This window comes from Alteromonas sp. BL110 (assembly GCF_003443615.1).
GTDB lineage: Bacteria > Pseudomonadota > Gammaproteobacteria > Enterobacterales > Alteromonadaceae > Alteromonas.
The window spans coordinates 3344676-3460018 of the sequence record NZ_CP031967.1 but is presented as its reverse complement, the minus strand read 5'-3'; the positions used below and the strand labels follow the sequence as shown (position 1 = coordinate 3460018).

Below are 115343 nucleotides of genomic sequence, written 5' to 3'. Positions count from 1 at the left end.
CTCCACCATGCGTGATTGGATGTTAGATAACCCCTATGTACAGCAATGGCATATTGATGAAACACACATCGATCATTATCAACACGTGAACAATGTGGCGTATCTGTCGCAATTAGAAAGCCTCGCATGGGCCCATTCAAACGCCCTTGGCTTACAGTTTGCCGACTATCAGGTGCTAAACCGAGGTATGGTGATCAAGCGTCATGAGCTTAACTATCATCTGCCAACTCATCTTGGTGATACGTTAGAATGCGCCACTTGGATAGTGCATTGTGATAAAAAACTTACCTTGAAACGCCAGTTTCAATTTATCTGCACTAAGCGAAATAAAACCGTATTCGATGCTATAACCACATTTGTATGCGTTAGCCTTGATACAGGCGCCCCTAAACGAATGCCTAAGCAATTTGTGGATATATACGGCGAGGCTTGTATATCCAAATGAGAACCTGGCTAGCGGCAGTCCTTCTATTCACTCTTTGCGTGTCGTTAAGCATGAATATTTACCTCTGGGTTAACCTAAAACAGCACAACGACAAAGCTTATGAATTAGAGGCTAGCTATGAACACCGTCTGGAAGACAATGCTAAGCACAATAGCGATGTAAATATAGAGAGTAAGGAAAAGCCCTTTACCAATACTCGCTCTCGCGACTTTAAAGGGGTAAATACGCCATCTAGTAAAATAAAAGCGCTAGGTGCCTCTTCATCTCAAATAGACCAAGACCGGCTATCAGCACTAACAACATTACTTAATAACGGGCAATATGCATTACTTGCCACTGAGCTTACAAACAATTTAAAAATTGACCCGCTTAATGAATCTTTGCTATTACTAGAAGGTGAGCTAATTGAACTAACAAAGCCGCTTCCGACGGCACTCGTACATTATTACGATTTGGCTGAACTGCCTCTTTCAAGCGAGACGCTCACGTTTATAGACACAAAAATTGCTACCTTGTATCAGCAGGCGCAGACTCAATTGAGTAAAGACGAACAATGGGAACTGGTGGCTAGGCTAAATGAACCCTTGTATCAGCGCATACCCGACGCGAAACACTATACCCTTAACTTGGCTGAAGCTTACGCTTATCAGCAAAAGCTTACGTTAATGGAAGACGTGCTTGCTGCCCTTCCATCTAACGACAGGGACGCTAATATCATTCGCAATAAAGCCTATGGCATGCGCGATATGGCCAACATAGATAACACGCCAAGCGAAAGCGAACTAGCGCCATCAGACGTTGATGCCGCGCGTTATCAAACTCGCGTAGCTTTGCAGCGTATTGGCGATCAATACCGTCTTGACGCAAAAGCGCTTAACCAGAAAGCCAATATGATTTTAGATACGGGAGCCAGTACTACCGCGATATCATCGCGATTATTTGCTCGCTTGGGCCGTATGCGAAACCTCACGTTCATTGGCAACTTCAATGTTAGAACTGCATCAGGAACTATCGAAGCTCCACTGGTACAAATACCTCGCTTTTATTTCGCTGGATACGAGTTTAATGATGTATCTGCCATTGTTCTCCCCGAAGACGCCCTACCCGATGCTGATGGTTTGCTGGGAATGAACGTATTAGGGCAGTTTGACTTTGCGATAATGCCGCAGTCTAGCGAGTTGAGTTTAACCAAGCGTAATTAACGCTATTTACGCTATGGCGAGAGTTTTACTACTTTCGCCTTTGAAGCGACTATGGTGTGGTGCCTTAATTTTGCAGCTCAACTAAAGGGAATGTATCAAACACTACGCCTTCATGCCCTGTTTTCATAAAGTTGCGGATATTGGCGTGGTCGTCACCGTTAGGGTTATTGAGTACATCTTCTCGATAAAAACGCCCAAATAAGGCTAAGGTTTGAGCTTGGTTTAGGTTTAAATACTGACCAAGTGCGAGTAGTTTGCAAGAGCCGTTGTTCTGGTTCGCTTCGTTTTTCACATCACCATTGGTGAAAGCAGTGGGCGTGAAAGTAAATGCGCTATCGATAAGTGCAATAACGTCGTTAAATTCGATAGTATCTGGGGAATTAGTAACTGCTTGAACTAAGTCCTGGGTGTTGCTGTATGCCATGTTTATCTCGAAAAAAAGAAAACGATAATAACAGGTCTAAGCTACCATCAAAGACTCAAACAGGTCTGGTTTCGTTATTTTCATAAAAAATAGCAGCCTTCGGCTGCTAAATGAAATAAACCCCTCCGAAAAAAGAGGGGTCTATAATGAATCTGAAGCACCTATTGATGAGGCGCTTACATTTTTAATCGCGTTTCTGCGCTAGACAATTAAACCGCTGCGCACACTCGCGTGCCTTGGTCGATGGCGCGTTTTGCGTCTAGCTCTAACGCTTCATCAGCTCCACCAATTAAGTGATAAGGCATGTTTAAGCCTTCAACGATATCTCGCATTGGCTCTTGGCCTGCGCAGATGATGATGTTATCCACCGGCAATACTTGGCTATTGCCTTCTACCGTAATGTGTAGCCCTTCATCATCAATTTTATCGTAGCTTACACCTGGGATCATAGTAACCCCTTTGGCTAGTAAGCCTGCTCTATGCGCCCAGCCTGTTGTCTTACCTAAACCCGCGCCAACTTTTGTTGTTTTGCGCTGTAATAGGAAAATTTCTCGTGGTGAAGGTTCAGGCTGTGGCTTAACGCCTTCAATGCCCGCTCGAGCAGAGAAGGTCATGTCAATGCCCCACTCTTTCATAAATGCAGGAATATCTTGGCTTGGCGTTTCTTTGCCATGAGACAAGTACTCAGCGGTATCAAATCCAATACCACCAGCGCCGATAATGGCTACTTTATTGCCAACAGGTTTCTTTTCTTTTAATACTTCAATATAGGTGAGTACTTTTTCGTGCTCAATACCTTCAATCGCTGGCGTACGCGGTTTGATGCCAGTCGCAATCATGACTTCATCGAACCCTTCATCGTTTAGCGCGGCAGCATCAACGTACGTGTTTAGCTTAACCGTAATGTTTTTATGAAGCTCAATTTGGCGTTTGAAATAACGCAGCGTTTCGTAAAACTCTTCTTTACCTGGAATTTGTTTGGCAATATTAAATTGCCCACCAATTTCGCTAGACGCATCGTAAATCACAACGTCGTGACCGCGCTCGGCGCTGGTCACTGCCGCTGCTAATCCAGCCGGGCCTGCGCCTACCACCGCTACACGCTTTTTCGTTTCCGCAGGTTTAACGTTTATTTCAAGCTCGTGACAGGCACGTGGGTTCACCAAACAGCTAGTCATTTTGCCGTTAAACACATGGTCAAGGCAGGCTTGGTTACAGCCAATACAGGTATTGATTTCATCAGCTTTATTTTGCTGCGCTTTGCGCACAAAGTCAGGGTCAGCCAAGAATGGGCGGGCCATTGATACCATGTCAGCATCACCGCGAGACAGCACGTCTTCAGCAACTTCAGGCGTGTTAATACGGTTTGACGTAATTACTGGAATTGATAGTGCTTCGCGGAATTTAGCCGTTACCCACGTAAATGCCGCTCGGGGTACCTTTGTGGCGATGGTTGGGATACGCGCTTCGTGCCAACCAATGCCAGTATTAATGATAGTTGCTCCGGCTTTTTCAATTTCTTTACCAAGTTCTACCACTTCATCGTAAGTAGAGCCGCCTTCCACAAGGTCGAGCATGGACAAACGATAGATGATGATAAAGTTTTTACCTACCGCCTCACGCACGCGGCGCACTACTTCAATGGGCAAGCGGATGCGATTTTCGTACTCGCCGCCCCACTCATCGTCGCGGTGGTTTGTGCGTTTTGCTATAAACTGATTGAGGAAATAGCCCTCAGATCCCATGATCTCAACACCGTCGTAACCCGCGCGCTGGGCTTGGGTTGCGGCAGTAATGAAATCTTTAATTTGCTTTTCAATTTCTTCAGCTTCAAGTGCTTTTGGCTTAAACGGGTTAATTGGCGCTTGTACCGCAGAAGGAGCTACAAGCTTAGGGCTATACGCATAGCGGCCCGTGTGCAGAATTTGCATACAAATTTTGCCGCCTGCAATGTGCACAGCGTCAGTTACTTCTTTGTGGTTTTTAACCGATTCGTCTGTATCTAAACGAAACGTTGATGGATGGGTAGCACCCTCTTCATTTGGCCCTATTCCGCCTGTGACGATAAGACCTACGCCGCCTCTGGCACGTTCGCCATAAAATGCTGCCATACGTTTGTGGCCGTCGGGTAGTTCTTCTAAACCGGTGTGCATAGAGCCCATTAGAACGCGGTTTTTAAGGGTAGTAAAACCTAAATCTAACGGGCGAAACAAATGTGGGTACACGGGATGATCGGTAACGGTCTGATTCATGATACATTCCTGAAAGTCGTTTTGGCCTAATAAAAGCCATTAAAATGCCTGTATAAACGTTCTTATCTAGTGCGCTCTTTGTTTGATGGCGCGTTATAAATTAAATCGTTTCATAAACTAAAAGTGTGGAGGTTCAAACTGCGCTCGGGCCCTTAGATTGCAAAGCTATCATGTGCGACAAAAGCTATGAGATTAGCGCGCTCTCAAACCTACACTTACGAATTCATTTTCTTAATCGCTGGGTGTAACGGCGGATAGTCCGGCAGTGTTTTTGTTTTCTGCGCTTCCATGGCTGTAAACACATCTTCCATTTGGAACATGCCCGCTTGCCATGTGGCCATATAGGTTAAGCTCTCTGCTACCGTGTGTTCTGTCGCGTAATTAATCATGGTCTTAGTGCCTGAAACCGCTAGCGGCGAATTCATTGCGATCTGCTCCGCTATTTTCATTACCGCTTCTAGCATTGATTCTTGGTCATCAAATATTTGATTTACAAAGCCGAGTTGCTGCGCTTCTGCAGCACCAAAGTTGCGCCCGGTGTATGCCAGTTCTTTTACAACGCCTATGGGAATAAGCTTTGGTAAGCGTTGAAGCGTACCGACATCGGCAGTCATGCCTAATTGGGTTTCTTTTATGGTGAAAAAAGCGTCTTGGGTGCAATAGCGCATGTCGCATGCACTAAGTAGGTCAACCGCACCACCAATTGCCCCGCCCTGAACTGCACTAATAACCGGCAAACGTGCTTGCTCTATGGCGGTAAAGCTATCTTGTAGTAACATCACCATACGACGCATGCGTTCAGCTCTGCGCGATGGGTCGCCCTTAAAGTCTTCTTTCATGTTCAGAAACACCGATAAATCCATACCGGCAGAGAAATGCTTACCCGTAGATGAAATAACAATGACCCGCGCTTTGGCTTCATCATCTATTTCGCGAATAGCCGCTGGCAACTCTGTCCAAAATTCTGGGATCATACTGTTCATTGCATCGGGGCGGTTGAGTACCACATGGGCAATATGCCCCTCTTGTTTTACTTCTAATGTAGAGTACTTCATGGTTTGCGCTGTCTCCTTGGGCTGTTCCTGTTAACAAATTTGCAAACTAGACAGCGTCAAGATAAAAGGCTATGTTGACACTGTCAAGATAAAACGCTATCTATTCGTCTCAATTATGAAAATGGAATCATTAGGTTTATGGCTAATGCAGTACAAAGCTACCATCATGGTGACCTGCGCAGCGCGCTGATAGAGGCCGCAACTGCGCGTTTGTCTGAACATGGGGTTGATAGTTTATCGCTCAGAAAACTGGCTGAAGACGCCGGGGTTTCACGTACTGCGCCGTATCATCACTTTAAAGATAAAAGTGCACTGTTAAGTGCTATTGCGGCGAAAGGCTTTAGCGACTGGCATAGCGCAGCTAAACGCATTTTCGAGCAAGAAGACAAAACGCCTAAAGCGCGCTTTCGCGAATTTGTTCACGAATACATTGGCTACGCTGCCGACAACCCAGAAATGTACGAACTGATGTTTGGCCGCACTATTTGGCAAAACCAAGCGGCGACCAACGACTTAAAAAACGTAGCATTCCCCTGCTTTCAATTTCAAGTGACGATGACCCGCTATTGGCAAGACAAAGGGCTACTTCCGAACAATCAGGATGCACTGAGACTGGCGCAGGTAACGTGGGGTACGTTACATGGTATAGCGCGTTTGCTTATTGACGGTATATACGCTGACAGCAGTCATATCGACGAAATGTGTGATTGTGCGGCGGATTTATTTATGCAAAAGCAGGTATAAACGTCTTATTAACGCAAAAACCTGCACACAGACTTGTGCTTATACGATGCCAAAAGCGTTTAACTGCCTAGAGCTTAGAAATAGCCTAGAGCTGAGAAATAGCCTAGAGCCAAAAAACCCAGAGCAGAAGAGTAGCCTTTAGAAACGAGCAGTACTGCGTGGTAAAACTGCTTCAAGCAAATGGATAGTTAGAGCAAGACAAGATCTCGCTCTTAACACTTTTCGTTTACGCCGATTCCGCTTTAGCTAAAGAAACAGGCTGTCCTTCGTGCGCGGCTTTAATAAACTCAGCAGCACGTTCAGCAATCATGACGGTGGGTGCATTGGTATTGCCGCCAATCAAGCTTGGCATCACCGAAGCATCTACCACTCTAAGACCTGCTATACCTCTTACCCGTAACTGAGTATCAACCACTGCCATCTCATCGTCATCACTGCCCATTTTACAGGTACCAATTGGATGGTAGATGGTTTCAGCTCGCTCACGTAAAAACTCTAATATTTCCTCGTCAGTTTCCGCATCTATTCCAGGGTAAAGCTCACTGCCTTCAAACTTGTCGAAATCTGGCGCCGATAGTAACTTACGGGCAATGCGCACCCCTTCAATCATGACCTGCTGATCTTCTTCGGCAGATAAATAATTGGGATCTATAAGCGCCTGATCAGCCGGGTGATTGCTTTGAAGCGAAATAGTGCCGCGGCTTTTAGGGTATAGGCAGCATACGTGTAGGCCATAACCATAACCAAAGGCCAACTGTCTTCCATGGTCGTTTAGAATTGCAGGTAAGAAATGAAACTGAATGTCAGGACCTTGTGTTGCTAAGCTTGAACTAACAAAACCACCGGCTTCAGCGATATTTGAAGAAAGAATACCTTTGCGTTTAAAAACGTAGTCTGCGGTGGCTTTCACGTAGGAAGGTAGCGCTCCGAATGCCACGGCATAACCTTCTCTGGCTTTACAAGTATATTGAACAATGGCATCTAAGTGATCTTGTAAGTTTTGACCCACACCAGGCAGGTCTTGCTGCACATAAATGCCTTTGTCTTCTAACTCTGCTCTTGGTCCAATACCTGATAGCATTAGAAGTTGAGGAGAGTTTATCGCGCCGCCACAAAGAATAACTTCGCTTTTAGCGAAATAGCGGTTTACTGCGCCCTTTTCACGTACTTGAACGCCAATTGCACGCCCCTCTTTTAACAACACTTTTTCGGCAGCAACTTTTGTTAAAACAGTTAAATTATTACGATGCTTTGCCTGCGTTAAGTACCCTTTTGCTGTTGAGCAGCGCTGGCCGTTGGCTTGTGTGACATGATAGTAACCAAGCCCTTCCCTATCGTCTCGGTTAAAGTCATCAAGCTGTTGGTAGCCGGCAAACGAGGCTGAGTTTACAAATGCGTCTGACAGTAGACTCGTATGTCTAAGCTTGCTAACGTTTAGCGGGCCGCCGGTACCGTGATACTCGTCAGCCCCTTCTTCGAAATTCTCTGAACGTTTGAAATAAGGTAGTACATCATCAAACGACCAGCCCTCTGCCCCTTCTTCATTGGCCCAGCGATCATAATCTTCTTTTTGTCCGCGAATGTAGCACATCGCGTTAACCGAACTGCTGCCGCCTAAGGTTTTACCGCGGGGCCAAAACAGCTCTCTGTCATACATTTCCTTTTGAGGCGCTGTATGATAACCCCAGCCGATACCTTCGAACCTGCTAAGTAGAGACAAACCAAACGGGATATGAATAAGTGGGTTAGTATCTTTTGAGCCCGCTTCCAATAGCAAAATATCTAACGCAGGGTTCTCCGATAATCGGGTGGCGAGCACCGCCCCTGCAGAACCGCCGCCTACAATAATGTAATCGTATTTGCTGAGTACTTCGCTCATTTCGCCAATTCCTTAAGGGCAGACTTTAAATGTTAATAAAACGTTGTGGTATGACCAGATTAGCAAACATCGCTTCATCAAGAAAAGACTTTAATTGTAAGATTTAAAAAATCTAATAATCCTGATAACTTAAGTGCTATGTCGGTATCTACGTTACGTTAAACTATCTAGCTACAAGCTACTGCCTAGCAAAATTAGGCTAAGAATACACCTTGACCAAAAACTTATCCTTCAAAGACAAATGCAAAGTCTACCTGGCACAATGGCTTGTGAAATGGGGTAAACTGACGCACGACGACTTTACTAAAGCTGAACTTCAAGAACTTATCAACGATAGTTTTCCTTACGCCTTCACCTTCAACATCCCTATGGGAAGTGGCACTGTAACCGTGCTTGAAGGCAACATTACATTAGATAATGTAAACAACCGTATCGGTCTTCAGTGTCTTGCGGCGCTTAATATAGTGGTGGCTTCTACTACTATTTATCGCGCTCATGTGGTGTTCACTGTATCGGCATCACCTCATTATGATAAAAATATGAACACGCTTTATTTAACCGGCCTTTCCACTGACAGTGTCCGTTTGGTTAACGATGATTACGCGCTTATTAAAGACACGCAGTTTTTAGTTTCGCGCTTCTTTCCTAAAAGTGTAAACACACTGCTTGGCGGCTCACTAAAGTCAGCCCTATCGCTTTTTAGCGCTGGAACGTCTGATATCGCGTCAGACTATTTACAGGTCTATTTAACGGGCTCAAAACAGGCAGTATTGGAATACCACATTCCCCATATAAATAAGGCGATAAAAAAGCAAATCACCCAAGAAGACTTAAGCCACACTATGCGTGAGGACCATTGGCGAGAGGTACTCTTCTCGAAACTAGGTCAAAACGTACGCGTAGAAGACGATATGCTGCGCTTCTATCTCATTGAATCGCACCAGTCTAAAAGCGATGCATGCTAGTGGTCTGACACAATAGAGACAGGCACGGTTTCCACCTGTTCACCAATATCATCAATGTTCAACCTTGGGTCGTCCACACTCGCTTCTAGCATGTCGAATGCCTCTTTAACGTAACGCGCTAGTGGTTGTAACGATTCTACATTTTTATTGCAGCAAACCAGCCCAACATTCGCAGTGCCCGCGTAGGTCATAAGCGTAATATTTACCCCGCCTCCAGGCGTCATGGTAGAAATGGGATAGCAGGCCAATAGCTTTGCATCTTTTAAATACCGTGTATCTTTTGGGCCGGGAACGTTTGAAATTAGAATATTGGCAATGGGTTTAACTACGCTAGATAGCTTTAACCATTCGAAGACCAGCGCAAGAGATTGAATAGCAATGGTATAGCCGCTAAATGCCGCAGGACGCGCATGCTGCGCTGCATTTTTAACAATACGATGATTCACCACAATCTGACGCAACCGAAGGTAGGGGTCGTTCTCGCCATGCGCTAGCTCCACCGGCACAATAGCTATTTTATTACCTGTGGTTTTCTCGCCGGGTTTACGCAAATTAATCGGCATATTGGTGAATAAGGCTTTTTTAAATACCTGACCATGATCTTGTAGCAACTTATGCACACCGATATCAAATGCGCATAGCAACACCTCGTTCGCGGTAGAGCGCGTGCGTCTTGCAAGTTTCTTTACTCGCTTGAAATCTAAATCCATGGTAGCCACGACTCTACCTGCTTTTACTTGTCCGGTCAGTACTGTTTTAGTGCCGGTAAAAGGGATAGGCATATAATTCGGATTTACCCGCAGCACTTTCATAAATATTCGAACAAAGATGATGAGCAAGTCAAACGCGGTTTTTATCGCATAGCCAATTCCGACTAAGCGCTTGTAAAAACTCACCGAGTCTCTACGCTTATGGCGAAGCCGCTTTACGGCCCACACGGGCGTAAACTTTGTTTCGTGAGAGTGAGAAACATAACCGGCCTGAAACCAACGCACCAAGGTTGCACCGTCGCCATACATGTGATGAACGCGGGCATAAATGGCAAATGTTTCGCTGTTATCGTCGAAAATAAAATGGTATTGCCACAAAGGTTTGTCAGGGTCTAACCGCGACGCATGTAACCTTGCAACGAAGGCGTCCAGCGCCTCTCGGTTTGTGATATCAGCCACTCGATGAATTTGAACATGATAGTCCATGTTTAGCTTTTTCACCGGCGCAAAGCCAACAGGGTAACCTAGCACCGTCTTTACCGCACAGTTGAACGGAGAAGTAGCCCGAGCAAAGCTTCTTATTTCTTGAAATAACTGAGGCACGTATTGGGTGCTTTTTGCCCCTTCCGGAATAGCGAGCAGCTGCAAACAAGCAACATGTTTTGGGTTCTCATCTGACTCTGTTATCCAAAATGACTTATCTAAGAAACTGAGCGTTTTTGCCATTACTATTCCTTTACGCGAAGTCTAGGGGTGACGGGGTTGAGGCATTTCTTACAAAGTCATGAGAGTGCAGCATCTGTTCTAGCTGGCGCTTTTGTTCATCAGACAGCGTCAGCCTTGGCAGTACACTCACCATCATCAGTGACAGAGCATGATAGCGCTGCATTGTGCTATCCGTATGACTGTTTAACTCGTCAAACTGGCAGGACTGGGTAATAATTAAAGATATCAAGTCCACTAATAGCGCCCTATCTGTATTTGAGGCAATAAGGACGTCTCGCTTTGACAGGGACTCAAAAAGAAAAGCTAATTGTTTATTTAGGCTAGATAGTATGTGCTGTCTAGAGCGCACTATACTAGGGTATTTCTCCGCCAAGTCTGCAGGACTGCGATAAAAAAAGCGAAATACATGGATGCTATCGATAAGCAGGTACAAGTAGTACATGATTTCTTCAGGCTGAAGCGTATCGAGTTTTTCTCGGTTTAACATTTTTTGCATTTGTTGTTCATGCATTTTCATTAGCGCACTAACAAGGCTGTCCTTACCTTTAAAGTGGTAATAAAGGTTCCCCGGACTAATATCCATTTCGACGGCGATATCGACACTGGTTACCGTGTTTTCACCGTGCTCATTGAATAACGTCAGCGCGGTAAGTAGTATTTTCTGCGCGGTTTTCATAGTTCAGTCCGATCCTTTGCCAACCCTGTGTGATAATTTTTGCTAATGCAACACCTTACATAAACACCAGATAGAGTTGGGCAACACCAGCTACCATACCCAAAATAGCGCCCGTTACGATGAGTTTCCACTCATCCTGCTGGTAAGCTGGGCGCAACACCCCTTCGAATTCTTCTACACTCAGCGCTTGCATGCGCTCACTCAAATCGTGTCCGATCTGCATAGCATTGTTCGCATAATCAAAGGCATAAAGTAGGTATTTATCGGAATTATCAAATATTTGACGTACGGCTAGCGCCTTCATTTGATGGTAGTTCTCTGATCCCACACCTAAAGCAAAATAAGGCTGTGCGATAGCGACATAGCGTTCAATAGCATCGTTAACATGTAGCTCTATAAGCTCTAAAAGCTGCGCAGAACCAGAACCGTGCAATATAACGTGGGTAATGTTTTTAGGTGTTATCAGCTTTTCCTCAATAATGCTTGAGTACACTTCTGATACTTCTTTTTGCCGCTTTAGAAACATGCCCTGAATAGTGATAGGTCCTAGTTTTCTTGGACGTTTGGGCTCGAATATAATTTTAATGGCAATCCAATTGGTGGCATAACCTACAAGCAAGCCTCCTAGCGGTAAAATCCACCATGCTTGAAAAAAATACCAAAGCAGCATGGTAGGTAAGCCGAACAAGAAACCGAAGTAGAAGCCAGAACGCACTATAAACGGAAATTCTTTGCTGCCGGCGGTTAAGAAAATCTCATTGACAAGTTCTGGGGTGTTAACCAGTTGTTCAACCACCAACTCTTTAATATCTAAAATTTCTGAAACGTTATGCTGGAAGTCATCCACCATTTTGTGGACCACATTGGGGATGTCGTTTTCGATACGCTGGTAAACTAGATTTTTGCCTTGCACAGGCAAAGCAGCCCAAAGTTGAGGCGCTGACTGGGCCATTACGTCATTAACAACTTTGCGAATAACCTGCCCTAGGCGACGTTCGATAGCCCTCGTCAGTTCGTCCGCATCCAAACGCTGCGCTAACTCTTCAACGCTTAGCAGTTTGCCTAAAACTAGCTCAACCTCAATCTCTGCCATTTCCCTGCGTTTTGCAGGAATGAGCCCTTGCCACCCCAAAAAAGGTTTAAAACCAACGAACTCTATGGGGTAAAACATCATTTTCACCGCCAAATAGTTAGTCAGCCATCCAACAATGGCGCTAATTAAAGGAATTGATAGCAGGCTTAGCGTTTGAAAATTCCATTCCATACGACAAAAAAGAGGTCCACATTATTATTCTCTTTCTCAGGCTACTGAGTGCTTATGAAATGGTCAATGTAAAAAGTAAAATTACTGCTAATTATTGATTGAAAACAACCTTCTGAAGATCTAATAAATAATGGTTACCACCTTGAGCTAAGTACAAAAGCGCCACGGAATTAATTAAGCAGAAGGGTTTAGGTAGTGAATTCTAAATTTACAACATAAACTCAATATGTGTACGAATCGCTGTTAATACGCTTATGCTTATGCTTATGCATGAATTTCGGCATACGCTGGCAGATGCGACTTACAGAATACAGCGTTCGAAATACGTATTTATCCTTTTGCTGGTGCTATCAGCGCCTGTTCGCTCGTCTTATAAGAAAAGGCAGCAGCGCTCATCAATTAAAATAGGTAATCGTTATGGCAGTATTCGATTTTCGGTTGAAAAAGCTTGAGCATGAGATTGAACATGCAAGCAGTTACGATGAATATGAAGCCGCGTGCCTTGCGCACGATGCGCTGTCTGGCGCTGACGAGTGGAAAGCAGAAGATGCTAGCGATGACTATGATTTTAAGCTTATTCGAAAGCGGGTTCAGCGCTTACAACTTGCTAGAGGTAAAGGTGATTTACCTGCACTGATGTCAATACTGCACGAAGGATTGCACGGCAACTTGGGCAATATTGCCAACCCTATACTGCTTACCCAGTGCAAAATTGGCACTAAATACCTTATTGAACAGTTTATTGATGAAGTAATATTGGCATTAGAACAGATCTATAATGCCGACGAGCAAGACGTAGACTTCTATGAAAAGCTGTCATTTTTTGACGAAACTGCGCACGCCTTCGGGCGAAGCTGCCTTATGCTTTCAGGAGGAGCTGGTTTAGGTTTTTTTCATGCTGGTGTGGTCAAGTCGCTAAACGAAAAGAATTTACTACCTACCGTAGTGTCTGGTTCTAGTGCTGGGTCAATCATTGCTGCGATGTTAGGTACGCGAACGCACGATCAGTTGCTAGAAGCTCTCAGCGCGGATTTTATCTACGAGACTTTCAAACATTGGCGAAGCTTTGCCGGTCTTGGTAAAAAAGGACTATTTGATAGCTCAGTACTTGAAAATGCACTGATTGAACTGTTCGACCTTACAACCTTTGAAGAAGCCTTTAAGAAAACTGGCCGCCACATAACTGTGACGGTATCTCCTGCCGACCTGCATCAGCACTCACGACTGTTAAATGCCAAAACCTCGCCCAATGCCATCATCACCCAGGCGGTGCGTGCATCTTGTGCGGTTCCCGTTATTTTTAGCCCAGTTCAACTTAGGGCTAAAACGCCAGCTGGTGAGATTGTGCCTTACATACCTAACCGACGCTTCGCCGACGGTTCGTTAATGGCTGACCTCCCCTACGAACGCTTGGCTCGGTTATATGGTGTAAACCATAGCATCGTAAGCCAAACAAACCCGTTGGCGGTGCCTTTTATTTCATCAAACCGCATTGATCCTAACTCACTATGGGATATGTCGGCACGTCACATTGGACAGCTAGCGAAAACCAATAGTATTTTCGCCATTGATATCATTGAGCGTTTGACTGGGAACAAGAGCGCCAAGCTAGCAATTCACAAAGTACGTTCTATTATTGACCAGCAGTATGTAGGCAATATCAATATTTTACCCAAGCGCCAAATAAGAAATTTGTCACAGGTTTTGTCTAATCCAACCCGTGAAAGCATTAGACAGCTGATCGTCAGTGGTGAGCGGGCGTCGTGGCCGCAACTACATGTTATTAAAAGAAATACCAAAATTAGTGAAAATTTACGGTATCATTTAGGTCAATTGAAAAAACGTGAGGCAGTAGAGCTTGGGCACGAGGTCAGGTAACCCGAGTGTCGCTTAGTCTGTCCTGAACTGCTTATAGCAAAGTAATAGCAATTCACAGCATCATTTGAAAGGAAGACGGTGAGCGCACAAAGCCAAAACCCCGATAGCATTTTTACCCAGCAGGTAAAACAACTCATCAACATGATTTATCCTAAAGACTCGGGCTACGGTTCGGTTTTTGAGGATGCCAGTCATTACTTTTCCCTCACCCCTTCTCTTGAGCAGCATATCGAAGACTTAAAAGCGCAGCTTGAGCGAATAGAAGGTAATCAAAAGAAAGAAGTATTAGCTGAACAGCTTGCCCAACAAATACAAAATAGCTCAGAAAAACTTGAAGAGGAACGCTTAGCGAGATTAGAGCGTTTGGACGCGGTAAGCACTAAAATTATCGAACTCTGTGAAGGCGATAACTGGCAAGAAACACAACAGCTAAGCGCCAAGCTGCTCGGGACAATAATGTTACTGACGCGAGGTCCTGAGGGCAACTTCGCTCGTGTGCATATGCGCTTCAAACCGCTCTACAAGGCTGTTTTAACGTTGCGCTTAGTAGATAGACTTTTAGAACACGACACAATTGCCCACAAATATTTATCAAAGTACCGCGAAGCCGCCTCTCGCTTTCGCGGAAACCGCTATTGGCGAGACAAATGGAAAACTGAGTTAGGCCGCCCTCTTATCACGGCAGCCTTGCTTCAAGACATTGGCTTGCAAAGCCCTGCTGCGCAAACCATATTAAAAGGTGAAAACGGCGACCTAGATGAGTTTCGTTTATTAGAAGAATCACAGCGAAAAGACTTACTGAAGCTGAACTATCACTTTACGTTACGTTACTTATCCGATGGTTTAGGACAGCCCAACTACATTGGTAATAACAAAGAAGAGAGAGACCGTTTCAATCAAACTCACAAAGAGGCTAACGAATTCTTGCTGAGTTTGGTTAAAGACGCCTTTGTGTCAAAAACCGGCTTGGGCGAGATTGTAAAGATCCCTCAAATTTACGTTTCCATTGTGCTTTCAACCAAGTCAGACTACTCACGAATAAGCTTACCCAAGGGATATTTACTAATTGAGCAGCTTTCGAAAAAGGGCGGACTTAATAAGCAATTAGCACAGGACTTTGTTGAACTTGTGGGCTACTTCCCACAAGGCTTTGGTGTTACTTATATTCCTGAGAATGAAAAAGGCCAAGAGAAAGACCAATATGAATGTGCCATAGTAATTGGACTGAACCCCGCGAACCCCGCAGAGCCTTTGTGTAAAGTAGTAACAAGGAACCAAAAGTACATTACCAGCGGTGCGCAAGAAGTCATTCCAAAAGGCAGAAACCTATATTTCCCTGCGAACAGAAAAAAGCTAATGCGCGTGGGCCAAGAAAGATTAGGCGAAATTATGAGCCAGCTGTCGAGCAATTTCACGCCAGATGCTATTGATGATTTAGTACCAAGCTTTTGGGAACCCTACGATTTCTTCGGTTTTAAAAAGCATCAGAATTTGTGGGCGAAGAACGGTTAGCGGGTAATGACTAGAAGTGAAGCAGTGCTTAGGGTCTTTTTTGAGAGCCTCTAATCATTCGTGAGTTTAAAAAGAGAGTGCTTCTCCCTGAACTTGTGAGTATAAACGGTGCAATAGAGAGTTGAATTCGTGCTCAATGGGTTAAATTTTAATGCTATTCATTTTGCAATACTTTCATATATATCAGCGATTTGTATATCAACACTAATATCAAACCAGCCAAGATTGTAAACACAATATCCATATAGTCTGTTGTTCCCCAGTCTAACTTAGCCTGCATAAACTCATAGACTATTGTACCAAGAATTAATCCTAGCAATATTTTCTTGAAAGCGTATCTAGTAAACATAAATGGCAAAGAAACAAAAAATACCGAAATAAAATTAGGCATTGAGTACAAAGCCGTGCTCAAAAGAATGTTTTCAGAAACAGAACTTCTATATTGCTCAACAAAACCGTCAGAGTATATTGCGCAAGGAAGACATACACATGCGACCAAAAATGCTTTGTAGTTCATTATCGTTCCGAGTAATTGTGGCCTGCTACTAGAAAAGCAGGCCAGCTAAAGTTATGGGCGATTTAACTCAAAGGTTCTGCGCAACCTTCTAACATTGTAATCGTAAGAAGACTTCATCGAAGCCCATGAGTTTTCGAAATATCGGTTAATTCCGGCAGCACCGCCGATACTTTCATATGTATAATTTACTGCTAAACCAATTCCGACTCCAAGAAGTAATTGATTGCCGCCGTTGACTTGAGCAATTTCCATCTCACATATTTCTTTCATTTTCGATTCCTTATTTAAATATAATTAGAGAGCTCGCTAGACTCTCTTACGCTGATAGTTTTCAGTTTACATATTGATGGCTCGCACTCAGAACTCATACTAATTACATAACTGAATTTAACGAACACCCTAGTGCTCGTCCTTTAAATAATTTAGTATTTTCATTATTAAATCAAATTCCCCCAAACCACAAATAAACTCTATAAAACAGTGGTTTAGATGAATTATTATTAACTCGTAAGAATTAAATAACTAAAAATAATCAGAAGGGATTGAATATAATTACTCAATTTCTAACTAACAACATTTGTGGCAGTATTTATCACGCCCTGTACGCTAGCCAATTTGCTCTAAGATATTCTTTCTTAACATTGTCAGGTTATTCGCCAGTTATCTCGAAGACGACCCACTTCATATTTTCTCTAATGGCCTTGCTGAAAGACGTAAAATCAAACTCAAATACAACTACCTCTATGCGTAGCCTACGGCATTAATATTTCTTATACTTGTTTTTATTATTCAAAAGGGAATTTAAGTATGAAAGCGGATGACGAAATTACTATTACACGAGAACTAGCCGCTTCTAGTTTTTGCAACGCAAATTTAAATATTAATAAAGATGCCGTCGCTATTACTCCAAACCTTAGAAGCTATTTGTTTGAATGGGGAATGCATCTCTTCTGCTGGACAATATGCATATACATGTCAATTAAAGTTTGGCAGTTGGAACCCAACCTTAATTCTAAAACCGAGTTTGTCATTGGCGTATTTACACTAGGGGCACTCTTTAGTTTAGGCACAGCTTTTATATGCAGAAGAAGCAGAAGAGCATTTTATTTTGACCTAAAAGAAAAAGTGTTAAACATCGGCAGTTTGAACAACCCGAAAGCTACAGTTGCTTTTGATTCTTTTGAAAAGCTTCTTTTAGTAACGACACGAATATATACATCAGGTACGCAAAGAACTTATCACGAGCTAAGCATTCTAACTTCTAACCAAACGAGAATTGCGTTAATGTTTCACGGAGATTATTACGCAATACAAGATGACTCAGATATACTGGCCAAAATTCTTGGATTAGAGGTGGATAGTTTAGAAGCCTGACACCACAGATAATTAACTCTACACTCAAACAAAAAGAAATCTAAACGAGCCTAGACGAAGCAGCGCCAAATATACGCGTATCCATTTATTTGGCGCTATTATTACCAAAAATGACCTTTATCTATATTAAATGCGTTTACTCGCCTTTCTTTGTGGTGTCAGACGAACCCGTTGCATTTTTAGTCGAGCTTTTGGCCGGTGTAACTTCGGTATTAGCCGTTGTTTTGCGCACTGTGCTCTTTGCTGCCGTTGACTTTGCCGCAGTGCGCTTATTTGCTGTTCCGGAAGCGGCCTTTTTAGTCGAACTCGACGATGCAGTGGCCGTTGTAGCGGCCGATTTGGTTGCACTCGACTTGCGGGAGCCCGTGGTCGTCGAAGAAGTCGTAGCCGACTTCGTTGAAGCACTTTTAGTTGCTGTAGTTTTAGAGGCAGTTCTTTTAGTGGCAGTAGCCTTGCTAGCAGTACTTGTCGCTTCGGCTTTTTTAGCTGCTTCTTTTGCAGCTAAAAGGGCTACCTGCTCGACGAGCAAATCCACTTTTGCACTTAACATTTCAAGTTGCTGCTCTTTTTGTTGACGTCTTTGACCGCCAGATAATGCCGAAAATAACGGCGTTGATGCCACCAGTTTTTGTGCAGTGTCGACTAAAGCGAATGGATTAAGTGTACGTCTAAGTTCACTTTCCACTTCTAGGCCTTTAACCTGCATTGCATTAATCGTCTCGTGTGTATCGTCAATTCTCTGGCTGACTACACCTGCAGCTTGATCTAGCTTTTCAGATAATAGATCTGAACCAGCGAATAACCACCCAAACAAGGGGGACGATTTTAAAGGTGAAGCGTTGCTACCATTTAGTGTTGTCGTTTTTCTTTCGGCAACAGGCACAACTTCTGGATTGGGAATATTTTTGTTGCTCATAACGCCTCCAATGCGGAGATTTGTAAGCATGGCAATGTAAGGAATATTTAAAGCTTAGTTTCAAAGCTTTGTTTAAGCGCTCGACTTAAGTTTGAACGCACGCCTTTCATGCCACTCAATTGCAATTTCCGTTAACACCCTTCTTTAGCGAAGTAGTAGCTGAAAACTGAGTATTGGGCACAACATGTGGTGCCCAATAAAGACTATCGCTTTACTTGCTTGCTGCTAGTTTGGCAACAGCTTCAGTAAGGGCATCGATTTTTGCTGAAAGCTCTTCAATGCGCTGATCTGCAGGTTCAGAATCAAGACCAAGTTTTTTACGAACGTCAGCTACACGATTTTCTACATCGTTAGTGGTCGATTTAAATTTGCTCTTTGCATCGTCTTCTAAGGTTTCGCCTTTAGTCACTAGCTCGTCGAACATTTTGTTCGCTTCTTCGCTTAGTTTCTCGTAACGCCCTTGCGCTTCTTCAACGCTTTTACCATAAGCGCCTAAGCCTGCTAACCAAATTTTACGCGCCATTTCTTCGGCTTCGTTAATTTTGCCTTTAATTGTGTCAGTAGTAGTCATGTTCAGCTCCTATGAATGCTAATTTTGAGTGTGTTTCAACACCATAGTTAAACTGTACGCTTAACAATTAGAATCCGCATACTAAAAACGCTAAAAAATAAAAAAGCCCGAAAAGTGGTGACTTATTCGGGCTTCAAGACAAAAGCTAAATTCAAAAAATTAGCATCGAATTAAAGAGGTACACCCGCTAGATGCAAAACAAAAGCATATTCTAGGGCGGTTGATTCAAAACGCTTGAAGCGTCCCGACGCGCCGCCGTGCCCTGCTTCCATGTCTGTCTTAAACAGAAGCAAGTTATCGTCGGTTTTATACTCTCTAAGTTTCGCAACCCACTTCATAGGCTCAAAGTATTGAACTTGCGAATCATGCAACCCTGTAGTCACTAGCATGTGTGGATAATCTTTAGCTTCAACTTGATCGTAAGGCGAGTATGACAGCATGTAATCAAACTCATCTTTATTTGCTGGGTTACCCCATTCGGTATATTCACCTGTGGTCAATGGAATAGTCTCATCGCTCATAGTGGTCACCACATCAACAAAGGGCACGTGAGCACTCACCCCTTTGTATAGCTCAGGGGCCATATTCACAACGGCGCCCATTAGTAATCCACCTGCGCTGCCGCCCATTGCAAATACGCGGTCTTTATCAGTGTATTGTTTCGCAACCAAACCTTTAGATACGTCAATGAAATCCGTAAACGTATTCATTTTTTGATGCATTTTACCGTCTTCGTACCATTCGCGCCCCAGCATTTGACCGCCACGAATGTGCGCTATCGCAACTACAAAACCTCGGTCAATTAAAGAAAGCCAGCTGCTTCTAAATGTCGGGTCAATAGTTGCGCCATACGAGCCATAAGCGTATTGATACAGTGGATTAGTGCCATCTTTTTTAAACTTCTCTTTACGATAAACCAATGAAACCGGTACCATTGCGCCATCGCGCGCTTCAATCATTACTCTCTCAGATGCATAAGCGGAAGAGTCAAATGTGTCAGATACACGGGTTTGCTTCATTACTTCACTTTCAAGCGTATCAAGGTTGATATCAATGATAGAGCCTGGCGTAGTTAACGAGCTGTAATAGATTCTAAGCTTGTTAGTATCCATTTCAGGGTTTGCATTGAAGTACGCACCGTAGATTGGATCTTGAGTTGGTATAACCTTTTCTTCTTTTGTCGTTAGGTTATGCACAACCATGCGTAGCATACCGTTTTCTTTCTCTTTCACTACTAGGTGATTTTTCATCACCTCAATGCTTTGAAGAAAGACCTCAGGACGGTGTGGGACTATTTCTTGCCACTTTGACACGTCACTTGTGGCATCTAGCGGCGCCTTCATTACTTTGAAGTTTTTTGCATCGATGTTAGTTAAAACGTAATAACCGTCACTTGCTTTTGCTACGCTGTATTCCTGACCGTCTTTAATAGGTAGAAATACTTCTGATTGAGACGCAGGATTGCCTGCATCAATCAAAGTCACGCCAGTTTTATCAGTGTTAGAATGATGAATGTAAATGACGCTGTCGTCTTTGCTTTTACTAATGTAAGTATAAAACGTAGGGTCGCTTTCTTCGTACACTAAAACATCGTCTTCTTGAGAAGTACCCAGCTTATGGCGATACACTTGATAGCCTAAAAGGGTTTGCGGATCTTTTTTCACGTAAAATAAATGTTCATTGTCGTTCGCCCAAACTGCGCTGCCTGACGTGCCCTCTAATACATCGTTTAGCTTTTCACCGCTATTCAGGTTTTTTACGTATACGGTATAAATTCGACGACTAAGCGTGTCTTCAGAGTACGCCATAAGCGTATTGTCACGGCTCACCGAGTAACTTCCAATACTAAAATAGTCATGCCCTTCAGACATAACATTCGCATCAAGCAAAACTTGCGGCTCAGCATCCAGCGAAGGCTTTCTTAGATATACAGGATACTCGTTCTCACCTGAATAACGTGTGTAGTACCAATAGCCGTTATCGAACACTGGTACCGTGGAATCGTCTTTCTCTATGCGAGAAACCAGCTCTCCATAAAGCGTCTCACGGTTTTCTTTGAGCGGAGCAAGTACTGTTTCTACGTAATTGTTTTCCTGCTCTAGGTGCGCCAATATCTCTTTATCGGTGCGTGAATCATCGCGCATCCAATAATAGTTGTCGTTTCTGGTCACTCCATGCGCCGACATTTCGTAAGGCACTTTTTTCGCTACTGGCGCATTTACTTTCGTATTTAACATAACTGATGGTGCCGTCTTGTCTAACTCTTGTTGAACGTTTTCCGTTTTGTTCTCAAGGCTACAGCCTGACATCAGCCCGCCTGCAGCAAGTGCTATCCATATGAATTTCATTATTTTTCCTTTATATCCACGTTTATTCACGCTTTTTGCTTTGTCGCCACCCAAAAATGTTCTGTTTTACTCTACCGTAACCCTGAATGTGTGCGCCAAAAAGCCCTTCGCTGGTTTATATAACGAGTATATCTAAATGAATGTGTGGTTCTAGCGTTGATGACATATGTATGAAGGCTAGGTGGGAATTAAGTGTTACAAAATATAAACGCCTTGCAAACAGAAAGATATCGTGCAGGTTGTACAGACAAAAACACCGCATATTCCGAAAGAACATGCGGTGTTTAAAATGAACGCTTGTTATCGAATTTGGAACAGGGTTTACGTTCTTCTGAACCTAAACGTCACTAACCTTAATCTACTAAATCTTTTGGCATTTCGTCACGAATGGCTTGCCATACCTTACCACTCTCAATACCGTAATTTCTTACCACGACAGGAACCCTATCGTATTCGCCCTTCTCTGCTGCATCAAGCAAGTCTGCGTAATACTTCATGGCGATATCTCGTGCCGGCTGATGCGAAAAGAAGTAACCACCTATTCGCGAGTAAAGCCCGCGAAAGCCATTCATCATCAGAACAAACACGTTGTTGTTAGAGGCCAGCGCTAAGTCATGGGTCATCTGATAATCAAACTGCGCAAACGCTAAGCCTTCTTGTTCAACATTTTTGTATCGAGCGATAATATCTGCAGACGCTTGAGGGTTGTTACGGATAGCGCCTCTGATGAAAACCGCACTTAAATTAGTGCGCGCTGCGAGCAAATTATCGACAAGTTCTGGAATGCCCTCTTGGTCCAAGCGAGCAAGAGTTTCAAGAATGTTCAGACCGCACGTTTCCCAGAAATTATTTACCTTGGTTGGCTTGCCGTGTTGAATGGTCAACCAGCCATCACGCGCCAAACGCTGTAATACTTCTCGCAAAGTGGTTCGCGTTACACCAATTAACTCAGAAAGCTCTCTCTCTGCAGGCAAAATGGTGCCAGGTGGAAATCTACCACTCCAAATAGATTCAACAATATATTCTTCGGCGAATCCGGCTGGACTCTGTGCCTTATAAATCATAACTAATCGCCTGCACGTTCTTGTTATTTTGCAACTGATTGTACCAGATGCTGTTTTATTATCACAATGAATTATGCTTCGTCCACTAAAGGTTTTAACAACTTGTTAAAATTAAAGTGTTATTTCAAAGGCTATAAAGTCTTACTTGTTCACTTTATGTTCAAAATAGTCGGCATTTTCTATCTTAATGATAATTATCATCAAAAAAGTGATAAATATTCAGTGACTTTCATATGGTGGGGTCTGTGAATTGCTTTCTCAAGGCGGTAATATCATGTACGCTTAATTTCCGACTATAATGACAGCAACGAAACGGCGGTTAGACGAATTAAATCGTACGGCACCAGCAGTTTAAGTATGCAATAACCGGAACTACACATTATAAAGATGCGCAAAATGCGTGCTTTGTTGTAAAAGGAACAGGAACTCATGCAAACCTCAATGATCGCGGCGATCTATAAGAATTTCCTGGGACATGCGCCCGACTGGTATAAAAAAACCATTATTGCCTTTCTCATTGTTAATCCCTTCATCTTTATGGTGGATCCTTATATAGCTGGCTGGACGCTTGTCATTCAGTTTATTTTTACGCTAGCAATGGCGCTTAAATGCTACCCACTCCAACCAGGTGGACTCCTTCTTATCGAAGCCATGTTTATCGGTATGACGACACCCGGTCACATGATGCATGAAATTGAAGTGAATTTAGAGGTACTGCTACTACTCGTCTTTATGGTGGCAGGCATTTACTTCATGAAAGATTTACTTATGTACTTGTTTACCAAATTGGTGATTAAGGTACGCAATAAGTTAATACTGTCGCTTTCGTTTATTTTTGCCTCTGCGTTTTTATCTGCATTCCTTGACGCCCTAACAGTAGTGGCAGTAATAATCAGTGTAGGCTTGGGCTTTTACTCTATTTATCACAAAGTGGCGTCAGGCAAAGAGTTTCATTCTGATCACGACCACACTAGTGATGACGAATTAGGAAGCCACGATTTAGAAGACTTCAGAGCATTTCTACGCAACCTTATGATGCACTCAGCCGTAGGTACAGCCTTAGGCGGCGTTATGACCATGGTAGGTGAACCCCAAAACCTAATTATCGCTGATAAAGCAGGTTGGGATTTCGTCGAGTTCTTTATCCGTATGGCACCTGTTACCCTGCCTGTCTTCGTATTCGGTTTGTTAACAACAATCGTTCTTGAAAAGACAGGTACATTTTCTTACGGAGCCAAGTTGCCAACAGCAGTTAGGCAGATTTTGGTCGACTATAACGACCATATGGATAAAGGCCGCAGCAAGCGAGAAACAGCAAAACTCGTAGTACAAGCACTTATTGGCCTTTGGTTAATTGTTGGTCTTGCTACACACATGGCATCGGTCGGCTTAATTGGTTTGTCTGTAATTGTACTAGCTACGTCGATGAGCGGCGTAATTGAAGAGCATGCGCTAGGAAAAGCATTTGAAGAAGCACTGCCTTTCGCTGCGCTGCTTTGCGTATTCTTTGGTGTAGTGGCAGTTATTATTGACCAGGGCCTCTTCCAGCCAGTTATTCATTGGGTACTATCGTTTGAAGGCGAAACCCAGATGGTGATGTTCTATCTGGCAAATGGCGTTCTGTCGATGGTGAGTGACAACGTATTTGTTGGCTCAGTGTATATCACGGAAGTAACAGCGGCTTTACAAGCAGGTCAAATTACTCGTGACCAATACGATATGCTTGCGGTTGCAATTAACACAGGTACCAACTTACCAAGTGTTGCAACACCAAATGGCCAAGCGGCTTTCTTATTCTTGCTAACGTCGGCCATCGCCCCGCTACTTCGCTTGTCATACGGCCGCATGGTGATGATGGCGCTGCCGTACACGATTGTGCTTACTATTGTCGGTTTGGTCGCAACCTATATTGGGCTTGCCGATGCTACTCAGTGGCTATACGACATGCACCTTATTGAGCACCACTCGGTTACCGAAGCGGGCGCGCAAGTGGTAGGTCACTAAAGTATGCGCGGATTTATTCACAGCATTAGCCAGTGGGCAGAGCACAAGTCTTCATGGCTTGTGCTTTTCGCTACATCATTAGCATTGGAAATTGCTGCCCTTTACTTCCAATACGGCATGGGCTTGAAACCATGCATTATGTGCATTTATCAGCGTACTGCTATGTACGGCATTGTGTTGTCAGCACTTGTGGTAATTATAAAAAACAACGGATTTACCCGTATGCTTGGTTTTGCTGGCTGGGCGGTATCTGCAGGCTGGGGCTTTTTAATTGCAAAAGAGCACGTGGGTATTCTCAACGCTGCCAATCCGTTTTTTGCCAGCTGTGAAATAGTGCCTAACTTTCCTTCATGGTTACAGCTTCATGAGTGGCTACCCGCAGTATTTGCGGCTGAGGGCGACTGTTTAGAAGACACGTGGCAGTTTTTGTCTATGGGAATGGCGGAGTGGATGCAAATTATATTTGCTGCTTATTTTGTTGTATTTGCCATTGTATTTAGCTGCCGCTTGCTGGATAAGAAACCCTTTTGATCGACTTATCCATTTTACCCTCTCGCCTGCCTCCTATACAGACAGAGCAAGGCCCAATTAGTATTCAGCGCATTGCAGAGAAACACTGCAATGCGCTGTGCGATGCAGGTCAACAATCTATTCATCATGTAAAGCCCTGGTTCGGCTCAGCGGTGTGCCCTGTTACGCCAGCATTGTCGAAGCAATGTATTACTAATATGGAGAAAGCCCGTCAGACAGGTTACGGTCTTACATATTTGTTAATGCACGACGACAAGTGTTTGGGCATGGGTATTATTAATCATATTCACCACAGCCATCTAACTGCAAACCTCGGCTACTGGTTAAGACCTGACGCTTGCGGTAGAGGCTTAGCAACGGCACTGTGTGAAGCGCTAAAAAAGCTCGCATTCTCGCAAATGAATCTGCACCGTCTAGAATGCCTTGTTGAACCAAATAACAAAGCGAGTATGCGTGTTGCCGAGCGAATTGGCGGTGTGAAAGAAGGGCTGTGTAGAAAACGGGTATTTGGTAGAGACGCGCTTCTCTATGCACTTACTACCTAATTAGCTTAATTGTGTAAAGCGGGCCATCTATAGCCCTAACATTCCTTACTTATGTGGCAATGTTGTCTTTACACTTAGAAAGAGTACATAACACCCGTATAGGCGTACATAGAATTATCGGGGCATGCGCCCGTCTCTAACGCTTCGCCTTTAGCGAGGTATGCACCACCTAGTTCGATTCTTAACGGCGCAGATGCTTGATATCGCCAGCGAAACTCTATTTGGTGCCCTAAAAAGTCTTTTTTACCCTCACCCACTTCTTTAAGCCATAGCCCTTTGTACCCTAACATAAGCGTGTTCTCGTCATTTAGCTTTGTAACGCCTCTTAGCCCCGGTGCCAATATATTACTTCGAGGGAATGTTTGATACACGTCCGTTGGACCAAAATCAAACCGCCGTAAACCATAAAGAGAATCAAAGGCTTTTATGGTGTCATCGGTGGCATCATTATCACCACTTGCAGCATCAATTTCAGCTCTTATAAAAGTACTAGCACTGATTTGTTTGCCGATGTGACTATGTACCATCCAAGCACTAACGTCCTTACCGTCAATGTCAGATGTGGATGCAGACTGCCTAGCCTGACCAGTTTGTCCTATCGCTTCTATATTGTATTCCCAGTGTTTTGAAAAGGTTTTTGAATAATCCAGTGACAGGGTAAACAGGTTGCGATTTTTGGTCGCAAGCTCTTTTGAGTCGGATTCTTTTAACCAATAACTATGTACTTTCCATGTGTTATCTTCTGATTGAGCGTAAACGCCAAAAAATCTTCGATTACTAAAACTTTTATCAAAAGCCCGTTTATTACTATCGATTGAGGCCGAATCGATAGGAAAACGAGACAGCGGCAATAGATAAAAACCACGGACGTGCCATCCAGACCAATTTGCGTCAATTAGTGCCCCTTCAAAGCTATTCGTAGCGTTTCTGAATCGTGTACGCCCAATCAACCTACGACTACCGTGATCAAGCGTTACACGTCCGATAGTAATACTATCTAGGTATTCACCAATGCCCTTGTAAGAAATATACAACTGCACTGGCTCGAGCGTATTTACCTGCGAAGATTTGAGGGTGGGGTCATTCTCGTCGAGATAAGCACGAGAATCTTCTATCTCGGCGACAGCCTTCCAATTCCCGAAGTCGGCTTCGCCTTTTAGCCTAATTCGGGTTGAGAGTCGCTCATTGGTTTTGGCGCGGATATTTTCATTGGCGGGGAAAATTGGATTATTAAGCGTTTCATAACGTACTCTAACCGAACCGCTATAGCTAGTGTCTAGGCTTTGTGCTTTTAGTGTTGTGCCCATACAAGTAGTGGCAAACAACAATATCGAAACACTAGCGCTCAATTTGCTCATCTTCAAGCCTTTGAAAATCTGGTAAGAAAAGCATAAGTATAAGCGAGACAATCGCCTTTCACTTACGCTCTTTAGTCTAAATACAAATTTTACAAGGGTGAAGTATTAAACTTGTGTAGTAACAGCTCGCAATGTTTAATCTAAATCTTCTAGCGGCCAAATGGCGATATAGTCTTCAAAGTGGTTGAGATCTACATCGCTTTCAAACACCGTTTTATTACGTACCGACATCCCTTTCGCGTGCATTACGTGTTTTTTACCTTTGTTTAGTAATGGGTGCCAAGAGGGTATCCCCCTCCCTTCATAAAGGCGTCGATAAGTGCAGCTGTTTGGCATAAAGAAAATATCTTTGAGATTTTCTTTGGTTAGCTTCACGCAATCTGGGACTAGCTCTGTGCGTCTTTCATACTGAGTACATTCACACTTTTTCGTATTCAAATACGAACACACAATATTGGTGTAGTGGATTTTTTCGTTTTCGTTGATGTGGTCGGTAACTTCGTATTCTTCAACGGCCTCATCGTCGATGAACTTCTGCAGGCAACACTTCCCGCACCCATCACAAAGAGACTCCCATTCCTTCTGAGACATTTCTTCTAACGACTTAGTTTCCCAAAATGCCACCGTCATTCTGCCACTACCTCTGTATTTAAAGCGAGTAAGCTATCTAGCGACGCCTCAACTTTATCCGCAGGGCTTAACTTACCTACCCCTTTTGGGGTTCCAGTAAGGATGACGTCACCGCTATCTAGGGTAAATATAGATGACATGTGAGCGATAAGTGGAATGATTTTGTGCAGCATGAGCTCGGTATGGCCCTGCTGCCTGACCTCTCCGTTTATGGTCAGGGTAAAGCGCAAATCATCAAGGCTCCCAACTTCACTGTAAGGCACAAAGCCAGAAAGTGGCGCGCTATTATCGAAAGATTTAGCCCTTTCCCAAGGTTGCCCTTGCTTTTTAAGTGCTGCTTGGATTGCGCGAAGGGTTAAATCCAGCCCCAGGCCAATCCCCCAAATAGCGTCTTCGACTTCTGCATGACTGGCATTTTTAAGTGGCGACTTGAGCAGCACCGACACTTCAAGCTCGTTATGGCATTCGCCTTTCTCGGTTGGAATAGCAATGGGCTTATGCATATGGCACAAAGCAGCCTTCGGTTTCATAAACAACAGCGGTGCTTCAGACACCGTAGAGTTCATTTCTTGAATGTGGTCGAGGTAATTTCGACCTATGCACAATACTTTAGTAACGGGTAATGGTATTTCATTACCTTGGGTATCAATGTGACGATATGCCATTAGTAACCTCGCTTTATTCGTTCAGATAAATACCCAACCGAAACGCCAAAATAAGACGACCGGTTCCACTTCATCAGCGTATGGAAATTGTTATATACCAAGTAAATTCGGCCTTTTTCACCATCTGGCATAATGAGTGACGCATCTACGTTAGCTTTGGGAAGCTCGCTGCCGTTATAGCGCTTAACGCCTTTTGTGCTCCAAAAAGATAGCGGCTTCATATTAGATTTCGCGAGGCCTGAAAAGGGTACGGGTTGAGTGAGAGTAACCTGACGCCCCCATGTACCTCTACTATCCCACCCTTCAGATGATAAGTAGTTTGCAATGGAAGCAAACACATCAGCCTTAGTTCCCCAAATATCCTTTTTACCGTCGCCATCGTAGTCTACTGCATAGTTTAAAAACGAAATGGGCATAAACTGAGTTTGGCCCATCGCGCCAGCCCAAGAGCCTTTAAACGCCTCTACGTCGATGTGCCCTTCATCAAGTATGCGAAGTGCAGCAAAAAAATTATCTTTGAAAAGCTTTTCTCTTCGCCCTTCATACGCTAAAGATGCCAATGCGGACAGCACGCTGAAATTGCCCTGAATTTTACCAAAGTTAGACTCGTTTCCCCATAGCGCAACGATAAAGCGTGCTTGTACGCCATATTTCTGAGCAATCTCATCGAGTAGTACTTTATTTTCGTTGTACTGCTTAACCGCTTGCTTTACTTTCCAATCAGGCACTCGCGTTGCCAGATAATCATCTAACGTGATTTTTTTCTCTGGCTGACTTTTATCAGATTTAACGACGGTAGGTCTAAAAGCAATATCAGCGAACGCCAACTCTAGCTTAGCCTTATCTATGCCTTTTTCAGCCGCTTCGTTTTTTAACTGGGTAACATAGCGTTTAAAGCCTTCTTCGCTAAGCTCTTCTTCACTACTCGGCTTACTCTCAGCGTAAGCCGATAGCGAAAGGCTTAAGGTGATACTAGATAAAAGTACGGCGATCTTGAATGGCTTTAGTAGTAACCTGTAGCTACCACGCTTAATGTGAACTGCCAATTGAGCAACTAAGCGGTTTATTATCTTTACTAACATGGATATTTAAAACTTTTTATCCGGATTTTTAGACAAACCCAGGGATTCGCGATGCTGCTCTAGCAGGTTGTCTTCTTTGGGAGGCATTTGTAGGTAAAAACCTTTTTCAGTAAGTTCATCGATAAGCTTTTGCTTATCGATCATACCCAGTTTTTCCCGCTTTTCTAAGGCAATAATAGTCACTAATTCTGGGCGACCAAAGGTTTCCATGAGCGCTTCTGGTACGTCTTCAAAGTGATCTTTTTTTGGCACATATAAATACATACCCTCTTTTTTTCGCGTTTTATAAACTGCGCATAACATAAATGTTTTACTCGCTTTGTAATGGGTGCGGCCGTAAAAATTTACATTCTCACACCCTCGTTTTTTTGTAGAGGTTACTGAGAAGGTGCATCGCCTAACAGTCGAGTTACGTAAGGACGAAATAAGGGCTCACGCCACGTAGACAACACGTCAGGTATTAAACCTTGTACACGGGTCTCGTCAACTGGAAACCAGTACCATTTTAGTAACTGATTAAGCTGTTTTTTAGACGCAATAACGTCGCTGTTCACGTTGTTATCTTTCGCGATTTGATCGCTAATTGCTTTAAGTTCGGCAAGGGTTTTCTTGTATTTAGCAATATCGATAAGCCGCAGCACAACAGGTAACCTGAGCTTCTCTGGTGTTTGCGCGTATTTTGCTCTTGCTTCTTCAATAAGCGTAATGATGGTATCACCATAACGGCGTACTGACTGGTGATTCACACCGTTGATGCGCGAAAGACCAGACTTGTTATCAATAAGACGCTGCGCTGCTTCAAACAAATGGCCTTCTTTGAAAACAAAGTTTAGTGCCAAGTCTTTCTTTCGCGCCGTGTTTAAACGCCATGCGGCTAGCGCTTGTAATACTGTGAGCTGTTCGCTGTTTAGTCGCCAATTGTTTTTAATACTTAAATAGGCAAAATCTTCTGGCATTTGAGCGCGTTTTTTATCTACTAGCAACGCTATTTCTTGGTAAATCCAATGCACCTTGCCCGCTTCTTGAACTTTACTGGCTAGCTGTTGGTAGCATGGCAGTAAGTACAGTACGTCGTTTGCGGCATAGCTAAGCTGCGATTCGCGAAGGGGTCTGGCTATCCAGTCTGTTCGCGATTCACCTTTATCTAGCGTTATATCGCATAGCAACTCTACTAGCTTTGCGTAGCCCAGTGATGGCCCCATATCCAAAATACTGCCCGCCAACTGTGTATCAAATACCGGCGTTGGCACCGTGTCGAAGGCGGTGAGAAACGCCTCAATATCCTCTGAGCACGAGTGCAGCACTTTTACTACTTCGGTATTTTCCATAAGCTCGATAAACGGGCCCATGTTGCCTATAGCAAGCGGGTCAATAAGCACTAGTTGATGGCCGTCGTAGAGCTGAATAAGACCCAGGTGAGGAGTAAGGGTTCTTGTCCTTACAAATTCGGTGTCTAAGGCTACCGCCTCTTGACGTTGTGCTGCAGTGCACACTTTTTCGAGTTGTTCAGATGTTGTAATTAATTGATATTGCATATTTTTGCACAGTAATAAAAAAGCCGGCTAACGCCGGCTTTCAAAGAACTATTTCAATGAAATTAGTCTCGAAGCTCCCGACGCAGTATTTTACCTACATTGGTTTTTGGTAAGTCATCTTTAAAGACAACTTGCTTAGGCACTTTGTAACCTGTTAAATGATTACGGCAGTGCGCGATAACGTCTTTTTCAGTGAGTGAATCGTTATTTTTAACTACGAATAATTTCACAACTTCACCGCTGACTTCGTGAGGAACCCCAACTGCAGCTGCTTCAACAATATGGTCATGCATTGCAGCAACTTCTTCGATCTCGTTCGGGAACACATTAAAGCCTGACACTAGGATCATATCCTTTTTACGGTCAACAATATAGAAGTAACCTTCATCATCTATTGTTGCAATGTCACCAGTGGCTAGCCAACCGTCTTTTAGAATTTCTTCTGTTGCTTCAGGTCTGTTCAAATATCCTTTCATCACCTGTGGGCCTTTTACCCACATTTCGCCCGGCTCACCCTTTTCAACTGGGTTACCATCGTCGTCAAGAAGCTTAATGTCTGTAGAAGGTACAGGCATACCGATGGCGCCTTTATATGCTTCAATCTGTGGTGGATTTACCGCTACCACTGGAGAGCACTCTGTTAGACCATAGCCTTCAAGAAGCACAGTATTAGTAATCTTTTCCCATTTCTCTGCAACAGGGCGCTGAACAGCCATGCCTCCGCCCAATCCAAACTTAAATTTGCTGAAATCAAGCTCGCTAAATCCAGGCGTGTTTAACAGGCCGTTAAACAAGGTATTCACACCCGGTAGGATGGTAAATGGATATTTGCTAAGTTCGTTGACAAAAGCCGGCATGTCGCGCGGATTAGTAATAAGCAAGTTACGGCAGCCGTATTTAACGAACATGAGGCAGTTCGCCAATAGTGCAAAGATATGGTACAGCGGAAGCGCAGTAACAACAAAGTCTTTGCCTTCTTCAATCACGGTTTCTAGAATACCCGACACTTGTTCTAAGTTTGCTACCATGTTGCGGTGAGTTAGCATAGCCCCTTTAGAAACACCGGTTGTTCCACCTGTATACTGAAGGAATGCTAAATCGCCACTATCAATGGCCGGACGCTTATATTCAAGAGACTGACCTTTTTTAACCGCCGACATAAACGAAGTCGTTTCAGACAAGTTAAATGATGGCACCATCTTTTTAACGTACTTAACAACTGCGTTCACAACCCAGCGCTTAGGTGCCGGCAACATATCGCCCAGTGCCGTCAAAAAGACTTCTTGTAGGTTAGTATCTGCAATGACCTCTTCAAGGGTACAGGCAAAATTTTCTACGATAACAATGGCCTTAGCATTGGCGTCGTTTAGCTGATGCTTTAACTCGCGAGCGGTATAAAGCGGGTTAACGTTAACCACAACCATACCTGCACGCAATATCCCAAACATAGCAACAGGATACTGAAGGAGGTTAGGCATCATAATTGCCACAGCATCACCGCGTTTTAGGCCACTCGATTGCAAGTAAGCAGCAAACTGCGCAGATAAGGTATCTAACTCCTCAAACGAAATTGAGTGCCCCATGTTTATGAAGGCTTCTTTGTTTTTAAACTTCTTAACCGACTGCTCGAAAATGTCTACTACAGATGCGTAACGATCGGCATCGATTTCTGCGGAAACGCGAGGGTCGTAATGCTTAAGCCAGGTTTTTTCCACCAAAACCTCCTCTACTTTATTCTTATACTATTTAACGAGCACTTTAGAAGACGTGCCCATGTAACTGGTCTGATAACTTGCGAATAGTATAGGAAGTGTAAAAAAAAATAAACGGCACAATTTACAATTGCTCAACAAAATTGCGAATTAGTAGCCCTACATCATCAGTATTTTCCATGTGAATATGATGACCGCCTACTAATTGTTCGTATTGTGCATTTAAAAACCACCCCTTCCTTTTTGGGAAGACTGTCTCTAAATTTTTGAAACTATTAGATGCACCGATAAAAAGTACAGGACATACAATAGCACGCATAAGAGATTCTGCCTGCTTTTCCGTGAGTCTTAGCGATGATTTTGTGCGAAGTTTAGGGTCGCTCGCCCAGAAGCAGTGTCCACCGGCATCTTGTGTTAAATTTCTAGTCAATATAGAGCGCGCGTGCTCTTCTGGGATATCTGAAATTTTGCATCTCGCTTTTACGGCATCTTCTAAATCAACAATCCGTAACTTATTACGTGATTTGGCATGACGGCTCATAATAGACTCTCGCATCTGCAATGCGGTGGTCTCTTCACTTTCTGTAAGCGGCCCGCATGCGTCTATACTAATCACGGCAGAAACTTTATCTGGGAAGAGCGCAGCAAAAAGACTCGCTAAGATTCCACCAAGAGAATGACCAAGCAGGATAACTTCTTCCCAATTTTGGGATTCAATTAACGCGTACAGGTCTTGTAAATAATCCGCTTGATTGTAGTGTGCACCATGCACACGGTGAGATGAACGGCCATGCCCTGCAAGGTCAATTGCAACAAATCGATGAGTTTGTAGATAGGGCGCTAGCAACCTCAAGCTTTCTGCGTTATCTAAGTAGCCGTGCAAACCAATGACAACTTTGCCAGCACCTTGGTTATCTAACGCAGCTAAGTGTAGTGTTCCAATATTAAACTCTGTCTCTATCATAATATTCCGCTCGGGCAAATAATTGCCGCCTCCCTTACGCTTTCATTCCCAATAGAAAACAAAAAGCGGCAAAGATATGCCGCCCTTTTTTAAGTAACCCTATTGTCGCTTATTGGTGCTTGGTGATTGACCACGCTTCGAATTGTTATTAGTCGGTTTATTATTAGAAGAGGGTATCTTTGCTTTGCTCGGGGCATTTTGATACCGGATAACGCGGGTCCTATTGAAATGGGGGTACATCCACGGCCCATTAAAACGATAGAATGGTGAATACCAGCCGGTGTGATAGTTAAAGAAGTAAGTATTTACGTCGTAAACCTCTTGTTTTCTCCACATATGATAGTCTTCGGCAATAATTGTGGGGTAGATATAAGGTTGTTCCCCTACCATACCAGCAGTGGGTGCGGTTATTGTGCCCAAAAACGTGGCTGAACGCCCTTCTTCAAAAACAATAGGGTCGACAAAACCGTCAATTTGCACTTTGAAACGTCCGGATGTTTCGCCATTCGTGGAAGGTTTTCCATAGTGGTTCAAAGGAAAATGAGCCAGTTCAATTAGCGTTTTATTGGGCTTATTTTCAACCCCAACAATCATACCGCCCCAGCGCGCTTTTTGTCCTTGCGCGTTAGCGCCTGAGGTCACCGCTTTAGAGTAACTAACTAGCTGGGTACCTTCAGGTACATCGATACTTTCTGGAACTATGGTACAGCCTGTAAACAACATGACCGTAAGTAAAAATAAATAACGAGACATTAAAGCGCTCCTCTGAACCCTAGAAAAAACGTTGCGCCTGTTTGGATCGCAAGTAAAACACTAAGTGTTCTAAATGAAATCCTCGTGCGGTAACACATCTAAAAACTCTTATATACTTTTACGCATCTCCTTAAGTTACAAAGAAAAACCGCACTATAGCAACTAAACATTAGCATTATTACGAATCGACTACCACTGTCGTTCAATTAATGTTACGCATATATAAGATACAGGGGCTGTATGGCACTTTGTTTAGAGCATATATGACGGCAATTGGTTCAAAAAAGTATGCGAAACCTAACTATTGATTAGAATGGAAATGCGAATAAAAACTGTCAGAGTGCCGATGTTAAGCGTAGATATCTACACCGAACATCGTTTGAATAGACTCACGTTGCTGTTGCTTTTCGAAACTTGTGTATGACGCTATGGCATTTTGAGAATAACTGTTGCCGTCTTCACGGATAAATCGTTGGTACGCTTGTGCGTTATCCGTTCCCTGTTCGTCGGGCGCAACAACGATCGCTCTGGCAGACGATTCGCTTTGCCCTTTATTTTGTTGATCAGGGTCTTTGTTGATTTTAGCGACACGGCCTTGCGAAGGTTCGGAAGACGGTATGGCGAAGTTATTATTAATAATCATACGACATTAAATGAGGCAAGAAACATACCATTGAGAAGCAAGCCTCAGCATTTACACCCGCCCCTCTTTTTAGTATTAGTCGTTTTATTATTAAATTTTGTCAATTATAGGCGCTCAATTATTTGCGGCGTGTCGCTACTCTCTTCCAGGTAACTTTTTCCACGTTACTTTGTCGCGTAGATAAACAGGTTCAACATTCACAGCTTCAGACACTTCTCCTTTTTCATAAGCATCGTGTGCAAGCTGTAGCATGAATTGCGCGTTTGGAAGGGTAACGTCAGACGTTGTTTCACCAATTACTTCAGACTTCCATTTTGTAAGTTCATCATAGGCAGTCCAGCCTGTTCCAACGGCAATAACAGCCTCTCTGTTATTTTCTCCCAGTGCGTTTAGCTGTTCAATGGCCACCTCTGGCGGACAAACTTGCTCGTCGATAGTGAGTAAAACACCTTCTTCTGTTTGCTTATAAACAGCAAAATACACTTCATTCATGCGCGCATCTGATGCAACTGCGATCAATGCCTCTTTGTCTTCGGTTTTAGACGCCACTTCAAACGCCATTGCTTCAAGGGTACTTACACCGGCGACCTTTAATCCCGTTCCTAGCGCAAGCCCTTGGATCATTCCCGTGGCTATGCGAACTCCGGTAAAGCTGCCTGGGCCTCGCCCAAAGGCTAGTAAATCAAGGTCGCTAAGGGCTACCTGTGCTTCTTTTAACACCTCATCGACCATAGGAAGTAGACGTTGGCTATGCTGCTGAGGACATATTTCAAAGCGCGTAATAACAGTGTCGTTGTACTGAAGCGCCACTGAGCACGCTTCGGTTGCCGTATCTATAGCTAAAATATTCATGTTCTTCTCTTATTTCATATAAGCTGAAAATGGGGCTAATGGCGCATTACACGCTAACCACTTTTCAGTGCTTTAACTTAGGCTTCATCGATGCCAGCTAAAAATGTTTCAACTTCGTCTAAGCTTCTTGTTCGCTTCATATCAGGCAAGCTACCGACGAATGTTTTAGCGTAAGGTTTTGTCACTAATCGGTTATCACAGATAACCAATACGCCCTTATCTGATGGGTCACGAATGAGCCGACCTGCGCCCTGCTTTAACGTTATTACAGCTTGAGGAATTTGAATAACACCAAACGGATTAGCGCCGCGCTTTTTTACATCTTCCATACGCGCTTGAAGCAGCGGGTCATCAGGTGACGCAAAGGGCAGCTTATCAATCATCACGCAAACCAGGTCGTTACCACGGACGTCGACGCCTTCCCAGAACGCGCCCGTTCCCATTAGTACGGCTTTTTCATCTGCAAGGTAGGCATCCAGCAATGCTTGCTTGGTGGTAGTCCCTTGCACCAGTAGCGGGTTGTCTATCTCATCTTCTAGCTTCTGCGCAATTTCTCTAAGCATAGCGTGACTGGTAAACAGCAAAAAGCATCTGCCTCGACTTGCTTTAATCAGCCGTTTGGCTGTTTCTAGCAATGTTTCGCGCATAGCGTAGCTATTCGGTTCAGGTAAATAGCGGGGCACGCAAAGCATGGCCTGTTCAGGGTAGTTAAACGGACTATCCAATCCTAATGTTTCTGCATCTTCTAAGCCCATACGGCGCTGAAAGTGGTCAAAACCGCCGTTTACCATTAAGGTTGCCGAGGTAAAAATCCACCCACGCGGCGGGGATGATACGAAACGTCTAAATTTGGCGGCAATTGATAAGGGTGTTAGATGCATAATGAGATGACGCTGGGTAGTTTCGTACCACAAGCTCACGTTTTCTTGCTTATTGTCGCTCAGTGCATCTAACTGCTCTCTTGCAGCAACCACACGTTCGTACATGTTGTCTAAGTCTTTGTCACGGCCAATATGTAACTTACACACCTCGTGCAGTACCCCAAGGGCTTCGGCCAATTTACCCACCTGCATGCGCACGTCGTCACGGTCTAATGCCTCGGCCCAGTTGCCGCGTTCAGCAGTATCCGGAAACAATAACCGTAAATCAGAGGCTATCATTCTGCACTTGTCAGCGGCTTTATCTAACTGACCTGCGTCTTTTAAAACCGTTCTGAACAAGAGCGTAATATCTTTCGAGATATCGTGAATTTGTCGTGTTGAAAGTGACTCACCAAAGTAGTCACTGGCAATATCGGGTATTTGATGAGCCTCATCAAAAATAATCGCATCAGCTTCAGGGATGAGCTCGCCAAAGCCTGTATCTTTTAGCGCCATATCGGCAAAGAAAAGGTGGTGATTTACCACAATAATATCTGCATCCAGCGCCTTTCTGCGTGCTTTTACCAGGTAGCACTCTTCATAATCTGGGCAATCACGGCCTAAGCAGTTATCCACGGTAGAGGTAACCAGCGGTAAAACACGGGCATCTTCGGGAAGGGATTTAAGCTCGCCCATATCTCCTGTTTTGGTAGTACTAGACCAACGTTTAACTTCAGAAAGCTGGCCCAACACCTCTTTTTCAACCAGGGTAGAGTTACCGCCGTGCTGCGCTACTCGGTGAAGACAAAGGTAGTTTGAACGGCCTTTTAACAGTGCAGTTTTTCGCTTGCTGCCCAATGCTTTTTTTACCAGAGGTAGGTCACGGTGAAATAGCTGCTCCTGCAAGTTCTTAGTTCCCGTGGAAACAATGGCTTTTCCGTCGCTTAGTAATGCCGGAGCGAGATAGGCGAAAGTTTTGCCGGTTCCTGTGCCCGCCTCTACTATCAAACTACCCGTGGTGTCGATGGCGCGCTTAACCGCCTTCGCCATTTCAGTTTGCGCTTCGCGAGGTACAAACCCCTTGATTGCACCGGCAAGAAGGCCATCTGATGAGAATACATTATTTATTGTGGGCATGGTTTAAGCGCTGTCATTACTTTTCTACTTTAGGCCGCGCATTATGCCAAAAAGCCTATTGAATGCCCATTAAAGGTTTGCGTTTTAACGACACTTTGTGCAGTGATATTGCTTTTCAAATATTGCTTAGGCCCAAGTTAACGTTCAAAAAAAGCATCAACTAAATCGGCGAGTGATTCTTCTAACTCTTCTTCAAAAGCGTCGATATCGATACCAAAACTGTCCATATATTTAGCTGCATTGTCACGGGAAAGTACGGCATTTTTAATCTGAAATTCCAGCTCAGGTAGCGTCTTGTCGTAACGGGGTTTAATGGACCATCGCAAACAGTGACCCTTGTTGTCTTTAAGCTTCTTTTTGGCAAAAACGCAGAACTCCTCAACATAGTCAGCACCTTGCGGCCCAAGACACCCAGGTTCTATGCGATACATTACCAGTAGCTTTTTATATAGCGGAAGTCGCGTTTCCATTAGATTTTCAATTAGCTTAAAGATTCGATTATCGGAAAATTTTAGCAATTTTACCAGCCGAGCAATGAGTGAATGCGAGAAGTCGCATTCACCCTTCATTGTTACTCTGCTAGTTCAGGATCTTTTATAAACATCATATCCATGATGATTGCAGGGTCCCACTCGCGCATCTCTGCTTCACATTTCAGTCTAATTTCGTCTAACTCACTGATTGTAGCAATCGAGAATGTGTCATCCACAATAATGTGGACTAAAAGATAAACATCCCTACCTCGCTTACTAATTCGAACTTCAACATGTTCATACGGTACGTCGACCAATGTCTTCTTGAATTTTTTCTCAATTATCGCCGATGTTGCTTCAGGCGGCGCTTTGTTAATTACCTCGTTAAGGCTTTCACGCAGAATTTTAAAAGGCACGGGCAACATCGCCGAGCCCAGAATAATCAACAGAACAGGGTCAACGTACGGAGACAGCGTTTTATAGTTCGTCATTTCCAACACGTAAGCCAAAATAAAAGCGAACAAAATGGAGGCACTTAATACACCGTCAATCAACCAAGTGCTGGCATCCACTTTTACCAAGTCAGAAAGCACATGTTTCCCCTTCGTGCCCATGTAAAGAGATATAGCAAAACAGCCTACCGTTGCCACCACTCCGTAGACCATACCTATACCGTACTCGGCTGCATGCCCTCCCGCTAACAAACTCTGAACAGAGCTCGCCACGGCATACACACAGGTAGCAATAATAATAAGCGACTTAAACATGTTTAGGGTGGGCTCAATAGCCGTATAGCCAAAGTGGAATCGGTCATCATCAGGACGTTGAACCAAGTTGGCCACTTTAAGTGTTAACATTGACATAACAAAAGCGATTAACGAGTAAGCGGCATCAAATAAAATAGCGCCTGAACTCGTTAGAATGGCAAAACCAAGCGCAACAACGACGAATGCGCCAGCAATATAAAAAGAAAGCGTTAGTAGCCGCTTTTCTTCAAGGTGATGGAAGCCAATGTCCATGAAAATCACTTCGAAATTAAGGTGCGCGGATTCTACTCCGATATTTTAAATAAAATAGTGGTTTGAACAAAAATATTACTATTTTTTATTCAACTCAGTGATACACAGCGCTCTTATTATTCGGACTTAACGCAATGCGTTTTTATCAGCACTGAAGCTATGAACTTATAAATAATGTTTGCTCACATCGACACCCTGAACTTGTACCAATTTTGTTAAAAACATCGGGTAACTTTTGCATAAAATTCTATAGTTCTCACAATTCAGCGTTACGCCCGCCTTCCCCTCAACCAGACAAATTATTGATTTTAATGATTTTTTTAAAATGGCATATGCTGTGAATAATTCTTTGTGAATTCTCTCCTCCGTTTTTAAGCAGTATGGAGGCCGAAAAACCAAGGAGTAAGACATGAAAAAGTTAACTATTGCTACATTAATTAGTGCCGCTCTGTCTGCTGGTGCATTTGCTGGCGACAATATGGAAAAAATCGACACTACGTTCGTCGATTTAGACAACGATGATAACGGCTACATCTCGCGAGAAGAAGCAGACGACGATGAGATTTATACGCACTTCTCTAAAATTGATACCAATTCAGACATGCAACTTTCAGCTAAAGAATTTAATGCCCATGTTATGAAGCACCCTCAACATTTCGATGATGAAGTGCTTTCTACGGTAAAATTGATGAAAGAAAGCATGGGGGCAAAAGGTACAATGGAAACGAAGGTTAACGTTGATACCAATGTGGATGAAGTGGTTGCCGCGACGAAAGATAAAAGGCTCACTCACGAGTTAAGAGCTGAAACTGAGCTTAACGCTAATGGGGAATTAGAAAAGACAAAGGTCGATAAAGTAGCCGAAGATACGGTTGTGAATGATAAGACGGTTATTGCAGATGAAGCCGTAGTCGCGCGTAGTAAATTCGATATGATGGACGCTAACAATGATGGTGAGCTTACCAAAGCTGAAGCCTCAAGAAGTGGCTTAACACGCAACTTCGATAAAATCGACTTAAACGATAATGAATTAATTACCCGTACTGAATTTAAGCGATATCAGCATACATCTGAAGGTAACTTAAAAGATAACTCGGAAGAGTAATGATTAAGAAATATAAGAGCCGCGCGTGCGGCTCTTTTTATTTTTTAACAGCTTGTTTTACGCGCGTGCTTTTAAACTTGCACGTGACATTAACCTTCCTCAGCGATTCACCACTTTTATAAAATAAGGAATTTTGTATGTTAGCTTCAACAGGAATTAAAGGCTTACTCGCGTATCGAGCACTGCGAAAAATGAACGGGGACGGTGCTTCTACAACGAACGATAAAGGCAATCTGGTTACATCTAGCAAATTGAGCAATGCCACAACGCCACCATCTGTCGTAGCAATGACAGGTTCAGCCTACGCAATATCTAAGATGACGAACGCTCCTAAAATACAACGCTTTCTTCTGAAATCGACCTTATCAGCCTCAGTGGCTGGCTTACTTAATGCGGGACTTAAGCGATTAATTGGGCGAAAGCGCCCTCGTGCTGAGACCGGCCCTGATCTCAAAGGGCCTGCGTTGAAAGACAAATTTAATTCTATGCCTTCAGGGCACGCATCAGCAGTAGCGGCAGTGGCAGGCTGTATACCTCGTACTTCTGGACCTCTTCTACTTGCGTCTACGGCGGGCTTAGCTGCTACGGCTGTAATCGGAAGATCGAGAACTAAGCGTGATGCACATCATTTATCAGATGTTTTAGTGGGAAGTTGCTTAGGTTTTGGTGTGGCCTACGCGGTGTCAAAACTCGAAAAGCCTGTTGAAGCTGAGGTTGAAAACCTCAAACAGAATAGGCACATGCAGAAGTAACTTAAATAACACTAAACGCGTAGATATAAATTTAGACGTGCCCCCTTCCTGTTTTGGGAGGGGACACGCTTACCTTAGGTACATATCTAGCTTTCTGGCGTGGACTTAATCACTTCTTCAATTTTACGGTTACCACTTAAGCGTGCAAGCTCAATCAGGTAGCCTTTTTCTAACTTGTCCACCGACTTACCTTGAAGCCTTGCTTTTACTTCATCAAGGTCGCCATTGGCTATTGACGTTTTTACTGCTGCAAGAACACCTAAAGAGCGAATACTTTCCCGTTCGCCAGATTCGTTAGCACTCATAAATCCTCCTTCTACATTTAAACAGAATCTAAAAATTAACTTCTGTTTTTTGTAGTAAAAATAGGAGATAAGCGATCACTTGGATAAGTGCTAATCAACTATCGTTGATAATCCGCTATTTGAGCTATGGGCGATAGCCAGTACTTATTCCACATGTTCAAACTACTCTATGGGCGCTCCCCCCCCACCCAATACTTTGTAAAGAGTGATACGGTTTGCTAAGTCAGCTTGGCGAGTAGTTATGAGAGACTGGCTTGCGCTATACATAGTTCGCTGCGCCTCTAATACTTCTTGGAAACTGTCTACTCCATTTTCATAGCGGGCTAACGTTAGTTCGTAACTACGAGTTGATGCCGTAACGAGCTCATTTTCAGAATCAAGCTGATCTTGTATTGTCGCTCTTCTCGCTAGCGCATCGGCAACTTCAGTAAATGCGCTTTGAATAGCATATTCATACGCTGCGAGATACTTTTTCTGTTGAGCTTCGCTATAAGCTAAATTAGCTTTGTTCTCGCCACCATCAAATATAGGTAGGCTGATATTTGGCACTAAACTCCATATAGTGCTTGCCCCTCCACTAAAAATATCCGCTAACACTGAGCTGGCAAGCCCTCCTGTAGCCGTTAGTGAAACAGTAGGAAAAAATGCGGCTCGGGCGGCGCCGATATTGGCATTCGCAGATTTCAAATTGTGCTCAGCTGACAATACGTCTGGACGCTGAAGCAACACATCTGAAGAAATTCCCGCGGGAACATCAGTGACTAAGCTATCACTATCGGGCAAAGAGAATGCAAGTAAGCTATCGTCAATGCTTTCACCTACTAGTAATCGAAGCGCATTGGTATCTTGTTCTACCTGCGTTTTATAACTGGCTATATCAGAACGAGCTGAATGATATATGGTTTCCGCACTCGAAACGTCAATACGTGTATCAACGCCGAAAGCCAGACGCTTATTGGTAATTTCCATTGCTTGCTTGGCATTCTTAGCGGTATCCTCGGCCAGTTGAAGCAAGTTACTATCCGCCGCTAATGTCAGCCAAGCATTGGCTATTTCACCAATAAGTGAAATCCGCGCCGCTTTCGCCGTCTCTGCCGTTGCTAAATACGCTTCCATTTCAGCATTCGTTAAGCTTTGGTTTTTACCAAACAAATCTATTTCATAATTACTTAAACCCGCTTCTGCTTCGTACGTAGTTGACGTTTCACCGGATGAACTCTTAGACCTGTTCGCTCCCAAACTTACATCCACATCTGGCAGCAAATCTGACCTTTGGATCCTATAAGTCGCTCTCGCCGACTCCACGTCGGCAAGGGTTTCTCGCAAGGTGCGACTGCTACTCAGCCCCATATCAATAAGGCGTGTCAAACGTTCGTCTTTGATAAAATCTTGCCATGGAATGTCTGAAGCCTGCAGCCTAGACAGTCCCTCAGTTTGGCTCACCTCCTCAAGCTGCCAATCGTTGGCCACCTCTGAATCAGAACGCGTATAGTCTGGTGCCATTGACGTACACCCCGCTAAAATCAACGCTGTAACAACAGGCAAAAGTTTAGTTACGGGAGTCGGCAAGAAAATGGATTCTGCTGTTTTTTTCATAACATTATTAACCTGATAATACTTATTCATTGCCGTTTTCCAATTGCTTCAGCGGTTCACTTTTAATACGCGTTTCTTCTTTAAAATTATCCTCGTATACGGGGCGCCTAGCAGGAAATAGCCCGCGAATTAATACGAAGAACATGGGCACCATAAAAATACCTATTAGTGTTGCGGTAAGTGTGCCTCCCAAAATACCCGTTCCAATAGATATACGACTATTGGCCCCGGCACCGCTTGAAACGGCTAGAGGTAGAATGCCGAACATGAAAGCTAAGGAAGTCATAATAATTGGGCGGAGTCTCAATCTTGCAGCATTGACAGCTGAATCAACCAGTGACATTCCCTTTTGATAAGACTCCTCTGCAAACTCTACAATTAATATGGCATTTTTCGCCGCTAGGCCTATGGTAGTAAGCAGCGCCACTTGAAAGTAAATATCGTTATCAAGCCCTCTTAACGTAGACGCCAACACTGCTCCAATCACACCCAGAGGTATAACCATAATAACGGAAAGCGGCACCGACCAGCTTTCGTACAATGCAGCTAGAGCTAAGAAAACAACAAGTATAGAAATTGCGTAGAGCATGGTCGATTGTCCACCAGCGATCTTTTCTTGGTAAGACAGTCCGCTCCATGAATATGCTAGCTTTCCCTGCCCCACTTCATCAGCTAGTCTTTCCATCTCCGCCATTGCGTCACCTGAACTAACACCGCTAGCAGCAGCGCCTTGAATTTGGTAAGAAGCTATACCGTTAAAGCGCGATAAGCTTTGCGGCGCACTCGTCCAAGAATAGCTGCTAAATGTCTCGAATGACGTCATTGTACTTTCACCATCCGCATTCGTTCCACGCACATACCACTCGTTTAAATCTCGCGGTTTTGAACGGTACTCAGCTTCACTTTCGATATAGACCTTTTTTACACGACCATCGTCTATGAAATCATTAATATAGCTTCCAGCCCACGCGGCTGTTAACGTATTTGATATATCGGACATCGACAGACCGAGTGCACTTGCTTTGGCATTATCAATGTCAATATCAAGCTGCGGCGTATCGCTAAGAGCTCCTTCACGGATGCTCGTTAATAACTCACTTTGCTGTGCCCGCTTTACTAATTCGGCTTTCAGTGCAGTGAGTTCTTCACGAGTTGTTCCAGACGCAGCCTGTAACTCAAAGGTGAAACCGTTACTTTGACCTAGCCCCTGAATAACCGCTTGATTTAACGCAAACACGCTGGCGTCGCGAATACTAGATAAGTTTCTGTTGATACGATTGATAAGCGCATCTGCACTTTCATCATCTTCGGTGCGATCGTCCCATGAATACATCGAAACAAAGCCCATACCTGCATTTTGCCCCGTACCAGAAAAGTTGAATCCCGCGATAGAGAAAGTTTTATCAACAATTTCGCTCTCTTCATTTAACAAATAGTCTTCAACCTGCCCGACAACTTCATTGGTTCGTCTAATTGAAGCACCTTGAGGAAGGTTAACCTGAAACATAATACTTCCTTGGTCTTCATTCGGTAAAAAGCCTGTAGGCATGCGAACAATCAAAACGCTAAGAGCACCCACTATGGCTACATACACCACTAAAGCACTTACTTTTTTGCTAACAACCCCTTTAACTTTGCTTGAGTAGGACTTTGTTAAGTTGTCGAACATTGCGTTAAATTTAGCGAAAAGGCTCATACGTCTACCGTTAGCGCGTTCTTTAGCAGAGTTTGTATCGTGGGACTTGTGCTTCAAAAGCGTTGCACACAGTGTCGGACTGAGCGTTAATGCCACCACAACTGATAGTATCATGGACGATACAATTGCCACTGAGAACTGTTTATAGATTACACCTGTAGAGCCTCCAAAAAACGCCATCGGAAGAAATACAGCAGATAGGACTACTGCTATCCCTATCAGTGCGCCTGTAATTTCTGACATAGACTTTATCGTCGCATCCCGCGGCGAGAGGTTTTCCTCTTCCATTAATCGCTCAACGTTCTCAACCACCACAATAGCATCATCTACTAACAAGCCTATTGACAGTACAATGCCAAACATTGTTAACGTATTAATGGAAAAGCCAAAAGCTGATAGGACGCCGAAAGTACCGAGAAGAACAACCGGAACAGCGATAGCTGGGATAAGCGTTGCTCGCCAATTTTGTAAGAATACAAACATCACTAAAACGACAAGAACTATAGCTTCTGCTAACGTGTGTACCACTTCGGTAATCGATATCTTAATAAATTCGGTACTGTCTTTGGGAAATGCTATATCGTATCCGGATGGTAGATTCTCAGCTAATTCTGCTACCTTGTTTTTTACAGCGGTGGCGGTGTCTAATGCATTGGCTCCCGAAGAAAGCATTATTGCGATACCCGATGCAGGATGCCCGTTTAAGCGGGAATATAAGCCATAGCTCTCGCTTCCAATTTCCACTCTGGCGACATCACCTAATAAAACGTTCGCACCCGTAGCATTGTATTTTACAATAATGTTGCGAAACTCGTCGGGGCTCGACAGCATAGACTGCGCCGTTACCGTTGCGTTTAGCTCTTGATTTGGCGGTGCGGGGCTCGCGCCCAAGCTGCCCGCAGCGATTTGAACATTTTGAGCCGTTAAAGCGCTTGATATATCAGACGGCATAAGCTCATAAGCGACCAACTTTGTTGGGTCAAGCCAAATGCGCATAGCGTGTTCGGCACCAAATACCCGGGTATCCCCTACCCCCTCTACACGTGCTAGCGAGTCTTCTATATTGGAAGAAATATAATCTGAGATATCCGCTGCACTAGATTGGTCACTGCTATCGAAAACAGATACTACAAGTAGAAAATCGGAATTTGACTTTGTGACGGTAACGCCCGCAGACTGAACAGACTCAGGAAAACGGGAGGTGACCTGCTCTACCTTATTTTGTACTTGTACCTGCGCATAGTCAGCATCGGTGCCTTGTTCAAAGGTAATATCTACTGAAGCCGATCCGTCTGATGTACTTGACGATGAAAAATACAGTAATCCATCAAGACCTGTTAATTGCTGCTCTAAAATTTGTGTAACACTGTTTTCTACTGTTTGCGCATCGGCCCCAGTATAGGTAGTGCTTACGCTGATAACTGGCGGAGCTACACTGGGATATTGAGCGATGGGCAATGACATTATCGATGCCAGACCCGTCAGCATAATGACGATAGATATGACCCAAGCGAAAACAGGGCGATCGATAAAAAAGCGTGCAAGCATGGATTAGTGACTCCCTGTTGTAACTTGGTCAGAGAGGTTATTGCTGTCATAGATAATAGAGCCATTGCTATCTACTTTAACCTCAACAGGTATAACCTCACTACCAGGGCCTACCTTCCCGGCGCCTTCAACAAGTAACTTATCATTAACTTTTAAACCATCAATAATGACCCATTGATTGCCAATCGCGACCGCAGTTTTTACACTGCGCTTTTCTACCTGGTTATCTTGGTTGATTACATAAGCGTAAGCCTCATCTGTCGCACTGTGATAAATGCTCTGTTGAGGAACTAAAATGGCGTTTTCGTCTACCGCGTCGCTGACAATAGCGCGTACAAACATACCTGGTAGCAGTACACCGTCAGGGTTAGGGAACTCCGCACGCAAAGTCACTGAGCCCGTAGACGCATCAACAGCAACTTCTTGCATTTTGAGTTCGCCAGTCAATTCATAGTCACTACCATCTTCTAGCGTTAACGTTACCTCTGCAGTCCCTTCTTGTATATTTTCCTTACTAATTATTTTTCGCAGCCTTAGTAAAGCTTTACTGCTCTTTACAATGTCTACATAAATAGGATCTAACGTTCGAATGGTGGCTAACGCTGAATCTTGTTGAGCGGTGACTAACGCGCCTTGCGTTACTGAAGATATACCAATGCGACCGCTAATAGGTGCTAAAACCTTAGTGTATTGGAGGTTTATTTTTGCTGTTTCTAGTGCCGCTTCGTACATGTCGACATTGGCTTTCGCTTCAAGGTACTCGGCATGAGCATCATCTGCATCTTGCTGAGAAATACCTTCAATCTCAAGCAAATTAGCATAGCGCTCATCTTTAAGCTTTGCAGTCGCTTCAGCGGCTTTCGCGTTGCTTAATGAAGCAAACGTTTCGTTATAAGCGGCTTGATAGGTTTCTGGGTCTATTTGATAGAGCGTTTGCCCTTTCTCGACGATTTCACCTTCGGTAAATAAGCGCTGTTGGATAATACCACTTACCTGAGGACGAACTTCTGCTTCTTTGGAAGCAGTTACCCGTCCTTGCGAATGACTATCTATGTTGTGTCTGCTCGCTGCAACATTGATATAAGAAACCTCTGCCAAACGAGCCCCTGGAAACTCCCCTTGAGGTTCACTAGGTTGTTGCTCACAACCGGTAACAAACGCCACAGCCAATAAGACGGCTACAAATTGCTCTCGTTTTATTTTCATAAAGTTATCCTTAATATTTACTACATTAAAAGTATTCACGAATCGGGAAATACGCAAGGAATGTCAGAGTAATGAGGCGCTTAATAATATTTTTAGAGGGGTTAAAAAGGGGTTAAGGCTGCGCGTTCAGGCGATTAACAGCATATACAGGCGATAGAATGCATCAATCTTGTATTTGTAAAATTTCTCTAAATTCGAAGGTATTAGAGGTGCTCATAAAAAATGAAAAAATATACATGCTCTAAAGCAAAGAGCACCTTTCAGTCGGTTAGGGTGTCAGCCAAATTCTAAACTGCCATGGCGGCAACGTAATCTCTTTGTCAGCAGTAAATACCTTCTTCATCCCACTTTTCCAATCTTCATACTCTCCTTCAAATAACTCTTCTTTGAATGTAGTAGCGATAAATTCGTTGGAAAAGTTAATCACAACAAACACTTTTTCTCGCTCGTTATGACGCACGAAGCTAAAAACCTTGTCCATTTTTGAGTTTGGGACCTGAATCATTCTTGCGCCATACTCTCCATTTCCTAGCACGGCTTTAGATTTTTTGAGTTTAATTAGCTTGCGGTACAAGTTGCCTATTTCATGTTCTTGCCAGTATATTGGATCGCGCTCAAAAAACGCTAAACGCTTAGTTTCTCCAGCTTCCTGCCCGTTGTGAATGAGCGGCATTCCCTCACCGATGACGGACAACACAACGCAGGCTTCAAGTGCATCACCAAATTGCTCTCGCTGTGTGCCATCCCAGGCATTTTTGTCGTGATTACTAACAAAGGTCATTCTATAGGCAGAGGCTGGCCAGCTGCGCTCGTTCCACGAATAATACTTGCGCAACCTATCTAGCGAGCACCTTCCGTGAGCGAGTTCATGAAGTGTTTCATTCCAGCTCCATGCGTATGTCATATTGAACGCACTTTCGTGAAGGTCGCGATTCTCCCATTCAGCCAGCATAAAGACCGGCCTGATTGCGTTGAGTATCTCAACGGCTTGACGCCAGAAGTCGTTGGGCACGTAGCCTGCTACATCACAGCGAAAGCCGTCGATGTTGAACTTTTCAACCCAATAACACAATGCATTAATCATGTATTTTCGAAGGCCAATTTGTTCATAATCGAACTCAATAATATCGCTCCAATCCCACCACGGCGAGGGACGAAAATCGCCTTTATAATCTTTGGCGTACCACTCAGGGTGTTGTTCAGCCAATTGATTATCCCATGCACTGTGATTTGGTACCCAGTCTATAATGACTTTGAGCGATAGTCGGTGCGCTTCGTCCACCAGCGCTTTGAAATCTTCTTCGCTACCAAACTCTGGGCTAATGGCCAAGTAGTCTTTAACAGCATAGGGGCTGCCAAGCGCTCCTTTTCTGTTTTTTTCACCAATAGGGTGAACCGGCATAAGCCAAACAATATCCGCTCCAAGGGATTTAATATGTGCAAGTCCCTTTCTTACTCCCTCAAAATTTCCTTCTTTTGAAAACTGCCGAGTGTTTACTTGATAAATAACCGCATGAGATGACCATTCTGGCTGAAGCACGTTAAAGCGTTTCTGGGGAACAGGATTGATATCCATCTTATCTTTCCTTGTGCAGATTAGCGTTTTTGAAGAAGTATTTGCATTATAAGCACAACCGCAATGACTACTATATTTAGCAGCGATAGCCACGCTTAAAATATTGGTAAACTTGTAATGCCTAAAATTAGTACCCACATGCCGAAAAAAAGTTTTAAGCGTTGAGCAGAAAATGCCAAAACTACATATTTGGCAATTATTCCACCGATTACCGCGCCCGCGCCGGCAAACAAAACAACCTGCCATACCACCGAAGGATTTATAAAAGCGTGGTACGGCAATGCAGACCACACGGTAAACGCCGATAGAATAACCGCGATAGCGATAGACATGGTGACATTAAACCCACGAATAATAAGGTAAACAGCCACTAGCTCACCCACTCCCACTGAAAGCCACGCCGTAATAATTCCGCCCAGAAAACCGATAAAGGGCATAAAGACTAAGTCCCTAGTTAATAAATCCTTATTAAAATGAGTGCGCTTCATTAATGGAATAGACGCAAAAATTGCGATCGCCAAAACTACGGAAAAACTGCCAAAAGCGATATGAAGGTTATTAGCTCCGCCCCACAAGTGTTCGAGCAGAAGTATGCTTTGCGACGAGTACTGAGCGAATCCTATGCCGCAAATTGATGAAGGAATGGTTAGCATTAGCGCGCTCGGGAGCGCTTTCCAGTAGTCATCGTGCCTATGCTGTCTTTTATAATACGCCGCCCAAGTTAATGCGCCAGCGGTCATACCGCAACATTGAATGGCAAAGCTAGTTGCCACTACGCTTTGAGATGAGAAAGACAGATAGTTAAAAAACGGAACGAACACCACACCGCCACCGGCGCCTGTAGCGTTTGCAAATATAGCCCCTATCACACCTAGCCCGCTGAAAAGTCCAAACTCCCTAACAAGCTCAATGAGTGCGGGCTGAGACAATAAAAGGCTCCCCCAGATAAGAAAAAGTAAAACTAAAATTAATTTGCCCGTTTGGCGCTTTATAAAAGAGATCACACACGTCCTTACGACAAAACCGTGGTAATTGTCAGAAAATAAATTCGCTTGATACGTTAATCATTCACACCCGTACATTTTTCAAACTATTGTGGGCTCGTAACGTATAAACTTTTACTTACACAATTATCATATACCGTACTTTGTAAAATATGGTTGAAGTATCTACATTTGAGCAGCGGCTGCAACTGCATCTTTCGCCAAACCGCTCAGCAACATGGCGGCAGACTAAATACCTAATTATGGTGTTTGCTTTGTTTATTGGTCTGATTGCTATTGCGTGGTCAATAGTTGGTGCCTGGGTTATCTTGCCGTTTGCAGGGTTAGAAGTTGGGCTGCTAGCGCTAGTTATGTACTTGGTGTCTAAAGCTACCTACCGATGGGAAACAATTTTAGTTATGGATGATCGCATCCTTATTTCTTGTTCTAACGGCACCAGCTTATGCTTCCCCCGTCCAGATACGTCTTTGTTTTATCAAAAGGACACAAGCTTAAAACGGATTTCACGATTAATTTTACAAACCCCTGTGCAGCAGTTTGAGTTGGGCGCATTTCTTAACTCGGAAGATAAAAAGCAAGTACACGATAGTTTGCACAAGGCTGGAGTTATGGTGTGCACAAACACATGGTGGTAACGCTCGCTGTTACGGTTTGCTTCCAGCAAGCTCTTTTCTGCCTCCAAGGTTCGGGGTTCTAATGACGGTAAATCAAAACGTTCATGACACAAAATTAATGATCATTGTGACTGTTTTCGACTAATTAATACTATGACGCAGCCAAAGTTAGCTGCGACCTAACGAGGGCAATATTATGAATTTATACATTGAGTCATTAGAAGGTGGTAACTACCTTGCTGCTACGGGTATGGGTGCATCACGCAGATTAGTTAGAGACAAAAAGTCGCAACCTAAAACGTTTCACTGCTTGAATGAAATTAGAGTACATTTCGACTCTCAGGCGTTTGAGCACGTCTGGCTTCGACAGAGTACACCGTATGAGGAAATGGTCGGTCAAACCGATCATCCCGGCGCGCTAGAACTTGAAATCGAATGGTGAACCTTGACTTAAGAGAATTTTTTACCGCATTTAGCTTTTTCCTAATTTAAGTTTGAATGTTCCACTTAGCACACTTTTTGCGTACAAGTCATGTAACGTAAATAAAAACGGTTTTTTATTGAATTACTAGCGGTAGGTAATGTCTTCTATCGCAGATAGATAAAACACTGACATGCTAAGGAGAATTGCATGAAAATTAGTAAGTTAGCGATTAAGTCTGTATTTATGGCTGCTGTTTTGGCATTAGCTGCTTGTGCGTCTATGGGAGACGGTACTGTTGCTGAAAAGCAACAAGCGATCTTAGACATGCAAGAGAATGCGTTGGCACGCCTTTATACGGAGAAGCCAGATACTCGCTCTCAAATAGGGGACGCGGCAGGCTACGCCGTATTCACTAACGCCAACATTAATGTGTTTTTTGTGGCCGCAGGCACAGGCTACGGGGTGGTGAACAATAACGTCACCGGTGCAAAAACATATATGAATATGGCTGAGGGTGGTGTTGGTTTAGGGTTAGGCGCTAAAGATTACCGCGTGGTAATGGTCTTCCATACTCAAAAGGCGATGAGCTATTTTATTGAGAATGGTTGGACTGTAGGCGGAAATGCAGATGTAGCGGCAAAAGCGGGTAATAAAGGCGCATCTGCAGAAGGCGAAGGTTATCTTGGCAATGTAACGGTTTACACTATGACGGAAAGCGGTCTTACTTTACAGGCTACTGTAAAAGGCACTAAGTTCTGGGTAGATAAAGAACTGAACTGATACGCCCTAACCGAGCCTACTCGCATTAGCGATTAGTGCTCCAATTAACCGAAGGCCTCTCAAATACAAGGGGCCGTTTCATTTTTGCGGCATAGAATGTCCACTACCAATCTAAATATTTAGACAGTTAACACCACATAAATAAGCAGCATCGTGTCACCCGCATAGCTTCTTTTAACACCGCCTTGTATACGAAAGTTAAATTTTAGGGGGAAACCCTCATAACTGAATCGAACACTCGTTACTACGCTTTATTTGTAAAAGGCTCGCTTAGCAATACGCTAAGCCATAAACGAGGGTTTCATTATGCAACCACGACACAAAAAAGCGATAAGAGCAGTAGCAAGAACAATATTGTCGAGCGCATTGTTCGCTTTGGCAACAATTAGTTTTTCATCAAACGCAGCAATAATCAGCAGCAGTTATGGGAATGCAGTCCATGTCGACCTTTCCATTACTAGCAATGTAGGAAATGTAGTCACAGCAATTGCTAGTTCCACTATCAAATTAGCTCACACTAGTGGAAATGCACCTGAAAATTATTTACAAACTCGAACCGTTGCGGGTGGAAGTGCTAATTCTTCAGGCTCTTTCGGTACCCCTATTGACGTAACGCAGTTTGATGCATCGGCCTCTACAGCCATTATTGAAGGCGAATCTCAGTCCTCTTTAACGAGTTTTGTTCTCGCAAACTTTTTTACGTCCGGCCGGGGAACCGTTAACGATCTTAGTCTCAACTTATTTTCAGACTTACTTGGAGTAAGTGGCTTTCTAACGCTTAGTGCTGACGTACTTTCAACTTGGTCGCGAATTGAAGGAAGCGCCACATCCGGTTCGAACGCAAGCCTATCTAGTGCGGGTTCGTCGGACATTGTGGATCTGGAGGTAGGTCTCTGGGGAAACAGCGTAAAGGCTACGGCACTTGAAAATCAGTCTTTATTTGCTGGTTTGAATATTGCCGACTTCGGCTTGGGTATATTCGTTAATGAAGTTGAGAGAACTTGCTCTGACTCTACATGTACCGAGTCTAGAAATGCGGTTAGAGTATCATTTGAGGATTTCTCGTTAAACGCACTCTACGATGCACTCTTCCCCACAGGCACTCCGCTTAACGGGCCAGTGCTCAGTTTAACTAATAACCCCATTGTTAACGGAGAGATCATACTTGCAAGTTCGTTTGCTACCACCTCATCTTCAACTGAAGTCAATGCCCCCTCTACGTTTGCACTCTTTCTTCTCGCCGTGGGCTTGCTCAGTGCGAGAAGATTTAACAAGCACTGTAGGTTTAACCGTTAATTCCTAATAACAGCAGGGTAAAAAGAGTAAACATATTATTAAATACACTTTGCTTTTTTCCCTGCCCTCTTTCTCCTACCTCTATGGGAGGTGCAATTACTGCTTAATTGCGTTTAATTGGCACCATAACTCTAGATAAAAATAGTTATATTAATAGCAACAAGTGCTGGTGTGGCCACGCCCACTGTTTCAACACTATTCAAATCATCACCCGCTAGCACTTTTTGCTTTGAACCTGCCGAGTGTGGTTGGCATTAAACCTCAAACAATGTTTTGCATAAACACCATTAATTGGGCATATTTTAATCACTTCAAATAAAGGGATTTCTTATGATAACCGTGGTGTTTAATCAAAAAGGTGGCGTAGGTAAATCAACTGTTAGCACTAATTTAGCGGCGCAAAGCGCTAAACTGGGTTACAAAACCTTATTAGTAGACTTAGACGCCCAAGGAAACAGTACTCATTACGCGGGGTTTGACGCCACCGAGAAAAGCCTTACCGTGTCCGATATGTTCAAACAAGTGGTGGGAATATTTAGAACCGCAAAAAAACCTAATGCGTTCGTTCACCCCACGCCTTTTGAAAACCTCTTCGTCATGCCGTCCTCACCAGCCTTAAGTGACGTCGAGCGAGAACTCGAATCTCGGTACAAAATTTTCAAACTCAGAGATGCATTGAAAGAGCTAAAGGGCGAATTCGAAAACATTTTTATCGATACGCCTCCTAATTTTAACTTTTATTCCAAAGCGGCACTTATTGCTGCAGATGGCTTTTGTGTACCTTTTGATTGTGATGACTTTTCGGCACAAGCTATCGATCACTTACTTGACAATGCAACAGAACTTAAAGAGGACCATAACCCAGAACTTAAGCTATTGGGCATTGTAGTCAATCAATTTAATAGTCAGGCAAAACTGCCTACAGAACTAGTACAATCGCTCAAGCAACAAGGGTTGCCAGTGTTAGAAAGCTATATAAGTGCTACAGTGAAGGTGAAAGAGTCTCATTCTAGGCGTGTGCCGCTGCCCTTCTATCTACCAAAGCACAAAGTCACCGGGCAAATAGAAGCGTTATTTGAAGCGCTAACTGCAGATGAAACTTGATACTAACAGGGTACCTTAGACATCAATATCAATGTGCTTGAGCCCGCCGCTGCTGTTGTCTCGTTCTTTGTCTTTTGTGCTCTCGGCTGACGCATCAATCACTTCAGTACGCTTAACATCTTGATAGTTATCTCGCTCCCCCTCACTAAGATGCTCAGATTTCTTCGTTTTCTGCACTTTCTTCACCCGCTCATCGGGTTCCACCGGCACTTTAGTATTGCGAGGCAAAATGGGAAACAGTAAATCGTTGCTCATACGCCCTCCTAAAACGTGTACGTGTTATATAATTTATCGGCAAAGTGGCGCTTAAAATTATGGTTCACAACTCGTTCATAACGAATTGTTTTATTATATGTATATTAATTTAGAGTTAATGTATCAAAAGAGTTCACTTTTGCCTTGCAAATCGATGCTCAAACCGCTAATGTTTCAGCCGTTCGAAATTAGGAATTAGATTCACCAAAATGATTAACTGCGCAGCGAAACATCACCACCATCACAAAGCATAACCTTTCAGGTTCGTGCTGGAAGGTCTATATTTCCTTCCAACGGCGCAGATAGAAAAATTCTCGACCCTCGGAAGGAAACTTCCGGGGGTTTTTCGTTTTAGGCGCAATCAAAAGTTAAAATACAACGTGTAAGGAACGTTTCAATGAGTAACAGCAACAGACTTCGAATTGCCGTACAAAAATCAGGTCGCTTAAGTGATGATAGCATCGCGCTTCTTAAAGCTATCGGCATTAAATTGAACATTCGTGATCGCCTGCTGATTGCGCACTCAACGAACGAGCCAATCGATTTACTTCGCGTACGTGACGACGATATTCCAGGCCTTGTTATGGACGGCGTTTGTGACCTTGGCTTCATTGGTGAAAACGAGCTTGAAGAAAAAATGCTGGAACGCAAAGCGGCAGGTAAACCGTTCGAGTATGAAGTATTACGTCGTTTAGACTACGGCGGCTGCAGACTATCAATTGCCGTACCCAATGAAATGGATTATGACGGCATTAAGTCTTTAGAAGGCAAAAAAGTAGCAACTACTTACCCTTATCTTCTTGAACGCTATTTCAAAGACCAGGGCATTAACGCCAAAGCTGTAATGCTGCAGGGCTCAGTGGAAGTTGCTCCGCGTGCTGGTGTCGCTGACGCCATTTGTGACTTGGTATCAACAGGTGCAACGCTAGAAGCAAATGGTCTCGTGGAAAAAGACGTAATCTTCCGCAGTAAGGCAGTACTTATTAAGCGTACCGACGGCGAACTGAGTGACGAGAAAGTAACATTGGTTAATCGCCTAATGCCTCGTGTTGACGGTGTATTGCTAGCCAAAGAAAGTAAATACATCATGCTACACGCGCCAAAAGCGTATTTAGAGCAGGTTAAAAGCTTACTTCCAGGTGCTGAAAACCCAACGGTGCTTCCACTTGCTGGAAATGAAGAGCAAGTTGCTATCCACGTAGTTTCTACAGAAACCTTATTCTGGGAAACCATGGAAAAGCTTAAAGCCCTTGGTTGTAGCTCTATTCTTGTAATGCCAATCGAAAAAATGATGGGCTAAAAGGCAGACGATTATGATTACTTGGTCATCTCTCTCGGCAAATGAGAAAAAACAGGCGCTAGCCCGCCCGGCTATGGCCAATAGCCAACAGTTAAAGCAAACCGTGGGCGACATTATCGCCCGCGTTGAAGCGGAAGGTGATGCGGCAGTACTCGACTATACTCGCAAGTTCGATTGCCCCGACCTAACTAACCTTGTGCTCTCGCAAGAAAATATCGACGCCCTTGCGGCTAAAGTAACGCCAGAAGTAGCAAGCGCTATCGACACGGCGTTTAACAACATTAAAGCCTTCCACGAAGCGCAAGTTCCTAGTGATATTGCACTCACCACCACACCTGGGGTTAAATGCGAGCTTCGCTTTACGTCTCTTGACGCGGTTGGTCTTTATATCCCAGGAGGTAGCGCACCGCTTCCCTCAACTGTGCTAATGCTCGGCGTACCAGCGCTAGTAGCAGGTTGTGAAAATAAATTGCTTTGCACACCGCCAAACAAAGAACAGCTTATCGCGCCTGAAATTGCTTATGCAGCAAGAAAATGTGGCATTGATAAGATCTTCTTATGTGGCGGAGCACAAGCGGTTGCAGCCATGGCATTAGGTACTGAAACTATTCCGCAGGTTGATAAAATTTTCGGCCCAGGCAATAGCTTTGTGACCGAAGCTAAACAGCAAGTTAGCCAACGTGCAGATGGTGCAGCTATCGATATGCCGGCGGGCCCGTCAGAGGTATTGGTTCTAGCCGATGAATTCGCAAACCCTGAGTTTGTAGCGGCAGACTTACTTTCTCAAGCCGAGCACGGCCCTGATTCACAAGCCATTTTAGTATCGAACAGTACGACGCTCATTGAAGAAGCAAAAGCCGCGGTTGAGCGTCAATTAGCTACGCTGTCTCGCGCTGAGATTGCACGCCCCGCGATGGAAAATGCACGCTATATTTTGGCTGATTCAATTGAACAAGCTATCGAAGCCAGTAACGCCTACGCGGCTGAACACTTAATTGTGCAAATAGAAAACGCCCGTGATTATTTACCAAAAATTAAATACGCTGGCTCGATTTTCTTAGGCCCTTGGTCACCAGAGTCAGCTGGGGACTATGCGTCCGGTACTAACCACGTGCTGCCCACATACGGCTATGCTAAGAATTACTCTAGTCTTGGTCTTTTGGACTTTATGCGCCGCTACACGATTCAAGAACTAAGTAAAGACGGCATGCGCAATTTAGGTCCAGCGATTATGGCACTAGCCGCAGCAGAAGGGTTAGATGCGCACGAGCAGGCCGTTGCACTTCGTATGCAGGCCCTTCAGCAAGGAGACGCCTGATGTCGGCACTTATCGATAACTTGATTAACGAAAACTTAGTGCCGTTAAAGCCTTACGAGTCGGCACGTCGTTTGTTTTCCGGTGGTCAAGATTGGCTTAATGCCAACGAATCACCTTATGCTAACGAATACTGCGTAGATAGCAGTAACTTTAACCGGTATCCGTCTTGTCAGCCTGAAGCAGTAGTAAGCGGTTACGCAAACTATGCAGAGCTAGATAAATCACAGCTTATTGTGACTCGTGGTGCCGACGAAGGTATTGAACTGCTTATTCGTACCTTCTGTACGCCGGGTAAAGACAAAATTCTGATTTGCCCGCCTACCTACGGTATGTATGCCATCAGCGCTGAAACCTGCGATGTGGGCATTAAAAAAGTACCTTTAAACGATGATTTCAGCTTGAATGTAAATGCCGTTTGCGCTGAAGAAGACGTGAACGTGATTTTTATCTGCGCACCGAACAATCCAACCGGTACACCGGTTGCGCGCGAAGACATAAAAACCGTACTTAATCACTTTGCTGATAAGGCTTTAGTGGTGGTAGATGAAGCATATATTGAGTTTGATGCTGACAATACGTGGGCAAATGAAATAAACAACTACCCGAACCTAGTTGTACTTCGTACGCTGTCGAAAGCGTTTGCGCTGGCAGGACTTCGCTGTGGTTTTACCCTTGCTCAAGCTCCAGTCATTCAGGCACTGTTAAAAGTAATTGCACCCTACCCTATTCCAGAACCGGTTGCACAAATTGCTGCAAAAGCACTGTCGGCAGAGTCATTAACGTTACTTGAGCTGCAAGTTGCAACACTCAACCGTGAAAAAGAAGCATTAGCTGAAGCCTTAAAAGCAATTGAAGGCTTTGAATTAGTGGGCGACAGGCGAGCAAACTTTATCTTATTCCGCTACGCAAAAGCGCCAGCCCTAATGCAATACTTGGTAAGCCAAGGCATGCTAATTCGCGACCAATCAAAACAGCTTAACTTACAAAACTGTTTACGCGTGAGCATCGGCACCGAAGAACAAAATCAGCGTTTAATGCAGTTGATTAACGAATTTAAAAATAGTGAGGATGCGGCATGAGTCAGCAAGCCATTTTATTTATCGACCGCGACGGTACACTTGTTGAAGAGCCGCCGATTGATAAGCAATTAGATAGCCTAGAAAAATTAGTTTTCGAGCCAAACGTAATTCCCGTATTGCTTAAGCTTAAAGCGGCCGGATTTAAACTCGTTATGGTAAGTAATCAAGACGGATTGGGCACAGACAGCTTCCCTCAAGAAGACTTCAACAAGCCACACAAAGCCATGATGGCCATTTTCGAAAGCCAAGGCGTAGTGTTTGACGATGTGCTTATTTGCCCACATTTTGATGCTGACAACTGTACGTGCCGCAAGCCAAAGCTTGGTTTGGTCCAGGAATATTTGCAGAAAGGTAAAGTCGACTTCACTCGTTCATTTGTGATCGGTGACAGAATTACTGACGTTCAGCTTGCCGAAAATATGGGTATTCGCAGCTTCCAATATAACCGCGAGAGCTTAAACTGGAACGATATTCAGAAAAGCTTATTGGCATCATCGCGTATTGCAGAGGTAGTACGTACCACCTCTGAAACCGATATTCGAGTGCGTGTTGATCTTGACTCACAGGCGAAGTCGACGATTCAAACTGGCATGGGCTTTTTTGACCACATGCTTGACCAAATTGCTACCCACGGTGGTTTTGAGCTAACTCTTACGACCAACGGCGACTTGCACATTGACGATCACCATAGTATCGAAGATACAGCGCTTGCACTCGGCGAAGCCCTTAAAAAGGCTTTGGGCGACAAACGTGGAATTGGACGCTTTGGCTTTGCATTGCCAATGGATGAGTGCCGAGCTGAATGTATTATGGACATTTCAAATCGACCGCACCTTAAATTCGACGCTGAATTTAGTCGCGACCAAGTAGGCGAAATGGCTACAGAAATGGTACCGCACTTTTTCTACTCGATTGCACAAAGCATGGGACTGTCGCTTCACCTATCCACCAGCGAAGGTAACGCACACCACCAAGTAGAAAGCTTGTTCAAAGTCTTTGGCCGCGCTCTTCGTCAAGCTATTACACGCCAGGGTGACGCGCTACCAAGCAGTAAAGGAGCACTGTAATGTCAGTGGTAAACACTAGCCAGCGACAAAAGATAGTCATAGTAAATACAGGCTGCGCTAATATCTCGTCGGTACGCTTTGCCCTTGAACGCCTAGGTGTTGAAGTAGACGTATCGGACGATGTAAACGTGATTAAAAGCGCTGACAAAGTGTTTTTACCAGGTGTTGGTACCGCAGCAGCGGCTATGGCAAGCATTAGGCAAAAAGCGCTAGTGGAATCCCTGCAAGCGCTAACCCAACCTGTGCTCGGCGTATGTTTAGGCATGCAACTTATGGTTGAAACCAGTGCCGAAGGTGGTTTTCAAGGGACAGGTAACATCGACTGTTTGAACCTTATGCCAGGTCATGTGGCTCGCATGGAATCAAAAGGCGTACGCTTACCTCATATGGGTTGGAACACAGTGGTTCATAAAGAAGAAAGTTTATTTAAGGGCATCCCACAAGATACCTACTTTTACTTTGTGCACAGTTTTGCCGTTCCTGAATACGAGCATACGCTTGCAAGCTGCACTTATGGCAATACGTTTTCTGCGGCCATAAATAAAGACAATTTTTACGGGGTGCAATTCCACCCAGAGCGTTCTGGCGAAGCCGGAGCACAACTACTGACTAACTTTGTGAACCTATAATGATTATTCCAGCGATTGATCTTATTGAAGGACATGTAGTCCGCCTTTATCAAGGTGACTACGAGCAAAAAACCCAATACGAACTTGACCCAGTAAACGTGGTTCACGACTATGCTGACCAAGGCGCAACTTGGCTACACATTGTTGACCTTACAGGCGCTAAAGACACCAGTAAACGTCAGCTTTCACTGATTAAGTCTATGGTCGATACCAAGCGCATGAAGTTTCAAGCTGGCGGCGGTATTCGTAGCGAAGAAGAAGTGGCGCAGTTACTTGAAACTGGCGTCAGCCGTGTGGTTATTGGCTCGTTGGCCGTTAAGCAACCTGAACTAGTGAAGTCTTGGGTAGAAAAATACGGTCCAGAGCACATTGTTTTAGCCCTTGATATCAATATTAGCGACAGCGGTGAAAAGCTTATTGCTACTCACGGCTGGCAGGAAAACTCTGGTGTAGCCCTTGAAGGCTTACTTGAAGACTTCGCTACAGTAGGCGCAAAGCATGTACTATGCACTGACATTAGTCGCGACGGTACGCTACAAGGCGCGAATACCGAGTTGTATCAAGAAATGGCAGCCCGTTTCCCTAATGTAAGCTGGCAAGCATCTGGCGGTATTGGCAGTATTGCTGATATCGAAGCCTTGAAGCCGACTAACGTTGGTGGCGTAATTTTAGGTCGCGCATTACTTGAAGGTAAATTCACGGTGAAGGAGGCTATTGCATGCTGGCAAAGCGCATAATTCCTTGTTTGGACGTACGCGATGGCAAAGTCGTTAAAGGCGTCCAGTTTAGAAACCACGAAATTATCGGTGATATTGTGCCTCTTGCCGAGCAATACGCAAAAGCTGGCGCCGACGAGTTGGTATTTTACGATATTACCGCAAGTTCTGACGCCCGCGTGGTAGACAAAAGCTGGGTAAGCCGAATTGCACAGGTTATTGATATCCCGTTTTGCGTAGCTGGCGGCATTAAAAGCATTGAAGACGCTGGGCGCATTTTAGAAATGGGTGCAGATAAGATTTCAATTAACTCCCCTGCCCTTAACAACCCGGAGCTTATTAATCAGCTTCACGATGTGTATGGACAACAGTGCGTAGTAATTGGTATCGACAGTTTCTATAACGAAGCAACCGACCAATATGAAGTATACAAATTCACCGGTGATGAAGCTCGTACACAGAAAAGCCAGTGGCAAACCATCGACTGGATTAAAGAAGTTCAGTCGCGCGGTGCAGGTGAAATTGTACTGAATTGCATGAACCAAGACGGCGTGCGTAAAGGTTATGATGTGAAGCAGCTTAAAGCCGTGCGCGATGTCTGTGAGGTGCCTCTTATTGCATCGGGTGGTGCAGGCGAAATTACTCACTTTACTGACGTGTTCCAACAAGCTGATGTAGATGGCGCACTTGCAGCATCGGTATTTCACAAGGGCATCATCAATATTGACGAGCTAAAAGCAGAATTAACCAGCAATGGCGTTGCCATGCGTAAGCGTCACGGATTAACGGCGCAAGCAGAAGGAGTAAACCCGTGATCATTACTAATGAAAACAGCAATAAACTGGCTTGGGACAAAATGGATAACCTGCTACCTGCCATAGTGCAAGACGCACTGTCGGGCAAAGTATTAATGCAGGGCTACATGGACCGAGATGCGCTAGCAAAAACTCTTGAAACGGGTAAAGTGACCTTTTTTAGCCGCTCGAAGCAGCGTCTTTGGACCAAGGGTGAAACCTCAGGTAACACGCTAGATTTAGTAAGCGTAGCCTGCGATTGCGACCAAGATTCACTGTTGGTACTAGCCAACCCTAACGGCCCAACCTGCCACACAGGCGTTGAAAGCTGTTGGTTTGACGGCAGTACGCCAGCCTTTACGTTTCTAGCTGACTTAGAGCGCGTTTTAGCTGCCCGTAAAAATGCCGATCCAAAGAGCAGCTACACAGCTAGTCTTTACAACAAAGGCATTAAGCGTATAGCTCAGAAGGTAGGTGAAGAAGGCGTTGAAACCGCACTAGCAGCTACTGTGCACGACAAAGAAGAGCTTAAAAACGAAGCCGCTGATTTGTTGTATCATCTAACGGTACTGCTTCAGGCCAGTGATATGTCGCTAAACGATGCGCTTAATGTATTGCGTAAGCGTCATAAGTAAGCAACACGCACACTAATATATTAAAGTACTCTGACCCTCGATAGAAGTACTCTGACCCTCGATAATTGAATCGACCAATTATCGAGGGTCTTTTAATTCGACTGTCAGCCACTCAGCGATTAGTCAAACCTTCGAAATTGACTCTCACATGGAATGCCATCGTCATCACCATCCATTTTCGTATTGGGGCAATTTTTCAGAAAATACTTTGCCTCTTCATACGACGCCATTTGACTACAATATTGTCGCCCGTCGCACATAAAAGAAACGCGGTCAGGTTTAGTAAAAGAATCTTGTTTAAGAAGCTCTTGAGTGGGAAGTTGATTTCGTTCCGACGGAGTGTCTGAGAATTGGTGGCTGCTGTTTTCGAAGTAAAGTTTTACGCCAAAAGCAACGACTAAGATAAGTAACAGTTTATTCAACATAGTGAGTTTCGTCCCTGAATGATTCGCTTGCCTTTTAATTCGTTCTAAATAGCGTGAACACTTTCATGCACCAATGACTGCTATTACTAGCTAGGTATTTACGGAAATTATGCGTAATACCACAATTCTAATGTCTTAAAATCCATTGTCCAATAATGAAATAGCGAACACATTCCAATAGGCAATATTCGCCATAGACTTACTAAAACCCTTTCTCAGCTAGACGGCGAATTAAATTACTTAAATGCGCTTAGCATCGATAAACAGAGCTTATTCCCAATAACCGATAGTAAGTTTTTACTGTTCAACTTGAATACGTCACTACTTTGTTCCAAACACGCTATTTGTGACGACTTTTTTAGGTCTTCCCCGTTTGAGCCGATAACTTCAAAGCTTTCTTCACTAGTAGCAACACCTTTGTTTTTATCGACCTGCAACGAATCTAATTCTACTCTTTTCTCGATTTCAGGGAACTTTTTCATATAAGCCTTATTGAATGTATTTAAAACTATCTTCTATTATCGAGCTTTACATGACCAACGATAAAAGTTAATTTCTAATATTAGATGAACTTATATTATGACTATGGATAGAAGACTAAAGTGGTTAAATAATTTGCACTGCTTTGAAGTGGCCGCTAGGCATGAAAGTTACAGCAAGGCTGCTGATGAGCTATGCATTACGCAAGCTGCAATTAGTCAGCAGATGCGTCAATTAGAGCAGAATTTGCAGGTTAAACTTTTCAGGCGTAGCGCAAGAAGGATGTTACTGACTTCTCAAGGACAAATACTCTTTGAAGCTTGTCGAAATGGCTTTAGTGAAATTATAAACGGTTTAAACAAAGTTCAAGAAGAGCCATTAGAAGGTAGTTTGACGGTGAGTACTACACAGGCGTTTTGTGCTTTGTGGCTGTTACCAAATTTATTTAAATTCTTTAACCAGTATCCAGACATCAATATCAATACTTTTGCTTCAAATAAGATAGAAAGCTTACATGATGGAAAGATAGATATAGCAATTCGTTTTAGTACATCGACGTCTTCAATTATGGAGGCTGGCTTAGAAGTACATAAATTTGGTGAAAACGGAATTGTCCCGGTGTGTTCACCCGACTATAAACGAACTATTACGTTAAATACCCCTAATGATTTACTAAATGCCAGATTACTTTCCCTAGCTTTTGGAGATAGAGCTAATTGGGAAAGCTATTTTGAGCATTGCAGTATTGATATTGCTAATAAAAACCTAAAAAAAACGGAAATTTCTTCCAGTGACTTAGCATTGAGCGCAGCGTTAACTGGACAAGGTGTAATGCTGGCATCAGACATAATGATCGGTCAGTATGTTAAATCAGGTCAGCTTGTTGTTCCTTTTAATATACCTCACCCGGTTCGTTGGAAATCTCATTTTGTATACCTTCAGAATTCACCACGTAAAAAGCGCATCGCCCTTTTCTGTCACTGGTTAGCACAGCAGATGGAAAATGATGAAGCGCTTATGAGCTTAGACCATCCTTATTTAGGCTAAAACTTGTCTAAACGTTATTGACGGTACTCTGCGCGTCAATAGTACCTATTCTCAGTTATCGACAATTAAAATTTGTTAAACGCAAAAGTCCCCCAAAAAACTTTGCAAACGGTTTTACCTCTAACGAAAGCCAATCACAAAAACATATTTAGCAATTAATTTTTACTAATAAAAACATAATTACTTGATTTTACATGAACTGTTAAATCACTCGTATCACCGCTAATACGGGGACCTAAGGTTTGATACCGTTTAAACAAATACGCTTACTACACTGTGGCAAGAGACATAAACATTTAGTTTTTTACCTAACTATAGTTCGTCTTGTACCCAGAAATTTTAAGTCAGTAGTATCGAGTAGTCTAATATGAATGGTTACAAAATTAAGTTTTTTCATTTCAGTAAAATATGGTTAATAGCTTTTTTAATGGGCTTGATTAGCTTACCAAGCTTTGCCCAAAGTCAATGTGAAGAGAAGAGTGTAAAGTTGTTTAGCGACCTTGGCGAAAGGTTACAGTTTGCTTTTGAGACAACCCGAACAGAACAGCCTAACAGTGAAGTCATATCAAAATGTGTAAGAGTAGTTGACTTAGAGACAGAATTGATGGCCTCTACAAAAGGTGTAGCACTTCTTTCTCTAAATGGCGAAGAGTTCACCAATCAACCCATTTTAGTAAGCAATAATGACACGATTCAGTTAAAAATTTCATCTCGTGATGAGGTGGAAACCACTCTAGAGAATAGCTTAGTACTTTCACAAACGACAACAAATGGAAACGTTCATAGCTGGAACTATCCATGGAAGGTTTTATTAGAAACGCCAAGAACCACTGCCCAAAATTGCTTTATTGCTGATTTTACCTTCGATGAGCGTCGACAGCGTCTCCGAGTTTTCGAACTGCCCGCTGAGAAGTATAAAATACCTGGCGAAAACGTTACTTCTCAGTGTATTGAGGTAACAAACCTACCAAAACCTGTTGTAGCTAAATTTCAGCGCAATAGCGAGTTTTCTGTCAACTACGGCGAATATTCAAGTAAAGAGAAGGAAATATTCAATGGTGATATAATTAAAATAAAAAATACAGCCCCCGTTCGTCTTGGCAACATTATGTTAGATAGACTTATTTTAAAACTTAGTTTAGACGATGAAACGACATCAACTACGTACTACCAGTGGTACGTTGGTAATCGTTCTAACGACAATTACACGAGCTTATCTGGCTGCTACCTACTTTCGAAAGATAGCGCTAATACCGGTATATTACCCCACTCGATTACTTCAAACGATAGTATTTCCGCGAAGTCTACATGTATGATCAATGCAGAACCAAACTCACTGTTAGAAGTCCAGCCTGTCCATAGAAATTTAAAGATTCTGGTTAATGAACGCCCTGTTGAAAATGGTACGGTTCAGCTTGGCTATGGTGATAAACTTCACTTAGAGCACACTTTTGCGACCTCAGGGTTCAGTTATGCATGGTTTAACCTAAAGCAATCATGGGAAGACCAAGCAAGTTCTGGCAGCGAGCTTAAGTGGGTTATCGAAAATAATATTACATCGGTAGGTACGACGGTAACACCTGTTGTCGATAGTTTCGCAATGGAAGTTACCGATGAAATGTTCGCTAACTGCCGCACATCCCCTTTTCATTTACGAGTAAACGACACTCGGTATTTTCAAGCTGCCGCTTTTCCAGAGTCACTATACCAACCGCTTGCGACTGAGCTAGCCTCAGCTTGTATTGAAATCGATGGTTTGGAAACCGACCTAAAAATAAATAGTTATCAAGGGAGCTGGTTTGCAATTAATGGACAACCATTTACACAGCGCGAAAGTGTAATTAAAAACGGAGACAAAGTGGTTTTAGGTACCGCTACACCATCTGACTATATGCAAAGTAAGACTGTAAGGGTTCGTGTTGAACCGGGTGCAAACGCATTGGATAACAGAGGCTTTTTCTTTAATTGGAATATTCAGACGACCAATACAGAAAGAGCCCCGCAAACCTGGAAAATTGGCCCCTCTCAAGAGCATCGACAAATTGAAGACATTATGCAAATGCTGGTCGCTGGCGATGTGGTTGAGGTCATAGGTGACTCAGACTATGCTCCTTTTATTATGAAAAATATTAGCGGAACACCAGACTTACCAATAAAAATTATAGGCGTAGAAGTAAATGGTAAAAAACCACGCTTTGTTGGCAACCATCCCGATTGGGAATGGACTGTCGGCTTAAGAGGATCTCACTCTATCGAGCTACACAACATTGAAATTACTGGCGGAGATTCTTTATGCTTTAGACATGAGTCTGACAATATCAGTATTCACAACTCTTACATTCATAACTGCCCGAGCATCGGAATATTGGGTACAGACAACAACTCTGGTAGCTTATCAATAATAAACACTGAAATTACCAATTCTGGTGGCCGTGCAACCCCCGATGCCAAGTGGGGACATCCGATATACGTTGCAACAGATCCTTTCAGATTTCCAAACAGCGTACTAAAAGTTGAGCGTTCTTTCTTACACAATAACCGCGGCAACAGTATTAAATCTCGCGCTGAAAGAACAGAATTGTACTACAACTGGATTGAAGTTAGCGATATTGAACAGTCTCGTTACGCAATTGAGCTTATCGGTCCAGCACTTAAAAACGCACCTTATACAGATCAAGATGTGGTGGGAAATACCATAATTATGAATAAGGCTTTCCCAATGGCTCGGTTTGGCAACGACGGAGCTGGAGGCTCAAACGGGCGTGTACGATTTGCCAATAACATTGTTTTGCTAAATTCAGGTAATTTCCACACTTACTTATTTAATTTGTCATTCCAAATGACTTCATTCACCGTGAAAAATAATTTAGTTCACTCTGTAGATGAGTCGACAGAAGTAACCTGGCTACTACGTGAAAGTATGGTTTTAGAGGGTTGGCACTACAGCTTTCCTCATATTTACGTCGAAAATAATACATTCACTAATGAAATGAAGATGAAAGCGAATAGTATGCCCAATACAGTTGGCAATACTAGTGAGTACATCTTAGGTACTGAAAGATGGAGCAATAATGTTTATGCCCGAGATGTAATATCTACATCAGTTCACAATGGGTTAGTAGAGCAGATATGGGGTTATCAAGAGAATACAATGCCTTATCAACTAGACGTTCCAGACTACGTGTTATTAGATGAGTACTTGGTAGGCGCACCTCTCGAGATGATGCTTCTAAGCAGACCTATACCTGGAGAAAGTATCCACTGACCTTACTTTTCAACACAATGCCTCTAGATCTAACATTTTAATAAGCTAGAAAACTGCAAATATTCGTTTGAGTACCCATATCGATTATCGATATGGGCATTTTTCTTAACCCTCAGCTTCTCCTCGAAAAATTAATTAATTCTTGTATCGCATTAGTGAGAAATGAACAGCGTAAGGCTCTAGTCAAGCCTACTTTTCTATTTCCCTCACCACTTGCCCATAAGCCAATAGCGCGAATAGACCTGTTCCGCCGACAATATTTCCTAGTAGCGTTGCGCCTATTAATGAAGCGGTCTCGCTTATGCTTATATCCCCTTGAAGAGCTAATAAGAACAGTTCCGTAGAGCCTGCTATTACATGTGTAAAATTACCAATGGCAATAAGGTAAGTGAAAATAACGATCATCAAAATTTGTGAGTGCTTCACCGAAGGCTTCATCCACACTATAGCGGCAATAATAAACCCAGAAGTTATGCCGTAAGAAAAAGCGTCTGACGGTGTTAACTTGGCATAGTGTTCAGATATAGCAGTCATTCCTTCCACTAACTCTGGAGGAACCGCGTCTAGACTATAGCTGAAAAAAGCAGCTAAAAAAGTGCCCACCATGTTTGCGGCGAAAACAATGCTCCATAGTCGCGCAATACACACACCCATATTTATAGATGGCTTGCTTAGCAACGGCAGAATGACTGACAGTGTATTTTCGGTGAAAAGCTGTAGTCGACCTACAATAACCAATACAAAACCTACCGTGTAACCTAAATTCTCTATAACAAACTGATGAGGAGAGCCAGCAAAAAGGTGATGCAATATCCCCTCAGCTAGGATTGAAATCGAAATACCAATACCTGCTGCAACCCCAGACCACCATAGTGACATCATAGGGCGCTGAAGCTCTTCTAGCCCTTCTCTATGCACAATAGCGTATAAAGAAACAGAGTTTAAACTTTGATTATTTCTTACGTCTTTCTCTTCGGTGTGACTGAGCGCCACATCCTGTTCTCGACGCCCTGATTCCTTCATTTTCTCAGTCACACATGCCCCCGCTACTCCTTTTAAACTTATTTTCCTCGTTCAAACATGTGCATTACGTAAATAGCAGATGCGCCATTGCACGAAGAGTTTGATTGCACTAGTAAGTGCTCTTGTTCTGGTACGTTGGCTGGATACATTTTCGGTCATATTAATTTCAGTCGCTAATATTAAGCGCCTAAATAAAAACCTGTGTGAATTAGTCCACATGAGTTTTCATTACTTATGTTGTTAAGAGCTACTTTTATATATCGACCGATAGCATTATTTACGCTCCTACATTTAAGGGGTTAATAACGAAGGCTGTCCTATACCAAAGGCTTGTAGATTTAAAGCTAAGATAAAAACTTAAGAACTTAGATAATGTTAACCATGCAATGACACAGTTATTTACATTTTCCGCATCAAAAAGTTGAACGAACGGATTTGATTACCCTCTATATTTAATGCAGGGTTGGGCTGTAAAAGCCTATAAGTGAATCTATCAGGTGCCAATAGCGAGAATGCGATTGTGAAAAACATTAAAGAAAGCGTAAAAAACCACCTGCCTTTTATTTTATTTGTTATTTTGCTTTTCTCGTTTAGAAGCAGTGTTGCTGACTGGTACTATGTTCCCTCCGGCTCTATGGAGCCAACCATCAAAGTGGGAGATCGAGTGGTTGTCGATAAATCTGCATACACGCTAGAACTCCCCTTTACCAATGTAGTGATCGCTCAAACAGGCGATATCAAGCGCGGCGACATTGTGATTATTGACAGCACCGCCGCTAATACAAGGCTCATCAAGCGAGTTATTGCCGTAGAGGGCGATAAAGTTGAACTAGAAAACAATGTACTATTTATAAACGGTGAGAAGGCAGCATTATCCCCCTCAGGTAGTCAGGTTTATTCTGAAGAAATTTTGGGGCACAGCCGTACTATTGCACTTAATCCGATACCAAGCCCTGCAAAGAGTTTTAATGTAGTTACCGTGCCTAAAGCTCACTTACTTGCGATGGGCGACAACAGAAACAATAGTGTAGATTCCCGCTACTATGGATTTATTCCAGTTGAAGAGGTTCAAGGCAAAGCCACGTCTGTGGCGTTTTCTCTAGATACGCACAATATGTATTTACCAAGAAAAGACAGAGTTTTTACCACTCTTCAATAAGCTCGGTTAGGTACGGTCTTTTTGCAAAATAGCTATGAGACATTTACTTACGTTTAAATTTGCGTCACTACTAGAGTGATCAGATTTACAAAAGTTGCTGCTTTTTGTGTCTACTGCAAAATTTAGATTAATTAGATCTCTTTCAAAATATTACAAATTACCCGCCTACCTTTGCGCTATTTTTATCCATCAACTCAAATTTTTAAGTTGAATAATTACGTGCTACCCCACTATTTGTAAGCAATCTTTACCTTGCCTTAATTATTCATATTTTGCGAAAAGCATGCGTGAAAGTAAGAGTTGGTTTACACATTTTGTAACCAAGAGTCACATCTTTCGTGTTTTTCCCTATTGCAACTTTAGTATTAGGAGTGCTATTGATAATTTCGCAGCATAACTATGTTGCAAAAACACACAACAAGTAAAATGGATAATAAGGAAATAACAATGAAACAAGGTCGTAAAGTAAGTGCTATAGCAGTGGGATTAGCGCTTGCAGGAATTACCTCACTAAACCCAGTATATGCACAGCAAGCTGACGAAGAAGCAGCCAACCTTGAACGAATTGCGGTCACCGGTTCTCGTATCAAGCGTACCGATATGGAAGGCCCCTCTCCTATTCAATCGATTGATGCAACTATGATTGAAGGTATGGGCTATGAAAACCTTCAACAGTTACTTGAACGTATGCCTGCTACCGGCGCCGGTACCTTCTCAACTCGCAATAACAGTCAAGACTCGACTGCGAATGGTGCGGCAGCAGTATCACTTCGCGGCATGGGACCTGACGCGACACTGGTATTAATTAATGGTCGCCGCGTGGCAATTAGTGCATTTGCAGAAAGTATCACGAATTCATTTGTTGATATTAACTCTATCCCAGTATCTGCCATTGAGCGCATTGATATCTTAAAAGACGGCGCATCGGCTATTTATGGTTCAGATGCAGTAGCAGGTGTAGTTAACGTTGTACTTAAGAAAGACTATGAAGGTCTTGAGATTAACGCCGGCTATGGTGGTACTACTGGACCAAACTATGATGAAACCACAGCAAGCATTTTGTGGGGCTCTCAAAGCGAAAAGAGCAGCGCTACTGTTATTATCGACTACTTTAATAACAGCACGCTAGGTGCTGATGAAATGGGTCGTTATGGCACCGCAAACCAATCTCCTTATGGCGGCATGGATTTTCGTTCATCACGCGGCTACCCTGGCTACTTTTATGTAGATGGCGTTAAAACAATCGACCCAGACTGCCCAGAAGATAGCGCGACGGCCTCTGGCAGTTGCTTGTTCGATTACGGCCCTTTCGGCCTTGTAATTCCTTCCTCTGAGCGCGTAGGCTTTATTGGTCAATTTGATTACAAAATTGGCGACGAAACTACAGCGTTTATGGAACTTGCTATGCAGCACAATACGTCTGAAGCAGGCGGCGCTGCAACACCGCTCGATGAAGATGCGGGTTTAACCGTTCCAGGCACCCATCCTAACAACCCATTTGGTCAAGACATCGAAATTGGTCGCTACCGCCCTGTTGACGCCGGCGCTCGTCGCTGGGACATTGAGTCTGATACCCTACGTTTAGTCGCGGGATTACGCGGTACATTTAACGATTATGACTGGGAAGCGTCGGTACAAAAAGGTCGCAGCCGTTCAGAGCAAAGCGGCGATCAGTCACAAGGCTGGGTCCGTGTTGACTGGTTACAAGAGCAAATTGACCTTGGCAACTATAACCCATTTGGTGGTGTAACTAACCCACAAAGCGTGATTGACGATATAACCACTAGCCTAGTGCGTCGCGGTGAATCACGGATGACCAGTGTTGATGCACACATTACGGGCGAAGCCTTTGACTTTGGCGACGACGTAGTCATGATGGCGGCTGGCGTTGAATATCGCGAAGAGCAGGTATCTGACGTGCCTGATGTACAGTTCCAACGCGGTTTGATCTTTGGTACTGAATCTGTGTCAGCTTCAGCAGAACGCGATCAGTATGCTGCATATTTAGAGCTTTCAATTCCTTTGGCTGAAGAGCTAGAACTTCAATTAGCTGGCCGCTATGACCACTATAGTGACTTTGGCAGCACAACTAACCCTAAAATTGCGTTACGTTGGGCACCGAGCGACGAAGTGACAGTGCGTGGCTCTTGGGCGCAAGGTTTTAGAGCTCCATCTCTTGCACAAGTTGGCCTTGGTCCATCACAAAAGAGCGTATTTTTTGTAGATAGATACCGTTGTGAAGCAACCGGTCAAGACTGTGAATCACTGGATTACAACATCGAGTTCGCTGGTAACCCTAACCTTGGTGCGGAAGAATCTGAGTCATGGAACGTAGGTGTTATCTATGCCCCTATTCAAGAGCTTGGATTAAGCATTGATGTATGGAGCATTACCCAAGATAACAAGATTGACGAACAGCAGTTTGGTCTTGTTTACGACGCAGAGTGTAATAATCAAGACAGTACAATTTGTGTTCGTTTAGACCCGCAGCAAGGTGAGTCGCTAGGTGTTATTCAGAAGATTTTCAACACCTACCAAAACGTCTCGTCACAAGAAGCTTCGGGTGTAGATTTCAGTGCTAATTACAGCATGGAACTTCAAGAATACGGTAACGTGCGCTTCAACCTGGACTGGTCATATATGGACGAGTTTGAAAAAGACGGTCTAGAATACACAGGCGAATACGGTTACCCGGAGCATCGTTGGTTGTTCGGTACAACGTGGTCTAAAGGTTCGTTTGACGCTAACTTAAATATTAGCTTTATTGGTGAATTTGAAGACACGCCTGACATTGACTTCGACGGAGTATTAGACTTCGAAGAAAATACGTCAAGAACGGTTGATTCGCAAATGTTAGTAGACTTGCAGTTTGGTTACAACTATAGCGATAACCTTCGCTTAGTCATCGGTTCTAACAACTTGCTTGATGAAGAGCCTCCATTTGCTATTGGCGATGGTGATAGCGACCTCTATGGTTATGTAGGTAGCGTACACAATCCTCGTGGCCGCTTTGTTTACTCTAAACTAACTTACCGCTTCTAAAAGTAGCTCAAAAGAAAAAGCGCTCGCTGGCATTATTTTGCCACAAGCGCTTTTTTATGTGCTGCTCAGTGAAACAGAAATCCGAAGAGAACCGTAGTAAGCCACGCAAGAATAACAGGCAAAGCGATCATCACGTATACCAGTATCTTAGAGCCTAATGTTTCGGCTTGCCAAGCATCCATCATCTTTACGTTGAATCTTCGCTTTAGCAAAAAAGTGTAGAAAATTACTAGTATTAAAATAATTATAGCTTTTAGCATTCTTCTTTACCCCCACTCTCTAGTAATGACCTTGCATAGAAAGCATCGGTCATTGTAAACCTCTGTTTTCCTATTAGGATTACTCGTCTGTCGTTTCCTCATACTGAGAATCAACGGCGTTACCTATCGCACCACCGCCTAACACTAAACCTACAGAACCAGCTAAACGCCCAACGCTACCCACCGGATTGAAAAAGCCAGTACCTGCACCAACTAAACCTGCTGACCATAGGGATTTAGAACTAGCGCCACCACCGCCTGCTATAGCTGCGCCATAAACGCCTCCAACGGCTCCTGCAAAAGCGCCTATAATATTAGCAATCCATGCTCCGCTGACCTGTTCTAGCTCTTCTTGTGAAAGCTCGTGCCCATTTAAATTTATGTCTCTTTCCATGACTTTTCCTTACAGTTAATATGTTAAAGCACTACCAATACATTAATTTCCTTGAAATGTAGATGCGTTGACGAAAACACTATATCTGTAAAAATTAGAAAAAAGACCTGTTCTGAGTACCTGATTACCAAGTATTTTTAACTATGGCTTTGTATTAAAAACTCCAACCTCAGTTTATTTAATGCTATCCATAAAAAATGCCAGCTTAGCTGGCATTGTTATAAACGAACCCACGGTAGATATCGAACTTACATACCAAAGTGAATAAGCACAAGGTTGCCAATAGAGGCGCATAGCATAGCAAGGAAAGTTAGTATCATACCCGCGAAGCGCTGCCAACTCACGCCTGAATGACGTCCGAGTCCATAGGCATGCAACGCACGGCCAAACAGTAGTGCGCTACCTAAAGCGTGAACAGCCCATACTTGACCTGTATTAGCTTCAAAACACGCTATCATAATAAGCGTAATGGGTACGTATTCGCTAAAATTACCATGCGCTCTGGCTAATCGATTGAGATCTTCATGACCACCATCGCCTATTCCAACTTGGTGGCGACGCCTTGCACCAATTACTAAAAACGATAAATAAAGGTAACAAATACCCAATAGGCTGGCGTAAAACGCCGTGATAGGCAAAACCATGGTGTACTCCACATGTTATAGTTTTATCGCGTAGTTTTAAACAGCGCTTAATTACACATCTATTGACTGCTATTAAACGTTATCCGCTATCAACTTACAAGCAACAAAAAAGGCCGCCTAAGCGACCTTTTATAAACGTTGTCGGCGATTAACCTAAACGCTCTGCAAGTTCAGCACTAACTTCTTCAACTGGACGTGTTCCGTCTAGCTTGTGGTATTCACAGTTTCCAGCTTCAGCTTCAGCACTATAGTAGTTTACAAGTGGCTTAGTTTGCTCGTGGTAGATAGCAAGACGTTTACGCACCGTTTCTTCTTTATCATCGTCACGGACGATTAGGTCATCACCTGTTTCATTGTCTTTGCCTTCCACCTTAGGCGGATTGTAAACAACGTGATAAACGCGACCCGATGCTGGGTGCACGCGGCGGCCACCCATGCGCTCAACAATTACGTCATCAGGAACATCAAACTCAATGCAGTGATCAACAGAAACACCTGCTTCTTTCATTGCATCAGCTTGTGGAATGGTACGAGGAAAGCCGTCCAACAAGAAACCATCTTTACAGTCATCTTGTGCAATACGCTCTTTTACAAGGCCAATGATGATCTCATCAGACACAAGTTTACCTTCGTCCATTACACGCTTTGCTTCAAGACCTAGCTCTGTACCTGCTTTAATAGCTGCACGAAGCATATCGCCTGTTGAAATTTGTGGAATGCCATATTTGCCCATTAAGAATTGAGCTTGTGTGCCCTTACCCGCGCCAGGAGCGCCGAGAAGAATGATTCGCATGAGTGCGTTCTCCGCTTATGATTTTTGAACTTTTTACTTCGGGCACTTTACACATTCAACACTGTAGTGACAAGTGTAAGAAGTACCGTAAAGTTAATCTTAAGACTAATGGCGAATATATGTTCAGCTTATAGGCGTTTTTATAAATTTAAGTCTAAACCTGTAAGCCAATCGCCCGGTAATTCATCTTCTTTAAAGCATGAATTTTTGAAGTTTTAAGTGATTAACTAGAAATTTTTAACGGCCAAAATATAGCACAATAAATCGGCCAAATTTATTTTTGTTGGTAGCAGACATAAAAAAACGGGCATGATGCCCGTTTTTAAGTGTAAACCTTCTGTCTACCTGCTTATTTAGCCAACTTCATTAGCAATGCGTTCAAGTTCTGAACAAACGTAGACGGGTCTTTCAAACTACCCTGCTCTGACAATGCAGCTTGGTCGAACAATACACCAACCCACTGATTGAATAGCTCTTCATCCTGCGTGTCGGCAAGCAGTTTAACTAAACTATGTTCTGGGTTGAGTTCAAAGTGATACTTCACGTCAGGCACTGTCTGGCCAGCTGCCTGCATCAACTTCATCATCTGTGTAGTCATACCGTTATCATCGGCAACAATAACGGCAGGAGAGTCAGTAAGACGGTGCGTAAATTTAACGTCTACAACCTTGTCACCTAGTGCTGTTTTCGCTCGCTCTAGTACGCCTTCTACTTCTTTCTCTGCTTCTTCTTGGGCTTTCTTAGACTCTTCGTCTTCTAAGTCGCCTAAATCTAAGTTTCCTTTAGCGATAGAAACAAATTGTTTCTCGTTAAACTCAGTTAGGTGAGACATTAGCCATTCGTCAATGCGCTCGCCCATTAGCAATACTTCAATTCCCTTCTTACGGAATATCTCAAGGTGTGGGCTAGACTTCGCTGCTTGCAAGCTGTCTGCGGTCACGTAGTAAATTTTATCCTGACCTTCTTTCATTCGCTCAATATAATCAGCTAATGAAACCGTTTGAGCGTCAGATTCTCCGTGTGTCGAAGCAAAGCGCAATAGACCAGCAATTTTCTCACGGTTGCTGAAGTCTTCCGCTGGGCCTTCTTTTAGTACATTACCAAACTCGTTCCAGAACGACTGGTACTTATCGCTGTCGTTCTTAGCCATTTTTTCAAGCATTTGTAGAACGCGCTTAGTACAACCTTGGCGAAGCGCTTGAGTAATCTTGTTGTCTTGAAGAATTTCACGAGACACATTTAGCGGAAGGTCGTTGCTATCTAGTAAACCTTTCACAAAGCGCAGGTAGGTCGGCATAAACTGCTCTGCGTCATCCATAATGAAGACGCGTTGAACATAAAGCTTAAGACCGTGGTTTTGATCGCGGTTCCACATATCAAATGGCGCTTTAGAAGGAATATAAAGTAGGCTGGTATATTCAGTTTTACCTTCTACTTTGTTGTGCGCCCATGCTAGCGGATCTGTAAAGTCATGAGAAATGTGCTTGTAAAACTCGTTATATTCTTCATCACTAATATCAGACTTTTCACGGGTCCACAGCGCGGTGGCTTTGTTAACCACTTCCCACTCACCAGGCTGAGCTTCGATTTTCTCGCCCTCCGGACCTTCACTCTCTGGCACTTCATCTTTCCACATTTGTACAGGAATGCTGATGTGGTCTGAGTATTTACTTACAATCGAGCGCAGACGCCATGTATCGGCAAATTCTTTTTCATCTTCTCTAAGGTGAAGCGTAATCTCTGTGCCGCGAGTAGGCTTGTTGATTTCAGCGATAGTGAACTCGCCTTCACCGTCTGAAACCCATTCAACACCAGTAGATGCATCAGCACCAGCCGCACGAGTGCGAACAGTAACTTTATCTGCAACGATAAATGCTGAGTAGAAACCTACGCCGAACTGACCAATAAGCTGCGAGTCTTTTGCACTATCGCCAGAAAGCTTACTAAAGAAATCTTTAGTACCCGATTTAGCAATGGTACCTAAGTTCGCGATGACTTCATCACGAGTCATACCTATACCATTATCGGCAATCGTAACCGTGTTCGCTTCTTTATCAACGCTAAGTTTTACGTTTAATTCACCATCGTTTTCATACAGGCTATCATTTTCTAGGGCGCGAAAACGCAGTTTATCTGCAGCGTCTGCCGCATTTGATACTAGTTCGCGTAGAAAAATTTCTTTGTTTGAATACAAAGAGTGAATCATCAGTTGAAGAAGCTGTTTTACTTCTGTTTGAAAACCGTGGGTTTCTTTGTGGGCTGCTTCAGCCATAATCCAATATCTCCTCGTTGAATGGATCACGTTTGATGTTAAACAGGTAAGGTCGCTCAACGCACTTTTCAACGTTTAGTACGAAAATTTATTTTCTATTCGTAAACTTTTTCGAAAAAAAACAAATACCGCCTATTTAGCGAGCGAATAGGCAGGAACCAACTAGAAAACGGGGGAAGGATTTTATGAAAAGAGAGCGTTTTTTAGATACTTAAAACACTCTGTATCATAGTTACAGCTTGCGGCGACCTGAAAAAGCATGGGTGAGTGTATTACCGTCAATGTATTCGAGTTCTCCCCCAACAGGCACACCATGAGCAATGCGAGAGGCATCGACGTTGTGACTTGTACATAGCTGAGCAATGTAGTGCGCCGTTGCCTCACCTTCTACGGTGGGGTTTGTGGCTAAGATAACTTCACTAATCCCACCAGCGGCTAGGCGTGCCTCAAGCTCGGTTAAACCAATTTCTTCGGGTCCAACACCATCAATTGGTGATAAATGCCCCATTAGTACAAAATATTGACCTTTGTAGCTTAACGTTTGTTCTATCGCTAATACGTCTTGAGGGCTTTCTACGATACACAGTAAACCGCTAGCTTCTCTTTCTGGGTGACGGCAAATATCGCATAGTTCATCTTCGGTGAACGTTCTGCAACGCTTACAGTGATGAATATGCTCCATGGCATTATGTAACACATTGCTTAAATCAACCGCACCCGTGCGATTTCGCTCTAAAAGGTGAAATGCCATGCGTTGGGCGCTTTTATTACCTACGCCGGGAAGACAAGTTAATGCCTGGATTAATTCTGAGAGTAGCGGGCTGAACTTCATAATATTTACTGCTTTGGTATTTGTTCGGTTTGTTTCGGGCTTTCACGGTATTTAATCACGTTCCGCTTCACTTGGTCGAGTTTAACTTCGTATACATTGCCACCAAACAAGCCTTTGTATTCTTCATCAGTAAAAACAAGGGTATTATCATCATAGAAGGTAACAGCCTCTTTTTGTGTAACTACGCCGAGATCTATACGAGAAACGTCACCGCTAAAAAAGTTGTCGCCTTCAAAATTCTCAAATAGCCACAAGCTGGTTGAATCTAGCAATACCAGCTTTTTCCTATCCGGGCTTATCGCCGCAGAGGTGATCCAACATAGCTTCTCAAGGGTGGTACAGGTTTTAAACTCACCGATTAACTTTGCATCGAAATTCGCCGCATGATCGCCCACTTTGTACAATTTTGTAATGCCATCAAATGGCTTTGTTCTATTCTTCGTGAATAAATATAGGTTGCGCTTGTATTCCACAAACGCTTCTAAATCGTAGTTTTTGTCTTCAGGCTTTACTTTACCTTTTCCCATTTCAGGATAAGTAAACTTAATAATCTCTGCTTCCGTAGTATCACCTTCAATATCAATGGGATTTTCGATTTTATAGATAGTGAGCCAGCGACGTTTGTTGTCATTATTGCCAAAGTCACCCAGAAAGAAATGACCAAAACTGTTTTGTGTCATGTCTTCCCAATCAACGTTTTTAGCGTTTGATACGGTAATCTCTCTCTCTATGCTGCCATCTTTGTTCAACATATATAAAATCGGACCGTCACCACTGTCGTTGATAGCCCACAATCTTTTATATTTGTCGAACTCTATTCCAGAAATTTCCTTAAGTTTTGGGTCTACCGTGACCGTTTTCATTTTAAACAGTTCGTGAACACTCATAAAAAACAACACAGTTGCGATAGGTAGCAAAAGAACCGTGGTGATAACTAAGCCTTTCCTTAGCACTACTTAACCTCTATTTAGGGTGATTGGTTTTACGTTTTCCCTGCGCTTTTTATAAAAAGAAACTGTCTGAACGCAGGGGAGACAAAGAATCAATAATATAACGAATTTGACCAGATTAAGGACCAATTCTAAGAGAGGGAATATTTTAGTGTGATAGGCAAGCTTCTGTCGACGTAAAATGGTGCTTGAAACCTTTTTAGTGAGAACAGATGTCAAATAAACGCAGAATGGTATAAAAGTTAAACAAAAAAAGTAAAGCTGGACTAACTCAGCTAACTAGCTTCTTCATCGCCCCTCGACGGGAGCGGCAATATCAATAAGTGTCGAAGCATGCTCCGCTTGCAGGTACTCCATTAAGCCAACTAAGCTCAAAGGCCTAGTGAAGTAATACCCTTGCATAGCTTTGGCTCCAATTTTTTTGGCGAAGGATACCTGTTCAACCGTCTCTAACCCTTCTAGCGTGCAGGGCATTCCCAACTTCACGCACATGGCAACCACATTTTCGATAATTAACTCCCTGCGTTTTTCTTGTTTACTTTGCAGAGGGAAATCAGGCAGTAGCGAGCGATCAATTTTAATTGCGTCATATGTTTCGTCAGCCAACTCCGATATGCAAGAAAAGCCAGTGCCAAAGTCATCGATGGAAACAATGACGCCAAGTGCTTTGATTTTAGTAAGCACCTCTCTCGCCTTTGAACTTTGAAGCGTAGATTCAGTTATTTCTATTACTATTCGTTTAGGGTCAATATTATGGAAGGCAAACCGCTCTGCAAACAGCTCTATAACTCCCCTATTCTGTAACTGTACCGGTGACATATTTAGGTTGAACTTTACCTTTGAAAACCCCCACCCGCTTAACGCCTTAAGTGCGAAACAAACCTCGTCTAACATCAAAAGACCAATGTCATGTATGTGCTTTGTACGTTCAGCTATAGGAATAAACTTTTCGGGGCTTATAGGTCCATGGCTGGGAATGTGCCAGCGCGCTAAGGCCTCCACGGCTAAAACCTCACCGTTTGAGCCCATTATAGGCTGAAAGTAAGCGGTAATTTGTTTACTTTGAATTGCGCTTTTAAGCCCTTGTTGTATAAACAGCCTATATTCAATGTTTTTCGACAGGTTCTCGCTAAATGTGACAACGTTGTTTTTACCACCTTGTTTTGCTGAAAACATTGCAATATCGGCATTTTTTAGCAGTTCTGTTGGCGACATATTTTCTGTAGATGATGCAAGCCCAATACTTGCGGTAATTTGAAAGTCACCTGATGTTGTCTTAAACACTTTTTTCAGTGAAGAAGATAACCGAGATGTCATTTTACTTAAAAGCTTATGACAGGTAGTACTTGTCACAACAACAAACTCGTCACCTCCAAACCTAATAACAGAATCATCATCTCTTAACGCTGCTTTAAACCGGCTTGCGCATGCTCTTAATATCTCGTCGCCCACTTCATGTCCGTGGGTATCATTAATAAGCTTAAATTCATCGATATCAATAAATATAATTGAGCAGGGCTCAAATGATTCACTGTAGGTCTCAACAATGCTGTTCAAAAAGTTTCGATTTCCTGCACCGGTGAGGGCGTCAGTGAATGCAAGATATTTGAGTTGATTTTCCGATGACTTAAGTTCTGAAACATCGGTAAGTATGGCAACAAAATTTGTTTCGCTATTCCCAAGATCGAACGAGGTTACCGACATGGTTAAATGAAACCTGCGTCCCTCACTTACAATGGTAAGCTCCGTCCTTAAACCGTCTATCAGGTAGTCTGGGCGAGGATCGTGTTTACGTGCTTTAGGAAAAACATTGTTAATGTGAGTAGATATTAGATGCTCGGCTTGTATGCCTAGCATCTCGCATAAGGATTGGTTTGCTTTTATTATGAGACCTTTAGCATCACAGACTAAAACACCTTCTTTAATCTCACTTACAATTTTATCTGCAACGCTCAGGTTTGACTGTGTGTTCTGTAGGATAGATATATCTTGTATGGCGCCAATTTGGACATAGTCTTCGCCCCACCCTACGTCGGAAAGGACAACCTGAAACCATTTAGTCGGTTGACCTTCAATTTTTAGCTGCAACGTTGTGAGGTAATTCGATTTTAAATCTATCGCCTCTTTTAACTCAGATTTCTTCTCTTCGGGAAACAACGAAAGGAATTTGGATATTGGCATTCTGCGTGGAAAATCAAAAAGGTTTTCCACGCTTTCAATGACGACTGATTGAGTAGAGGTATCGACTTCTAACACGCCTAACTTCGCAATCTCTGACGCCATTGCAAAACGCCTATTAGAAGAAGCTAGCGCTTTTTCCGTTTTTTTTCTTTCCAGCGCAACTTGAATAGTAGTAGTGAGTGAAAGCACACCGTACGGTTTTACTAGATATCCATAAGGGGAAATCGCGAGCGCATTAGCAATTGTCGTGTCATCACAGTATGAGGTACTAAATACCACCGGCACTTGAAACCTTTCCGTGATATTTTTCGCAATATCGATACCAGAATCTACTCCCCCTAAACCAATGTCCATCAAAATAAGATCGGGAACCCGTTTTTCGACGAATGAGTACAACTCGTTTTCGGTTTTTGCTATGCCTAACATTTGCATACCGGCTTTAGTGAGCGCATTTTTAACATTCATCGCTTCAACTAAATTGTCTTCCACAAGAAGTATCACAGGACCAGTATTGTCAGTCACTGATTCACACCTTAAAACCAAAAGCTTCAATGGAACGCTTTAGCAACTTTGTGTCGACGGGTTTGGTTAGTATATCTACATCAGTTAACTCATGAGGCAGCTCAATTGCTGCTCCGTAACCCGTAATGAATAGAAAGGGGATAGAGAGCTTTTGTATTTCAATGCCTAGCTGAAAGGTATTCTCATTCCTTAGGTGAACGTCTAAAAACATAATCGAGGGTTTGCCTTTAGCCAATGCAGCTCTTGCGGAACTTATGTCGCCAAAAATATCAATCTTATCAATTCCCAACTGTTTAAGATGCTTCTTGAGGTCAAGCGAAATAAGTAGGTTGTCTTCAACGATGAATGCGCTCGTGAGAATTTTTTCGGCATTAGCCACACTGACGGCTTGAGTCTTCTCGCCATGAGTTGCATGTTGAGTGCCTAATTGGCTAGTACCGAACTCTATATATTTGCGAGGAATGAGAAACTCTGCTTTGAGCCCGGTAATTTTAGTTCTCAGTGACGCCTTGCCTTTAAGTTCGTGGGGAATAACTGATTTTATAACCGTCATTCCAAACCCTTCTTCACCCAAACCATGTAAGGGTGGCCCCCCAACCTCCTCCCATTTGATTGTGCAACCCGTTTCGTCTAGTTCCCAGGTTATCGCAACTCTTCCTTCGTTACTAGTCGCGCTTAAAGCACCATATTTCGCTGCATTTGTAATCATCTCGTGGAAAACTAGCACTATAGGCGTTACCGCATAAGGAAGAATGCGTATATCAGGGCCTTCTATCTTAAAAGACGAGTCTTTGATCATGTACGCTTTGAGTTCGTTATGAAGTAGCTCCTTGAACCTTACGCTGTTGTATGAGGCATGAGTGAGCTGGTCATGGCCTAGCGCAAGTGCTGAGATTCTTGATGATAACGAGACCACAAATTCATCAGTATCTTTCTTATTCTGCGATGTCTGACCGATAATCGCGCTGACTAAATTTAAAATATTGCGAACGCGGTGGTTTAGCTCTCCGATAAGTAACTCAAGTCTTTTTTTCGCTTCACGTTGCAACAATTCTTTTTCGTGTAAATGGCGAATGGTTAATTCCATTACCCCAAGCCTAATAGACTTCGCACGTTCAATATCTAGTGTTGTCCAAGGTGTAGAGGTAGATTCATTATTTTCTACCCATTTTTCAAAACTTGTTCGTGGAGTAAGCATTTCTTTGCCATCTTTTAATTCAACACGCTTTGCAGGATTACCCGCCCAAAAGACTTGTTGAACCACTGAGTTTCTGAAAAGAAAAATATAGTCCATCGGCTGACTAGATATCTTTAACGCCAATACGCCTGCTACATACTCGTCAGCTAACTCACCATCTATGTCTGTCAAGTTGTCGAACTGATGGATATCCTCATCAGGTAGCTCAGCCAGTATTGCGGTTAGTCGTTTAATTTTTCGCGAGCTAAATGCGGCACCCGCCTTAGTATATTCATTGCTAAAAAAACAGCCTATGCCGTCAATATCTATCAGAGTTTTAAGCAAGGAGAGTTGTTCTACGATGGCATTATTAAGCGACTTGCCTAAAGAAAGGTTGCTAAGTACCCGGGTAAAAGTAGCATTTGCTTTTTCGCTTACTCTTATCCGTTCATTTACCAGCCTTCTCGATAATTCTAGTGAAAACATTTCTGCGAAAAGTTCTAACTGTGTAATTAGCCGAGCAGGAATGGCTTTTTCTGTGTTGTGATGGCAAGCAATTAGCCCCCACAATTCCCCCTCAACTATGAGAGATATCGACATAGAAGCGCCAACACTCATATTCTTAAGGTATTGAATATGCACTTCGGACACCGCCCTTAGACGTGAAAGTGAGAGGTCTATAGAAGCTTCATCGCTTTTGTTGTTACCAATGATAGGGAAAGTTTCACCGTTTACATCAGAAATAGTTCTAATAAGGTTTTTTTTATAGAGTTGTCTTGCCTGACGCGGAATATCAGAAGCAGGGTAACGCAGCCCCAAGAAAGGGTTCATTTCACTTAACTTTGACTCTGCAATAACTTCACCTGAGCCATCAGATAAAAACCGGTAGAGCATTACCCTATCGTAACCCGTTGCAGTCCTAACGCTTTCAACCAAACCTTCATAAAGTTCTTCAAGCTCAGAAAACGTTGACATTTGCGCCATTAACGCTGTGATAACCCCCTCGTACTTACCAGAGCTCTCTGTTTTTTCGAATTCAAGGATTAAATGCTCTGCGCTTTGATGAACACATAAATCGAAAATATCTTCACAATGCGGCAATGATACAGAATGAAGATAGCTTGCTTTACCGAGGATCATAGCTTGGCTCTGCGCACCTCGTATAGCGTGCGCAATTTTACGGTCAAGCAATTCCCAAAACGTGTGACCGATAAGCTTATCAGGCGGAAGACTGACAAAGCTGCCCAAATTTTCGGACAAATGGGTAATAGCACCTTCTCTATCTACGACAATCATGAAACCATGATTTTGTATCCTCCCCAGAAGATGAATCGGTTCTTTGTCGCATTCATTCACTAATGAAGTGAGTTCACTTGTTTCGTCATGCATTATTGTTAATCCAACCGCCTTATTTGAATTACACTAAGTAAATAGCAGCGTTATCAGTCTTTAAAGAGCGCTATAAAGTAAAACTGAAAAGATAATAAACATAAAATATAGACCAAGAACAAGTTAAGCTAAACCTTTCATGCGCATTTATTAATATTAGTGTAAATATAACCAAACGTCTGTTTTCAACGAGCAAAGCTTAAACATTAGGAGGAAAATGAAGCCATACGAGTTCAATTTATAAAAAGAGATATGAGGTTGGCATGAAAATAGAGGGGATTTGGTGGTTTCGCTGAGGAGAATAGATATAAAAGAGCTCTGGCAATGAACCAGAGCTTTTTCAGAGTTAAGCCTCCATCATACCCCGTAAACCGAGCGAGTTTACGCAGGCTTACGCATAAGGGACTGAGAGCTGAATACTCGTTTAAAACGGCATTTTGAAGCCAGGAGGTAGTGGCATACCACCAGTTACATCGCCCATTTTTTCTTTGCTAGTCTCTTGGACGCGACGTACCGCATCGTTAAACGCTGCAGCAACCAAGTCTTCAACCATGTCTTTATCGTCGTCCATTAATGAATCATCAATGTCCACACGGCGTACGTTGTGGTTGCACGTCATGGTCACTTTAACCATGCCTGCACCCGCTTCGCCGGTTACTTCAATTTTAGCTAGGTCATCTTGTGCTTTTTGCATGCGCTCTTGCATTTGTTGCGCCTGCTTCATGATATTGCCCATTCCACCTTTAAACATAATTTTTGTCTCGCTTCGTTTTGGTGTTAATAATTCTGCTATCGCGCTTTAACCGAATCGGTTAGCACTGACGCATCGAAAGTCGATAGCAATGCTTGAATTGTATCGTCGGTTTTAATTACCGAATGTGCATGCGCGTGGCGCATGGCATGAATCTCTTGTTGTAACGCAAAAGGTGTGGTTGACGGTTCACCTAACGCAATATTGACGTCTACGTTCTCTCCCAACCCATGATGTATTGCATCGACCAATTGCTTTTTAGCGCTGTCATTTAATAAATGCGTCTGACTGTGGTCAATTTCAAGGGTGACAAGATTACCCTCTCGAGCGAACGATGCATGCAGTACCAGTTGTTTAAGTAGACCAGCAACCGGCATTTGCTCAACAAGGTTGCTCCATTCGTCAATTTGGCTAGCGTGAGTTAATTTGCTTCCATCATTTAGATAGGCTTTTAACTGCCCGTCATAGGTACTGCTTCTCGGCGTATCGAAGTTTAACGCTTCATGTGTAAAAGAGCGATCTCCCGCACTTTCCAACTCCTCTGGAGCACTGTCGTAATTCGAACTGTTGTCAAAGGGCACTTCAGCATAGTTAGCACCTTCAACATCTTGAGGTGGCTGATTATCGTAATCGGTAGCCCAGGGAGGCATATCTTCTGTAGACGGCGCTGTACTTGGCTGAGCGACAGCCTCATCATTTGAAAAAGGCATATCCTCTTCAAACTCATCAAGCGCAAAATCACTATTGGCCGTTGCACTAGACTGACGCATTCCAGTTTCGTTAGATGGAGCAACATCAGAAGGCACTTCTTGAGCGCTATATGATGAGGAAACTTCACTATCACTTCGAGGTAGGTGTTTATCGCCTTCCTCACTGCTGCCATAGTAAGCGCTTACCGTGCTGTTTTCGCGCGCAGGCTCATTTACAGGCTCCAGGCTGTTATTGAGCCCCTTGAAGTTATTCTTAACACTTACGCTTTTGTTATCAGCGTTACCTGATTCTGAGCTTTGATCGTTGTTATGATTAACGGCGTCTGCAATTTGTTCAGAGCTTTTGGCCTCGGCTTTGCTTCTTGTAAACCGTGCCTGAATATCGCTTGCACTTTCCGCTTTAGCATTCGCTGCAATATTGCTTTTTGTGTCAGCATCTTGTGCTTTCTTTTGCTTTAGCTTTTGTCGAAGCGCCAACATATCAGCGGTAGAAGTAAGCTGTTCTTCACCGCTTAATAAAGGTGTATCGCTGTCTCGAGCCTCAATACTAGCACTGTTGTTATCGGTAGTAGGATGGCCATGCGTGTAATTGCCATCAACAGAAGAAGTTTCATTCTCACGTGCGTACGGTTCAACATTATCGTAAGAGCCTTCAACGCCAAACAACTCTCCACCTTCTTGTTGAGGTGGCATATCGTCTATATACGCATCTAGCGGAGGCGCATCAAACTGCTGAGTAACTTCTTTATGCGATTCAACAGACACCAATGCTGCGGGTTCAGGCTGTGCTGAAACGTCTTCTGTTAGTACGTCTTCGACTTTTTCAGTAACACTTGGAGCCTCTGCTGTTTTACCAGAAGTATCGTCAAGCGCCGCATCAGCATTGGGATTACTGGATGGTTTAAATGTCGTTAGTGTCTCTACATCCGATGTAGTCTTTACTACAGAGTGTTGATGAATATCTTGTTCATCAATAGCAGCATGTTCCTGCTTTGACTGAGCTTCAGATTGAAGTGTAGACTGAAACTGAGTTTGAGTATCTTTTGAAGATACTTGTTCAGTTATAGAAGCCGCTGATACATCCTCGGTGGATGGCGTACTTTCTAATGACTGAGCAGAGGTAGATTCAACCTGCACTGTTGAGGCAACCTCCTCCTGCTCATCGCTTGCAGAAGTTTCGCTTAACGGTGCTTCCTTCTGCTTACCGACGTTTCCCGGGCCACCACTGGAAGAAGCATGATCTACAGGTAAACTATGCTCACTCCTCCCATTCTCAATCTCACTTGTAGCGTTATCGATGGGTACGTTTGGCGCAAACGACATCATACGCATTAACGTCATTTCAAAAGCACTTTTGCCATCTGCCGCAAAAGGTAAGTCTTTTCTACCTTGAAGTGCAATTTGATAAAGCAACTGCACCTGCTCGGCCGGAATGGTTTTGGCTAGTTGGAATATTGCTTTGGCCGATGTGGTTTCAAGCTTACACGCTTCGGGCACCCACTGAGTCAATGCTATTTGGTGTAATAGACTCGCAAGCTCGCTATGAACATTGTCATAATCAGGTGCTTGCTCTGCAATATCATTTACCAACTGCAACACATCAGCCGGGCTTTTATTTACCACCGCGTGTACAACTTTAAGCAGTTGATTCTTATCCATCAACCCAAGCATATCGGTTACCACCGATGCCAGCACTTGATTTCCGCCCTGCGCGATAGCTTGGTCAGTTAAACTCAGCGCGTCGCGCATACTGCCCTGAGCCGCTCTAGCTAAAAGCGCGAGTGCCTGTTGCTCAAACGACAGCTGCTCATGCTCTAAAATATGCTTAAGCTGTCCAACTATCTGCTCCCGAGACATCGCTTTCAAATTAAACTGCAAGCAACGGGATAAGATGGTTATGGGAAGCTTCTGAGGATCGGTGGTCGCCAGTAAGAACTTAACGTGTGGAGGTGGCTCCTCCAGCGTTTTCAACAATGCATTAAAGCTGTGTTTAGAAAGCATGTGCACCTCATCTATAAGGTACACTTTATAACGTCCGCGAGTTGGCTTGTATTGCACGTTATCAAGAAGCTCGCGAGTGTCCTCGACTTTGGTTCTTGACGCTGCGTCAATCTCTAACAAATCAACATAGTTACCCTGCTCTATCTCTTTACAGGTATTACATTGACCGCAAGGATTAGCCCCTTGCCCCTCTTCGCAGTTAAGGCTTTTTGAAAAAATACGCGCAATCGTAGTTTTACCTACACCTCGCGTACCAGTAAAAAGGTATGCGTGATGTAAACGGTCGTTATCTAGAGCGTTTGAAATGGCAGAGACAACATGTTCCTGACCTACAAGTTCACTGAACTTACCTGGTCTCCACTTCCTAGCTAATACCTGATAACTCATTATTACGTGTTTCGCCTTGTGATAATTTTGCTTTACAGCGACTATTCGCCTTCAAATTCACAAATTGAATAACTTTCGATATCAAGCTTATTCAATTTTTGCTCGCCGCCTAAGTCTGGAAGATTGATGATAAAACCTGCGTGGTTTATTTCTCCACCAAGTGAACGAATTAACTTTGCAGATGCAGCAATAGTGCCGCCGGTAGCAAGTAAGTCATCAATAAGAAGGACTTTATCGCCGGGCTCTATAGCATCTTTATGGATCTCCAATGTATCCATGCCATATTCCAGCTCGTAGCTTTCGCTCACTACTTCGCGAGGAAGTTTATTGGGTTTTCTTACTGGAACAAAACCAATGCCCATTTCGATGGCCAATGGCGCACCAAATAGGAAACCGCGCGCTTCAGTACCCGCGATTTTGGTGAAGCCCATACCCTGATACTTTTCTACAAGTAACGAGATACAGCTACTGAATGCTTTGTGATCTTCTAAAACGCTAGTCACATCTCTAAATAAAATACCTGGCTTTGGATAGTCAGGTACGGTTTTCACTACTGATTTAATATATTCTGCAGTCACAATTATGCCTTGAATGTCTGCGTTATAACCAGAAGGTGAACCAGCCGGCGATGATATGCATCAACGGGAACGCGATTAGAGTTACTAGCGATGCTAGAAAGTACCACTTGTTATAGACTTCTTTGAAATCTGAATTGTTAGCCATTTGCACTACCTAAACAATTTTTGTGAACAAAAAAATGGTGCTAAATGTTAATCGAAAGCAAGCCCGATTGACAGCGCTAATGTGACTGATCGCTCACTTTCAATACAGATCCTAGCGAAAGTTTAATATAAAGCAGCTAAATACTGTTTGTTAGTGAACATACGGGAATCAATATTCCCTTTTGTAGCATATCTATAAGAGTTTGGTTCATGCCATTTATAAGCACATTCGAAGGTATTTGCGGAAGTTGTCGGCATAAAGACTTAGCCAATTGGTCTATTTCCATTCCTTTTTCACTTTGTTCCAGTGTGTTGACTAAAATAGCAGTAACCGGATTAACATGAGCAAATTGCACGTTATAGTTGCGATCTCTATAAACTATATAGAACTGCTGTTCTTGGGATGGTTTACCAGGAATGTAATCTTCACCTATCAGGTGAACTTCATATTGGTATAAAGCTAACGAGGCATACGGTGAAACACTAACGGCGGTAACATTGTTTTCTTGCTGATAGAACTCAACATTGTCTTCATTCTTTCTAATACTGACGTCAAGCTCGAGCCACTCATAGTGAGCAAGTTCCGCAGCAAAGTCAGGAAGAGTAATATCGAAAGATGGCTCTGTTGAAAGGTACTCAACAAACTCTTTGCTGATCTCAGAAAAATAAGGCGAGCGACATTCATGCTCAATAAAGAACTGACGAACGATACTTTCCCACCCTTTTGCACCATACATTTTGAACACGATTGCTTTCAAAACTGGAAACGCGGTACTCACGAAATTGTCTATATTATTAAAAAATAATGACTGATAGATTTTCATTCGGCGGGCGTTATCACTGTCAGTGTTTCGATAGGTTTGTGGATCTTTTATCGCCTCGACGAACGATTTTTGGGTTCGCTGAAAAGATTGCGTCATGCGACGCTTCCTTTTACGAATGACCTTCTAGCCACTTCACACCTTCTTTGAATCTGTTTAATTTTCCTCACTTCCGTCAATAATTCGCTTAGAGGAGGAATATTGAAGTCACGTTCTAGCAAAGTCGGAAATACGCCGTGGGTAAGGTAAGCATGTTCTAACAGCTCCCATACTGGCTCAATGACATCAGCACCGTGTGTATCAACCTTTAGGTCCTCGGCTTCGTCATAGTGCCCGGCAATATGCCCATAAACGATTTTGTCAGAGGGTAAACCGTCGATAAATGCTTTTGCGTCATATTTGTGGTTAATACTGTTCACGTACACGTTATTTACATCAAGAAGCATCTGACATCCCGATTCTTTTAATATACTTGCAGTAAATTCCAATTCATCCATTTCCTGGCCGGGTGCAATGTAATAAGAGACATTCTCTAAAACCAGCGGTCGCTCGATAATATCTTGAACTTGAACAATTCGAGATACAACGTGCTTAATTGCGTCTTCAGTAAAAGGTATTGGCATAAGGTCATACATATGACCGTTGCCGGAACAAAAACTTAAGTGTTCGCTGTACAGTGCAATATTGTTGGCATCCAGGAATCGCTTTACCGTTTCCACAAACTCAATATCCAGTTTGTCACTACTGCCGATAGACAAAGATAAACCATGAGTTGTAAAAGACGATTGCGAAGTCGCTTGCTGAAATTGTTCTTGGTATTTTCCACCAAGAGGGATCCAGTTTTCAGGTGCTACTTCCCAAAAATCGACCTCAGTTGGCAACGTTGGTAAAAGCTCTTTTAGCATTTCTCTACGAAAACCTAAGCCAGCGCCATTGATGTCTTTCATATTCTCCCCTTCTACCCCATGGGATTGCATAATAGCAATGTATGTCATAAGACAAAAATGGCTATCATTCGACAGCCATTTGTACAAACCGTAACTCGTGTAACCTTACATAATTCTATTTCAAGCTACACGACGTTATTTAAATGACGATTACATGCTGCCGCATTTTCCTTCGCCACACTTGCCTTCTTTCTCAGCTTTCTTGTCGCCGCCACATTTACCTTCGCCGCACTTGCCTTCTTTTTCAGCTTTCTTGTCTCCGCCGCATTTACCTTCGCCGCACTTGCCTTCTTTTTCAGCTTTCTTGTCTCCGCCGCATTTACCTTCGCCGCACTTCCCTTCTTTCTCAGCTTTGTCGCCGCCGCATTTACCTTCGCCGCACTTACCTTCTGCAGCGAATTGGCTGTAACCAGATTCTAATGCTTGCATACCAAATGGATTTACATCTGCTACTGCAACTGTTGACGCCAAAGAGCCAATTACAACAGCACCCAACGCTGTAGCTACTGATGATTTTTTAATTTGTTTCATTGATCTACCCTCAATAATATTAGTTATGTTTGACGTACAGTAAGCACTGTGTACTTTAAAAGACCTTGCTGGCTTAAAGGATATTTCACAAAAATTAAATTTTTTACAATGATCTCTTATCTAACTGATATTACTTATTTTTACATAGGTTTAAATACACATTAAAGCTTCAATAAGTAACAAGTTTTGGGGTCAGAGTCTGAGGGATCCCCCATTTTTGAGTGTTTGCTGGGGGAGGAATGGGCTTAATATACTTTAACCCCATTACTTTTTTCAGGTGCACAAAGCAAAAAAACCGCCGTTAGGCGGGTTTTTCTTAATGGGACCTGGCAGTCTGGAGGGCCAGCCCGTCTTACTCTCACATGGGGCTGGGCCGGTCACCGGAACCCCACACTATCCCACTATCCCTGCGCCGGTCACCGGTCGGCGCTAATACGTTTCACTTCTGAGTTCGGGATGTGGTTGGTCGCCAGGCATTGGGCCGACATGTCGGTCAGGTGGTACCGTATCGCTATGGCTGCCAGGAAAAAAAATGGAAGAGTAATGGGGTCAGAGTCGTGACTCTGACCCCATTATTTTTTTCTGGTGCAGAAAGCAAAAAACCCGCCGTTAGGCGGGTTCTTCTTAATGGGACCTGGCAGTCTGGAGGGCCAGCCCGTCTTACTCTCACATGGGGCTGGGCCGGTCACCGGAACCCCACACTATCCCTGCGCCGGTCACCGGTCGGCGCTAATACGTTTCACTTCTGAGTTCGGAATGGAGTCAGGTGGTACCGTATCGCTATGGCTGCCAGGAAAAAAAATGGAAGAGTAATGGGGTCAGAGTCGCGACTCTGACCCCATTACTTTTTCTTTGCTGCAGAAAGCAAAAAACCCGCCGTTAGGCGGGTTCTTCTTAATGGGACCTGGCAGTGTCCTACTCTCACATGGGGAAACCCCACACTACCATCGGCGCTAATACGTTTCACTTCTGAGTTCGGAATGGAGTCAGGTGGTACCGTATCGCTATGGCTGCCAGGAAAAACTGGTAACAATCTAGAAAACTGGATATCAATTCAATCAGTGAGTAACTACTTTTCACTCTACTTACTTTAGCTTGTCTACAACACTCAGAAGTCCAAAGCTTCTTGGGCGTTGTATGGTTAAGCCTCTCGGGCAATTAGTACAGGTTAGCTTAACGCCTTACAACGCTTCCACACCCTGCCTATCAACGTCATCGTCTATAACAACCCTTCCAGAACTTAAAGTTCAGGGATGACTCATCTTTGGGCCGGCTTCCCGCTTAGATGCTTTCAGCGGTTATCCGTTCCGAACATAGCTACCGGGCAATGCCATTGGCATGACAACCCGAACACCAGCGGTTCGTCCACTCCGGTCCTCTCGTACTAGGAGCAGCTCCCATCAATCATCCAACGCCCACACCAGATAGGGACCGAACTGTCTCACGACGTTCTAAACCCAGCTCGCGTACCACTTTAAATGGCGAACAGCCATACCCTTGGGACCGACTTCAGCCCCAGGATGTGATGAGCCGACATCGAGGTGCCAAACACCGCCGTCGATATGAACTCTTGGGCGGTATCAGCCTGTTATCCCCGGAGTACCTTTTATCCGTTGAGCGATGGCCCTTCCATACAGAACCACCGGATCACTATGACCTACTTTCGTACCTGCTCGACGTGTCTGTCTCGCAGTTAAGCTAGCTTATGCCATTGCACTAACCTCACGATGTCCGACCGTGATTAGCTAACCTTCGTGCTCCTCCGTTACTATTTGGGAGGAGACCGCCCCAGTCAAACTACCCACCAGACACTGTCCACAATCCCGATAAGGGACCAATGTTAGAACATCAAACATACAAGGGTGGTATTTCAAGGACGGCTCCACACAATCTAGCGACTGTGCTTCAAAGCCTCCCACCTATCCTACACATGTAGGTTCAATGTTCAGTGCCAAGCTGTAGTAAAGGTTCACGGGGTCTTTCCGTCTAGGTGCGGGTACACAGCATCTTCACTGCGATTTCAATTTCACTGAGTCTCGGGTGGAGACAGCGTGGCCATGGTTACACCATTCGTGCAGGTCGGAACTTACCCGACAAGGAATTTCGCTACCTTAGGACCGTTATAGTTACGGCCGCCGTTTACCGGGGCTTCGATCAAGAGCTTCGTCCGAGGACTAACCCCATCAATTAACCTTCCGGCACCGGGCAGGTGTCACACCCTATACGTCCTCTTACGAGTTTGCAGAGTGCTGTGTTTTTAATAAACAGTCCCAGCCACCTGGTCACTGCGGCCTCCATTTGCTTACCACGCGAAGTGTTCACAAACAGAGGCGTACCTTCTCCCGAAGTTACGGTACAATTTTGCCGAGTTCCTTCACCCGAGTTCTCTCAAGCGCCTTAGTATTCTCTACCTGACCACCTGTGTCGGTTTGGGGTACGGTTCATATAATCATAAGTTTAGAAGCTTTTCCTGGAAGCAGGGCATCAACAACTTCACTCCCTTGGGAGCTCGTCTCGCGTCTCAGCTTTAAGAATCCGGATTTACCTAAATTCTCGGCCTACTCGCTTTCACTTGGACAACCAACGCCAAGCTTGCCTAGCCTTCTCCGTCCCTCCATCACTGATTATATAAGTACGGAAATATTAATCCGTTTCCCATCGACTACGCATTTCTGCCTCGCCTTAGGGGCCGACTTACCCTGCCCTGATTAGCATGGGACAGGAAACCTTGGTCTTCCGGCGTGGGAGTTTTTCACTCCCATTATCGTTACTCATGTCAGCATTCGCACTTGTGATATGTCCAGCAAGCTTTACAACTCACCTTCATCCACTTACACAACGCTCCCCTACCCAGCATAGTAAACTATGCTGCCGCAGCTTCGGTATATTGCTTAGCCCCGTTACATCTTCCGCGCAGGCCGACTCGACTAGTGAGCTATTACGCTTTCTTTAAAGGGTGGCTGCTTCTAAGCCAACCTCCTAGCTGTCTATGCCTTCCCACATCGTTTCCCACTTAGCAATATTTTGGGACCTTAGCTGGCGGTCTGGGTTGTTTCCCTCTCCACGACGGACGTTAGCACCCGCCGTGTGTCTCCCGGATACTTCTCATTGGTATTCGGAGTTTGCAAAGGGTTGGTAAGTCGGGATGACCCCCTAGCCTTAACAGTGCTCTACCCCCAATGGAATTCGTCCGAGGCTCTACCTAAATAGATTTCGGGGAGAACCAGCTATCTCCCGGTTTGATTGGCCTTTCACCCCCAGCCACAAGTCATCCCCTGACTTTTCAACGTCAGTGGGTTCGGTCCTCCAGTTGATGTTACTCAACCTTCAACCTGCTCATGGCTAGATCACCGGGTTTCGGGTCTATACCTAGCAACTAAACGCGCAGTTAACACTCGCTTTCGCTACGGCTCCGCTATTCGCTTAACCTTGCTACTAAATATAAGTCGCTGACCCATTATACAAAAGGTACGCAGTCACCCCGAAGGGCTCCCACTGCTTGTACGTATACGGTTTCAGGTTCTATTTCACTCCCCTCACAGGGGTTCTTTTCGCCTTTCCCTCACGGTACTGGTTCACTATCGGTCAGTTAGGAGTATTTAGCCTTGGAGGATGGTCCCCCCATATTCAGTCAAGATAACACGTGTCCCGACCTACTCGATTTCACTGTAAAGATTGCGTCGTGTACAGGGCTATCACCTTGTATCGCTCCTCTTCCCAAAGGATTCCACTACATTCAATACAGCTTAAGGGCTGTTCCCCGTTCGCTCGCCGCTACTAGGGGAATCTCAATTGATTTCTTTTCCTAAGGGTACTTAGATGTTTCAGTTCCCCTCGTTCGCCTCGTTACACTATGTATTCATGTAACGATACCTGTAAACAGGTGGGTTTCCCCATTCGGACATCTGTGGCTCAAATGCATTTTGTCGGCTCACCACAGCTTTTCGCAGACTTACACGTCCTTCATCGCCTCTAACTGCCAAGGCATCCACCGTATACGCTTCGTCACTTAACCATACAACCCCAAACAGCCTTTTGACTTCTGCTTAAGTTATGTCGCATGAATGACAAGCTAATCGGAAGAATTGCCTTGCTATCTTTTTGCTAATCGGCTTGCCGATTGGCACGCTTTTCAGCGCTTTTAGATAACAAGCAATTCAGTCAAGTAGAGTAAAAAGTACGTCTTTCGACTTCTCAGTTACTCAATTTTGATTGATTACTATTAATATCAGCTTTCCAAATTGTTAAAGAACATTCGCAAAATGACGAGTCATTTCACTTTAGAGTAAAAAACCCTAATCAATGCTTACTGAAACAGTAAATATTCATTAGGATTTATCGTCTATTACGACACTTTCTACCTTTATCGCCTTCCTTTTATAAAGCAAGGAAATGGTAGGCTTGGGCAGACTTGAACTGCCGACCTCACCCTTATCAGGGGTGCGCTCTAACCAGCTGAGCTACAAGCCTATTTTTCGAGGCGGTCGGCGTTATGACCTCACCGCTCTTATTCGAGGGCAGGGCTGCAACCATCCGAGCTACAAGCCTTCAGTACTTCGCTTATGCAAGCTCAGTGTCAAGTAGATGGTGGAGCTAAGCAGGATCGAACTGCTGACCTCCTGAATGCAAATCAGGCGCTCTCCCAGCTGAGCTATAGCCCCATAAACTTGTGTCGTTCTTCATTTTTAAACAAGACTATCTGTGTAGGCACTGCATCAAGTGCGTCTTACGACGTAATGGTAAGGAGGTGATCCAACCCCAGGTTCCCCTAGGGTTACCTTGTTACGACTTCACCCCAGTCATGAAACACAAAGTGGTAATCGTCCTCCCGAAGGTTAGACTAACTACTTCTTTTGCATCCCACTCCCATGGTGTGACGGGCGGTGTGTACAAGGCCCGGGAACGTATTCACCGCAGTATTCTGACCTGCGATTACTAGCGATTCCGACTTCATGGAGTCGAGTTGCAGACTCCAATCCGGACTACGACATTCTTTAAGGGGTCCGCTCCACATCACTGTCTCGCTTCCCTCTGTAAATGCCATTGTAGCACGTGTGTAGCCCTACACGTAAGGGCCATGATGACTTGACGTCGTCCCCACCTTCCTCCGGTTTGTCACCGGCAGTCTCCTTAGAGTGCCCAACTTAATGCTGGCAACTAAGGACAAGGGTTGCGCTCGTTGCGGGACTTAACCCAACATCTCACGACACGAGCTGACGACAGCCATGCAGCACCTGTGTCTGAGTTCCCGAAGGCACCAATCTATCTCTAGAAAGTTCTCAGCATGTCAAGTGTAGGTAAGGTTCTTCGCGTTGCATCGAATTAAACCACATGCTCCACCGCTTGTGCGGGCCCCCGTCAATTCATTTGAGTTTTAACCTTGCGGCCGTACTCCCCAGGCGGTCTACTTAGCGCGTTAGCTTCGCTACTCACGACTTAAAGTCACAAACAGCTAGTAGACAGCGTTTACGGTGTGGACTACCAGGGTATCTAATCCTGTTCGCTACCCACACTTTCGCACATGAGCGTCAGTCTTTGGCCAGGGAGTCGCCTTCGCCACTGATGTTCCTCCAGATATCTACGCATTTCACCGCTACACCTGGAATTCCACTCCCCTCTCCAAGACTCTAGTCTGCCAGTTCTAAATGACCATCCCAGGTTGAGCCCGGGGCTTTCACATCTAGCTTAACAAACCGCCTGCGTGCGCTTTACGCCCAGTAATTCCGATTAACGCTCGCACCCTCCGTATTACCGCGGCTGCTGGCACGGAGTTAGCCGGTGCTTCTTCTGTTGTTAACGTCACGGCTAGCAGGTATTAACTACTAACTTTTCCTCACAACTGAAAGTGCTTTACAACCCGAAGGCCTTCTTCACACACGCGGCATGGCTGCATCAGGGTTTCCCCCATTGTGCAATATTCCCCACTGCTGCCTCCCGTAGGAGTCTGGACCGTGTCTCAGTTCCAGTGTGGCTGATCTTCCTCTCAGAACAGCTAGAGATCGTTGCCTTGGTAAGCCTTTACCTTACCAACTAGCTAATCTCACTTGGGCCTCTCTCTGCGCCGGAGCCTAAGCCCCGTTTGGTCCGAAGACATTATGCGGTATTAGCAGTCGTTTCCAACTGTTATCCCCCTCGCAAAGGCAAGTTCCCAAGCATTACTCACCCGTCCGCCACTCGTCAGCGAAGTGCAAGCACTTCCTGTTACCGTTCGACTTGCATGTGTTAGGCCTGCCGCCAGCGTTCAATCTGAGCCATGATCAAACTCTTCAATTAAATATATCGAAATATGAATCGTCGTTATGTTGACACTCTTAACGAGTGCCCACACAGATTGTCTTGTCTAAATTGTTAAAGAACATAGTGCAGAATCATGACGCTTTTTGTCGTGGCTTCTGCGCAAGGAGGACCAACATAACTCTCAGTTGATTCGTTTTCCTTGCTAGTGGACAACCTTGGTCGTCGCAATTCACTAGAAGCCGTTGCTTCTTAGTGACTCACCCTGTTCGAGTGAGGTGCGCATTATACGCTGGAAGTTTTCGTTGTCAACACTTTTTGAAAATTTATTTTCTGAAGCGTTTCTTCTAAACTCCCGTCTTTACTGGCCTATGTAGGTAGTAGAGACTTACTTCAGGAGGGTTGCTGTTTTGCTTTTCCCCCGAAGCGGATGCGCATTTTAGGGAAATGAGCGCTCACGTCAACACTTATTTTAAATAAATACAAAAAAAGCGACCGTTCGGTCGCTTTTCATTCTATTCGTTTATTTTGCAGGCAGAATTATCGAAAAGAGCTCTGTTTAATAACACTAAAAGAGATTTACCGTCTTTTCATAAGAAATAGAATTGCCTATTTGCTATTTAGAAACGTCTTCACTTTCGCTTTGGTTCTTTTTATCAGCATTGAAGTCCGCGTCTTCTTCGTGATCGCCTACTACGTCGTCTAACGTCACTTTCTCTACCGTGCGGAAAGTATTAATAGGTCCTGCCAGTGCATACAAAGCAAATACTAAAAACAATACAAGCGCTGGCTCTGTTGCAACAACAACGAATATAAGAAGTACTAATAGAAGGCCAACGAATGGAACCTTTCCGTGCCAGTTAACTTCTTTAAAAGAATTATATTTAAAGTTACTCACCATAAGTAAGCCAGCTAACCCAGTTACCGCGGCCACAATTAACCCATAATCAGTCCCTACTGCGTCATACTCGACACCAACCCACACGAGACCGGATACAACTGCCGCTGCCGCTGGACTAGCAAGACCCTGGAAGAAGCGCTTATCAGCGATTCCAACCTGTGTATTGAAGCGAGCTAAACGCAATGCTGCGCCCGCTACATAGACAAATGCAGCTAACCAACCCAGCTTGCCTAGCTCTGTTAATCCCCAATTATAAGCAACTAGCGCGGGAGCCATCCCAAAAGAGACCATATCGGCCATAGAGTCATACTCAGCGCCGAAATCACTTTGCGTATTTGTCATTCGAGCTACGCGTCCATCCAGACCATCAAATATCATTGCCACAAAAATTGCGACAGCGGCTGCTTCAAAGCGGCCGTTCATTGATGATACAACAGCAAAGAAACCAGAAAACAAACCTGCTGTTGTTAATAAATTGGGAAGTAAGTATATCCCTTTACGTTTTTGTTCAGACATATGTCCTCGTACTTCTACATGTAATTGAGTTAATTATTTCATAGATATGCAAGAAGGCATAGCAAAGTAAAGATACAGCCAGCTTCCACACATTAATTGCTGCGATGTTACATTCAAAAAGCTATGTAATACATTTAGATGAGCCCACCTTAACAAATGAGGATAATGCACAAAGGCTAGTAATTTAGAACCTACTTCCTTACTTACCTTACCAATCTGTAATAACTAGGTATACGGCCACATACCTTAAACAGGTCACCGTTCATATATCATACAACCCCATGTTGAAATTAAGTACTTCCTAGAAAAGTGTGTGCGTATAGATAGTACAACACTTGGAAGGTTTGTACTTGAAGCGCTATGCGCTTTTTATATAGGAAAGTAATGATGCGATTACTAGACAAAACCTTTTCTTCCAAAACCGTGCTGTTGCTTTCGATAGCGTTGGTATCGACGCTGAGCGCCAATTTAGCATTTGCTACTTCTTATAAAAAACATGATTACTCTTATTGCGGCTCATCGGGTAGCAGCAATACCCAGAGCAAACAGTGTAACTCGCCGCTGGGCGAATATACCTATGACCTAGTCGACGACGGTGTTTACAATAGCGTTAACCCTGATAACTCTCCCGTGGAGATTGATGGCGTAAACATTTCTTTATCTGCATTTTCAGATACTAATAATGTAAGTGGCGAAACAGTGGTAGCCGCTAGTCTACAAAAAATCTCAAATACTTGGGCTTATGGAATTACCAATAATGACGAAGCTTATTATAATGGTAATGCCGATCACGCTATAGACAACATCAACTACTATTATGAAGGTAGCCGAGCTGCTTATAAAAGTGGAATGACTAATGTTGAGCGTGATTATGACTTTGTACTGCTTTCATTTGACTCTGCAGTGACGCTTACTGGCGCGAGCTTTTCATGGCTATATAGTAGTAATGATAGTCAAGTTTCAGTAGCTGCCTTAAGTGACACTTCTGCTTTGACCTCTGGTGTGAATACATGGAGTGATATTGTTGCAGATGCGCTTACTTCGGCATCTTACGACATCGAGAACTGTGACTACCTAGAACACCGTGCCGATTTTGCGTTCACTGAGTCAGCACAATATTGGCTCGTAGGGGCATACAACACGGTATTTGGCAATATTGGTGGGTACATTGGTAACGATGCTTTTAAACTTGCTAATGTTGGTTTCTCTGTAAGTGAAACCACTGACAATTCCCCGCCTACAGCAGTCTCTGAGCCTGGAACAATTGGTTTATTGATGGCTTGTTCGATATTCGTCATGTGGCGCCGAAAAAAAACTATTTAAGAAAATTAGACTTTAGATCACTGACAGGTGGTACAACCTGTCAGTTTTTTTTACTACACCCTATCCCATAAAAATATAATACTTTTAAAACAACGACATAGAGATTGGCACGAACTATGCTTTAAATGACATAATATAATTATTTCCTAGTATCAGAGTCGTATGTATGAAGTTAAGAAAATTAATAATAGTTATGTCAGTAGTGTCTGCCTTTTCTGCACATGCAACCGACAGTAGCCTCAACGAATATTCATTAGTCACAGACGGTATTAGTTATACCCTTTCTCCAGATAGTTCTAGCGGGACCTCAATAACCATCGATGGCACTACCGTTTATGTCGGAGTTACTTCTTGGGCAGATACTGGGTACTATAATGGTAATTACGACACTTGGAGTGGCGGTTATTATGATGGTACGTACTATCAAGCCGAAAATGATGATCGAGTTGTTAATCAGGGAAGTTTGAATGATTACGGTGAAGGCTTTGGTTTAGTAAACAATGATATATACCGAAATGAACGCAATAGGTACAAGGGCGATCAGCACTCTATTGATAATTATGATGCAGATAAAGGCATTGCAGATTTCGATATGATCTTACTTTCGTTCAGCACTGATGTGAAGCTTACAGACGCTTCGTTTTCTTGGGTGAATAATTTCGGCAGCAATCCAGATAGCGAAAACGAAGTCACTGTTGTAGGTTTAGATGATGTTTCGTTATTTTCTAGTGCTCAAGACTTTACTTGGGCCGACGTAGCTGAGACAACTATTTCTTCCGCGGTAGGTCACTATGGCGTAAGCAATACTAAAGTTGGTGATTCTTTTGTATCAGAGTTCACCGACTCGACCTTTGCTCAGTATTGGCTTGTCGGTGCATATAATACTTTTTTCGACGACAGTACTTCTTCAAACAACTTCGGGTTTAAGCTTAGTTCTTTAGGTATTGAACTAGCAAAGAATGATACTACACCGCCCCCACCTACGCAGGTTAGCGAACCAGGCGCCCTTGCACTTATGAGTTTAGGTTTAGGTCTTGTTCTTTATAGACGTAAGCGTCGCGTTTAATTGTTTAAAAACGCCTAGAAAACACGTATCTTTAAAAGGTGGCTTAGGCCACCTTTTTTTATGCTATTTTTAAGCCAGTAGCTAGGCGAAATTTCGAAGGTTTATATGGATTTTTTTAATAATAAAAAGCGTTTTGTACAACGCGCTATTGTCTCTGCAGTTGCCTCTTCTTTAATCGTATTCAACAGTTTCGCAACTACCTCAGAAGACTATGAAAAGGCCCTAACTGCCTTTAACGAAAACGAATACGATGAAGCCTATATCCATCTTAAAAATAGCTTGCAAAAAGACCCAGAAAACCTGGCTGCTAAAATACTAATGGGCGAGATACTACTTATTAATGGCTACCTTACCGCGGCCGAGATGGAGTTTGTAGAAGCGCTGGAAATGGGTGCCGATATTAACCTTTTGGCAGAGCCGCTGGGCAATACTTGGCTTTTCTTAAACAGATACCAGGAGATTGTAGACTTTTCTGATTTGACCAAGCTATCGGGTGATGCAGAGCGTGAATGGTTAATGATTCGTGCAACCGCGTGTATTAGATTGGAAGACGAGCAGTGCGCCTTACGCGACTACAACACCATCGTTTCCCGTACACCAGACTTCGTGCCTGCCATTAATGGTCTAGCCTCTATTGCCCTTCAAAATGAAGACTTATTTAAAGCAAGTTCTCTTATCAATAAAGCCATGTCGTTAGAACCAGAAAACGCAATAACATGGCGTTTGAAAGGGCAACTGGCATATCGACAGGGAGATACTGACGCGGCAACTGCACATTTACAAAAAGCCCTGACGTTTAACCGCGACGACCCTATTGCCCTGCGTAATCTGGTAGATTTGTATTTAGAAGCGAAAGACTATGATACAGCAAAGCTATTCGTCGATGAGATCATTGAAGACACACCTAACGATCCTCTGGCCATTTTACTCAATAGCTGGTTGCAAAGCAGAGACAACCAACAAGCTATTGATAACGAGAAGCTAAAAGAGCTTAATGATTTTATGGCGCAGCTTGACCCTGAGCTCATAACTTCTCAACCTATGTTGCTCTACATAAGCGGTTTAACAAACTTCTTTAATAACAACATGGAAACTGCCGCAAAAGACTTTAATGGCTATTTGCAACAAGAGCCTGATGACTTACAGGCAGTATTGATGCTAAGCCAAGTCTATATGGCGACTCAGCAAGATAAAAAAGCGCTTTCCCTGCTTGAACGCCATCAAAATGCGTTGATAGAGGACCCTGACTCTGCCCTTCTTCTAGGTGACTTATTTATTCGCCAAAATAAAGCGTTTAAAGCTGAACGCTTATTACAAAACCTTGAATATAAGTATCCGAATGAGAACAAACTTCAGCTGTTTAAAATCAAATTGATGGCTGCCAGAGGTAAACAGAGCGAAGCGCTATCAATTCTTGAAAAAAATCTGTCGACCTACAAAGATAATCCAGGTTTTCTATTCACTTATTCATTAATGAATTTACAAGCGCAGCAATTCGATAATGCGCTGAAGGGTGCAAATTTACTAAGTAAGCTTTTTCCTGATGAAGCCGAAGTGTACAACCTAAAAGCCGGCATTCTAATTAGGCAAGGTCAATTGGCGGAAGCTAAAGACAACATCGAGAAAGCGTTAGCGCAAAACCCTACCCTCTTTCCGGCAAAATTCAATTTAGCAGCTACAGAAAGTCGTTTAGGAAATGTAGATAAATCTAACCAACTTGTAGAAGAGTTACTTGCTTTGTCCCCTCAGCATAACGAAACATTAATGCTAAAGGCGTTTAATTTAACCAAAGCGGGGAACGTAGAAGACGCGAAGCAAATTTACCTCGATATACTAACGCTCAATCCTTCGAATATCGGCGCTAGGGAACGCGTTTCTTCTTTGTATCAGCAACAGGGCGACACTAAGAACGCTCTGTATCATTTAGATTTGCTTATAAAAGATGATTTCGACAATGCTGACTACCTTCTTCGTAAAGCTGCCCTTCAGCTATCAAATAATCAGCGTGCAGATGCAGAAAAAACGCTAAGTATTGTGAGAAATTTTATTAACGACGATGCTGGAAAGCTGATCGCCTATGCCGACCAAGCTCGCAATTTAGGAAACAACGAAAGCGCCCTAGATGCCATGGCTCGCGCGCACGAAATAGCCAATACAAGTACGTTTGTTACTTTGCGCTATACGAGCTTATTGTTAGATTTGCAGAAAAACGATAAAGCACAGTCGCTGTTAGCAACCATTCCTGCAAACCAGCAACAAAGCCCGGTTTACCATTTTCTTAAGGGCAGATTGGCTGCGAATAAGGGTAATGATGAAAGCGCAATTGACGATTATGTAAAAGCACTAGACGTGGACGCTTCTTTTGCACAGGCGTTTATTGCGCTCTATAACTACGCATTAAACGAACAGTTTGTTGATGTATTTTTGCAAACCGCGCGCAAACTAGCGAGTGAAAATGAGAACAACTTGCTGGCGAAAAATCTGCTGGCTCAGTACCTTTTCTTTATTCAAGAGTTCGAGGAATCAACAGCACTCTATAAAGAGCTTATTGAAGAGCCCAACCTACTTAATCCAGCCGAAGCCTTTAACCGTTTAGCGATAATGCATATCGAAAAGTCTCTGGTTACCGCGAAAAACTATGCGCGACAAGCATATGAGCTGCAACCTAACTCTTCAAAGATACTAGATACCTTCGGGCACATCAAAGCGCTACAGGGAGATTATGAGGGCAGTCTCAAAATGCTTAGAGACGCTTTCGCAAGGGACGCAAACGACCCCAACATTCGCTATCATCTTGGCTACACGCTTGCAAAACTCAATAGAGTTGAGGAAGCGAAAAAAGAGTTAGAGTATGCAGTAAATGTAGAACGCCCTTTCTTTAGGCGTCCGCAGGCTAGAGCATTATTAGAGAGCCTTTAAGGCTCTCTTCATATGTAGCTATAAACAGCACGAACAATTGCGTTTGTGCTTCTCCATCTTACCAATGCCTGGGTTAAAAGTATTGGTAGGGTCTAGTTCTCTGTAAAACTGCTGTAGAGTGCTTTCTGCTTTATACAAATGCCCAACATTATGTTCGGCAGGATATTTAGCACCGCGGCTATCTAATAGTGCCAACATGTCTGCTTTGACTTTGTGAGCGTCGCTGCCCTTCTTAAGTATGTAATCTTGATGGAAAACATGGCAAAAGAAATGGCCGTAATAAAGCGGCTTTTCGACATGTTTAGCTATGTGCTCAGGCAACGCTTCTACCCAAAACTCGTCATTGCGGCGCAAGGCAATATCTAGCGCTAAAATATCCCCTACTTGTTTGTGACGCATCATTTGATAGCGCACTGCTGCCCCCGCTGCGGCGAAACGCAACAAAAACGCTTTAGACGCTTCCTCTTCATTACAAGTAATGTAATCACCATCTAGCTTCTCTTTCCTGAACAGCTTGGCTAATAGTGTTTCTGCCTCTTCAATACCGCCATCACTCATTTTAAGGATAAGGTGGTGCTCGTACTTGTCGCGGTAGGCTCTTAAACTTGAAGGAATTTGGTCAGAAAAAAACTTACTTCCAAACTGCATTGCTCTGTCACTTAGGTAGCGAGGCATAAAAGGCAGTTTGTTAAGTGCAGCATCTACCCTCCCTTTAATTGCAAACATTTTAGGTAGTGAGTCAGTGCCTAAACGTTCAATACTCAATATCGTATCTTTGCCATACACATCTGCAATATCAAACATTTCTCTATGCAGGTATTCACCTACTTCAGGAACGTTATCGAACGTCGACAAAATATCTTTGCGGATACGGGTAAGCACATCAGCATCGTTTGTACCGATATAAAACGTTTGTTCTTTTTTAGGCACTTCAAATGTGTCTAATCGCACGGCAAAAACGGCGATTTTACCGGCGCAACCGCTAGCTTCATAAAGCCTTGATGGGTCTGCATTAAAGCGGCTAGGCGTATCAGCATTAACATCGCGAACTATTTGTTCATAGTCACTTGCTGACGCTTTCTTACTGGTTTCTGGGAGTGATTTTGAAAAGTTGCCTGAAGCGAGGTTACCGATAATTTCTTCAGGTGTATCACCCAAGTCTATTCCTAAGTGATTAACCAGCTTTAGGTCACCGTTAGCATCTATTTGAGCGTATAGCGATAGCTCCGTATAAGCGGGCCCTCGTTTTACCAATGCGCCGCCAGAATTGTTAGCAACACCACCAACGATAGATGCCCCCAAACACGACGACCCAATCACTGAATGCGGCGCGCGTCCAAGTGGTTTCAACATTTTCTCAAGCTTAAACAAGGTTGCCCCAGGAAAACTCAATACCTGCTTACCATCGTTTATTAGAACGATATCGTCCATGGCTAAAGTGTTAATAACCACCACAGGTCTATCGTAATCATCGCCGCTTGGCGTAGAGCCTTCGGTTAACCCGGTTTTGGCAGCCTGCATTATGATGATGCAGTTATATTTAACGCAAACCTTAAGGACTTCCCAATATTGCATGAGCGTGCTTGGAAATAGCACGGCCAATGCCTCACCCTCGCCCGATCGCCACCCTTTTCGGTAGTGCTCTGTCTGGCGTTTTCCAACGGCCAGATTACTTTCCCCGAGTACGCGTTTAAATGCGCTAATGATTGGGGCTTGTTGCATGTATGACTCCTAACACTCACGGTGAGATTGCTCTAGCGGTTAAACTAAAGGAAAAGGCGATGATAAAGCAATAATAGGGCAAGAAAAAAGGCACTGTTTCCAGTGCCTTCGAGTCAAAGATTTGGTTTCTTGATTAACTGCTTACTACGAATAGTCCGCTGTCGTCAGCATCAATACGAATGGTGGACTCGGGTAATAACTCACCCGCTAGCAGTTGCTGGGCAAGTGGATTTTCCACCTGTACCTGTATCGCACGCTTAAGCGGCCTTGCGCCAAACACAGGGTCGAAACCGGCGTCTGCTAACTTATCCATTGCCGCAGCAGAAAGAGTAAGTTTATAACCTTTTTCCGCTAGTCGTGCTCTAAGAGAAGCTAGCTGTATTTTAGCAATAGACTTAATTTGCTCTTTACCCAACGGATGGAATACCACAATATCATCTACGCGGTTTATAAATTCAGGCCTGAAATGCTGCCCGACTACACTCATTACCGACGCTTTCATATCGTCATACTGGCTTTCGTTGTGCTTATCTTGAATGATGTCTGAACCTAAATTAGACGTCATGATCACAACCGTATTTTTAAAGTCTACCGTGCGCCCTTGTCCATCAGTTAAACGACCGTCATCCAACACTTGAAGCAAAATGTTAAATACGTCTGGATGTGCCTTTTCAACCTCATCCAATAAAATGACCGAGTAAGGCTTGCGACGCACCGCTTCGGTTAAGTAGCCACCTTCCTCATAGCCAACGTAGCCAGGAGGCGCACCGACTAAACGAGCGACCGAGTGTTTTTCCATAAACTCAGACATATCGATACGCACCATGGCATCTTCAGTATCGAACATGAAGCCAGCCAAAGCTTTACATAACTCAGTTTTACCCACGCCCGTCGGCCCTAAAAACAGGAATGAGCCAATAGGACGGTTTGGATCGGCAAGCCCGGCGCGTGAACGGCGAATAGCATTTGATACCGCTTCAACTGCCTCTTCTTGCCCAACCACCCGTTTGTGAAGCACGTCTTCCATACGCAACAGTTTCTCGCGCTCGCCCTCTAGCATTCGTGCCACAGGTATACCTGTCCACCGAGAAAGCACATCAGCAATTTCAATGTCTGTTACTTTGTTTTTAAGTAACGTGGTCTCCCGGGTCTCATTTTCAGCCGCTTGCTCTAACTTTGCTTCCAGTTCAGGAATACGGCCGTACTGAAGTTCCGACATACGGTTTAAATCGGATGCACGTCGGGCAATTTCTAAATCTAGCTTTGCTTGTTCAAGCTCCCCTTTGATGGTTTGGGTGCCCTGCATGGCGTCCTTTTCATCCAGCCATACTTTCTCAAGCTCGGCGTACTTGGTTTCGGCTTGCTCACGTTCTAGTTCAATCATTTCAAGGCGCTTATGACTTGCATCATCCGTTTCTTTAGCAAGCGCTTGCTCTTCCAACTTAAGCTGGATGATACGCCGCTCTAATCGGTCCATATCTTCTGGCTTTGAGTCTATTTGCAAACGAATGCTAGAGGCCGCTTCATCAATAAGGTCGATGGCTTTATCGGGCAATTGACGGTCACTAATATAACGATGCGACAAACTTGCCGCTGCGACAATGGCAGGGTCAGTAATATCTACGGAGTGATGGAGTTCATAGCGCTCTTTTAAGCCTCGAAGAATAGCAATAGTGTCTTCTACGCTTGGCTCTTCAACTAGTACCTTTTGGAAACGGCGCTCAAGTGCTGCGTCTTTTTCAATGTACTGACGATATTCGTCTAATGTGGTTGCTCCCACGCAGTGCAGTTCACCGCGTGCCAAAGCTGGTTTCAGCATATTCCCAGCATCCATGGCACCATCGCCCTTCCCTGCGCCTACCATGGTATGCAGCTCATCTACGAATAAGATGACGCGACCTTCTTCTTTAGCGAGTTCGTTGAGCACGGCCTTCAAACGTTCTTCGAACTCTCCGCGATATTTTGCACCGGCTACTAATGCGCCCATATCTAGGGCAAGGACACGCTTATTCTTCAAGCCTTCAGGTACTTCGCCGTTAATGATGCGCTGCGCTAACCCCTCAACAATGGCAGTTTTACCTACACCTGGCTCACCAATAAGCACGGGGTTATTTTTGGTTCTGCGCTGTAGCACTTGAACCGTTCGACGAATCTCTTCATCACGTCCAATTACCGGGTCAAGCTTGCCTTGTTCGGCTCGTTCGGTTAAATCTGTAGTGTATTTTTCGAGTGCTTGTCGAACATCTTCTGCGTTAGGGTCTGTCACTTTTTGCCCCCCACGCATGTCATCAATAGCAGCTTCAATAGCGTCTTTGGTGATATTCAGACTTTTGAAGATTTCACCCAACCGCCCTTTATCTTCAAGGGCTGCCAACACGAAGATTTCCGACGTTATATACTCGTCTTTTCGCTGCTGGGCTATTTTGTCGCAAAGATTCAGCAAAATACCACTGTCTTTGCTTAATTGAACATCGCCACCAATGCCTTCAATTCTAGGAAGGCGTTCAATAGCCTGACTTAATGCAGAGCGTAGCGCATTAACATTGATGTTTGTTTGGTCAAGTAAAGGGCGTACTGAACCACCTTGCTGGTTGAGCATGGCAGTCATTAAATGGACAGGTTCAATATATTGATGGTCTCGCCCCAATGCGAGTGATTGAGCATCGGATATCGCGAGCTGAAATTTACTGGTAAATCTATCTAATCTCATAATCTCAACCTAATAAGTGAACAACTATACCTGCGGTAACACCCCGCGATTACGAACATTTTAACTCTCGCTGAGTGGGTAATGCTCTATGCGCAGTGGTATTCTTTATGTTCTAGTTATGTAGGCTGCTCAATTGCGATTCAAGTATGAGATTAAAAAGTTAGCCAAAAAGATAACAAATAATGTATGAAGTTTGATCTAGCGCAACTGTTTGATCAGACTAAAACTGCCGCCTTTTTTCGAAACAATTTAAAGCAGGCCTATTACGCTAACTATACGCCCAGTCGTGCGCTTGTTTTGATGCGTAGCTCTTCGATGGGAGTAAAAACGCTGTTCGTCAGTGTAAGTGCACAAGTTACTTTGTGTAATATTCTCAACGCCAGCTTGCTGCAATTGCACCTGTGCCACTAGAGGTAAATCTAATAAGTACTTCGCTCTATTAGTACTATTGGCAATAGCGCCATCTATGTAGCTAAATTTACTTGCCAACTGCGCATCTACTTCATAGCAAGCGCCGCTAATTGCAGGTCCTATCCAAGCTATCAGCTTATTAGCACCACAGCTAAAGTGCCCAACGGCATTGGCGATAATGTTTGTCTCAAGGCCTTTCCAGCCGGCATGCACAGCAGCTACTTGTTCACCGCTTTCATCACACAATAAAATGGGTACGCAGTCTGCGGTCATTACGGCACAAAAGTGTGACTTAGAAGAAGAGTACGCTGCGTCGGCAGTGATATCCGCGCTTGGCAGTGCTACCACGCGATTGCTATGTACCTGGTCTAGCCAGGTGATTTTTTCGCTGTGTGGGATCAGGCTTCTATTGGCTTTAACTAATAAAAGATCATCACCCACGTGCACGCCAACATTCAAGCCTACGAAATCCCCCGTACTACTGCCCCCTAACCTAGTTGTTGTGTATGCAACAATATTAGAAGGGCACGACCATTTCGGCATAATTAAATCCAATGATGGCGAAATAGACGAACTTTCAGCAGTATATGTCATAGGGTTAAAACTCTGCTTAAAGCATGTCTTGCGGATTGTCTGTAGAGTCTTGCTTCACCGCCTTAAGCAAGTCTTGCATATCTTGAGGCAGCGGCGCCTTCCAGGTCATCCACTCTTCAGTTTCAGGGTGAAACAGCGAGAGCTGTGCGGCGTGTAGTGCCTGGCGCTGGAACCCGCGAAGCGCAGCAATAAACTCCTCAGACGCACCTTTGGGCAAACGCGGACGCCCGCCGTAAACCTGGTCGCCCAATAACGGATGCTTGATATGCGCCATGTGCACACGGATTTGGTGCGTACGACCGGTTTCAAGCTTCAAGCGTAGGTGAGTATACGCACGGAACTTTTCGATAACGCGATAATGGGTTACTGCAGGTTTCCCCATTTCGCGAACTGCCATGTGCGTGCGCTTTGTGGCATGTCTGCCAATAGGTTCATCTACAATACCACCCGCAACCATAGTACCTAGCGCGATGGCTTCATATTCTCGACTCATTTCGCGGCGCTGCAGTTGATCAACAAGGTGCGTTTGCGCAGGAATCGTTTTTGCTACTACCATCAAACCTGTAGTGTCTTTATCGAGACGATGAACTATGCCTGCACGGGGAACTTTGTCAATTTCGGGATAGTGATTTAGTAATGCATTTAGCACCGTACCACTTGGATTTCCCGCACCAGGATGCACAACCAAGTCAGCAGGTTTATTTATAACTAAGATGTGCTCATCTTCGTAAACAATATCAAGCGCAATGTCTTGCGCAACGCTTGTTACCTGTACATCCATTTCGGCTTGTACAGTAATGAGTTCATCCATTTGCATTTTGTGTCTTGGAACGGTGATTACTTCACCATTTACCGCAACATTCCCCTCTTGAATCCAAGTTTTTAACTTAGAACGAGAATATTCAGGGAACAAATCAGCCAAAACCTGATCTAACCGTAAACCAAAATGCGCAGCTTCCGTTGAAGCTTCTAATTGTATTGTGTTCGGCGACTGTGTCATAACACCATTGATTACGTCTAAAAAAGGGTATTATAACAAGTATTCACGCTGTACACTGCCTTGTTTACGTTTTTGTATGGTTTTTCTCGTCGTTAGTACGTTAGAATGCAATTAAAGTGTTGTTGTTTAACACATGAGCTTAGACAGCGAAGTATTAAACTGTTTAGCAGGAAAATAGAATTATTATGAAATCATTTCGTCTACTGGCTCCCGTTTTATTGGGTGCTATGGTATCTGTCGCAGGATGTAGTTCTTCAGATAAAGAAGAGAAAGCCGTTTTAGCCAACATGGGTGCACAGCAACTGTACGACAGAGCAAAGCAGAGCATGGAAGTGGGTAACTTTAGCGCTGCGGCTCAAACGTTAAGTGCGCTAGATTCCCGTTACCCGTTTGGTCCACTGTCACACCAAGTTCAGCTAGATCTTATTTACAGCTACTACAAGTCGGGTAAAAACGAAGAAACGCTTGCCACTATCGATAGATTTATCCGTCTTAATCCTAATCATTCGGATGTTGACTACGCGTACTACATGCGTGGCTTAACTAACATGGAATCGGACAGCAACTTGTTCCAAGAATTAATGAACATCGATCGTACGGATAGGGACCCATCAAAATCCCGTGCAGCGTTTGAAGATTTTCGTCGTTTAATTCAGCAGTACCCAGATAGTAAGTATGCGGCGGACGCTAAGCAGCGTATGGTTCATATCAAAGATCGCCTAGCGCGGTACGAAATTGCTATTGCACGCTTTTATATGAGACGAGAAGCTTATGTTGCTGCCGCTAATCGTGGTCGCTATGTTATTGAGCACTTCCCGAATACCACTCAAGTGCAGCAAGCTTTGGAAATTATGGTTTCCAGCTACGAGCAGCTTGGTTTAACAGAACTACGAGACAACGCAATGAAAACCCTTAAGCTAAACTATCCGGACAGCGAGTTTATTAGCTAGTTTAGGCAGTTTCAAAGCGCGTTCGATTTTTTTGAATAATTATAGTTAGAACAAAGAAACGCACTTAAGTGCGTTTTTTGTTTCTCAACGATTGTGACCATTGAAGGAGGTAAGAAACCGTTTTATTCTTTAGCGGAAAAACAGATGGCTAAATGGATTTAATAGTCTCGCTAAACCGGAAGTAAAGTGTAATGGCTGATCTACAATGCTAAATACTAAGCAACCGTCTTTTCCTTCAGCCTTTGGTGTATGGGTTTTTTCACCATCCATGAAAATGAAGTCACCGGTATCATAGCGGCTAAGTCCATCACTAAATTCACCATCAATTACCAGGGTGTATTCGGTTCCTCGGTGAGTATGCTCAGGCACACTACCGCCACCGCCCATGAATATAAAATTAGCTACACCCTGATTACCTAAATCAACTGGAGCTTGCCATAGCTTGCCGACTAAACTCGACCAATTTCCAGTCTTGTCGATATATCGGTGAAGTGTTCTAGGCAAAGTAAACGTTCTACCATCCAATTCAATAGTGCTTAATTTTTCTGATTTAGATGGTACACGAGGCTTTTTAAAAGTTTCTCGATATTCAGAAACACCAGCAGCCTCAATGCTGCCATTCTGTGCTTGGGGGAGTTGTGTAATTTGTGAAAACATATCTCCAAATTGCAAAGAAGCATCGGAAATACCAACCACATTCTCACTAACAGCCGACACCATTTGTGCGGCTAGGCTTTCTGTCTCAATCTCAACAAATCGCTGGCACTTCGGGCACATATCACAGTGCGCAGAGACCATCAAAGATATAGCAGGTGACAGAGTGCCCTCAACGAAATCTTTGAGTTGCTGGGCACTGGGATGAAACCTAATCATTATCGTTTAACATGACCTTTAATCGTTGAAGCGCCAAGCGTGTACGCGACTTTACTGTACCTAATGGAATGGAAAGTTCATCGGCAACTTCTTGTTGAGATTTGCCATCAATATAGATAGCTTCAACTACCGCCTTTTGCTTTACAGGCAGGGATTCGAACAAATATCCAATTTGCTCTAACGTGACCTGTTCGTCAAGTGGCGCTTCATTCGCGTCCGCTGTTTGCTCGCAAAGCACAGGCCACAAATCATCAGAACAAACATCTTCTTTTCGGTTCTGCAATTTACGTAACATATCAAAACGTATATTACGTGCAATGGTAAATATCCACGTTGAAGGCGATCCTTTCTCAGCGTTGAAAAGATGCGCTTTTTGCCAAACGTTTGACATTGTATCTTGCACTAGCTCCATTGCTAACGCTTCGTTACCCATTTGCTTTAAAGCATATGAACGTAAGCGAGGTGCAAAATAATTAAATACTCGAGCAAAGGAACGTTTGCATCTGGCGTCAGCAACCGCTACAAGGTAATCAGACATTTCAGTAGCACACTCTTTAGGTTTGATTGTGCTGTTACTCTGTTCCAAAGGAATTCCAACTAACATAAGATTCGTCCGCTTTTCCGTTTTGGTTGTATCATTCTACGACGTTCTGGCTTAAAACGTTTGCGAAAAACGCAAATGTTGGATTACGAATTTGTAATGTCAATTGCAACTCTTAATGCTAAGCAATTAGTGCAGAGAGGTAGTTTACTAAACTAGTACATTCTCTTTGCGCTAGAAAGTGCTGCTTTTGTGAGCCATCGACTGGCAGCAACTCCAACCACCGATTTAACACCCAGTTGGGGCAATCAAATTTTGGTGTTTCATATAGCGATGCCAGTTCTTCGTAATTTCCAAATATTTCTTTAAGCCGCTCGTCCATAGGCGCTATTTGTTGAGGGGCCAAATCGCATTTCCAAGGCTCTAACACCTTACAACTTCCTGTGCGAAGACCATCTTTTTCAACTTCAATGCTACTTACCTCAACTAAATGAGAACCAGCAACCTTTATGCCAAGCAACCCATCATCGAGCATATCGAAGTCGATTACCTGCGCGTATGTCCCTATTTTATGGATATGTTCATTTGAAGTTTTATCACCCTTCGCATTAAGCATACACATCACAAAGCCTTTATTTTCGGCACATGCCTGCTTGACCATGCGCATATACCTAGGCTCGAAAATACGCAACGCCATTCTGCCCTCAGGCAAAAGGTGCGCAGATAAGGGAAATAAGGGAAAACGTTCTACACTCATACTCGACACTTCCGAAAACACGAAAATACTTACGCGACTGAGTACAAATAGGATCGAATGGGAAAATTTTTCACAGATAAACCGAAAAACATGATCTTAAGTTTAGCAATTAATGTAATTTAGATTTTGTATAAAAATACTAACAGATTTTAGATCAGAGACTTGCAGTCAATAATTTGAAAAATCTTTGAAAGATTAAAAGAAATTCACGACTGAATTATTAGCCTGTACTCAATATTTTAATGTGAAGGAAGCTGTATGGATGTCATCAAGCGCTTTTGTAAAATTTACACAGATATATGTCAGATATCTCCAGATGACTTGGAAGACATCTATGCCAGCAATATTAAATTTATCGACCCCATCACAACGCATACTGGTATAGACGAAGTTAAAAGCTATTTTTCTAACCTGCTTACCCAAGCCGAAACGTGCAAGTTCGACATAGCAGACGTTTTCCAATGCTCGCTACAAAATAATCAGAGCCAATCCCAAGTGACTCACGTTGTGAATTGGACGATGACCCTCGAACTCAAAAATAGTACAAAAAGGGTCACTTTAGACGGTACAACACAACTCGGCGTTGACGGCGACATTATAACTTATCACAAAGATTATTATGACTTGGGCGAAATGGTTTACGAGCACGTACCTATCTTAGGTTTTATAATCAAAATGATAAAAGGGAAGCTGGCAAAATGAAGAGTATTTTAATTACTGGCGCAACCTCTGGAATAGGTAAGGCATTAGCAATCAAGTCTGCCGATAATGGGTATCATGTCATTGCGTGCGGACGAAACCAAGATGCCCTCGACGAGCTTAGCAAATATAGTAATATTAGCGGTTGTCAGTTTGATGTGTCAGATCTGGAAGATACAAAGCGTGCATTAGCGAATGTTAAGTTCGATATTGCTGTACTTAATGCTGGCACTTGTGAATATGTCGACCTTGAGGATTTCGAGCCAGACATGTTTCGCCGCGTTTTCGAGCCTAACTTCTTCGGCGTAGTTCACTGTGTTAACGCGTTACTTCCACGATTGAAAGATGGAGACAAGCTAGTCATAGTCGACAGTATGGCTCGATTATTACCTTTCACGCGCACTCAAGCCTATGGTTCTAGTAAAGCTGCCCTTCACTATTTTACCAAATCTTTAGAAGTTGATCTTTACCATAGAGGCGTAAAGGTACAGACCGTCTCACCAGGTTTCGTTGAAACACCTTTGACCGACAAAAACGACTTCGAAATGCCGATGAAAATTAGCGCTGAAGAAGCCGCAGAAGCAATGCTGAAAGGAATAGAAAGTAACAAGCAGTCCGTTTTCTTTCCTCGATTCTTTGGATTTATTCTGCGCTTTATGCATATATTGCCCACGCCAATTCAAAGGCGTATATCTTTGGCCATGCGAGAAAAACAATAAGAGAAGTAAGAATGAATAATAAGATTGCCATAATAGGTACAGGTATTTCAGGGTTAACCTGTGCACACCTTCTAAACCGACAGCACAACATCACTGTTTACGAAGCGAATGACTACATTGGTGGTCACACGGCAACAAAGAAAATCGATGATAATGGCAGCTCACATCAAATCGATACCGGTTTTATCGTTTTCAATGATTGGACCTACCCTAACTTTATCAAGCTTATTAACCAGTTAAATGTTGAGTACCAACCTACAGAGATGAGCTTCTCTGTAATGAGTAAAAAAGCAAACCTTGAGTACAACGGTAATAACTTAAATAGTTTATTTGCACAGCGACGTAATATTCTTCGGCCTAAGTTTTGGCGCATAGTAAAAGATATACTGACTTTTAATAAAGCGTGCAAAGCTATGGTCGCTGAAAAGCGCGACACGTCCTCGTTGACGCTCGAAGATATTATTAAAGAATTAGGGCTAGGTGATGATTTCGCGCGCTATTACATACTGCCTATGTGCGCGGCTATTTGGTCTAGCAGCCTAGAGCAGACTAGAAAGTTTCCGTTAACCTTCTTCTTGCAGTTTTTCAATAATCACGGC

The 115343-nt window shown here is 43.6% G+C and carries 96 protein-coding genes, 2 tRNA genes, 4 rRNA genes and 1 other annotated feature (1 of these 103 only partly in view); of the genes, 36 read left to right on the top strand and 66 right to left on the bottom strand.

Annotated elements, in window-relative coordinates:
* Nucleotides 1-7: 7 nt before the first annotated feature.
* Both D1814_RS14940 and D1814_RS14935 read left to right on the top strand, forming a co-directional pair.
* Nucleotides 8-445: an acyl-CoA thioesterase gene (locus D1814_RS14940; RefSeq protein ID WP_409049191.1), complete on the top strand. Its 438-nt coding sequence runs from the start codon at nucleotides 8-10 to the stop codon at nucleotides 443-445.
* On the top strand, nucleotides 442-1647 hold the full coding sequence (locus D1814_RS14935) for a retropepsin-like aspartic protease family protein (RefSeq protein WP_118493640.1): 1206 nt from the start codon (nucleotides 442-444) through the stop codon (nucleotides 1645-1647). The genes D1814_RS14940 and D1814_RS14935 overlap by 4 nt, the downstream gene beginning before the upstream one ends.
* 64 nt (nucleotides 1648-1711) lie before the next feature.
* On the opposite strand, the gene D1814_RS14930 is transcribed toward D1814_RS14935, so the two are convergent.
* The 3 genes from D1814_RS14930 to D1814_RS14920 all read right to left on the bottom strand — a co-directional run bounded on the left by D1814_RS14930 (nucleotide 1712) and on the right by D1814_RS14920 (nucleotide 5378).
* Nucleotides 1712-2071, bottom strand: coding sequence for a HopJ type III effector protein (locus D1814_RS14930; RefSeq protein ID WP_118493637.1), 360 nt, complete (start codon nucleotides 2069-2071; stop codon nucleotides 1712-1714).
* Nucleotides 2072-2280: 209 nt separating this feature from the next.
* Nucleotides 2281-4323, bottom strand: coding sequence for an NADPH-dependent 2,4-dienoyl-CoA reductase (locus D1814_RS14925; RefSeq protein ID WP_118493634.1), 2043 nt, complete (start codon nucleotides 4321-4323; stop codon nucleotides 2281-2283).
* 215 nt (nucleotides 4324-4538) lie between these two features.
* Nucleotides 4539-5378 carry a crotonase/enoyl-CoA hydratase family protein gene (locus D1814_RS14920; RefSeq protein WP_118493631.1) on the bottom strand — a complete coding sequence of 280 codons (840 nt, stop codon included), beginning with the start codon at nucleotides 5376-5378 and terminating at the stop codon, nucleotides 4539-4541.
* Nucleotides 5379-5516: 138 nt separating this feature from the next.
* Here D1814_RS14920 and D1814_RS14915 point away from each other — a divergent pair, with 138 nt between their 5' ends.
* Nucleotides 5517-6122 carry a TetR/AcrR family transcriptional regulator gene (locus tag D1814_RS14915; protein WP_118493628.1) on the top strand — a complete coding sequence of 202 codons (606 nt, stop codon included), beginning with the start codon at nucleotides 5517-5519 and terminating at the stop codon, nucleotides 6120-6122.
* 226 nt (nucleotides 6123-6348) lie between these two features.
* On the opposite strand, the gene D1814_RS14910 is transcribed toward D1814_RS14915, so the two are convergent.
* Entirely contained in the window at nucleotides 6349-8001 is a 1653-nt protein-coding gene (locus tag D1814_RS14910) for a GMC family oxidoreductase (protein WP_118493625.1), read from the bottom strand.
* A gap of 212 nt (nucleotides 8002-8213) precedes the next feature.
* Here D1814_RS14910 and D1814_RS14905 point away from each other — a divergent pair, with 212 nt between their 5' ends.
* Nucleotides 8214-8966, top strand: coding sequence for a DUF1439 domain-containing protein (locus D1814_RS14905; RefSeq protein ID WP_118493622.1), 753 nt, complete (start codon nucleotides 8214-8216; stop codon nucleotides 8964-8966).
* Here D1814_RS14905 and D1814_RS14900 read toward each other — a convergent pair.
* Genes D1814_RS14900 through D1814_RS14890 form a run of 3 tightly spaced genes read right to left on the bottom strand, consistent with a single transcriptional unit; the run spans nucleotide 8963 to nucleotide 12342 of the window.
* The gene (locus D1814_RS14900) at nucleotides 8963-10402 is read right to left on the bottom strand and encodes a wax ester/triacylglycerol synthase domain-containing protein (RefSeq protein WP_118493619.1); all 1440 of its coding nucleotides are present in this window, start codon (nucleotides 10400-10402) and stop codon (nucleotides 8963-8965) included. The two genes, D1814_RS14905 and D1814_RS14900, sit on opposite strands and share 4 nt — an antisense overlap.
* Nucleotides 10403-10412: 10 nt before the next feature.
* Entirely contained in the window at nucleotides 10413-11078 is a 666-nt protein-coding gene (locus D1814_RS14895; RefSeq protein WP_118493616.1) for a TetR/AcrR family transcriptional regulator, read from the bottom strand.
* A 55-nt stretch (nucleotides 11079-11133) separates the two neighbouring features.
* Nucleotides 11134-12342 (bottom strand): DUF445 domain-containing protein, encoded by a 1209-nt coding sequence (locus D1814_RS14890; protein WP_118493613.1) that lies wholly within the window; start codon nucleotides 12340-12342, stop codon nucleotides 11134-11136.
* 417 nt (nucleotides 12343-12759) lie between these two features.
* Here D1814_RS14890 and D1814_RS14885 point away from each other — a divergent pair, with 417 nt between their 5' ends.
* Complete coding sequence (locus D1814_RS14885) at nucleotides 12760-14220, top strand: DUF3336 domain-containing protein (RefSeq protein ID WP_118493610.1); 1461 nt, start codon at nucleotides 12760-12762, stop codon at nucleotides 14218-14220.
* A 78-nt stretch (nucleotides 14221-14298) separates the two neighbouring features.
* On the top strand, nucleotides 14299-15732 hold the full coding sequence (locus D1814_RS14880; protein ID WP_118493607.1) for a hypothetical protein: 1434 nt from the start codon (nucleotides 14299-14301) through the stop codon (nucleotides 15730-15732).
* A gap of 154 nt (nucleotides 15733-15886) precedes the next feature.
* Here the strand turns inward: D1814_RS14880 and D1814_RS14875 are convergent, their stop codons facing one another.
* The gene (locus D1814_RS14875; RefSeq protein ID WP_118493604.1) at nucleotides 15887-16249 is read right to left on the bottom strand and encodes a hypothetical protein; all 363 of its coding nucleotides are present in this window, start codon (nucleotides 16247-16249) and stop codon (nucleotides 15887-15889) included.
* A 51-nt stretch (nucleotides 16250-16300) separates the two neighbouring features.
* Nucleotides 16301-16519: a hypothetical protein gene (locus D1814_RS14870; protein WP_118493601.1), complete on the bottom strand. Its 219-nt coding sequence runs from the start codon at nucleotides 16517-16519 to the stop codon at nucleotides 16301-16303.
* 537 nt (nucleotides 16520-17056) lie between these two features.
* Here D1814_RS14870 and D1814_RS14865 point away from each other — a divergent pair.
* Entirely contained in the window at nucleotides 17057-17623 is a 567-nt protein-coding gene (locus tag D1814_RS14865) for a hypothetical protein (RefSeq protein ID WP_118493598.1), read from the top strand.
* A 136-nt stretch (nucleotides 17624-17759) separates the two neighbouring features.
* On the opposite strand, the gene D1814_RS14860 is transcribed toward D1814_RS14865, so the two are convergent.
* The 4 genes from D1814_RS14860 to fadR form a co-directional block, all read right to left on the bottom strand.
* Entirely contained in the window at nucleotides 17760-18539 is a 780-nt protein-coding gene (locus D1814_RS14860) for a hypothetical protein (RefSeq protein WP_118493595.1), read from the bottom strand.
* 211 nt (nucleotides 18540-18750) lie between these two features.
* Complete coding sequence (locus D1814_RS14855) at nucleotides 18751-19110, bottom strand: phasin-related domain-containing protein (RefSeq protein ID WP_025255732.1); 360 nt, start codon at nucleotides 19108-19110, stop codon at nucleotides 18751-18753.
* A gap of 170 nt (nucleotides 19111-19280) precedes the next feature.
* Nucleotides 19281-21458, bottom strand: coding sequence for a S9 family peptidase (locus tag D1814_RS14850; protein WP_118493592.1), 2178 nt, complete (start codon nucleotides 21456-21458; stop codon nucleotides 19281-19283).
* Nucleotides 21459-21811: 353 nt separating this feature from the next.
* The gene (fadR, locus tag D1814_RS14845; protein ID WP_118493589.1) at nucleotides 21812-22522 is read right to left on the bottom strand and encodes a fatty acid metabolism transcriptional regulator FadR; all 711 of its coding nucleotides are present in this window, start codon (nucleotides 22520-22522) and stop codon (nucleotides 21812-21814) included.
* Nucleotides 22523-22951: 429 nt separating this feature from the next.
* Here fadR and nhaB point away from each other — a divergent pair, with 429 nt between their 5' ends.
* Genes nhaB through D1814_RS14830 form a run of 3 tightly spaced genes read left to right on the top strand, consistent with a single transcriptional unit; the run spans nucleotide 22952 to nucleotide 25602 of the window.
* A complete protein-coding gene (gene nhaB / locus D1814_RS14840; protein ID WP_118493585.1) occupies nucleotides 22952-24526 on the top strand; it encodes a sodium/proton antiporter NhaB in 1575 nt (524 codons plus the stop codon).
* A 3-nt stretch (nucleotides 24527-24529) separates the two neighbouring features.
* Nucleotides 24530-25057 (top strand): disulfide bond formation protein DsbB, encoded by a 528-nt coding sequence (gene dsbB, locus D1814_RS14835; RefSeq protein WP_118493582.1) that lies wholly within the window; start codon nucleotides 24530-24532, stop codon nucleotides 25055-25057.
* The gene (locus tag D1814_RS14830; protein WP_118493579.1) at nucleotides 25054-25602 is read left to right on the top strand and encodes a GNAT family N-acetyltransferase; all 549 of its coding nucleotides are present in this window, start codon (nucleotides 25054-25056) and stop codon (nucleotides 25600-25602) included. Before dsbB ends, D1814_RS14830 begins: the two co-directional genes overlap by 4 nt.
* 74 nt (nucleotides 25603-25676) lie before the next feature.
* Here D1814_RS14830 and D1814_RS14825 read toward each other — a convergent pair whose 3' ends face one another.
* The 14 genes from D1814_RS14825 to D1814_RS14760 all read right to left on the bottom strand — a co-directional run bounded on the left by D1814_RS14825 (nucleotide 25677) and on the right by D1814_RS14760 (nucleotide 39285).
* Complete coding sequence (locus D1814_RS14825) at nucleotides 25677-26960, bottom strand: alginate export family protein (RefSeq protein ID WP_118493576.1); 1284 nt, start codon at nucleotides 26958-26960, stop codon at nucleotides 25677-25679.
* Nucleotides 26961-27095: 135 nt separating this feature from the next.
* Complete coding sequence (locus D1814_RS14820; protein WP_118493573.1) at nucleotides 27096-27590, bottom strand: YcgN family cysteine cluster protein; 495 nt, start codon at nucleotides 27588-27590, stop codon at nucleotides 27096-27098.
* Complete coding sequence (locus tag D1814_RS14815; protein ID WP_118493570.1) at nucleotides 27587-28255, bottom strand: fumarylacetoacetate hydrolase family protein; 669 nt, start codon at nucleotides 28253-28255, stop codon at nucleotides 27587-27589. Before D1814_RS14815 ends, D1814_RS14820 begins: the two co-directional genes overlap by 4 nt.
* Nucleotides 28255-29337 carry a lytic murein transglycosylase gene (locus D1814_RS14810; RefSeq protein ID WP_118493567.1) on the bottom strand — a complete coding sequence of 361 codons (1083 nt, stop codon included), beginning with the start codon at nucleotides 29335-29337 and terminating at the stop codon, nucleotides 28255-28257. The genes D1814_RS14815 and D1814_RS14810 overlap by 1 nt, the downstream gene beginning before the upstream one ends.
* Nucleotides 29338-29343: 6 nt before the next feature.
* Nucleotides 29344-29640 (bottom strand): YcgL domain-containing protein, encoded by a 297-nt coding sequence (locus D1814_RS14805; protein WP_118493564.1) that lies wholly within the window; start codon nucleotides 29638-29640, stop codon nucleotides 29344-29346.
* Nucleotides 29641-29714: 74 nt separating this feature from the next.
* On the bottom strand, nucleotides 29715-30872 hold the full coding sequence (rnd, locus tag D1814_RS14800; RefSeq protein ID WP_118493560.1) for a ribonuclease D: 1158 nt from the start codon (nucleotides 30870-30872) through the stop codon (nucleotides 29715-29717).
* Between the two features lie 62 nt (nucleotides 30873-30934).
* Nucleotides 30935-32587, bottom strand: coding sequence for a long-chain-fatty-acid--CoA ligase FadD (gene fadD / locus D1814_RS14795; RefSeq protein ID WP_118493557.1), 1653 nt, complete (start codon nucleotides 32585-32587; stop codon nucleotides 30935-30937).
* A 121-nt stretch (nucleotides 32588-32708) separates the two neighbouring features.
* The gene (locus tag D1814_RS14790) at nucleotides 32709-33548 is read right to left on the bottom strand and encodes an alpha/beta fold hydrolase (protein WP_118493555.1); all 840 of its coding nucleotides are present in this window, start codon (nucleotides 33546-33548) and stop codon (nucleotides 32709-32711) included.
* Nucleotides 33549-33647: 99 nt separating this feature from the next.
* Nucleotides 33648-34301, bottom strand: coding sequence for a Slp family lipoprotein (locus D1814_RS14785; RefSeq protein WP_118493552.1), 654 nt, complete (start codon nucleotides 34299-34301; stop codon nucleotides 33648-33650).
* A 349-nt stretch (nucleotides 34302-34650) separates the two neighbouring features.
* Complete coding sequence (locus D1814_RS14780; protein ID WP_118493550.1) at nucleotides 34651-34944, bottom strand: hypothetical protein; 294 nt, start codon at nucleotides 34942-34944, stop codon at nucleotides 34651-34653.
* A 135-nt stretch (nucleotides 34945-35079) separates the two neighbouring features.
* A complete protein-coding gene (tsaB, locus tag D1814_RS14775; RefSeq protein ID WP_118493548.1) occupies nucleotides 35080-35796 on the bottom strand; it encodes a tRNA (adenosine(37)-N6)-threonylcarbamoyltransferase complex dimerization subunit type 1 TsaB in 717 nt (238 codons plus the stop codon).
* 77 nt (nucleotides 35797-35873) lie between these two features.
* Nucleotides 35874-37793 carry an ATP-dependent DNA helicase gene (locus tag D1814_RS14770; RefSeq protein ID WP_118493546.1) on the bottom strand — a complete coding sequence of 640 codons (1920 nt, stop codon included), beginning with the start codon at nucleotides 37791-37793 and terminating at the stop codon, nucleotides 35874-35876.
* A gap of 137 nt (nucleotides 37794-37930) precedes the next feature.
* Nucleotides 37931-38263, bottom strand: a complete 333-nt coding sequence (locus D1814_RS14765; RefSeq protein ID WP_118495404.1) for a hypothetical protein — start codon at nucleotides 38261-38263, stop codon at nucleotides 37931-37933.
* A gap of 101 nt (nucleotides 38264-38364) precedes the next feature.
* Entirely contained in the window at nucleotides 38365-39285 is a 921-nt protein-coding gene (locus tag D1814_RS14760; RefSeq protein ID WP_118493544.1) for a cation diffusion facilitator family transporter, read from the bottom strand.
* Between the two features lie 409 nt (nucleotides 39286-39694).
* Between D1814_RS14760 and D1814_RS14755 the strand changes: the two genes are divergently transcribed.
* Nucleotides 39695-40390: a calcium-binding protein gene (locus tag D1814_RS14755; RefSeq protein ID WP_118493542.1), complete on the top strand. Its 696-nt coding sequence runs from the start codon at nucleotides 39695-39697 to the stop codon at nucleotides 40388-40390.
* 137 nt (nucleotides 40391-40527) lie between these two features.
* On the top strand, nucleotides 40528-41142 hold the full coding sequence (locus tag D1814_RS14750) for a phosphatase PAP2 family protein (protein ID WP_118493540.1): 615 nt from the start codon (nucleotides 40528-40530) through the stop codon (nucleotides 41140-41142).
* Between the two features lie 86 nt (nucleotides 41143-41228).
* Here the strand turns inward: D1814_RS14750 and D1814_RS14745 are convergent, their stop codons facing one another.
* The 6 genes from D1814_RS14745 to D1814_RS14720 form a co-directional block, all read right to left on the bottom strand.
* Nucleotides 41229-41447 carry a hypothetical protein gene (locus tag D1814_RS14745; RefSeq protein ID WP_118493538.1) on the bottom strand — a complete coding sequence of 73 codons (219 nt, stop codon included), beginning with the start codon at nucleotides 41445-41447 and terminating at the stop codon, nucleotides 41229-41231.
* 162 nt (nucleotides 41448-41609) lie between these two features.
* Entirely contained in the window at nucleotides 41610-42950 is a 1341-nt protein-coding gene (locus D1814_RS14740; protein ID WP_232369033.1) for an efflux transporter outer membrane subunit, read from the bottom strand.
* A 115-nt stretch (nucleotides 42951-43065) separates the two neighbouring features.
* Complete coding sequence (locus D1814_RS14735; protein WP_118493535.1) at nucleotides 43066-46287, bottom strand: efflux RND transporter permease subunit; 3222 nt, start codon at nucleotides 46285-46287, stop codon at nucleotides 43066-43068.
* Nucleotides 46288-46290: 3 nt separating this feature from the next.
* Nucleotides 46291-47493, bottom strand: coding sequence for an efflux RND transporter periplasmic adaptor subunit (locus D1814_RS14730; RefSeq protein WP_118493533.1), 1203 nt, complete (start codon nucleotides 47491-47493; stop codon nucleotides 46291-46293).
* A 268-nt stretch (nucleotides 47494-47761) separates the two neighbouring features.
* Nucleotides 47762-49069 carry an alpha-amylase family glycosyl hydrolase gene (locus D1814_RS14725; protein ID WP_118493531.1) on the bottom strand — a complete coding sequence of 436 codons (1308 nt, stop codon included), beginning with the start codon at nucleotides 49067-49069 and terminating at the stop codon, nucleotides 47762-47764.
* Nucleotides 49070-49164: 95 nt separating this feature from the next.
* Nucleotides 49165-50073, bottom strand: coding sequence for a sulfite exporter TauE/SafE family protein (locus tag D1814_RS14720; protein ID WP_118493529.1), 909 nt, complete (start codon nucleotides 50071-50073; stop codon nucleotides 49165-49167).
* 152 nt (nucleotides 50074-50225) lie between these two features.
* Between D1814_RS14720 and D1814_RS14715 the strand changes: the two genes are divergently transcribed.
* The 5 genes from D1814_RS14715 to D1814_RS14695 all read left to right on the top strand — a co-directional run bounded on the left by D1814_RS14715 (nucleotide 50226) and on the right by D1814_RS14695 (nucleotide 54291).
* The gene (locus D1814_RS14715) at nucleotides 50226-50708 is read left to right on the top strand and encodes a DUF2244 domain-containing protein (protein ID WP_118493527.1); all 483 of its coding nucleotides are present in this window, start codon (nucleotides 50226-50228) and stop codon (nucleotides 50706-50708) included.
* 175 nt (nucleotides 50709-50883) lie between these two features.
* Entirely contained in the window at nucleotides 50884-51129 is a 246-nt protein-coding gene (locus D1814_RS14710) for a DUF6482 family protein (RefSeq protein WP_118493525.1), read from the top strand.
* Between the two features lie 189 nt (nucleotides 51130-51318).
* Nucleotides 51319-51891, top strand: a complete 573-nt coding sequence (locus tag D1814_RS14705; RefSeq protein ID WP_118493523.1) for a YSC84-related protein — start codon at nucleotides 51319-51321, stop codon at nucleotides 51889-51891.
* Between the two features lie 306 nt (nucleotides 51892-52197).
* Nucleotides 52198-53187: an MYXO-CTERM sorting domain-containing protein gene (locus tag D1814_RS14700; RefSeq protein WP_118493521.1), complete on the top strand. Its 990-nt coding sequence runs from the start codon at nucleotides 52198-52200 to the stop codon at nucleotides 53185-53187.
* A 330-nt stretch (nucleotides 53188-53517) separates the two neighbouring features.
* Complete coding sequence (locus tag D1814_RS14695; RefSeq protein ID WP_118493519.1) at nucleotides 53518-54291, top strand: ParA family protein; 774 nt, start codon at nucleotides 53518-53520, stop codon at nucleotides 54289-54291.
* A gap of 15 nt (nucleotides 54292-54306) precedes the next feature.
* Here the strand turns inward: D1814_RS14695 and D1814_RS14690 are convergent, their stop codons facing one another.
* Nucleotides 54307-54546 carry a hypothetical protein gene (locus D1814_RS14690; protein ID WP_118493517.1) on the bottom strand — a complete coding sequence of 80 codons (240 nt, stop codon included), beginning with the start codon at nucleotides 54544-54546 and terminating at the stop codon, nucleotides 54307-54309.
* Nucleotides 54547-54775: 229 nt separating this feature from the next.
* Nucleotides 54776-54893: a sequence feature (His leader region), on the top strand.
* Nucleotides 54894-54943: 50 nt separating this feature from the next.
* Here D1814_RS14690 and hisG point away from each other — a divergent pair.
* Genes hisG through hisIE form a run of 8 tightly spaced genes read left to right on the top strand, consistent with a single transcriptional unit; the run spans nucleotide 54944 to nucleotide 62084 of the window.
* On the top strand, nucleotides 54944-55846 hold the full coding sequence (hisG, locus tag D1814_RS14685; RefSeq protein WP_118493515.1) for an ATP phosphoribosyltransferase: 903 nt from the start codon (nucleotides 54944-54946) through the stop codon (nucleotides 55844-55846).
* A gap of 13 nt (nucleotides 55847-55859) precedes the next feature.
* Nucleotides 55860-57164 (top strand): histidinol dehydrogenase, encoded by a 1305-nt coding sequence (gene hisD / locus D1814_RS14680; protein ID WP_118493513.1) that lies wholly within the window; start codon nucleotides 55860-55862, stop codon nucleotides 57162-57164.
* Complete coding sequence (hisC, locus tag D1814_RS14675; protein ID WP_118493510.1) at nucleotides 57164-58243, top strand: histidinol-phosphate transaminase; 1080 nt, start codon at nucleotides 57164-57166, stop codon at nucleotides 58241-58243. The genes hisD and hisC overlap by 1 nt, the downstream gene beginning before the upstream one ends.
* On the top strand, nucleotides 58240-59310 hold the full coding sequence (gene hisB / locus D1814_RS14670; RefSeq protein WP_118493508.1) for a bifunctional histidinol-phosphatase/imidazoleglycerol-phosphate dehydratase HisB: 1071 nt from the start codon (nucleotides 58240-58242) through the stop codon (nucleotides 59308-59310). The genes hisC and hisB overlap by 4 nt, the downstream gene beginning before the upstream one ends.
* Nucleotides 59310-59939 (top strand): imidazole glycerol phosphate synthase subunit HisH, encoded by a 630-nt coding sequence (gene hisH / locus D1814_RS14665; RefSeq protein ID WP_118493505.1) that lies wholly within the window; start codon nucleotides 59310-59312, stop codon nucleotides 59937-59939. The genes hisB and hisH overlap by 1 nt, the downstream gene beginning before the upstream one ends.
* Nucleotides 59939-60676 (top strand): 1-(5-phosphoribosyl)-5-[(5-phosphoribosylamino)methylideneamino]imidazole-4-carboxamide isomerase, encoded by a 738-nt coding sequence (gene hisA, locus D1814_RS14660; protein ID WP_025255777.1) that lies wholly within the window; start codon nucleotides 59939-59941, stop codon nucleotides 60674-60676. Before hisH ends, hisA begins: the two co-directional genes overlap by 1 nt.
* The gene (gene hisF / locus D1814_RS14655; protein WP_025255778.1) at nucleotides 60658-61470 is read left to right on the top strand and encodes an imidazole glycerol phosphate synthase subunit HisF; all 813 of its coding nucleotides are present in this window, start codon (nucleotides 60658-60660) and stop codon (nucleotides 61468-61470) included. Before hisA ends, hisF begins: the two co-directional genes overlap by 19 nt.
* Complete coding sequence (gene hisIE / locus D1814_RS14650) at nucleotides 61467-62084, top strand: bifunctional phosphoribosyl-AMP cyclohydrolase/phosphoribosyl-ATP diphosphatase HisIE (protein ID WP_118493503.1); 618 nt, start codon at nucleotides 61467-61469, stop codon at nucleotides 62082-62084. Before hisF ends, hisIE begins: the two co-directional genes overlap by 4 nt.
* A 119-nt stretch (nucleotides 62085-62203) precedes the next feature.
* On the opposite strand, the gene D1814_RS19495 is transcribed toward hisIE, so the two are convergent.
* Nucleotides 62204-62509, bottom strand: a complete 306-nt coding sequence (locus D1814_RS19495) for an excalibur calcium-binding domain-containing protein (RefSeq protein ID WP_205422063.1) — start codon at nucleotides 62507-62509, stop codon at nucleotides 62204-62206.
* 236 nt (nucleotides 62510-62745) lie between these two features.
* On the bottom strand, nucleotides 62746-62991 hold the full coding sequence (locus tag D1814_RS14640) for a hypothetical protein (RefSeq protein ID WP_118493501.1): 246 nt from the start codon (nucleotides 62989-62991) through the stop codon (nucleotides 62746-62748).
* 103 nt (nucleotides 62992-63094) lie between these two features.
* Between D1814_RS14640 and D1814_RS14635 the strand changes: the two genes are divergently transcribed.
* Together D1814_RS14635 and D1814_RS14630 are read left to right on the top strand one after the other, a co-directional pair.
* Entirely contained in the window at nucleotides 63095-64036 is a 942-nt protein-coding gene (locus tag D1814_RS14635) for a LysR substrate-binding domain-containing protein (protein WP_162889834.1), read from the top strand.
* Between the two features lie 604 nt (nucleotides 64037-64640).
* Nucleotides 64641-67301 carry a hypothetical protein gene (locus D1814_RS14630; RefSeq protein WP_232368896.1) on the top strand — a complete coding sequence of 887 codons (2661 nt, stop codon included), beginning with the start codon at nucleotides 64641-64643 and terminating at the stop codon, nucleotides 67299-67301.
* Nucleotides 67302-67490: 189 nt separating this feature from the next.
* Here D1814_RS14630 and D1814_RS14625 read toward each other — a convergent pair whose 3' ends face one another.
* Nucleotides 67491-68336: a formate/nitrite transporter family protein gene (locus D1814_RS14625; protein WP_118493496.1), complete on the bottom strand. Its 846-nt coding sequence runs from the start codon at nucleotides 68334-68336 to the stop codon at nucleotides 67491-67493.
* A gap of 508 nt (nucleotides 68337-68844) precedes the next feature.
* Between D1814_RS14625 and lepB the strand changes: the two genes are divergently transcribed.
* Together lepB and D1814_RS14615 are read left to right on the top strand one after the other, a co-directional pair.
* Nucleotides 68845-69483 (top strand): signal peptidase I, encoded by a 639-nt coding sequence (lepB, locus tag D1814_RS14620; protein ID WP_025255786.1) that lies wholly within the window; start codon nucleotides 68845-68847, stop codon nucleotides 69481-69483.
* Between the two features lie 447 nt (nucleotides 69484-69930).
* Nucleotides 69931-72525 carry a TonB-dependent receptor gene (locus D1814_RS14615; protein ID WP_118493494.1) on the top strand — a complete coding sequence of 865 codons (2595 nt, stop codon included), beginning with the start codon at nucleotides 69931-69933 and terminating at the stop codon, nucleotides 72523-72525.
* A 339-nt stretch (nucleotides 72526-72864) separates the two neighbouring features.
* Here the strand turns inward: D1814_RS14615 and D1814_RS14605 are convergent, their stop codons facing one another.
* From D1814_RS14605 to pssA, 22 genes are all read right to left on the bottom strand, one after another.
* Nucleotides 72865-73179 (bottom strand): hypothetical protein, encoded by a 315-nt coding sequence (locus D1814_RS14605; RefSeq protein ID WP_118493489.1) that lies wholly within the window; start codon nucleotides 73177-73179, stop codon nucleotides 72865-72867.
* A 248-nt stretch (nucleotides 73180-73427) separates the two neighbouring features.
* Nucleotides 73428-73823 (bottom strand): MAPEG family protein, encoded by a 396-nt coding sequence (locus tag D1814_RS14600; RefSeq protein ID WP_025255789.1) that lies wholly within the window; start codon nucleotides 73821-73823, stop codon nucleotides 73428-73430.
* A 148-nt stretch (nucleotides 73824-73971) separates the two neighbouring features.
* Nucleotides 73972-74616, bottom strand: coding sequence for an adenylate kinase (adk, locus tag D1814_RS14595; protein ID WP_012519076.1), 645 nt, complete (start codon nucleotides 74614-74616; stop codon nucleotides 73972-73974).
* A 349-nt stretch (nucleotides 74617-74965) separates the two neighbouring features.
* Nucleotides 74966-76888 carry a molecular chaperone HtpG gene (gene htpG / locus D1814_RS14590; protein ID WP_118493487.1) on the bottom strand — a complete coding sequence of 641 codons (1923 nt, stop codon included), beginning with the start codon at nucleotides 76886-76888 and terminating at the stop codon, nucleotides 74966-74968.
* A gap of 232 nt (nucleotides 76889-77120) precedes the next feature.
* Nucleotides 77121-77720, bottom strand: coding sequence for a recombination mediator RecR (gene recR, locus D1814_RS14585; RefSeq protein WP_118493485.1), 600 nt, complete (start codon nucleotides 77718-77720; stop codon nucleotides 77121-77123).
* A gap of 5 nt (nucleotides 77721-77725) precedes the next feature.
* Nucleotides 77726-78673 (bottom strand): hypothetical protein, encoded by a 948-nt coding sequence (locus D1814_RS14580; protein WP_118493483.1) that lies wholly within the window; start codon nucleotides 78671-78673, stop codon nucleotides 77726-77728.
* Between the two features lie 285 nt (nucleotides 78674-78958).
* Entirely contained in the window at nucleotides 78959-81373 is a 2415-nt protein-coding gene (locus D1814_RS14575) for an EAL domain-containing protein (protein WP_118493481.1), read from the bottom strand.
* Nucleotides 81374-81377: 4 nt separating this feature from the next.
* Nucleotides 81378-83939, bottom strand: a complete 2562-nt coding sequence (locus D1814_RS14570) for an HWE histidine kinase domain-containing protein (protein WP_118493479.1) — start codon at nucleotides 83937-83939, stop codon at nucleotides 81378-81380.
* Nucleotides 83940-84363: 424 nt separating this feature from the next.
* Nucleotides 84364-84690, bottom strand: a complete 327-nt coding sequence (locus D1814_RS14565; RefSeq protein WP_118493477.1) for a YbaB/EbfC family nucleoid-associated protein — start codon at nucleotides 84688-84690, stop codon at nucleotides 84364-84366.
* A 38-nt stretch (nucleotides 84691-84728) separates the two neighbouring features.
* On the bottom strand, nucleotides 84729-87788 hold the full coding sequence (gene dnaX / locus D1814_RS14560) for a DNA polymerase III subunit gamma/tau (RefSeq protein ID WP_118493475.1): 3060 nt from the start codon (nucleotides 87786-87788) through the stop codon (nucleotides 84729-84731).
* A gap of 41 nt (nucleotides 87789-87829) precedes the next feature.
* The gene (gene apt, locus D1814_RS14555) at nucleotides 87830-88366 is read right to left on the bottom strand and encodes an adenine phosphoribosyltransferase (protein ID WP_118493473.1); all 537 of its coding nucleotides are present in this window, start codon (nucleotides 88364-88366) and stop codon (nucleotides 87830-87832) included.
* A 22-nt stretch (nucleotides 88367-88388) separates the two neighbouring features.
* Nucleotides 88389-88511, bottom strand: a complete 123-nt coding sequence (locus tag D1814_RS19730; protein ID WP_257720278.1) for a hypothetical protein — start codon at nucleotides 88509-88511, stop codon at nucleotides 88389-88391.
* Nucleotides 88512-88647: 136 nt separating this feature from the next.
* A complete protein-coding gene (locus tag D1814_RS14550; protein ID WP_118493471.1) occupies nucleotides 88648-89430 on the bottom strand; it encodes an HvfC family RiPP maturation protein in 783 nt (260 codons plus the stop codon).
* Nucleotides 89427-90278: an HvfB family MNIO-type RiPP peptide maturase gene (locus D1814_RS14545; RefSeq protein WP_118493469.1), complete on the bottom strand. Its 852-nt coding sequence runs from the start codon at nucleotides 90276-90278 to the stop codon at nucleotides 89427-89429. Before D1814_RS14545 ends, D1814_RS14550 begins: the two co-directional genes overlap by 4 nt.
* A gap of 150 nt (nucleotides 90279-90428) precedes the next feature.
* The gene (locus D1814_RS14540) at nucleotides 90429-90809 is read right to left on the bottom strand and encodes an HvfA family oxazolone/thioamide-modified RiPP metallophore (RefSeq protein ID WP_118493467.1); all 381 of its coding nucleotides are present in this window, start codon (nucleotides 90807-90809) and stop codon (nucleotides 90429-90431) included.
* A 704-nt stretch (nucleotides 90810-91513) separates the two neighbouring features.
* Nucleotides 91514-91603, bottom strand: a 5S ribosomal RNA gene (gene rrf / locus D1814_RS14535).
* A 108-nt stretch (nucleotides 91604-91711) separates the two neighbouring features.
* A 5S ribosomal RNA gene (gene rrf / locus D1814_RS14530) occupies nucleotides 91712-91827 on the bottom strand.
* Nucleotides 91828-91946: 119 nt separating this feature from the next.
* Nucleotides 91947-94824, bottom strand: a 23S ribosomal RNA gene (locus D1814_RS14525).
* Nucleotides 94825-95202: 378 nt separating this feature from the next.
* Nucleotides 95203-95279, bottom strand: a tRNA-Ile gene (locus D1814_RS14520).
* 115 nt (nucleotides 95280-95394) lie between these two features.
* Nucleotides 95395-95470: transfer RNA gene (locus tag D1814_RS14515), tRNA-Ala, on the bottom strand.
* 79 nt (nucleotides 95471-95549) lie between these two features.
* A 16S ribosomal RNA gene (locus D1814_RS14510) occupies nucleotides 95550-97082 on the bottom strand.
* Together the 16S, 23S and 5S rRNA genes with 2 tRNA genes alongside form the textbook arrangement of a ribosomal RNA operon.
* Nucleotides 97083-97659: 577 nt before the next feature.
* Nucleotides 97660-98460 (bottom strand): CDP-diacylglycerol--serine O-phosphatidyltransferase, encoded by an 801-nt coding sequence (pssA, locus tag D1814_RS14505; RefSeq protein WP_118493465.1) that lies wholly within the window; start codon nucleotides 98458-98460, stop codon nucleotides 97660-97662.
* A gap of 387 nt (nucleotides 98461-98847) precedes the next feature.
* Here pssA and xdp1 (D1814_RS14500) point away from each other — a divergent pair, with 387 nt between their 5' ends.
* From xdp1 (D1814_RS14500) to prsT, 3 genes are all read left to right on the top strand, one after another.
* Nucleotides 98848-99783: an exosortase-dependent surface protein XDP1 gene (xdp1, locus tag D1814_RS14500; RefSeq protein ID WP_118493462.1), complete on the top strand. Its 936-nt coding sequence runs from the start codon at nucleotides 98848-98850 to the stop codon at nucleotides 99781-99783.
* Nucleotides 99784-99949: 166 nt separating this feature from the next.
* A complete protein-coding gene (xdp1, locus tag D1814_RS14495) occupies nucleotides 99950-100849 on the top strand; it encodes an exosortase-dependent surface protein XDP1 (protein WP_118493460.1) in 900 nt (299 codons plus the stop codon).
* Nucleotides 100850-100954: 105 nt separating this feature from the next.
* Nucleotides 100955-103768 (top strand): XrtA/PEP-CTERM system TPR-repeat protein PrsT, encoded by a 2814-nt coding sequence (gene prsT / locus D1814_RS14490; RefSeq protein ID WP_118493458.1) that lies wholly within the window; start codon nucleotides 100955-100957, stop codon nucleotides 103766-103768.
* An 18-nt stretch (nucleotides 103769-103786) separates the two neighbouring features.
* Here prsT and dld read toward each other — a convergent pair whose 3' ends face one another.
* From dld to rluD, 4 genes are all read right to left on the bottom strand, one after another.
* Nucleotides 103787-105490 carry a D-lactate dehydrogenase gene (gene dld / locus D1814_RS14485; RefSeq protein ID WP_118493456.1) on the bottom strand — a complete coding sequence of 568 codons (1704 nt, stop codon included), beginning with the start codon at nucleotides 105488-105490 and terminating at the stop codon, nucleotides 103787-103789.
* 133 nt (nucleotides 105491-105623) lie between these two features.
* Complete coding sequence (gene clpB, locus D1814_RS14480; protein ID WP_118493454.1) at nucleotides 105624-108200, bottom strand: ATP-dependent chaperone ClpB; 2577 nt, start codon at nucleotides 108198-108200, stop codon at nucleotides 105624-105626.
* Nucleotides 108201-108449: 249 nt separating this feature from the next.
* Complete coding sequence (gene pgeF / locus D1814_RS14475; protein WP_118493452.1) at nucleotides 108450-109205, bottom strand: peptidoglycan editing factor PgeF; 756 nt, start codon at nucleotides 109203-109205, stop codon at nucleotides 108450-108452.
* A 16-nt stretch (nucleotides 109206-109221) separates the two neighbouring features.
* The gene (gene rluD, locus D1814_RS14470; RefSeq protein WP_118493450.1) at nucleotides 109222-110205 is read right to left on the bottom strand and encodes a 23S rRNA pseudouridine(1911/1915/1917) synthase RluD; all 984 of its coding nucleotides are present in this window, start codon (nucleotides 110203-110205) and stop codon (nucleotides 109222-109224) included.
* Nucleotides 110206-110390: 185 nt separating this feature from the next.
* Here rluD and D1814_RS14465 point away from each other — a divergent pair, with 185 nt between their 5' ends.
* The gene (locus tag D1814_RS14465) at nucleotides 110391-111155 is read left to right on the top strand and encodes an outer membrane protein assembly factor BamD (RefSeq protein WP_118493448.1); all 765 of its coding nucleotides are present in this window, start codon (nucleotides 110391-110393) and stop codon (nucleotides 111153-111155) included.
* 129 nt (nucleotides 111156-111284) lie between these two features.
* On the opposite strand, the gene D1814_RS14460 is transcribed toward D1814_RS14465, so the two are convergent.
* The 3 genes from D1814_RS14460 to D1814_RS14450 all read right to left on the bottom strand — a co-directional run bounded on the left by D1814_RS14460 (nucleotide 111285) and on the right by D1814_RS14450 (nucleotide 113326).
* Entirely contained in the window at nucleotides 111285-112028 is a 744-nt protein-coding gene (locus D1814_RS14460; RefSeq protein ID WP_118493446.1) for a ChrR family anti-sigma-E factor, read from the bottom strand.
* Entirely contained in the window at nucleotides 112021-112632 is a 612-nt protein-coding gene (locus D1814_RS14455) for a sigma-70 family RNA polymerase sigma factor (protein ID WP_014998915.1), read from the bottom strand. The genes D1814_RS14460 and D1814_RS14455 overlap by 8 nt, the downstream gene beginning before the upstream one ends.
* Before the next feature lie 118 nt (nucleotides 112633-112750).
* Nucleotides 112751-113326, bottom strand: a complete 576-nt coding sequence (locus tag D1814_RS14450; protein ID WP_118493444.1) for an LON peptidase substrate-binding domain-containing protein — start codon at nucleotides 113324-113326, stop codon at nucleotides 112751-112753.
* 258 nt (nucleotides 113327-113584) lie between these two features.
* Between D1814_RS14450 and D1814_RS14445 the strand changes: the two genes are divergently transcribed.
* The 3 genes in view from D1814_RS14445 to D1814_RS14435 are tightly spaced (at most 11 nt apart) and all read left to right on the top strand, a layout consistent with a single transcriptional unit that may run on beyond the window.
* Nucleotides 113585-114028, top strand: coding sequence for a nuclear transport factor 2 family protein (locus D1814_RS14445; protein WP_118493442.1), 444 nt, complete (start codon nucleotides 113585-113587; stop codon nucleotides 114026-114028).
* On the top strand, nucleotides 114025-114744 hold the full coding sequence (locus D1814_RS14440; RefSeq protein WP_118493440.1) for an SDR family NAD(P)-dependent oxidoreductase: 720 nt from the start codon (nucleotides 114025-114027) through the stop codon (nucleotides 114742-114744). Before D1814_RS14445 ends, D1814_RS14440 begins: the two co-directional genes overlap by 4 nt.
* A gap of 11 nt (nucleotides 114745-114755) precedes the next feature.
* On the top strand, nucleotides 114756-115343 hold the 5' end (the start) of the coding sequence (locus D1814_RS14435; RefSeq protein ID WP_118493438.1) for an NAD(P)/FAD-dependent oxidoreductase. Its footprint extends 678 nt past the window's final position; 588 of the gene's 1266 nt are visible here — the first part of the coding sequence; its start codon is at nucleotides 114756-114758; its stop codon lies off the right edge, out of view.

Excerpts from the sequence above, each read along its gene's own strand:
- D1814_RS14940 (WP_409049191.1), top strand. The coding sequence starts at position 8 with ATGCGTGATTGGATGTTAGATAACCCCTATGTACAGCAATGGCATATT.
- D1814_RS14935 (WP_118493640.1), top strand. The coding sequence starts at position 442 with ATGAGAACCTGGCTAGCGGCAGTCCTTCTATTCACTCTTTGCGTGTCG.
- D1814_RS14930 (WP_118493637.1), bottom strand. The coding sequence starts at position 2,071 with ATGGCATACAGCAACACCCAGGACTTAGTTCAAGCAGTTACTAATTCC.
- D1814_RS14925 (WP_118493634.1), bottom strand. The coding sequence starts at position 4,323 with ATGAATCAGACCGTTACCGATCATCCCGTGTACCCACATTTGTTTCGC.
- D1814_RS14920 (WP_118493631.1), bottom strand. The coding sequence starts at position 5,378 with ATGAAGTACTCTACATTAGAAGTAAAACAAGAGGGGCATATTGCCCAT.
- D1814_RS14915 (WP_118493628.1), top strand. The coding sequence starts at position 5,517 with ATGGCTAATGCAGTACAAAGCTACCATCATGGTGACCTGCGCAGCGCG.
- D1814_RS14910 (WP_118493625.1), bottom strand. The coding sequence starts at position 8,001 with ATGAGCGAAGTACTCAGCAAATACGATTACATTATTGTAGGCGGCGGT.
- D1814_RS14900 (WP_118493619.1), bottom strand. The coding sequence starts at position 10,402 with ATGGCAAAAACGCTCAGTTTCTTAGATAAGTCATTTTGGATAACAGAG.
- D1814_RS14895 (WP_118493616.1), bottom strand. The coding sequence starts at position 11,078 with ATGAAAACCGCGCAGAAAATACTACTTACCGCGCTGACGTTATTCAAT.
- D1814_RS14890 (WP_118493613.1), bottom strand. The coding sequence starts at position 12,342 with ATGGAATGGAATTTTCAAACGCTAAGCCTGCTATCAATTCCTTTAATT.
- D1814_RS14885 (WP_118493610.1), top strand. The coding sequence starts at position 12,760 with ATGGCAGTATTCGATTTTCGGTTGAAAAAGCTTGAGCATGAGATTGAA.
- D1814_RS14875 (WP_118493604.1), bottom strand. The coding sequence starts at position 16,249 with ATGAACTACAAAGCATTTTTGGTCGCATGTGTATGTCTTCCTTGCGCA.
- D1814_RS14870 (WP_118493601.1), bottom strand. The coding sequence starts at position 16,519 with ATGAAAGAAATATGTGAGATGGAAATTGCTCAAGTCAACGGCGGCAAT.
- D1814_RS14865 (WP_118493598.1), top strand. The coding sequence starts at position 17,057 with ATGAAAGCGGATGACGAAATTACTATTACACGAGAACTAGCCGCTTCT.
- D1814_RS14860 (WP_118493595.1), bottom strand. The coding sequence starts at position 18,539 with ATGAGCAACAAAAATATTCCCAATCCAGAAGTTGTGCCTGTTGCCGAA.
- D1814_RS14855 (WP_025255732.1), bottom strand. The coding sequence starts at position 19,110 with ATGACTACTACTGACACAATTAAAGGCAAAATTAACGAAGCCGAAGAA.
- D1814_RS14850 (WP_118493592.1), bottom strand. The coding sequence starts at position 21,458 with ATGAAATTCATATGGATAGCACTTGCTGCAGGCGGGCTGATGTCAGGC.
- fadR (WP_118493589.1), bottom strand. The coding sequence starts at position 22,522 with ATGATTTATAAGGCACAGAGTCCAGCCGGATTCGCCGAAGAATATATT.
- nhaB (WP_118493585.1), top strand. The coding sequence starts at position 22,952 with ATGCAAACCTCAATGATCGCGGCGATCTATAAGAATTTCCTGGGACAT.
- dsbB (WP_118493582.1), top strand. The coding sequence starts at position 24,530 with ATGCGCGGATTTATTCACAGCATTAGCCAGTGGGCAGAGCACAAGTCT.
- D1814_RS14825 (WP_118493576.1), bottom strand. The coding sequence starts at position 26,960 with ATGAGCAAATTGAGCGCTAGTGTTTCGATATTGTTGTTTGCCACTACT.
- D1814_RS14820 (WP_118493573.1), bottom strand. The coding sequence starts at position 27,590 with ATGACGGTGGCATTTTGGGAAACTAAGTCGTTAGAAGAAATGTCTCAG.
- D1814_RS14815 (WP_118493570.1), bottom strand. The coding sequence starts at position 28,255 with ATGGCATATCGTCACATTGATACCCAAGGTAATGAAATACCATTACCC.
- D1814_RS14810 (WP_118493567.1), bottom strand. The coding sequence starts at position 29,337 with ATGTTAGTAAAGATAATAAACCGCTTAGTTGCTCAATTGGCAGTTCAC.
- D1814_RS14805 (WP_118493564.1), bottom strand. The coding sequence starts at position 29,640 with ATGTTATGCGCAGTTTATAAAACGCGAAAAAAAGAGGGTATGTATTTA.
- rnd (WP_118493560.1), bottom strand. The coding sequence starts at position 30,872 with ATGCAATATCAATTAATTACAACATCTGAACAACTCGAAAAAGTGTGC.
- D1814_RS14790 (WP_118493555.1), bottom strand. The coding sequence starts at position 33,548 with ATGATAGAGACAGAGTTTAATATTGGAACACTACACTTAGCTGCGTTA.
- D1814_RS14785 (WP_118493552.1), bottom strand. The coding sequence starts at position 34,301 with ATGTCTCGTTATTTATTTTTACTTACGGTCATGTTGTTTACAGGCTGT.
- D1814_RS14780 (WP_118493550.1), bottom strand. The coding sequence starts at position 34,944 with ATGATTATTAATAATAACTTCGCCATACCGTCTTCCGAACCTTCGCAA.
- tsaB (WP_118493548.1), bottom strand. The coding sequence starts at position 35,796 with ATGAATATTTTAGCTATAGATACGGCAACCGAAGCGTGCTCAGTGGCG.
- D1814_RS14770 (WP_118493546.1), bottom strand. The coding sequence starts at position 37,793 with ATGCCCACAATAAATAATGTATTCTCATCAGATGGCCTTCTTGCCGGT.
- D1814_RS14765 (WP_118495404.1), bottom strand. The coding sequence starts at position 38,263 with ATGGAAACGCGACTTCCGCTATATAAAAAGCTACTGGTAATGTATCGC.
- D1814_RS14760 (WP_118493544.1), bottom strand. The coding sequence starts at position 39,285 with ATGGACATTGGCTTCCATCACCTTGAAGAAAAGCGGCTACTAACGCTT.
- D1814_RS14755 (WP_118493542.1), top strand. The coding sequence starts at position 39,695 with ATGAAAAAGTTAACTATTGCTACATTAATTAGTGCCGCTCTGTCTGCT.
- D1814_RS14750 (WP_118493540.1), top strand. The coding sequence starts at position 40,528 with ATGTTAGCTTCAACAGGAATTAAAGGCTTACTCGCGTATCGAGCACTG.
- D1814_RS14745 (WP_118493538.1), bottom strand. The coding sequence starts at position 41,447 with ATGAGTGCTAACGAATCTGGCGAACGGGAAAGTATTCGCTCTTTAGGT.
- D1814_RS14740 (WP_232369033.1), bottom strand. The coding sequence starts at position 42,950 with ATGGCACCAGACTATACGCGTTCTGATTCAGAGGTGGCCAACGATTGG.
- D1814_RS14735 (WP_118493535.1), bottom strand. The coding sequence starts at position 46,287 with ATGCTTGCACGCTTTTTTATCGATCGCCCTGTTTTCGCTTGGGTCATA.
- D1814_RS14730 (WP_118493533.1), bottom strand. The coding sequence starts at position 47,493 with ATGAAAATAAAACGAGAGCAATTTGTAGCCGTCTTATTGGCTGTGGCG.
- D1814_RS14725 (WP_118493531.1), bottom strand. The coding sequence starts at position 49,069 with ATGGATATCAATCCTGTTCCCCAGAAACGCTTTAACGTGCTTCAGCCA.
- D1814_RS14715 (WP_118493527.1), top strand. The coding sequence starts at position 50,226 with ATGGTTGAAGTATCTACATTTGAGCAGCGGCTGCAACTGCATCTTTCG.
- D1814_RS14710 (WP_118493525.1), top strand. The coding sequence starts at position 50,884 with ATGAATTTATACATTGAGTCATTAGAAGGTGGTAACTACCTTGCTGCT.
- D1814_RS14705 (WP_118493523.1), top strand. The coding sequence starts at position 51,319 with ATGAAAATTAGTAAGTTAGCGATTAAGTCTGTATTTATGGCTGCTGTT.
- D1814_RS14700 (WP_118493521.1), top strand. The coding sequence starts at position 52,198 with ATGCAACCACGACACAAAAAAGCGATAAGAGCAGTAGCAAGAACAATA.
- D1814_RS14695 (WP_118493519.1), top strand. The coding sequence starts at position 53,518 with ATGATAACCGTGGTGTTTAATCAAAAAGGTGGCGTAGGTAAATCAACT.
- D1814_RS14690 (WP_118493517.1), bottom strand. The coding sequence starts at position 54,546 with ATGAGCAACGATTTACTGTTTCCCATTTTGCCTCGCAATACTAAAGTG.
- hisG (WP_118493515.1), top strand. The coding sequence starts at position 54,944 with ATGAGTAACAGCAACAGACTTCGAATTGCCGTACAAAAATCAGGTCGC.
- hisD (WP_118493513.1), top strand. The coding sequence starts at position 55,860 with ATGATTACTTGGTCATCTCTCTCGGCAAATGAGAAAAAACAGGCGCTA.
- hisC (WP_118493510.1), top strand. The coding sequence starts at position 57,164 with ATGTCGGCACTTATCGATAACTTGATTAACGAAAACTTAGTGCCGTTA.
- hisB (WP_118493508.1), top strand. The coding sequence starts at position 58,240 with ATGAGTCAGCAAGCCATTTTATTTATCGACCGCGACGGTACACTTGTT.
- hisH (WP_118493505.1), top strand. The coding sequence starts at position 59,310 with ATGTCAGTGGTAAACACTAGCCAGCGACAAAAGATAGTCATAGTAAAT.
- hisA (WP_025255777.1), top strand. The coding sequence starts at position 59,939 with ATGATTATTCCAGCGATTGATCTTATTGAAGGACATGTAGTCCGCCTT.
- hisF (WP_025255778.1), top strand. The coding sequence starts at position 60,658 with ATGCTGGCAAAGCGCATAATTCCTTGTTTGGACGTACGCGATGGCAAA.
- D1814_RS19495 (WP_205422063.1), bottom strand. The coding sequence starts at position 62,509 with ATGTTGAATAAACTGTTACTTATCTTAGTCGTTGCTTTTGGCGTAAAA.
- D1814_RS14640 (WP_118493501.1), bottom strand. The coding sequence starts at position 62,991 with ATGAAAAAGTTCCCTGAAATCGAGAAAAGAGTAGAATTAGATTCGTTG.
- D1814_RS14635 (WP_162889834.1), top strand. The coding sequence starts at position 63,095 with ATGGATAGAAGACTAAAGTGGTTAAATAATTTGCACTGCTTTGAAGTG.
- D1814_RS14630 (WP_232368896.1), top strand. The coding sequence starts at position 64,641 with ATGGCCTCTACAAAAGGTGTAGCACTTCTTTCTCTAAATGGCGAAGAG.
- D1814_RS14615 (WP_118493494.1), top strand. The coding sequence starts at position 69,931 with ATGAAACAAGGTCGTAAAGTAAGTGCTATAGCAGTGGGATTAGCGCTT.
- D1814_RS14605 (WP_118493489.1), bottom strand. The coding sequence starts at position 73,179 with ATGGAAAGAGACATAAATTTAAATGGGCACGAGCTTTCACAAGAAGAG.
- D1814_RS14600 (WP_025255789.1), bottom strand. The coding sequence starts at position 73,823 with ATGGTTTTGCCTATCACGGCGTTTTACGCCAGCCTATTGGGTATTTGT.
- adk (WP_012519076.1), bottom strand. The coding sequence starts at position 74,616 with ATGCGAATCATTCTTCTCGGCGCTCCTGGCGCGGGTAAGGGCACACAA.
- htpG (WP_118493487.1), bottom strand. The coding sequence starts at position 76,888 with ATGGCTGAAGCAGCCCACAAAGAAACCCACGGTTTTCAAACAGAAGTA.
- recR (WP_118493485.1), bottom strand. The coding sequence starts at position 77,720 with ATGAAGTTCAGCCCGCTACTCTCAGAATTAATCCAGGCATTAACTTGT.
- D1814_RS14570 (WP_118493479.1), bottom strand. The coding sequence starts at position 83,939 with ATGCATGACGAAACAAGTGAACTCACTTCATTAGTGAATGAATGCGAC.
- D1814_RS14565 (WP_118493477.1), bottom strand. The coding sequence starts at position 84,690 with ATGTTTAAAGGTGGAATGGGCAATATCATGAAGCAGGCGCAACAAATG.
- dnaX (WP_118493475.1), bottom strand. The coding sequence starts at position 87,788 with ATGAGTTATCAGGTATTAGCTAGGAAGTGGAGACCAGGTAAGTTCAGT.
- D1814_RS19730 (WP_257720278.1), bottom strand. The coding sequence starts at position 88,511 with ATGGCTAACAATTCAGATTTCAAAGAAGTCTATAACAAGTGGTACTTT.
- D1814_RS14550 (WP_118493471.1), bottom strand. The coding sequence starts at position 89,430 with ATGACGCAATCTTTTCAGCGAACCCAAAAATCGTTCGTCGAGGCGATA.
- D1814_RS14545 (WP_118493469.1), bottom strand. The coding sequence starts at position 90,278 with ATGAAAGACATCAATGGCGCTGGCTTAGGTTTTCGTAGAGAAATGCTA.
- D1814_RS14540 (WP_118493467.1), bottom strand. The coding sequence starts at position 90,809 with ATGAAACAAATTAAAAAATCATCAGTAGCTACAGCGTTGGGTGCTGTT.
- pssA (WP_118493465.1), bottom strand. The coding sequence starts at position 98,460 with ATGTCTGAACAAAAACGTAAAGGGATATACTTACTTCCCAATTTATTA.
- xdp1 (WP_118493462.1), top strand. The coding sequence starts at position 98,848 with ATGCGATTACTAGACAAAACCTTTTCTTCCAAAACCGTGCTGTTGCTT.
- xdp1 (WP_118493460.1), top strand. The coding sequence starts at position 99,950 with ATGAAGTTAAGAAAATTAATAATAGTTATGTCAGTAGTGTCTGCCTTT.
- prsT (WP_118493458.1), top strand. The coding sequence starts at position 100,955 with ATGGATTTTTTTAATAATAAAAAGCGTTTTGTACAACGCGCTATTGTC.
- dld (WP_118493456.1), bottom strand. The coding sequence starts at position 105,490 with ATGCAACAAGCCCCAATCATTAGCGCATTTAAACGCGTACTCGGGGAA.
- clpB (WP_118493454.1), bottom strand. The coding sequence starts at position 108,200 with ATGAGATTAGATAGATTTACCAGTAAATTTCAGCTCGCGATATCCGAT.
- pgeF (WP_118493452.1), bottom strand. The coding sequence starts at position 109,205 with ATGACATATACTGCTGAAAGTTCGTCTATTTCGCCATCATTGGATTTA.
- rluD (WP_118493450.1), bottom strand. The coding sequence starts at position 110,205 with ATGACACAGTCGCCGAACACAATACAATTAGAAGCTTCAACGGAAGCT.
- D1814_RS14465 (WP_118493448.1), top strand. The coding sequence starts at position 110,391 with ATGAAATCATTTCGTCTACTGGCTCCCGTTTTATTGGGTGCTATGGTA.
- D1814_RS14460 (WP_118493446.1), bottom strand. The coding sequence starts at position 112,028 with ATGATTAGGTTTCATCCCAGTGCCCAGCAACTCAAAGATTTCGTTGAG.
- D1814_RS14455 (WP_014998915.1), bottom strand. The coding sequence starts at position 112,632 with ATGTTAGTTGGAATTCCTTTGGAACAGAGTAACAGCACAATCAAACCT.
- D1814_RS14450 (WP_118493444.1), bottom strand. The coding sequence starts at position 113,326 with ATGAGTGTAGAACGTTTTCCCTTATTTCCCTTATCTGCGCACCTTTTG.
- D1814_RS14445 (WP_118493442.1), top strand. The coding sequence starts at position 113,585 with ATGGATGTCATCAAGCGCTTTTGTAAAATTTACACAGATATATGTCAG.
- D1814_RS14440 (WP_118493440.1), top strand. The coding sequence starts at position 114,025 with ATGAAGAGTATTTTAATTACTGGCGCAACCTCTGGAATAGGTAAGGCA.